The following is a 115,343-nucleotide window of genomic DNA, read 5'->3' as shown; positions in this document are numbered from 1 at the left end:
AGTCTTCTTCCGGTTCTTGAGGAACACGGGTTCGACCCGGAAGGCCAGGTCATCTACCGGCAAAGGGACGAGGCCATGGCGGCCGGAGACGGTTCGGGCTATTTCCGTTACCCCGGGAATCCCGACGCCCTGCCCTTCCCCACGGTCGGATTCTATTACCGGACCGGGTCCAACGTGGCGGCGCCGACCGCGTATCCGCTTCCGGCCGGCTGGACCGAAATCGGCGAAGCGTCGACCGACGACAGCGTCAGCCTGGGATTCGGTCTTGGCACCGAGCGTGTCGGCTACGCCCAGTCGGGCGAGATACCGAGCTGGCGCGAACGCCTGTTCCTGCTCTATCAGCAGATAGACCGCCGCAATCCGGACAATCCACCCTCCGGCAGGGAACTTTTCTCCAGGGGCTGATACGCAACTGTTTTAGGGTCAGACCCGCTCCAGCGCGATGGCGATACCCTGCCCGACCCCGATGCACATGGTGGCAAGCGCCAGGCGCGCATTGCGCTCGCGCAGTTCCAGGGCTGCCGTACCGGTGATCCGCGCCCCGGACATGCCGAGCGGATGGCCAAGCGCGATCGCCCCGCCGTTGGGATTGACGAAAGGCGCATCCTCGGCAACGCCGAGATCGCGCAAAACGGCTATGCCCTGGCTGGCGAAGGCCTCGTTGAGTTCGATGACGTCGAAATTCTCGACCGCGATATCAAGCCGCGCGGTGAGTTTCTTGGTGGCCGGTGCGGGGCCGATGCCCATGATGCGCGGCGGAACGCCGGCTGTCGCACCGCCCAGGATGCGGGCGATCGGCTGCAGGCCGTGCCTCTCGACAGCGGCCTCGGACGCAACGATGAGCGCCGCGGCACCGTCATTGACGCCGGACGCATTGCCGGCGGTGACGGTTCCGCCCTGACGGAACGGCGTTGGCAGGGAGCCGAGCTTCTCAAGCGACGTTTCGCGCGGATGTTCGTCACGGTCGACGACCAACGGATCGCCCTTGCGTTGCGGGATTGTAACCGGGGTAATCTCCTTGGCGAGCCTGCCATTGGCCTGCGCTGCGGCGGCCTTTTGCTGGGAGCGCAGCGCAAAGGCATCCTGGTCAGCGCGCGATACCTCGAAATCCTCAGCCACGTTCTCCCCGGTTTCGGGCATGGAATCGACACCATACTGGGCCTTGAGGACCGGATTGACGAAGCGCCAGCCGATCGTCGTGTCGTAAATCTCGGCGCGCCGGGAAAACGCCGCGTCCGCCTTCGGCATGACGAATGGTGCCCGCGACATGGATTCGACGCCGCCAGAGACGATCAATTCGGCTTCCCCGGATTTGATCGCGCGGGCGGCAGCGATGGTTGCGTCCATGCCGGAGCCGCAGAGACGGTTGACCGTGTTCGCCGGCACGGAGACGGGATAACCGGCGAGCAGCACGCTCATGCGCCCGACATTGCGGTTGTCCTCGCCGGCCTGGTTGGCGCATCCATAGTAAACTTCGTCGACCGCTTCCAGGTCGAGCTGCGGATTGCGCTCGGCGAGGGCTTTGAGGGGCACCGCTCCGAGGTCGTCGGCCCTCACGGCGGCGAGGCTCCCGCCAAAGCGCCCGATGGGCGTACGGATGTAATCGCAGATGAATGCTTCGGGCATTATGCCGCCTTTCCTGGATCGGGCTGCCCCTGATGGGCCGCTTTCGTGCGTGCTTTCAGATCGCGGAGCGTTTTGAGCTCAAGATCCGTCGGCGGGGGCGTTTCTTCTATACGGTCGGCGAATTTGACTGTCCATCCGCAGGTCGCCTGGACGTCCTCTCTGGTGACGCCCGGGTGGATCGATACGACCGTGAACTCCTTGGTCTCGGGATCCGGACGCCAGATTGCCAGGTCGGTGATCAGCAAGGTCGGACCCTGGGTCTCGATGCCCAGCCGCTGGCGGTGGTCGCCGCCTTCGCCGTGCCCGAAGGACGTAAAGAAATCGATCTTCTCGACCATGCCGCGCAACGATTGCTTCATGGTGATGAATATCTCGCGCGACGAGCCGGCGATTTCCGGCGCGCCGCCTCCGCCCGGCAGCCGGGTCTTCGGATTCGCGTAGTCGCCGATCACCGTGGTGTTGATGTTGCCGAACCGGTCGAGCTGCGCGGCGCCCAGAAAACCGATGGTGATGCGTCCGCCCTGCAGCCAGTAGCGGAACATCTCCGGCACTGCGACGGTGGTGACGGCCGTGTCGCACAGCTCGCCGTCGCCGATGGACAGCGGCAACACGTCCGGCGCCGTTCCAATGGTGCCGCTCTCGTAGATCAGCGTGATATCCGGCGCATGGGTGAGCCGCGCCACATTGCAGGCGGCCGAGGGTGCCCCGATACCGACGAAACAGACATCGTCGTTCTTCAGCGCGCGCGAGGCGGCTATGGTCATCATTTCGTCGGGCGTGTGGACCATGTCGCTCATGCCGCACTCCTCAATTTCCCGACCCTGCCGCCAAAATCCTCCGGCGTGGCATCGAGCACGTTCTCCTTCATCCAGGAAAGGAAGGCCTCGCGGTCGGAGGCGATCTTGTCCCAGGCGATGTAGTAGGCGTTGTCGCGGACGTAGTAACCGTGCGCATAGGACGGGTGGGCACCGCCCGGAACCAGGCAAATCGTGCCGACGGTCCAGTCGGGCAGAAGGCAGGCATTCGGATGCGCGTTGAGATCGTCGACGATTTCCTCGACCGTGACAACAGACCGCGTGGCCGCCAGCACCGCCTCTTTCTGCACACCGAGAATACCCTCGATCAGCACATTGCCCTTCCGGTCGGCCTTTTGCGCGTGGATGAAGGCGACGTCCGGCCGCACCGCCGGCACGGCTGCCAGCACCTCGCCGGTAAACGGACAGGCCACCGAGCGCACATTGCTGTTGACCTTTGCGAGTTCGGCGCCGCGATAGCCGCGAAACACCGCACAAGGCAGGCCGGCGGCGCCGGCTTCATAGGCATTGGCCATGGCGGCGTGGCTGTGCTCTTCGAGTTCCAGCGCCTGCGGCCAGCCGTTTTCGACTGCATCGCGCATGCGCCGCAACAGGCCGACCCCCGGGTTGCCGGCATAGGAGAAGATCATCCTTTTGACCATGCCCATGCCGATGAGCTGGTCGTAGATGAGATCCGGCGTCATGCGAATGATGGTGAGGTCTTTCTTTCCCTGCCGGATCGCCTCGTGCGCTGCGGCATGGGGGATCAGGTGGGTGAATCCCTCGAAAGCGACGACGTCGCCGTCGTTGAGGTTCTCGAGCACGGCATCGGCCAGCGGCTGGAATTTCGCCATATTTCTTGTCCGCGTCAGATATCGAAGAAGATTGTTTCGTTGTCGCCCTGCAGATGGATGTCGAAGCGGTAGCCCTCGTCGCTCGGCTCGGCCAGCAGCGTTTGCACACGCACCCTGTGCTCGATGCGCGCCAGCACCGGATCCTCCGCATTGGCCTCCGCCTCGTCGGCAAAATACATGCGCGTGTTGAGGCCGAGATTGATGCCGCGGGCGACGATCCAGACATTCACATGCGGCGCTTGCAGGCGGCCGTCGACGAACGGCACGCGTCCGGGCTTGATGGTGTCGAACCGGAAAATGCCGGTTTTCAGGTCGGTCGGCTGGCGTCCCCAGCCGGCGAAGTTCGGATCGGCGGTGCCGCGGGTTTCCGACGGGCTGTTGAAGAGCCCGTTGCCGTCGGCCTGCCAGATCTCGATCAACGCATCCTTGAGCGGCGTGCCTGTCCCGTCGATCACGCGGCCGGTGATGGCGATCCGCTGCCCTTCCGTCTCGTCATTGACCATGGTCTTGCCGAGATCGGCATCAAAGACACCCTCGATGCCGAGGAAATTCGGCACGCAGCCGATGTGGACGTAGGGACCCGCCGTCTGCGACGGGCTTTCCTTGAGGCGGTTCAGCGGCTGGGCCATTCAATTGCCCTCCATGCGGTTCTCGAACATCGTCGAGCGCCGGCCGCGCAGCACGATGTCGAACTTGTAGGCGCGCGCATCCATGGGAATGGTGTTCGCCATGTCGAGCGGCGCGACGAGCTGCTCGATGGCCGCCTCGTCGGAAATCGTGCGGACGATCGGACACAGCGGGATCAGCGGATCGCCCTCGAAATACATCTGCGTGATCAGGCGTTGCGCGAACCCGTAGCCGAATATGGAGAAATGGATGTGCGAGGGCCGCCAGTCGTTGATGCCATTCGGCCAGGGATAGGGTCCCGGCTTGACGGTCCTGAAGGCATAGCCGCCCTCGTCATCGGTGATGGTCCGTCCGCAGCCGCCGAAATTCGGGTCGAGCGGCGCCATGTAGCCCTCGTTCTTGTGGCGGTAGCGCCCGGCGGCATTGGCCTGCCAGAATTCGACCAGCACGCCCGGCACGCCCCTGCCCCGCTCGTCGAGCACACGGCCGTGCACGATGATGCGCTCGCCGATGGCGCTTTCTCCGGGCTTGGCGAAATTGTGGATCAGGTCGTTGTCCAGTTCACCGAGGATGTCGTGTCCGAATGCCGGGCCAGTAATCTCCCCGATGGTGTTTTCGAGCGACAGCAACGCCCTTTGCGGGGAGCGTGCCACACTCGTCTTGTAGTCCGGCGTGTATGCCTTTGGATGCCAGGCCCGGTCCCGCACGAAAAAGGCGCCGGTTTCGTATGTCGCGTTACGCATCGCCGGCCTCCCCGCCCGCTTCCATTTCCTCAAAGGTCCGTTTGACGATCTTGATCGCATGGTTGGCCGCCGGAACCCCGGCATAGATCGCGACGTGCAGCAGCGCCTCGCAGATGTCTTCCCTTGTCGCCCCCGTATTGGCGGTTGCGCGCACGTGCATCGCCACCTCCTCGTCGTGGCCAAGCGCTGCAAGCAGCGCGATCGTTACGATGGAGCGCAGGCGCGGCGTCCACTGCGGCCGCGACCAGACGTGGCCCCACGCGGCCTCGACGATCAGATCCTGAAACGGACCGTCGAACGGCGTCTTTCGTTCCTCGGCGCCATTGACATAGGCATCGCCGAGCACGCTGCGGCGGGTCTGCATGCCCTGCGCATGTCGGTCCGACACTGTTTTGGCTTCTGACATGGGCTGCTCCGTCGCCGTAATTGCGCTTCTGGGCATGTTTACATATTTCATTAGAGATGAATAATGATAATTGGAGCAATTTAAATAGCGAAACAGATATGAGTTCACTGCGCAGGATAAAATTGCGGCACCTGGAGACCTTTGTCGAGGTCGCCCGCCAGAAAAGCGTCAGCCGGGCCGCCGAGAACCTGCACCTCACCCAGCCGGCGGTGACCCGGACGATCCGCGAACTCGAGGACATCTGCGGCAAGCCGCTCGTCGAGCGCGAGGGGCGCGGCATCCGCATCTCCCATCACGGCGAGGTGTTCCTGCGCCATGCCGGCAGTTCGCTGGCCGCCGCGCGCAACGGCATCAACGCGCTTGCCGAACTCGACGTCGCGGACGGGCCCAAGATCAGGCTCGGCGCCCTGCCGACCGTCTCGACGACAATCGTCCCCCGCGCCGTCGCCAAATACCTGAAATCCGGCATGCGCAACCGCCTGAAGATCATCACCGGCGAGAACCGCGCCCTGCTCGATCAGTTGCGCAACGGCGAACTCGACCTGGTCATGGGGCGGCTGCCGGCTCCGGACGTGATGCAGGGTCTGATTTTCGAGCCGTTGTACCGCGACAAGGTCATCTTCGCGGTCCACGCCAGCCATCCCCTGGCGTCCCGCAGACAGTTCGCGGTCGAAGCGCTCGACAGTTATCCGGTGCTGGTGCCGACCTTGCAATCGATCATCCGGCCCTTCGTCGACCGCCTGTTCATCGAGCAGGGCATCACCGAACCCCTGCAGGTCATTGAAACCGTTTCGGATTCCTTCGGCCGGACATTCGTCAGCCAGCACCAGGCGATCTGGATCATCTCGCACGGCGTCGTCTCGGCGCAGATCGAAAGCGGCGAATATGTCACGCTGCCGATCGACACGGAGTCGACGATGGGATCGGTGGGGCTGTGCACCCGGGCCGACAGCAAGCTGAGCCCCGCCTGCACCTATTTCGCCGACATTATCCGCCGCCAGGTGGCCGAGGCAAGCTAGATCGGGGACTTATAGATACGCAGCCAAAGCCGGATACATGCTATTGACCTCTGGTGATCGCGATGTGGAGCGGCAAACCGTTTGCATCGACCCCGGCGTGGATTTTGGTCGGCAGATATCCACACGAACGTTCAAACCTTTTCGGAGTTAGTTGCCATCAAACGCCAAATTCGCAGCTGTTGGCATCTTTTAAGCGTAAACTGAATGGCTTGGATGGTATTGAGTTGGTTTGCTAGTGTGCATCTCCATCCACAGCGCTGCGGATCGTCATCTTTGCATGGATGGTTCTGATCACATCGCTGTAGGAAAGTTCAGATATTGGCTTTGGCCGGGCTCGAACAATGAACTCATTTACCGGCTTTGACTTCTTTACCAGAAAGGAATCTGCCTGGCGTTTGCCCATCGACGAATTTCCCGCTGGCTCGATGCTTTCAATTTCCCAGTTACTGCCAGAAAATGACAACTTGATAATCTCCAGAGGAGACGCCCTGCGATCAGAAATTCCTCCGAACAGTACGACCAGAGACGCATCTTTTCGCGCGACGTAGGACGAGTTTCTCCAGACCTTACGCAGATCTTCCGCAAAATACTCTGGGCTGCGGTGTGTGATTTGCCCTGATCGCCCGTAATCCACTTTGGGCGGCCCACCCAAAAACCAGTTCCTCAGCCACTGATCGGGTATGTAGGTGCGCATTCCATAATATGGTGGCGACGTGATGATCCAATCGAACTCGTCTGTAGATGCGGCAGACAACACGGTGTCGAAGTCTCTGCTATCACCATGACAAACACGACCGTTTTTGTTGGGTGTAATTGAGAAGAACCTCCTTGCTCGTCGTGCAATGACCTCGATCACGTCGACTCGGTCAGGCTTCATCCTGCGCGTTTTCCAGTACTTCACAGAGTATGCTGGCTTTGGCGCATAGGTGCGCGGCGCTTGATTTGAGAAATAGCCTGGCACAGTTTTTTGTTTGGGCCCGTGCAGTGCTCCAAGAATTGTAGCTCGTAGTGCAATCCGCTCCGGGGATCGAGCGTCTCGATTCAATTCGTCTCTGAGCCTGCACAGTTCCTTAAGAGTGGCCGTGTCGAAGCACCAATCCCAGAATTCACCTTTGGGTGTATCTACCGCCTTACCACCACCCACGATGTTTTTGGCGGTTCTGATTACGTTTTCCGGATCAACTTCAACAACTTTGGCCGCAGAAATTGCAGCTGCGATTGGACTCGCATCAATCCCAAGTGCACTCAGTCCAAGGCTTCTAGCGGCAAAAACAGTTGTTCCGCGACCACAAAAAGGGTCTAGTACCTTGCTTGAATCGGATGCGCCTTCCTTGAGGACTCCAAGCGGAAACTCAACCGGAAACATCGTAAAATACGGACAGATGGAGTTTAGATTGCTCTTGGTGGGTGAATCTGTCGTTTCCAATTCAGGGCTTCCGACGAATCCAAGTGGCACCAGTACCCGATTTGTAGGTATCCCATCTGTCCACTCCAAGTAGCTCATCCATTGCGCGTCTAACTAGGTTGAATGCCATTTGATCGCGATCATCGATGTGATCAGGTAGTGCCTGAAGCAAAACGCTTTTTACGTGTCCCCATGCAATTCCAGATTCGGACTCGATTTTCTGCATCGCATCTGAATCCTGCCTTAGAAATTCGATCGCTCTTCTTTCAATTGACTGTTTAGCATCAAAAACCTGTTCCGCCACACCGGTCCCGTCTGTTCCGCCCAATAAATCACCAATTGCTTCGGGCTGATTGCTAGCTTGACCGGCATGACTTCCCATGCTCCCAGTCAAGTTGGAGGCAAAAGTTTTTCCGGCCGGAGCTTGGTAGTTTGGATCGAGCATACTGAATTGAGCCTCAAATGACGCTGACCTAAGACTCACCGGATAGGGCTTGCCCCCGACTGAGCTCCAAAAAACCCCTTGGCCCGGAATTGGTTCGTTCAACAGTGAGCTGAGAAGATCGTCGCTGAAATGGGCGTTGGCTTTCTTAAGTGCGCCAAGATCTGAGCCAGACAACAAATGGAAAATGAACCAGTTATCCCCTTGGCTTAAGATTTCAACCGGAATGCTACCGGGCTGCTGTGTAATCAACAACGCGCCGAGGTCGTATTTTCTGCCCTCTTTGACCCAAGCAATATAGGGCTCAGACGCAGGGGCCTTCTCGTTTAGAACTGATTGTGCTTCCTCAACAACTGCGATCGTTGGAATTGTCTTGGGCTCTGCTGACGTAAATTCCTCCTGATTTCGATCAAAAATTCTTCTAAGGATAAGGCCCGAAAGAATTAGAGATTGCCCGCCTCTCATCTGGGAGACATCGACCACGCAGAGTTTCCCGGACGACAGACTCTGAATCAACTTGTCCATGAGTTGACTGCTCCGATCATGGAGCATTCGGACGATTGAGGTCATGTTGCCACGGGCCGCCAGCGCCTCCGCTTCCTGCGACCTCTCTAGACCTAGGATGCGACAGACCTCATCGAGCGATGCCATATTGCCGTGCTCATCGACAAGATCCACGAATTCTGACCACTGATCAGGGCGCAGTCCTTTGAGCTTTCGAACGTTTTGCTGATCCTGACGTTCGGGGCTAAGTGCAATCGCTATGACATCACTTGGCCTCAGACGTCGTACGTCCAGTTTGATGCCACCCGCAACAAATGACTGATAATAATTGCTAGGGTTTCTTCGCTCAGTGAATACGACTAACTTATCTTCCAGATGAGGCACATCACACAACCCTGGGCGACCCTTATCATCTGGCCAAAAGTATTCGCCATCTGGGTCAAAAATGATTGTTCCGACTGGAACTTCCCGATTGAGCTTTTTGTGGACCTTTGGCGTCTCTTTGTACAGCTCCGCAAAAAGAAGCTTGTTCAAATTTGATTTTCCGAACCCCGCCCTCGCAAAGACGAAGCTCCTTCTCGAAACGAGGGAGGAGACTGGAAATCTTACGTTTACTTCAGGATCAAGGACCTGCATCCATTCCTCGACCGACGTTTCATTTTCTTGGCCATAGTAGACATATTCGCCAAATGCCAAATGGCCTATCCCGGCTCCTTCTAGGTTATGTCCAGCGACTTCTCTGAGGACCTCTTCAGACGGGAACGCAACTTGGCTCCCCACATGCGGCAATCTTCGATGTGATGGTACAAACGTCAGACCTGATCCATTTCTCCGGAGAACCCCAAGAACACGGATATTGATCCGGTATTTCAGATATTGCTCTCGCAGATCTTCCGGAATTTGGCGCTCTTCTTTAACCGCACGTATGTTGAACTCTTCTCCGGAGCCGAATGAAAGCTTGCCCTCGGAAGAGAACGAAGCAATTCGGCCCATTACCGCTTCGTCTGGGGTTTCAAGTTGCACCAAGATAAACTGACCGTGCATCGGTATATTCTGAAAATCACTTCTATAGGGGAGTACGAGATCAGCATGGAACTCCAGCCCACCCTGTTGAAATCCTCGAAATATGCCAACGACTTTGTCTCGCGGGAATAGCTCTAACGAATTCACTTCAGTCACCCGTACCGGCGCTGTGCGGGATCAGCGTCCTGTAGTTGAAATACGTCGAGATCAGGAGCCTGAACTCCCAAACTCCCCCTCACCCCCTCGTAGATGAAGTCCTGTAAAATGTCGAAATCGAAGTCCACAAGAGCCGCATTTTCATGCGCCTTCTGCAGGCAAAGTGGATAATGTGGAACCGGAAATCCATGAATCGCGTCTGCAAGCATTGAACCGATAATTGCTTGCGCATCGCGGGCTTGCGGCAGGAATATGTCCACTGGCCAGATTGGATCCCTTCGGTGCTGGCCGAACTTCACCAAGAACATCTTACCGCCGACAAATTTGTTTGCTTCACCACCCTTGTCTGCCTCCTCGTCACCACGAGCAAATTCAGACCAAACGTAGGCGCGCTCCTCAATCTCTCTCGGAACCTCAACGAAAGCCGGATAGTCGGTTTGCATCACGCTTTCCAAAGCCATTGCCAGCCTGTACCGCGTTAGAACCTTGCTATGTTTTGCCACACCCGCCAAAAAAATACGTCGCCGACTCTTGGTCCATTGCGCTTCAATTCTCTCCTGCAGACCAATTCTCAACTTTGCGAATAAATCCTTTGAAAACACTTTACTTCTTAGCAGGCCATCGCAAATTATCAGCGTGTCAGTGCCGAACTCCTTTTTCAGCAGGGAGAACAAGATCGCCCACTCTACCAACTCCCTGTAGACCTGAACCCAGCTTGGCGAAACCGGGCGATCATCTTCATTCGACCGGATCATATGGGAAAGCGCTGGCAATGTTTTAACGCCAAGGTAAACCATCATTTCCCCAAGTGAGGTCTTCGGTGTTCCATCGGCTGCGATATGACGCTCGGCCAGCAGCGAGACCGGGGTAGTCGGCGAGACTGCCTCAAGGCAATACTCGTTGTTGCTGCTATCAACCACACGGATGAGTTGAATCAAGAATGGGTCAAATTGTAGTTGGTTGTTGCCACCGTCGGTACCGACCAAAGAAATGGAGGTTGTGCTGCGAGCTTGTATCCGTCGTACAGCGGATCGGAGAGATCTTACCTCGGCCCGAAGTGCCTCCAAGACACCCTTGTCGGAGGTTATGCAAGTTACAATCTCCTGCTTGAGTTCCTGCTGGCTTTTGGGGTCCAACATGTCGTTCTTTCTGCTCGATTCATCAACGTGCGACTCTCTACTTATGGTACCAGAAGACACGTGCGTCACAACCCAACAAATGAGGCTGGTACGGAGTAGCGTGTCAGAGGGTATCTCGGTCCCGCTGGTTCGATAATGGGAGACCGCCAGATCTACCATCAGCATTAAGGGGTCAATTGTCTAAAGGTCCGCATTGCGGACGTCCGCAGTCATCACGCCGATAGCAGACGTCAGTTATCCATCACTTGTGGGTGCACGGCCTGGAGCGGTTTCAATACAAAAAACGCCCCCGGATGTCTCCAACCGGGGGCGCTGGTGCAGCCTGCGCTTGGGAGCGACACGGCAATGCTATTCGTCGCAGTTCCACCAGTAGCGCGAGAAGTCGGTGTCCCAGCTCTGCATCGGAACCCAGGCGTAGCCGTGCAGGCATTTGTTCGCCGCGGCGCGGCGCTTCTGGGTCAACAGGAAAACATCCGACTGCATGTCGTAGAGCTTTTGCTGGATGGCCTTGTAAAGCTCGTTCTGCTTGGCCGGGTCGGTGGTGCTGCGCGATTCGTCGATCAAGGCATCGATCTCGTCGCTCAGCACCCATTCCATCGACGCCCAGGTGCCCTTGGCGTTGGAATGGTACTGCACGTAGAAAACCGAATCCGGTGACGGATAGGTCGGCCCGTAGAACACCTGCGTGGCGTTCGGCGAGGTCTCGATCGTCGTGGCCAGCTCGGTGATGCGGTTCCACGGCTCGGGCTGCAGGTCCACCTCGAAGCCGATGGATTCCAGTGCCGACTTGAACAGCAGGCCGATTTCCTCCTCGAACGCCGTCTTCGCCACATAGCCGTGAGAGATCTTGATCGGCTGCTGGCCGGCATATTTGGATTTGGCGACCTCCGCCTTGGCCTTTTCCATGTTGTATTCCGGCGCCGGCAGGCTATCGAGATAGGCATCGGCAAAGACCGGCGCCAGCGGCCCGTTCAACTGACCGCCCGGGAAGATCACGTCGCGGATCGTCTCGTAGTCCATCGCATAGGCGATCGCCCGGCGGATGTGAACGTCGTCCGTCGGCGGCAGCTGGTTGTTGAGCTTGAGATAAAAGCCCGTCGCCGTGTCCGCGGAGATGATCTTGTAGTTTGGCAGCTTGGAAATCGCCTCATAGGTCTCGACGCCCTGATATTGCGACGACATGCCGAGTTCGCCCTTCTGCGCGAGCGCCTTGATCGTCGCCTCGTCGCGAGTCACCACGAAACGCAGCTCGTCGATCGGCTTCTGCTTCGGCCAGCCGCCGTGATAGTCGACATAACGGCTCATCATCATCTGGGCGCCGCGCGTCCAGCCTTCGAGACCATAGGGGCCGGCACCGGCGGAATTGTCGGCCAGATATGTCTCGCCCCACTCGCCGTCATTCTGCCCGGCAACCAGGTCGGAATTGACCACGAGGATCAGCGGCGTGTTGGACAGGAACGGCGAATAGACGCGATTGAGCCCAATCTCCACCGTCTGGCCGTCGATCGCCTTGACATTGTCCGGGGCGATTAGATCCTCGAAGAGATAGGCCGGCCCCTCGTTGATCGAAAGCAGCCGCTGCATCGAATAGACCACATCCTTGGCCTCGACCGGGCTGCCGTCCTGGAACGTCGCGCCAGGCTTGAGCTTGAACGTATATGTCTTGTTGTCGTCCGAAACCGACCAGCTCTCGGCGAGCTGCGGAACGATCTGGCCGGCGCTGTTCACCGTCGTCAGACCGTCATAGAGATTCACCGCCGCCATATACTCCGTGTAGTCGTTGATCTTCGCCGGATCGATGGTGCCGAAGATCTGCACGGTATTGACGAGCAGCGTGACCTTGTCCTCCGCGATTGACGGCGTCCCAATCGCCGTCGAGGCGGCCAAGACGGCCGCGAATGCCATTCCCTTCCTTAAGTTTCTCATTTTTACCTTCTCCATTTCACTGTTGGATTTGCTGAATTCACAAAGGCAGGTCTTCAAGAGGCGTGTAGGCCTGCGGGTAGCCGAAGTAACCGGGCCCGACGAGATCGATCCCGGCCTGCGAGCGCCATTGCGCATCGCACGGAAGCCCGATCATGGTGACAGCCAGGCCGAAGCGCAGTTGCTCGGTCGTCACCGGAAGGCCGCCGTCCGCATCGAGCGCGCAGATGAGGTCGGGCGTGACGGCGAGCGGCTGATCGTTCTCGTTCAGCGCGATCAGGAATTCGTTCTGGAAATCGACGCGGAACGTCTGTCCGTGGTCCTGGTCCATGCCTTTGAGAACCGCCCTGCCCCGTGCGAATCCGCCCTCGGTGCGGCGCTCGATATCCACGACCCGGCCCGTGAACAATCGCTTGCCGTTGAGTTTTTCGATCAGCGCATCGGCGGGATTGCGGTTCTTCGCCCGCTCACCGGTAATCAGTTTGCCAATCTCGAAAATCAGAGAAAGCGTGTTGCGCAGGATGCCCTTTTTGACCTCGGCGCCGCTCATCGGATAAAGCGCCACCAGCGCCGAGCCGCCCATCTCGATCGTCTGCGACCTGGCAAGGCGCTCCGTCCACGGGTTAGAAATCGCGTTGATGACGGAACTGTTGCCCTTTTCGTCGGCGATCACCATCGGTGTCGCGGCGACGCCCTGCATGGTGAAGCTCACCATCTGCAGTTCCGGGAAGGCACGCCCCATCCCGTCGCCGTCGATCAGCGGCAGTCCCGTTGCCGCTGCGACGGCAAAGGGAATTGTCGAATTGAGGCCGCCCGCCTCGATGCAGATCAGCGCGTCCGCCTTGCGGCCGAGGAAGGCTTCAAGCTGCTCCAGCGCGCTGCCGGCTTCGCCGCCATTCGGCAGCTTTTCCAGCATCACCGTCGGCGCGCCCATCATGCACACGGGCACGCACAGCCAGTCGTCCTTGACATCCTCCGGCGATATCACCGTGACAGGTCCGTGCCGGGCGATCGCCGACTGCGCCATCAGCTTGCCGATATAGGGATCGCCACCGCCGCCGGTGCCAAGGAAAGCACCGCCCGTGGCAATCGCCTCCATCTCGTTTTCGGTAATCGTGTAGGCGCTCATTTTCCTGCTTCCTCCAATGCCCGCTGCTGGTGTGCATCCACATCCTCGAGCGGCAGGTAGTTGAGATGCCCGAGACCGAAGCCCGCTGGACCGACCACGGCCAGTGCCTCCGGAGTCCGCAGAAGCGGATGGCAAGGCAGCGCCAGCACACTGACCCGCTGTCCGTAACGCAGCATTTCCGTGGTGATCGCCTCGCCCGTGTCGATGTCGAGGATGACGATGAGGTCCGGAACGACGACCTCCGATTTGCCGTTTCGCTGAAAGACCAGGTTCTCGTTCTGGATGATGATGTTCGCGACATCTCCCTCGTGGGCGTCGAAGCCGTCGATCAACGCCTCGCCGGCAACAAAGCCGCCGCGCAGCTCGCGTTTGACGTCGCTGATCTTGCCGGTGAAGACCAGCCGGCCCTGTTCGAATTCGCAGATCGCCGCGACCGGATCCTCGTTGCGCGCCTGCGCGTTGCGCACCGCCCGTCCGAGCGCGATGGCGCGGCTATAGGAATCGGGAATGCCGAAACGCTTGACGAAGACGCCGGGCATCGGCGCGCTGGCGAGTGTCGAGGCGCCGCCCTGGGAAATCACGCAGGCGCGCGCCAGCCGCTCGTGCCAGAGCTCCGACGCCGCGTGATCGAAAATCACCACATTGCCGTGCAGGTCGCACATGACGCTCGGCGTGCTGCGGTGGCCGTAGATCGAATAGGTCGTCATCTGCATTTCGGGAAACGCCCGTCCCATCCCGTCGCAATCGACAACGGGAAGATCGGCCAGCGCCGCGACGATCAGCGGCTCCATGGCGTTTTGTCCGCCGATCTCCTCGCAGGCGATGGCGTCGACCTTGATGCCCAGCCGCTGCTCGAGCGCGCGCACACAGCGCAGCCCCTCGCGACCCTCCTTGATGCGCTCATGCGAGATCAGCGGCGCGCCGATGCCGCCGAGCGAGACCACCTTGGCGTCGTCCGGCAGCGCCTGCAGCGGCATCACCCGCATCTTGCGCCCCTCGCGCAGCACCTGCAGCGCGCGCAGCTTGCCGATGTAAGGATTGCCGCCGCCGCCGGTGCCGAGGATCGCGGCGCCGATCTCGAGCGCCTCAATCTCCTCCTCGCCGATCAAAATGAGGTCAGCCTGCCGCGACAGCATGGGCGCCCTCCATCTCGCCAACCACCTTGACGTGGATCCGCGTCGCGTTGCCCGGCAGATAGGCCAGCGGCACGTCCTCGCGCTCGATCGTCTCGATGGTCGATGGCGATGCGCCGGAAGCGATCGCCTTTTCCGTCGCCTCTTCCTCCGCCTGTTTCAGGCAGGCCTCTCGGGTCAGCCCGTTTTCCAGCGAGAAGATGCGGTCCACCTCGCCGCTGATCTGCGCGATCGCCGCGCCGACGGCATTCGCCACGGCAAAGTTCTCAGGACGGATCACATCCAGATCGGCGAGCTTGTCAGGCATCAGGATCGAGCCGCCGCCCACGGCGATCACAGGGATGGGTTCCGGAGAAATGCGGCTGCGTTCGACCGCGCGCTGCAACAGCGTGGTGATGGCTGTCCGCGCCTGGTCCACCGTGCCGGCGTCCAGATTCGCGACCCGGGACGCGTCGCCGATATCCGCCTCGCCGCGCGCCACGGCGATATCCGTCGCCGTGAGCGTGTCGCCGCCGAAGACGAGCGCCTCGCTGGTGATGCGGAAGCCGACCGATTGCGGTCCGACGGTCACCTCGCCGGAATCGCACGTGCGGACCAGAGAGCCGCCGCCAAGGCCGACGGAGAAGACGTCAGGCATACGGAAATTGGTGCGCACGCCGCCGATATCGACCACCGTCGCTGCCTGCCTCGGAAAGCCGTGCTGCAGGGCGCCAACATCGGTTGTCGTGCCGCCGATGTCGACGACGATGCCGTTGCGCTCGCCGGTAAGAAACGCAGCGCCGCGCATCGAGTTGGTGGGCCCCGAAGCGAAGGTCAGCACGGGAAAGCGCTTGACCATGTCCGCGCTCATCAGCGTGCCGTCGTTCTGGGTGATGAAGAACGCGCATTCGAGGCCCGCCGATTTCAGGGCTTCGGCAAAAGCGTCCACCGTGCGCTCGCTGAGCGCCAGCAGGCTGGCGTTCATGATCGCGGCGCTTTCGCGTTCCAGCAGGCCGATGCGGCCGATATCGCTGGAAAGCACGACCGAAATGTCCGGGCAGCTTCGCAGGATATGTTCGCGCGCCGTTCTTTCCATTTCCTGATTGATCGGGCTGAAGACCGAGCTCACCGAGGCCACCTTGATCTTGCGCGCGTTGATGTCGTCGCAGATACGGTCGAGTTCCTCTTCGTCGAGCGGCGCGATTTCCCGCCCGTCGAACTCGTAGCCGCCGCGCACCATATAGCCGCTGTCTCCGGCGGCGGTGCGCAGGTCCGGCGGCCAGTCGACCATCGGCGGCAGGCAAGCCGTTGCCGGCAGGCCGAGCCGGATGGCCGCAACCGGATTGATGTGCTTGCGCTCGATGACCGCGTTGGTGAAATGGGTCGTGCCGATCATCACCTTGTCGATCTGCGTCCGGTTGACACCCGACTTGCCGATCGCGCCTTCCAGTGCCTCCACGACGCCGCTGGTCACATCCTGTGTCGTGGATGCCTTGAAGCCGGCCAGCACGTCACGGTCATGCATGATGACCGCGTCCGTGTTGGTTCCGCCTACGTCAATGCCCAGTCGATACACCGCATTCTCCTTGGTTTTCGAGTTCGCTCAGACGGCGGTATCGGCGAGATACCGGCGTCGCTCCTCAATGCTTGTTTTCGGTTTCAGACGGTCTTCCTCGTCGCTCATCACCGGAACGGCGGCGATCAGCGCGCGCGTATAGGGATGTTGCGGGTCGGCGAAGACCTGGCGCGGCTCGCCGGCCTCGACGACCTCGCCGCGCAGCATGATGGCGATGTGGCTGCAGAAATTGCGCATCAGCGAAAGGTCGTGGGAGATGAACAGGAAGGTCAGGCCCAGTTCGTCGCGCAGTTTCTGCAAAAGATCGATCACGTTCTTCTGGACGGACACATCGAGCGCCGATGTCGGCTCGTCGAGCACGATGATCTTCGGATCGGCGGCGAGCGCGCGGGCGATCGCCACGCGCTGCTTCTGGCCGCCGGAGAGTTCGTGCGGATATTTCGAGATGTAGTGCGGCTGCAGCTCGACATGCGCCAGCAATTCATGGATCCGCTTTTCGACCGCGCCGGCCTTGAGGCCGGCGAATCGCAGCGGCACCGACAGGGTCTGTCCGACCGTCCGCTTCGGATTGAGCGAGGTTCCCGGGTTCTGGTAGACGATCTGGATCAGCTTGCGGAAATCCGGCCCCCCGCCCTTTTCTCCGACCGCATCGCCATCGACGGCGATGGCGCCGCGCGTCGGGCGGATCAGCCCCATGATCATACGGGCGACGGTGGTCTTGCCCGATCCCGATTCCCCCGCGAGACCGAAAATCTCGCCCTTGGAAACCGACAGTGAAACGTCCTTGACCGCCAGATGCGAGTGGCCGCGTCCGAACAGCAGCTTCTCGTCGAACGATTTCGAGACATCCGACAAGCTGATGATCGGCTCGGCCTCGACCGCCTCCTGGTCTTCGACACCGGGTCCGTAAAGCGGCGGAATGGCGGCGATCAGCGCCTTCGTATAGGCCTGCTGCGGGGTCCGGAATATCGTTTTCAGCGGGCCGTGCTCGACGATCTCGCCGTGGCGCATCACATAGATGTCGTCGGCCATCTTGCGGACCACGCCGAGATTGTGGGTGATCATCAGCAGCGACAGGCCGTTGTCGGAGACCAGCCGGTTGATCAGCTTCATGATCTCGTCCTGGGTGGTCACGTCCAGCGCCGTGCCCGGCTCGTCGGCGATCAGAAGGCGCGGTTGGTGCAGCAGCGCCAGCGCGATCAGCACCCGCTGGCGCATGCCGCCCGACAGTTGCGAAGGATAGGCATCGAAGACCCGCTCCGCGTCGGAAAGCTGGACCTGCCGGAGCACCTGCTCGATACGCCGCCGCCGGTCGGCGCTGTTCGACCGCTCGCCCAGCCGGCGGTCGGAAAAGCGCAGCACGTCGTCAAGATGGCGGCCGATGCGGAACACCGGGTTAAACGAGCTCAGCGGGTCCTGCATGATGATCGAAAAGGCCGTGCCCTTCATCGCCTCGCGCTTGCCCTGCGAGAGCGTCAGCACATCCTCGCCGTCGAAACGGATCGTGCCGCTTTCCACCACCGCATTGTCGGGCAGCGTGCCGAGAATGGTCTTGCTGGTGACCGATTTGCCGGAGCCGGTCTCGCCGATCAGTGCGACGCGTCCGCCCTCCGGGATCTTCAGGCCGACATCCTTCAGCACATTGCTGCGGAGGCCGTAATTACGGAAGGAGACGTTGAGGTTCTGGATATCCAACAGGCTGGTCACCGCTCACACCTCCACGTCGAACATGTCGCGCAGCCCGTCGCCGAGCAGGTTGAAGCCGAGTGTCGCGTAGAAGATCGCGAAACCGGGCCCGAGCACCTCCCACCACATCTCCGGCAGGAACTGGCGCCCGTCGGCGACCATCGAGCCGAGGTCCGGTGTCGGCGGCTTGACGCCGAGACCGAGGAAGGAAAGCGTCGCGCCGAAGAGGATCACGAAGGCCGCGTCCAGCGTCGTTTTCACCGAGATCACCGAGACGCAGTTGGGCAGGATCTCCCGCGTCAGCACGTGCCAGTGGCTTGCGCCGGCGAGCCGCGCGGCCTCAACGAAGTCCTCGGTGGCGATCGATTTCGACACCCGATAGATCAGCCGCGCATGCCAGGTCCACCACAGAAGTGTGATCGCCAGCATCGCGTTGACGAGGTTCGGTTCAAGCACGTTGCCGATCGCGAGCGCCATGACGAGCGGCGGAATGGCCAGCATGACATTGGTGAAACCGGTGATGATCCGCTCCGTCATGCCGCTGAAATAGCCGGCCAGCATGCCGAGCGCCGTTCCGACCGGCACGGCAACGCCAAGGACGCCGATAACCAGAAGCAGCGAGATGCGGAAACCGAATATGACGCGCGTCAGGATGTCCCGGCCGACCTTGTCGGTCCCCATCCAGTGCGCCGCGTCAGGGCCCATGTGCCGATTGCGGAAATCGACCGTCGCCCCGACATCCTCCGGATAGGGCGCGATCAGCGGCGCGAAGACGGCGACAAGGATGACCGACAGGACCATCAGGCCGCCGATGACGGCCGACGGATTGCGCGAGAAGCGGTACCACGCCATGTAGCGGGCGGACAGGATTGTCTGGTGGTCGTTGGAGACGGCCGACATCAGTTCGCCTCCTTGAAGCGCAGCCGCGGATCGATCACCATCAGGACGATGTCGATGACGAGATTGGCGACGACGAAGAAGAAGCCCGAGACGAGCACCACGGCCATCACAGCGTTGAGGTCCTTCTGCAGGATCGATTCCAGCCCGTAGGACGCGAAGCCGCCCCAGGAGAAGACCAGTTCGACGACGAAGGCGTTGCCGATCAGCGAGGCGAATTCCAGGCCCATGATGGTGAGCGGCGCGATGGAGGACAGTTTGAGAAGATAGCGGAAGACAATGACCCGGTCCGGCACACCGAAGGATTTGAGCGTCAGCACGTGGTCGCGCCGCTGATGCTCGATCATCGCCGAACGGGTGATCCGCGTGATCTGTCCGATGCCGGCCATGGCCAGCGCCATGGACGGGAAAATCAGGTGCTGCAGCGCGCTTCTGAAAACCTGCCAGTCGCCATGGACGACCGAGTCGACCAGCAGCAGGCCGGTCGGGCCGTCGGGCAGGTCCAGCGAGTAGTTGACGCGCCCCAGGACCGGCCAGTCTGAGAGGAAATTCGCGGCGATGAGCTGCAGCAGAATTGCGAACAGGAAGCTCGGCATGGTCACGCCGACGATGGAGAAGAACCGCCCGGCATTGTCGATCCAGCTGTTGCGGTAGCGCGCCGTCATGACGCCCAGCGGAATGGACACCGCGATGATCAGGAGCACGGTGACGATGACCAGTTCCAGCGTCGCCGGAAGCAGCGCCGCGATCTCGTCACTGACCTGCCGGCCTGAAATCAGCGATTTGCCGAAATCGCCCTGGACGCCGCGCCACACATAGTCGGCATATTGCTGCCATAGCGGTGCGTCGAGGCCCATTTCCAGGCGCATCTCCTCGACCTGTTGCTGCGTCGCGCTGGGGCCGAGCGCAATGCGTGCCGGATCCCCCGGCACGATCCGCGCCAGGATGAAGATCATCGCCGAAAGCACGAACATGACACCGGCAAAGCCGACAAGGCGCTTCAGCATCAATTGGGCTGGATTGGTCTGCATGGCGGGCCCGGTTGTTGTTGTGCCGCCAAGAGTGAAGCGCGATGCTCAGCGCTACAATCGACAAGAAGTATAGGTTTTTTAAAAATTGGTATAGGTTTTGATCACATCAGCCGGAATGAGGCGCGCCTAGGCGACCCAGTTGAGCGCCCGCGCGGCGGCGATGGCCTCGGATCGCTTCGCGCAACCCATCTTCCGGTAGATATTGCCGAGGTGGAACTTCACGGTGACCTCCGAAAGCCGGAGCTGGCGCGCAACGAACTTGTTGGACGCCCCCTCGGCCACAAGCGTCAGCACCCGCAGTTCCTGGCGGGTCAGCCCCGGCACGGTGCCCCTGCCCGAGCCGGAGTGAAAGCCCTCGAGACGCCGCAGGATTTCCAGCGCGCCGGGCGCCACCTTCACGAACTGGCTGATGCGCCTGTCCTCCATCAGCTTCTCGAGAATTTCCTTTTCACCGATCAGATGGGTCAGAACCCCCATGCGGGCGGCGCTCTCCAGCACCTTGGTGAGCTGCGCCCTCGCCCGTGTCGTGTCGCGCTGCAGCCGCGCGAGATAGGCTTCCCACAGCCAAAGCGTGCTGCGTTGCCGGTCATTGAGATGCGGGTTGGACTGGAACCGCTCCACCTGGCGCAGACGCATCGCATTGCGCGGCGCGTGGCGGATCAGGTGCCGCAACCAGGCAAAGGCTATTGCGATCTCACGGGTGTTGTCGATAAGCCCGAGCGCTTCCTCTGCGCTCTCGACCCAGGTCATGTCGATACGCGACTGCACGCTGGTCAACAGTTCGGCCGCCTCCTGCCAGCGATTGTGGTTCTGCAGGATATCGACCTGGCGGATCGTTATGACGAAGTTGAACCGCCGCGAACGCCACTCCTGGATGCGCCACTTGTCGAGGAAGGACCGCGCGGCGGCCACACCCATTTCACCACTGATCGCCAGGCTGCCGTAATAGAGCGCAAGCTCCGTAATGGTCGGCCACAATTCCCCGTAGGCGAATTTGTCGAACTCCTCGTTGAGGTAGTTCACCAGATGTTTGGCATCGCCTTTCTCGAACGCGAGAACGGATTTCAGCAGACCCAGCAGGCGATGATCGGTCGGTGTATCGAAGGTGACTTTCGCCAGCGCCGCATCGGCCGCCTCGACCGCCGCCTCGACCTCCGGCAGCACGCCGCGATTGAGCGAGAACACCGCCCGGTGCAGTTCGATATAGAACGCGAGCAGCGGCACTTTTGCCTTGTGGTAATGATAGCGGGCGCGATTGGCCATCTCCTCCGCGGCGTCCATTTGCTGGCGCTGGATGCACACCTCGAGCATCGTGTTGTAGATGCCGCCGCGGTTCAGGTGATCGTCCAGATCCAGCTCGCCCAGCAGTTCGAACATGTGGTCGCGCACGGTGTTGCCGACGGCATAGTCCTCGTAGATCGACATCACCAGCCGGAACATGCGGAAGTCGCGCGAATAAAGGTCCGGGTCCCCGACAACCCGTTCGAGATCGAGCGCCTCAGGCCCGAAATGCTCGCGCACGATATGGCGGGCCCGGTTGACGCTGCCGGATTTCAGGGCGTGCATGGCGAGCGCGACCGCGAGCGTCGCGTTGTTGCGCTGCATATCGGCCGGAAAATTGGAGATGACCCGCTGGCAGGCATCAAGCCCGTGCAGGTGCATGAAGAACTGGTTGCCCTGCTCGCGAAACCACTCGAGCGCCTGCGCATGGTCGCCGCTGGCCTGTGCCATTTCGATCGCTGCCACCGCCTCGCCGCGTGCGTATAGCGCCTGCGCCTGCTTGCCTTCGATCTCGCCCGACAGGGCCGATCCGACCGCGTCGCGCAGCGCCCGGGTGCGGAAGGTCAGACGGCCGCTTTCGCCGCAAAGCGCCAGGCATGCCGGCAGCTTTTCGCAGAGTTCAGCGGCAATGGCGTCCGATTCGACCGGGATCCCGTCCGGTGAATCGGCAAGCACGGCAAGAACGGCTCTTTCCTTGTCGCTCAGCTGCAGGATCAGATCCCGGGCGATGTCCCTGACGGCGGATTCCATGGCGTTTTGTGGCTTCCGGATCGGATTTCGAGAGCCGTATCTGAATGCACAAGCCGCGAATGCGCAAGCGCCGGCAAATGCGACCAGGCACGCAAAGTCGGAGTTTCCCACTTGCCCGATATTAAACGCAAAATTCAAATATATTCAACAACATCTTGAATAAAAACGACTAATTGTAAAAGAAAAACTTCTAGAGTGGTCGCAGTCACGCCCTGCGGCCAGCCGCCTTTGTTAACGTGCGACAACGATACCGCTGCAACCGGTTGCAAGAGGAGGCGCGATTTTCTAGGTTTGGCCGAATTCGACGCGGATTGAACAACGGAGCACCCAGATCCATTGACGGTAACCCTCAAGGAAGTCGCGGCGCGCGCCGGTGTTTCCCGCTCAGCGGTATCCCGCACCTTTACCGAAGGTGCCAGCGTTTCCGACAAGACGCGCAGGAAGGTCGAGCGGGCAGCCGAGGAACTCGGATACCGCCCGAGCCTGATCGCCCGCAGCCTGGCGACGAACCGCACGCGGCTGATCGGTCTTGTCGCCAACAACTTCCGCAATCCGGTTTTCCTTGAGGTGTTCGATCTTTTCACGCGCGTATTGCAGGAGCGTGGCTTTCGCCCGCTTCTGGTCAATCTGAGCACCGAAACAGATCCGCAAAAGTCGCTCGAGATGCTCAAGCAGTACCGGGTCGACGGCATCATCATCGCCACATCCACCCTTCCCCCGACATTTCCCAACGCGTTTCGAAAGGCCGGCGTTCCGGTGGTTCACGCATTTGGCCGCTTCGGCTCGGAAGCCGGCCTGCACATTGTCGGCATCGACAACGTCCGTTGCGGCGAAATGGCGGCCCAGACGCTCGTCGACCGGGGCTACCGCAACATCGCGCTTCTCGGCGGACCGCGGTCCGCCACATCCACGCAGGACCGCCTGGCGGGCTTCCTGCGCCGGCTGAAAAAACTTGGGCTTGAACCGACGGACATCCGCTTTGCCGAAAACTACTCCTACTCGGCCGGCAGGGAAGCGATGAACGCCCTGCTCACCGAAAAGAGCGTTGAAGCACTGTTTTGCGGCGACGACCTGATTTGCATGGGCGCCATGGACGCGGCGCGCGGCGCCGGCCTTGAGATACCGCGGGACATCGGTTTCCTGGGATTCAACGACATGAACATGGCGGGCTGGTCAACCTACGATCTGACCACTATCCGGCAACCGGTCCGCGACATCATCCTGCAATCGGTCGCGCTGGTCATCGAAATGGTCGACGATCCGAACAAGGAATCCGACACGCAGCCGTTTCCCTGCTCGATCGTTGAGCGCAGCACGCTCCGGCCGCTGCCCTGAGCGGTTTCGCCTAGTTGTTGCCACGCAGCGACGGCGGACGGGCATCCGTCCACTTTCCGTCTCCATTCGCTGATTCCACCGCCGCGCCGATCGCCGCCATCGAGCGCAGGCCGTCGAGCGCGGTCGGATAATGCGTAGCCGCCGGGTCCGGCGCGCGCGTTTCCTTCTCCGCCGCTATGACTTCGGCAAGGTCCGAATAGATATTGGCAAAGGCGAGCGGCATGCCCTCGGCATGGCCGATCGTCACCCGTGACGCCCTTTGCGCCTCCGGCGACAGGTCCGGCGCGCCCCGTTCGATGATCTGCGTGCGGCCGTCGACCGGCGTCCAGTAAAGCTGGTTCGGGTGCTCCTGTTCCCAGCTCAAACCGCCCTTCTCGCCGAAAACCTGCAGGGTCAGGCCGTGCATGCGGCCAATGGCGACGGAACTCGTCCACAGCCGCAACAGCGCGCCTTCGGACATCCGGAAACTGACCATGGCGTCGTCCTCGAGCGTTCGCGACGCGATGCAGGACGCGAAATCGGCGGACAATGCCTCGGCCTCCTGGCCGGAAACGAAGCTTGCCATGTGCAGCGCGTGAATGCCGCAATCGGCGAACTGCGCCGATGGCCCGATCTGATCGGGGTCGTAGCGCCAGCGTATGCGCGGATTGTCCGCATCGGCGGCATTTGCGTGAAAGCCGTGCGCGAATTCGGCCTTGATGAGCCGCACGCGGCCCAGCTCGCCGCCCGCGACCATGGCGCGCATGTGCCGCACCATGGGATAGCCGGAATAGCCGTAATTGACGGCGCAGATACGACCCGCCTTCCTGGCCGTGGCAACGATGTCCTCGGCTTCTGAAACCGTCATCGTCATCGGCTTTTCACAAAGCACGTTGAAGCCGTTCTCGAGAAACGCCTTGGTGATCTCGTAATGCGTCGCATTGGGCGTTGCCACCGTAACGAGGTCGACGCGGTCGGGACGACCCGTCTCGCCGGCCAGCATCTCGCGCCAGTCGCGGTAGGCACGATCCTCAGCAACGCCGAGTTGCCCGGCAAAGGCTATGCCCTTCTGCGGATCGACGTCAAACGCGCCGGCGGCAAGCCTGAAATGCCCGTCGAGACCGGCTCCGATCCGGTGCGCGGGCCCGATCTGGCTGCCTTCTCCGCCGCCGATAATTCCCCAATTCAGCCTGGCCATGTTGGGTCCTCAATGAAATCCGATGGAACTAAGATAGGTGCGATTGGACTTTGCGTCACCGAGCGGCGAAGTCGCCCCTTCCGGATCGCAATCCTGTTCGACCGTGCACCATCCAGAAAAGCCGGAGTCGATCAGCCTTTGCCGCACCGCCGGGAAATCCGTCTCGCCATCGCCGAGATTGCAGAAGATCCCCTGCCCGCAGGCCTCGTAGAAATCCGTCCGCTCCTGTATTGCCCGCTTTTTGACCAAGGGGTCGATATCCTTGAAATGCATATAGGAAATGCGGTCGATATGGGTTTTCATGAAGGAGATCGGATCGAAGCCGGCGTAGTGCGTGTGGCCGGTGTCGAGGCACAGCTTGAGTTCCGCCGGATCGGTTTCCGCAAGCAGCCGCTCGGTTTCGGTCTTGAAGTCGATGAATCCGCCGGCATGCGGGTGGATCGCCACGGTCAGCCCGTATTCCTGCGTTCCGATTTGCGCGATCCGGCAGATCTTGTCCCGGTAATCGAGCCATTCCTCCTTGCCCATCTGCTCGGCCTCGTGGGGCCGACCCGCGGTCGGCGCCCGCCGCGGAGAAATGGAATCGATGAGCACTAGGTGATCGGCGCCGTGCGCCGCCAGCGCCTTGCAGGTGCGCACCGACCCGTCGAGCACCTCGTCCCATTTGGACGGATCGTGGAAGGGCCGGAAGACGACCCCGCCGATGAGCTCGAGTTCCAGCTCCGCCAGCGCATCGCCAAGTTCAGCGGGATCTTCCGGCATGTAGCCGACTGGCCCGAGCTCGATACCGTGATATCCGGCATCCCGGCACTCGGCGAGCACGCTCCGCCAATGCGGATTGCGCGGATCATCCGCGAATTCGACGCCCCAGCTGCAGGGTGCATTTCCTATTTTTATCGTCATCAGCAGTCTCTCAACCGAATTATCCCTGGGCCTCGTTTACGGAGACCCAGCGCCGCTGCTCGTGCGACAGCCAGATGGCCTCGATGATCTCTGAGACCATCAGCCCGTCCCGGAATGTCGGCCATACCGGCTCGCCGGTCTCGATGGCCTTGAGGAAGTCATGCGCCTCGATGATGATCTGGTCCTGGTATCCGGTGCCGTGTCCGGGACCCTGGCAGAAGGGCAGGTAGTCCGGATGCTCCGGCCCGGTCAGGATCTTGGTGAAGCCTTCGCGTCCGGGTTTGGCATCGCCCTTGTAGAGCCACATGGCGTTCTGGTCTTCCTGGTCGAAGCGCAAGGCGCCCCTGGTGCCGAAAACCTCGTAGATGTAGCCCATCTTGCGCCCCGTGGCGACGCGGCTGACGAACAGCGTTCCCATGGCACCGCTCTCGAACCGGCACAGCAACTGGCACTGGTCGTCATTCGTCACCGCCACCGGCCCGTCCGGTCCCGGGCGGGTCTTGTGCACCGTTTCAACATCTGAAACGAGCGACTCGATCGGCCCGGCCAGCGCCAGCACCGCGTTGACGATGTGCGGAGCCAGGTCGCCGAGATTGCCGTTCGACCGTCCATGTGATCGCCACGTCGCCGGGGCGTCGGGGTCGGCGAAAAAATCCTCGGTGTGCTCAGCGCGGATATAGGTGATGTCGCCGATCTCGCCGGAATCGATGATCTCCCTCGCGAGCTGGGTGGCCGGCGTTCGCACGTAGTTGAACGCGGCCATGTTGACGACGCCTGCGGCCTCGGCCGCCTCCGTGATCTCGCGGGCCTCCTCGACCGACGCGCCCATTGGTTTTTCACACATCACGGCCTTGCCGGCCTTGATGGCCGCAAGCGCAATGTCGCGATGGGTGTCCTGCGTGGACGCGATGACCACGGCATCGATTTTCGGGTCGGCGACCAGTTCGCGCCAGTCATGGGTCGATCGTGCGAATCCGAACAGCCGCGCCTTCTCGGCCGCGCCTTCCGGTGTCGTGGTACAGATCATCTCGCAGCGTGGCCGCACGTCTGTCTCGAACACCGCGCCGACGGCGTTCATCGCGACCGAATGGGCTTTGCCCATGTATCCACCGCCGATAATTCCAATGCCAATCTCTGTCATTGGCGCGCTCCTCAATGAATTTTTGCAACCGGTTGCAAAAACCATAAACTCGATTTAGGCTCTGGCGTCAAGCGAACATCACCCATCGCGGGAACCAAACTGAAATTCTGCCGGTGAAGGAGCGAATACGGGCAGTCAACCGACCATGCGATCCGTCGTGTGCAAAAGGACCGATCCGGCGTTGCTGTCCCGGCAGAAGCAGGGTTTGCGAACAACAAAAGATCCGAACAGAATGTTGAATTTTCGAAACAACAACAGTTTTTTGGTACTCGGGAGGGCCGGCATGGATCTCTATGCCGACCCGCCCGGTGCGCGAACCGAGAACGCCACGGCCTTTTTTGCCGCGCTCGGCGGCTCGTCAGCGAATATCGCCGTCGCCATGGCCCGCCATGGCTGCGCCGCGACGCTGGTCACCGCGGTCTCCGACGATGCGGTCGGCCGCTTTGTCCGCAATCAGCTTAAAAGCTATGGCGTCAATTCGGACAGGGTGCGCACCGTCGGCGGACAGAGCCGCACCTCGCTTGCGGTCGTCGAGACCCGCAGGGAAGACTGCCAGTCGGTCATTTACCGCAATGGCGCGGCGGATTTCGAGATCGGTCGCGAGGATGTGGATACCGTCGACTATTCGCAATTCGGCGGCCTGGTCGCCACGGGAACCTGTTTCGCGGCAGAGCCGTCGCGCACGGCGACCCTCAGCGCCTTCGAGGCTGCCGGAACCGCCGGCGTCCCCGTTATTCTCGATCTCGATTACCGGCCCTATACCTGGCCGAGCCCGGCGGATGCCGGCGCCATCTGCCTGAAGGCGGCAAAACTGGCGAACGTGGTGGTTGGAAATGACGAGGAGTTCGCGACCCTGGCAGGCGACATCGAAGCCGGCCGTCGGCTGGCGCAGGATCTCGCCCGGGATGCCGGCAGGCTCGTCATCTACAAGATGGGCGAGAACGGTTCACTCACATTCCAGGGATCGCAGGTCATCGAGACCGGCATCTATCGCGTCGAGGCGTTGAAACCGACCGGCTCGGGCGATGCTTTCCTCGGCAATTTCATCGGCGCGCTCGCCCAGGGACACACGCTCGAAGAAAGCCTCGAGCGCGGCTCTGCCGCCGCCGCCATGGTCGTCTCCAGCGTCGGCTGCGCCCCCGCCATGCCCGACACGGCCCAACTGGACGACTTTATCAGAAACCATCCCGGCCCGACTCGAACAACGGAGGCGGACAATGCACATCCCGCCCTTTGACAATGCCAACCGAGCCATCATCGACACGGACGACCGCCGTGTGCCGCTCAATTATTTCAACATCGTCAAGCTCGAGAGCGGCCAGGCATTCGACTATCGCGTACCGGGCTACGAAACCTGTGTGGTTCCAGCAACGGGCACGGTCGATGTGGTGGTCGAGGGCGTAGAATTTGCCGGCATCGGAAACAGGACGGTTGACGTCTGGGACGGCGAGCCCGAAGGCGTTTACGTACCGTCCGGTGCCCGGGCAACCATCGTGGCCATGAGCGAGACGGCCGAGGTGTTTATCGCCGGCGCGCGTTTCAGCAAGACGCTGGAGCCTTTTGCCGTGCGCCAGGACGAAATCGATCTTGTTCAGTACGGCTCGGACGACACCAAGACCCACCGCAAGATCAAGCACATCCTCGGCACCAAATACCACGACAAGGTCGGGCGCCTGCTCGTTTCGGAGCTGTTCACCGTCGGCCAGGGCGGCTGGTCCGGGTTCCCGCCGCATAAGCACGACACCGACCGCCAGCCGGACGAGACCCGCCACGACGAAACCTACAACTTCCGCTTCCGGCCGGCACACGGCTTCGGCATGCAACTGGTTCAACGCGAGGACGGCCGCGTCGGCGATGCCTATCACATCGTAGACGGCTCGACGATCATCCTCGACAAGGGCTATCACCCTTGCGTCGTCGCGCCGGGCTACGAAATGTACTATTTCACCATCCTCGGCGGCCTGTTCCAGCGCTCCCTCGTGCAGTATTTCCAGCCCGATCACGCCTGGCAGATCGAGACGATACCGGGCATCAAAGACATGATCGCGAAATTCAAATGACATTGGCGAATCTGCGCGACGTTCTCGCGCCGGCGGCCGAGAATGGCTATGCCGTCGCGGGCTTCGTCGTGCTCGGCTGGGAGGACGCCCTCGCCTACACGCAGGCGGCGGAAGAAACCGGAAAACCGATCATCCTGCAGGCCGGACCCGGCAGCCGCCGGCACACGCCGGCCCCGGTGCTTGGCGCCATGTTCCGCCATCTTGCGGAGCAGGCATCCGTTCCGGTTGTCTGCCATATCGATCATGCGCGCAGCATCGAAGAGTGCCGCGAAGGCATCGATTGCGGCTTCACCTCGGTCATGTTCGACGGCTCGGACCGGCCGATCGAGGAGAATATTGCACTGACCTCGCAGATCAGCGAAGAAGCGCACCGCGCCGGTGTGTCAGTGGAGGGCGAAGTCGGTTTTGTCGGCTATGCGGAAGGTAAGGCGTCTGCCATGACCAGCGTCGAGGAAGCCGCCCTGTTTGACCGCGAGAGCGGTGCGGACGCCATGGCTATCTCGGTCGGCAATGTCCACCTGCAGACCGAAGCGGAGGCGCGCATAGACATGGACAGACTTCGCGAAATCGAAGCGGCAACCGCCATGCCGCTGGTGCTGCACGGCGGCAGCGGCATAGCGTCGGAAAAACGCCGCGAGCTGGCGACCACAAGCCGCGTGTGCAAATTCAACATCGGCACGGAGCTGCGCCAGGCCTTCGGCAGGGCCCTGCGCCAATCGCTAAAGGACAACGCACAGTCCTTCGACCGCATCGAGCTGCTGAAGCCGGTCATCCCGGCCATCCGCCAGGAAACCGTAAAGGTTATCTCCGGCTTGTCCCAATAGCCGGCTTCATTCGAAAACCGAGACCAGATCCTTCGCGCCGTATCCGTCTTTGATTTCCCGCAGCCGGGCATAAATCAGAAACGTCAAGGTCCCGAACACGCCGTAAATGATGCCGTAAAAGACAGCGAGCACGATCATATCGAAGACCAGGCCTCCCGGAACAAAAAAGACCAGAAATGTTCCGATCATGCTGATCACGGCTGTGATGACGGCTACAATGACGGTCAGCAACACGATGGGCCACCGATATTCTTTGGTCAGGGAAATGCTGCGACCAAGAGCGTCGAAACCCGCTCGCTCGATGACAACCGCCGGTATGGTGACGGAAAATACGGCATAGACCCACAACCCGGGGACGATAAAAAAAGCAAAACCAATGAACGCCAACAGGGTGATGATGATTGTCAACACGACTACATGGACAGCACTTGCAAGGGCGCGCTGGACATAACGCGCTAGCTGGATCGGCCGGTCAAACTTGGAATCATATGCGAATTGCACAAACAGGCCCACGGCCACACCATATACCGCAACCCAAATCAAGTTGACCAAAATAGCAGTGAAGCCGTACACGGTCTGAACAATGGTCGGATCCCCATTTAAGTTTCCGGTCGCTGTAACAAACGCCGCACCCAACAACCACCGGGTCAATATCAGCGATGCCAAAGAAGGAACGCCGCCCAGAATCAATACAGCCGGGATATTCCCTCCAAGAATACCGAATGTCTCGCTGACAATATTGCCGATGCCAAGCGGTTCACGCGGCCGTTCTACCGGTGTGTCTGACATGGCGTGCAATTCCCCTCAGATTTGCGCGTCGTTGCCCGGCTTTCCGACCCAACCAACGTCAGTTGAAGACCGTATACAACCCAGGTGGCAGCTTAATCCCAATTCTCCTTGGTTTTTGTCCCTCGCGGCGATTGTCAACAACTTTACCGCGAATGGCTGTCTATCCCCTCTCCGACAGCACCCTCGATCCACTCCCTGAACCGGATCAGCGGCGGGTGGCTGCGGCGCGCTTTCGGCCAGATCAGCGCGTAGCTGCCGATGCTCTTGTTCGCCTTGTCCCAGGCGGCGACCAGCTTACCGCTGCGCAACTCGTCCTCGATCAGGAATTCCGGCAGCAGCGCCAGGCCCAGTCCATGGGCGGCGGCCTGGGCCATCGTCGCGAACTGGTCGAACGTCGTGCCCGGCTGCACCTCGGTTTCAAGGCCGTTCATCTCGAACCATCGCTGCCACGCCAAGGGCCGCGTCGCAAGATGCAGCAGCGGCCCGTTGGCGACATCCTCGACGGTTTCGATGTTGAGCTGCGGCAGGAGCGTCGGCGAACAGGCGAGCACAACGGTTTCCTCGGCGAGGAACAGGTGCTCGGTACCCGGCCATTCATCGGCGCCGAAATGGATCGCGGCGTCGAGCATCTCGCTGCCGAAATCGAAGGGCCGCAGCTTGGTCGTCAGGTTGACGGTAATGCCGGGATGCCGCCGGAAGAAATCCGGCAATCGCGGCGCCAGCCATCTCGTCCCGAATGTCGGCAGGATGCCGAGATTGAGCACGCCGCCGTCCGGATTGACCTGCAGCGCGGTCGACGCCATGCGGATGATCGACAGTGCCTTCGAGATTTCCTCGAGATAGGCGGCACCGGCCGGCGAGAGCGCGATACGCTGACGCTCTCGGATGAACAACTCCGTGCCGAGTTGCTCCTCCAGCGCCCGGATCTGCCGGCTGACAGCGCCCTGCGTCATGTTCAGGTCGGCAGCGGCGAGCGTGAAGCTGCCGCGCCGGGCGGCGGCTTCGAAGGTTTCCAGAAGGCTTGTCTGCGGAAGTCTGCGGGCCAATTTGCGCCTGAGTGAATTGAGCGGTTACCGACCCGACCACTGTGTCACTATTGGCCGTAAAATGCACCCGTGCGCGTCTTCAAAAAAGAGCTGAGCGGAATGTCTTCCTGTTTCAGGAAACCGTTCGACGGCAGCAGCCCGTCGCGGACCATTTCGATCACCGCGACCACCGACCCGGCGGTCGTCCAGGCAATGGCGGTCCGTCCCGCGCCGGCGATCTGGATCGGCCGGTAGGCGCGCACGAACTCCTTGCGCGACAGGCGCTCGTCGATGGTGCCCTCGGCCGCGACATGCACATAGACGACGTCGTGGTCGACCGGCGGCTTGGCGTGGACGAGGATTTCACCGGCAAGCTCGCGCCGTTCGCGCATCAAAAGCTCGTGGAAGAAGAAGTTCATCAGCTCCATGTGCCCGGGATAGCGCATGGTCTTGTAATCGATATTGTCGACGACGCCGTGATAGGTGTCGCACATGGTGCCGAGGCCGCCGGACGTTGTGAAGGCCTCCAGCTTGACGCCGTCGATATAGAGCGTCTCGTGCCACTCCATTGGGGACACCCACTTGCGCTCGCCGCCCTCGATCACCTCGCAGTCGTTCAGATATTCGTTGACCACGCCCTCCGGCGACCAGTTGAAGTTGTAGCCCATCAGTCCCGTTGGGTTTTGCGGCAGCGCGCCGACCCGCATGCGCACCGAGCGGCATTTGTCGAACTCGCCGATCAGCGACGCCCCGACGATGCCGACAAAGCCGGGCGCGAGACCGCATTGCGGCGCCATCAGGCCCCTCGCCGTTTCCGAAAGCTCCAGGATGTGCTGGGTCGTTGGCACGTCCTCGGTCAGATCGAAATAGTGGATGCCGGCGGCGTGGGCGGCATTCGCCACCCCGAGGTTGAGATGATAGGGCAGACACGAAAGGACCGCGTCGAAATCGGCGAACGCGTTCTGCATGGTTCCGCTGTCTGAGACATCGACGGTCTCCACCGCGAAGGGGTGCGCCCCGCGCGGTGCGTGACGGTCGAAACCGGTGACGGAAAACCCGGAATCGTGAAGAAGCAGGGCGGCAAGGTCGCCGACCTTGCCGAGCCCGAGAACGGCGATCTTGTTCATGGTTGCCCTCGATGGCGCCGATAGTGGCGCGGTTCAGATGTCGAATTTGATCCCCTGCGCCAGCGGCAGCTCGCGCGAGTAGTTGACGGTGTTGGTCTGCCGCCGCATGTAGCCCTTCCAGGCATCGGAGCCAGATTCCCGGCCGCCGCCGGTCTCCTTCTCACCGCCGAATGCCCCGCCGATCTCGGCGCCGGAGGGGCCGATATTGACATTGGCGATGCCGCAATCGGAACCGACATCGGACAGGAACTCCTCCGCCTCGCGCACATCGGTGGTGAAGATGCAGGAGCTCAGCCCCTGCGGCACGGCATTCTGGATGCCGATCGCCTCCTCCAGCTCCGAATACTTCATGACATAGAGGATCGGCGCGAAGGTCTCGTGCTTGACGATATCGCTTTGGCCCGGCATTTCGACGATCGCCGGCGCGACATAGGCCGCATCGGGATAGCTGTCCGTCAGCGCGGCGGCGCCGCCGTGCACGGTTCCGCCGGCGGCCTGTGCCTGATCGAGTGCGGTCTGCATGCCCGCCCGCGCATCGGCATCAATCAGCGGACCGACCAGCACGCCCTCTTCCAGCGGATTTCCGATCGGAAGACCCGAATAGGCTTCCTTCAGGCGCGGCACGAGCGCGTCGTATACGCCCTCATGCACAATCAGCCGCCGCAGGCTGGTACAGCGCTGACCGGCGGTGCCGACGGCCGAAAAGACGATCGCCCGGACGGCCATCTCGAGATCGGCGCTGCCGGTGACGATCATCGCATTGTTGCCGCCGAGCTCGAGGATGCAGCGGCCGAAGCGCTCGGCCACCTTCGCGCCGACCGCGCGGCCCATGCGCGTCGAGCCGGTTGCCGAAACGATGGCCACATCCGGCGACGAGACCAGGGTGTCGCCGACTTCGCGCCCGCCGACGAGAACCTGGAGCAGGTCGTCCGGCGCGTCGCCGAACCGGGCCACGGCCCGGTCGAAGATCTTCTTGCAGGACAGTGCCGTAAGCGGCGTCTTTTCCGACGGTTTCCAGATCACCGGATTGCCGCACACAAGGGCGATGGCGGTGTTCCAGCTCCACACGGCGACGGGGAAGTTGAACGCCGAAATCACACCGCAAACGCCCATCGGGTGCCAGGTCTCGCGCATCGCGTGGCCGGGGCGCTCCGATGCGATCGTCAGACCGTAGAGCTGGCGCGACAGACCGACGGCGAAGTCGCAGATGTCGATCATCTCCTGCACTTCGCCGAGGCCTTCCTGGTAGATCTTGCCGCACTCGAGCGTCACGAGGCGGCCGAGATTTTCCTTCTCCGCCCGCAGTTCCGCGCCGAGGAGGCGCACCAGCTCGCCGCGGCGCGGCGCCGGCACCTTGCGCCAGGCGTCGAAAGCCTCCCTGCCGCGGGCGATCACCGCATGAACCTGCGATTCCGAATGGGTCTGCAGCGATGCGATGCGGCTGCCGTCAACCGGCGTATGCACGTCCATCGCGCCGCCTTCCAGTTCGCCCTGAGCAAAGCCGGATGCGGCCAGGATTTCTTGAAATGTCATGTTCGGTTCTCCTCGACGAAAGCCTGCGACACGGCATGCCTGTCATTAGACAGGAAAAGCGTGTCAACAAAAAGCAATATCCTTTTTACATTTCGGTGATTTCTTGTCATTTTGTAAGATATCGGATGCAAAATGGAAAGGCACATGGACAGCGTCGACCACACCCTGTTGCGAATCCTCACACGGGACGGAAGGCGGTCCGTCTCCGACCTGGCGGCCGACCTCGGCGTCTCCCGCGCCACCGTGCAGAACCGCATCGCCCGCATGGTCGATCGCGGCACGATCGCCCGGTTCACCGTTGAACTCGGACCCAACGAAGAGGAGGCGGTCATCAGCGCATTCTGCCTGTTGAAACTCGTCGCCAATGATACGCGACCCACCGTTGCCGCGCTACGGAAGATCGACGGCACCGGCGATATCCACTCGCTCAGCGGAAGTTTCGACATGATTGTCGAGATCAGCACCCATTCCCTCAAGAAGCTCGACGAGATCCTCGACGATATCAGGCGCGTGCCCGACGTCGCCGAGACCGTCAGCAGCCTGCGGCTCGCCAAGGTCAGCCGGTAACCGCTCCCCGCTGCTCCTCGAGACCCATTGAAATCAGGTACGGGTCCTGCCTTTGCCGCTCCACAAAATCGTTCTTTGACCGAAGCCCCTCCCATGTACAGGCAATCAGCGCCTGTGCCACCGCGCCGCCCAGCGTGTTGCCGGGCCCGAGCACGATCAGACAGTCCGGCGCGAATTCCCGCACCGATGTCTGGACGGCCCGTGTGAAGTCGTAAGGTTGCACTACCTGACGGTCGAGCGTATAGCGCCAAAGCGCGGAAAGATTGCTGGCGTGCGGATACCAGACGTTACCGCGCCCGTCGATCAGCGGCACTTGCGGTTGGCTTAGCAGGTCGACCGGAAGGAGCGCCCTTCCCTTCTCGGCCACCGGCTGCTGCAGCGGCGTGTGGAAGGCCGCGTGGTTCGCCAGCCGCATCGGAAAACGGTCACCGACGCGCGGCAATGCGGCTTCCAGCGCCGAAAGGCCCGCCTCGTTGCCGGCAAGCACCAGCATGCCGCCCAGGTCGATCGAGAGATCAACGCTGCACTCGGCCCGGCTGCCGATCTCTTCGACAAGGGATAGGATCTCAGACCGCTTTGCCGGTATCTCGTGCCACTCGTCGTCAACAATCGGGTAGACAGTCTGGCCGCCGATCAGGCTCTCCTGCATCAACGTGCCCATCGTGTTGACCACATGCATGCCGTTTTCGGCGCTGAGCGCGCCGGCACAGGCGAGCGCGATATACCAGCCCATGGAATTTCCCGTCACGGCGACGATATCGACGGCATCGCGGTCTATTGCCATGAAGTCAGCGTAGGCGCAGCCATAGATCAGCGGCGAGGCGTTGTCGCCGCGCGAATAGGTGGCGACCGAGTAGCGCTCGGCGCCGTCGAGCACGCTGATCGCCGCCTGGCCGCGTTCCGCGCGGTAGGCGTCAAGCATGGCAATGAAATCGGCCTTGTCGCCATGGTGGCGTCCGAGATAGCCGAGCTCGGGCTTGTTGTAGGTCCCGCGCCCGGGGCATACGACGACGGCGGTCTTCTTCATGCTGCCTTCCCCGTCAGGGAAAGCGCCGCCGCGACAATGCCGTCGCGGCTCGGCAGCGTCGACGTCGCGGCCCGTCCGAGCGGGATGAAACTGTCATCGGCTGTAATGCGTGCGATGTTCTTGTCAGGTCCAGCCTTCTCCGCAAGCAGGGTCATCAGCGCCTCCGATTGCGAACCGGTGACCCGGCATTCGTCGACGACGAGCACGTTCGTGCATGGGCTTACGGCTTCGAGGATCGCCGCTTCGCTGAGCGGCGCCAGCCAGCGGAGATCGACGATCCTCATACTAAGACCGTGATCCTGCGACAGGACTTTCTCCGCCTGGCGGGACAGGTAGTAGCCGTTGCCATAGGTCACAATGGCAAGGTCCGTCCCGTCGCCATGCAGGCCGATCTCGCCGAGACGGATGGGGTTGCCGCTGCCCGGCGGCTCGTAGGGAAAGGTCCACAACCCGTCCTTCTCGCCGTGCAGGTCCCGGGTCATGTAAAGCGCGATCGGCTCGACGAAGGCGACGACCCGTTGCTCCTCGCGCGCCAGGCGCACGCACTCGCGCAGCATGTGAACCCCGTCCGCGCCGTTCGAAGGACACGCGATAATCACGCCCGGTATGTCCCTCAGCACCGCCAGGCTGTTGTCGTTGTGGAAATGGCCGCCGAAGCCCTTCTGGTACCCGAGCCCGGCGATGCGGATCACCATCGGGTTGGTGAACTGGCCGTTGGAGAAAAAGCTCAGCGTCGCGGCTTCGCCGCGGACCTGGTCTTCCGCATTGTGCAGATAGGCCAGGAACTGGATTTCGGGCATCGGCACGAAGCCGTTATGGGCAAGACCGATGGCAAGGCCGAGGATCGACTGCTCATCGAGCAGCGTGTTGATGACCCGGTGCGCGCCGAAGCGCTGGTGCAGCTTCGCGGTGACATTGTAGACGCCGCCCTTGGGACCGATATCCTCCCCCGCGAGGACAAGCTCGTCATGTTCCATCATCAGGTCCGTGAGCGCCCAGTTGAGCAGCCGTGCCATGTGCTGCGGGCTGTCCAGCGTCTTCGCATCGGAGCCGAAGATCGCGCGCCGCCGGTCCGCGGACGGGCCATTGCCCTTGCGGCATTCGCGCTTCGGCGGAACGAGGCTCGCCATGACCTGCCGGGGCGTCTCCAGCTTCGGGCGCCGGATGACCTTCTCGCCGATACGGGCGCACCGTTCCTCGGCCTCGTTGTAGATCGAAAGAACATCGTCGCGGCCGAGCACCCCGCCATCGTCCAGGATCCGCGCTGAATGGAGCAGCGGATCGTTGGCCTCGTCGGCCTCGACCTCGTCCTTCGTCATGTAGGCGGTCTGCATGTCGGAACCGGCGTGGCCGTAGAGCCGCACCGTCGTCATATGCAGGAAGGCTGGTTTCTTGCGCCTGCGCACATAATCGGCGGCCCGCTGCGCCGCATCGTAGGTCTCGACCATGTCGAGCCCGGAGCAGCGGAAATATTTCAGGGCCGGGCGCTGCGCCATCGTCGCCGCGATCCAGCCGCCGGGCGTCTTTGTGGAAATGCCGATGCCGTTGTCCTCGCAGACCAAAAGCAGCGGCAGCGGAATGCCCTGATAGGCCGTCCAGCAGGCGGTGTTGAACGCGCCCTGCGCTGTCGAGTGGTTCGCCGAGGCATCGCCGAAACTGCAGTGGATGATAGCGTCGTCCGGGAGCTTGCGGTGTTCCGGCTTCAGCCGTTTCGCAAGGCCGACCGAATAGGCCGCGCCGACCGCCTTGGGCAGATGGCTGGCGATCGTCGAAGTCTGCGGCGGGATCGAAAGGGCCCTGGAGCCGAGCACCTTGTGACGGCCGCCCGATATCGGATCGTCGCTGGAAGCAACGAAACTCAGCAGCATGTCCCAGGCCGGTGTCTGCCCTGGAACCTGTGTCGAGCGCTGGATCTGGAAGGCGGCATCGCGGTAGTGCAGGAACGCCATGTCGCCGGGGCGCAGCGCGGCGGCTACCGCGGCATTGCCTTCGTGACCGGACGAGCCGATGGTGTAGAACCCCTCGCCCCGCGCCTGCAGCTTGCGCGAAATGCGGTCGAGCTGCCGCGACAGCACCTGGCTGCGGAACATCTCGACGAGCTGTTCCGGCCTCAGTCCCGCATCGTCCGGCGACACGTCGGCGACGGCTGACGGGAAATCGCCCCCCGAAACCCGTTTCAGGAAGTTCTCGTGGACGATCTCCGCGCGATCCATGGCGTCGCCTCAAATACTCAGAAAAATGCCTGCAGTCCGGTCTGGGCGCGCCCGAGGATCAGCGCATGGACATCATGCGCCCCCTCATAGGTATTGACGGTTTCCAGGTTGCACATGTGGCGCATGACCTGGAATTCCTCCGAAATGCCGTTGCCGCCGTGCATGTCCCGGGCCGCGCGTGCGATATCAAGCGCCTTGCCGCAATTGTTGCGCTTGACGATGGAGATCATCTCGGGCGCCGCGTTCGCCTCGTCCATCAGCCGGCCGACGCGCAACGCACCCTGCAGGCCAAGCGCGATCTCGGTCTGCATGTCGGCGAGCTTTTTCTGGTAGAGCTGGGTCTGCGCCAGCGGCCGGCCGAACTGCTTGCGGTCGAGACCGTACTGGCGCGCCGCGTGCCAGCAGAACTCGGCGGCGCCCATCGAACCCCAGGCAATACCGTAGCGGGCGCGGTTGAGACAGCCGAACGGCCCTTTCAGGCCTTCCACATTGGGCAGCAGCGCATCTTCGCCGACATCGACACCGTCGAGCACGATTTCGCCTGTTATAGAAGCGCGAAGCGAGAGTTTTCCGCCGATCTTCGGCGCGGAAAGGCCGGGCGCGCCCTTCTCCAGCACGAAGCCGCGGATCTTCCCGTCATGCGCCTCGGATTTCGCCCAGACGACAAAGACATCGGCGATCGGCGCGTTGGAGATCCACATCTTGCTGCCGGTGAGGCGGTAGCCGCCCTGTACCTTTTCGGCGCGGGTTTTCATGCCGCCCGGATCGCTGCCGGCGTCCGGCTCCGTCAGGCCGAAACAGCCGATCAGTTCGCCACTGGCGAGCCCCGGCAGATATTTCTGCCGCTGCTCTTCGGAACCGTAGGCGTAGATCGGATACATGACCAGCGAGGACTGCACCGACATCATCGAGCGGTAGCCCGAATCGACGCGCTCCACCTCGCGGGCAACGAGCCCGTAGGTGACGTAGCCGGCGCCTATGCCGCCATAGGCCTCCGGGATCGTTGTCCCCAAGAGGCCCATCTCGCCCATCTCGCGGAAGATCGAGGGGTCGGTGATCTCGTCGCGATAGGCCTCGATCACCCGAGGCTGCAGCTTCTCCTGCGCGTAAGCGCGCGCCGCATCGCGGATCATGCGCTCGTCTTCCTCGAGCTGGTCGTCCAACCGGAACGGGTCCTCCCAGTCGAAAGTGGACAAGGACGGCATTTCTTTCGGCTTGAGGCTGACGTTCATCGGGCTTCTCTCCCTGTGCGGACTGTGGACCGATAGTAACCGATCCGCAATTCTGTTTCAGTGCGATCTCGAGATTTCAAAAAATCATGATAGCTTAAAACTTTCCGGAAAATGCGCCAAATAAACCAGCAGGTAAATCGAGATTTCGCAATATAGTCATTCCGTTTTGGAATTAACTTGCCAAATCAGATCGCCGATTTGCGCATTTCCGCGATATAGACTTCGCGCAGTTTGCGCGCGACGGGTCCGGGTTCGCCCGTGCCGATGGTGTTGTCGTCGATCGCGACGACCGGACAGACGAAACCCGATGCCGAGGTCGAGAAGGCCTCGACTGCACCGGTCGCCTCCTCGACGGTGAACGGCCGCTCGACGACCTTCATCTGCAGGTGGCGTGCGCACTCCAGCACCGCCCGTCGCGTGATGCCGTGCAAAATGAGGTTGGAAAGATCGCGCGTGACGATGGTTCCGTCGTCAAGCACGATATAGGCGTTGTTGGACGAACCTTCCGTGACAAGGCCGTCTCGCACCAGCCATGCGTCGTCGCCGCCCCTGGATTTCGCCTCCATTTTGGCGAGCGACGGATAGAGAAGCTGCACGGTCTTGATGTCGCACCGGGTCCAGCGGTGGTCCTCGACGGTGAAGATCTTCTGGCCGCGATTGGCAAGTTCGCTGTCGATCAGCGCCTTGACCTGGGTGAACAGCACAAGGGTCGCAGGCGTGTCCTGCGGCGGGAAGGCGAAATCGCGATCCGCCGCACCGCGGGTCACCTGAAGATAGACCAGCCCTTCATCGATATCGTTTTTCGCCACCAGTTGCCGGTGGATCGACAGCAGTTCCTCGTCCGAGGTCTCTAGGCTCATCTGCAGTTCGCCCAGCGAGCGCCGCAGGCGGCCGCAATGCCCCTGGAAATCGACCAGCTTGCCTTCGAGCACGGAGGTGACCTCGTAGACACCGTCGGCAAAAAGGAAGCCGCGATCGAAGACCGACACCGTCGCCTCGTTTTCGGGCACAAAACTGCCGTTCACATAAACTGTCCGCATGATCAGCCCCAGAGTTCGGATGTGGATGGATGAACGCCCCTGGCATCATACAAGAGCGGGTTTTGCCTGTCCTCGGCAAGCAGCAGCGGCCCGTCCAGATCGACGATATCGGCGCCCTGCGCGACGAGCACGGCCGGTGCCATGGCCAATGACGACGCCACCATGCAGCCGACCATGATGCCGAGGCCGGCCGCCTCCGCATCGCGTTTCAGCGCCAGCGCCTCGGTGAGGCCGCCGGTCTTGTCCAGCTTGATATTGACCATGTCGTATTTGCCGGCGATTCCGGCCAGCGATGCCCGGTCATGGCAGCTTTCGTCGGCGCAGACCGGCAGCGGCCGATCCATGGTCGCCAGCGCTTCGTCCGCGCCGGCCGGCAAGGGCTGCTCGACCATCGTCACCCCGAGGCGCAGCATCTCCGGCGCCAGCGCCGCGTAGGTTTCCGCGCTCCAGCCCTCATTGGCATCGACAATGATCGCCGCGTCAGGCGCGCCGGATCGCACGGCCTCCAGACGCTCGAGATCACCCTCCCCGCCGAGCTTGATCTTCAAAAGCGGCCGGTGCGCATTCTCCCGCGCTTTTTCCCGCATGGTATCGGGCGCCTCCAGGGACAATGTGAAGGCCGTCGCGACGGGACCGGGAACCTTCAGGCCGGCAAGCTCGAAGGCGCGCCTTCTCGATTGTTTCGCCTCGAGGTCCCAGAAGGCACAGTCCAGCGCATTGCGCGCCGCGCCCGCCGGAAGGCACGCCTGTAACGCCCGCCGGTCCAGCCCGAAAGCTATCTCTTCAGCCAGGGACGAAATCGTTTCCATGACGCTCGCGACCGTCTCGCCATAGCGTGCGTAGGGAACGCATTCGCCCCGGCCCCTATGGCCATCCTGCCGCAGCGTCACAGTGACAGTCCGCGCCTCGGTCTTGGATCCGCGCGAAATGGTGAAGACCTCCGCCAGCGGAAACACCGTCTCGGAAACCGAGGTTTCGATACCCATGGCCATCTATTCGAGCGCATCGACAAGGCGCGCCGCGCCGTGACGGAACGGATCGACCGTCGGAACGCCCATGCGCTCCTCCACCCCTTGCGCGTATTCAGCGGCTTCCGCCTCGCCCATCGCAGAGGTGTTGAGCGCAATACCGGTAACCCGGCAGTCCGGGTTGACGATACGGGCAAGCAGCAGAGCGGTATCGCGCAGCAGTTCCAGGCTCTGTGCCTTGTAGCCCGGCAGACCGCGCATATGCGGCCGGTTCGGCTCGTCGCACAGGATCAGGGCGTCCGGCTGGCCGCCATGGATCAGCGCCATCGAGACGCCGGAATAGGACGGGTGGAAAATGCTGCCCTGCCCCTCGATCAGGTCCCAGTGGTCGGCATCGTTGTCGGGCGTGAGATACTCCACCGCACCGGCCATGAAATCGGCGACAACCGCATCGAGCGGAACGCCTGATCCCGTCACCAGGATGCCCGTCTGGCCGGTCGCGCGGAACGTCGCCTTCATGCCGCGATCGCGCATTTCCCGCTCCATGCACAGCGCCGTATACATCTTGCCGCAGGAACAGTCGCTGCCGACGGCCAGTAGGCGCTTGCCGCTGCGCTTGACGCCGTTGGCGATCGGATAGGCGACACTCGGTATGCGCACATTGTGCAGGGTGCGTCCTTCGCGCTGCGCGACCGCCACAAGGTCCGGTTCGTCATTGAGATGGTTGTGCAGTCCCGATGCCAGGTCGAGCCCTGCCGCAAGCGCCGCCTTCAGCACGTCCATCCAGCTTGCCGAGATGACGCCGCCGCGATTGGCAACACCGATGACGAGGGTCTTCGCGCCCCTGGCCACCGCCTCCTCGATGGTCATGTCGGCAAGGCCCATATCCGCCTTGCAGCCCTCGAGGCGGAGTTGACCGACGGCAAGTTCCGGCCGCCAGTCCTTGATACCCTGGGCGACCTTTGCCGCCAGCGCGTCCGGCGCATCGCCGAGAAACAGGAGATAAGGGGTTTGGATCACGTAACGCTCCGCCGTTTAACGCATCGACAACGCAATTTTATGGAGCGTTCTCAATGGAAATGCCAGCGCCAATTGGAAATAAAACGCCGGTCAGTCGGATCGGCGATGCGAACGGTCCTTCATGAGCGTCCGGCACGGTCAGACGTCGATCACGTCCGACCAGCCGTGATCCGGCGAATATCCGAGAAGACGCTCGGCCTTCGAGATGTCGAGAAAGGAGGCGCGCGGAAAGGCAAAATCCTGCCGCACGGGCACATCGAACGCGAGCTCGAGCAGTTCGCTGTTGTCGCGCTGCATGAGCGTGTCGCGCGCAGCGACATTGAACACCTCAGCCCCGTCCAGTTCCGCATTGAGCGCCAGCCAGGTCGCCTTGGCGACATCGCGGCAGTCGACATAGCTCCAGAGATTGAATTTGCGGCTGAGCGGATCGTCCCAGTAGCCGGGGATCAGATAGTAGCTCGCATGGTGGCCGCGCACCGGATAAAGCACGTTGGAAAGCCGCAGGCCGATGAAGCTGATGCCGTAGAGCCGGTTCATTTCCGAGGCGATGAATTCCGAGGCCGCCTTGGAGATCGCATAGGCGTTCTGCGGGCTGATCGGGTCGCTCTCGCGGCACGGCGCGCTGAGCGGAACATTGTTCTCGAACGGAAAGCCGTAGACCGTCTCGCTGGACGCCCAGACCACCCGCTTGATGCCCGCGTCGGCAGCAGCATTGAACACGTTGAAACAGGACAGCGTGTTGTTCTCGAAACGGTCGGCCCCGTCGGCGAAGTTGAAGTCCGGCTGCGGATTGCCGGCAAAATGGGCGATCATGTCGGCCCCTTCGACGGCCTGCCTTACGGCGGCATAGTCAAGAAGGTCCGTCTCAATGTGCGGACAAATCCAGCGCTGTGGCTTTTCCCGGTCGATGTTGATGACATCGACGCCGCGCTCGACCAGGTTTTCGACCACGGCACCGCCCGCACCGCCGCTTCCGCCCGTAACACAAACTTTCATCTTCCAACCCCCATGCGCGGGCAACTAGGCGGCAAGCCGTCTGTCGCCGGCAAATTTGTGCAGCCGCGCCTGGTTCGGCGTCAGGAACACCCGGTCGCCGGCCCTGACCGGCACCTCGCCGCTCACCCTTACCGTCACCGATCCGACGCCCTCGACATCCACATAGGCGACCGTGTCGGAACCGAGATGTTCCGCGTAGCGCACCCGGCCTTCCCAGCTGCCGGCGTCATTCGACAGCACGAAATGCTCGGGCCGCACGCCGATGAGTTCGGCGCCCGCGTCGCTTGCAACGGTGCCTTCGAGCAGGTTCATCCTGGGCGATCCGATAAACCCGGCGACAAACGGATTGGCCGGCCGGTCGTAAAGCGTCATCGGCGATCCTGATTGCTGGACAATGCCGCCGTCCATGATGACGATCTGGTCGGCCATTGTCATGGCCTCGACCTGGTCGTGGGTCACGTAGATCATGGTCGCGTCGAGCTTGGCGTGCAGTTCCGCCAGTTCCACGCGCATCTGCGTGCGCAGCGCCGCATCGAGGTTCGAGAGCGGCTCATCGAACAGGAAAACCTTCGGTTTGCGGACAATGGCCCGGCCGATGGCGACACGCTGGCGCTGCCCGCCAGACAGTTGCCGTGGCTTGCGGTCGAGCAGCGCCTGAAGCTGCAGTATCTCGGCCGCCTCCTCGACGCGCCGGCGGATTTCCGATCTCGGTTTCCTCGCCAGCCGCAGGCCGAAACCGATATTCTGCGCAACGGTCATATGCGGGTAGAGCGCGTAGGACTGGAACACCATGGCGATGCTCCGGTCGGACGGCTCACGGTCGGTGACGTCCACACCGTCGATCAGGATCTGCCCGGCCGTGGTCTCCTCGAGACCGGCGATCAGCCGCAGCAAGGTCGACTTGCCGCATCCCGACGGGCCGACAAGGACAGTGAACGAGCCGTCCGCGATCGTCAGGTCGAGTTTGGGGATGACCTTGACGGCGCCGAAACACTTTTTGACGCCTTCGAGCCTGACCTCAGCCATTGCATGCCTCCCTTTCAGGATATTGCGCGATCATGGCGCATGCCCTGATTCTTTTGCCGCGTAGTGAAAGTAGGAAAAGTCGGCCGGTAGCGCCCGGCCCGTCAGGTCCTGCGCCGCCATGCCGATGAATGCCCCGGTGAAATTCGCGTGTTCGCCGCGGCCGCCTTCGTCGGAAAGCACGGATGCGTCGAGCTCCGGACCGATCGACGTCCAGGCGCCCTCTTCAACCGCGTAGCGGAACCGCAGCGAAGCCCCGTCGACGTCGACACCGAGCCATACCGGCCCCTCGTCGGGAAGCGCAACCGGCCGATCCAGCGGAAAAGTCAGATGCGCCTCCGGCCAGTTCCCCGGGCAGCTCTGGATATCGAGCACCCGATTGCCGGCCTCATCGGCCGAAACGTAGAGATAGTGAAACTGCGCCCGGTTGTAGTAAGCCGTCAGACCGGCCATCTGTTGGCCGGTCTCCGGCCGGAATTCCAGGCACGTCTCGGCGGAATAGGCCGACGACGTCTGGCGGCGCGCGACCAGCGTCTGCTCGAACCAGGAGCCGATGGATTCCCGGCCGAACAGCCGCAGGAAACCGGGATGTTCCTTCAGCGAAAAGAGCCGGTCGGCAAAGGGTGACCGAAGCCACTGGAAATCCATCGGCAGGGCGTCGTCCTGGAAGCGGTAGGTCCTGTTCTCCGGCTGCTCGGGCGTATCCGCCGGCATGGGCGGCGCGATCGCCTCATCCGGCGTCGCGGCATTGCCTTCGGCGTAGAACCAGCCGTCGTCACGCAATTCAAGCCGGGTGATGCCGGTTTCCCGGCCGCGCGGCGACTTGCGGGTTCCCGGCAGCGGCCGCGAACACAGGAACGTGTGGTAGTAGGATCCGTCGGGCGTTGCCACAAGCTGCCCGTGGCCGATCCGTTGCAGGCCGGATTCGGCGGCATCCTTGGCCGTCAGCAGATGGACGTTCGGATGGATCTCATAGGGCCCGTCAATGGTTCGCGAGCGCGCGTGGGTGACGGCGTGCTGGTAGCCGGTGCCGCCCTCGGCGGTGATAAGGTAGTACCAGCCGTTCTGCCGATAAAGATGCGGCCCTTCGGTCAGGCCGTGGGTGCTGCCGCGAAAGATGTTCCTGACCGGCCCGGCAAGCCGCCGCTCGGCAACGTCGTATTCCTGCAGCAGGATACCGCCGAAGAAACCGGGCTTCCCGCCGGATACAGGGTCGCGGTTGCCCTGGTGGTCCCAAACCATGTTGACCAGCCATTTGCGGCCGTCGTCGTCGTGGAACAGCGACGGATCGAATCCGGACGAATTGAGATAGACGGGATCGGACCAGGGACCTTCGATCGCCGGCGCCGTCACCAGGTAGTTGTGCGTGTCCTTGTAGTTGCCGTCATAGCGCTTCACATCGGTGTAGACGAGCCAGAAAAGACCGTCTGCGTGCGAAAGGCACGGCGCCCAGATGCCGCAGGAATCCGGGTTTCCCCGCATATCGAGCTGGCTCGCCCGGTCAAGCGGCCGGCACACCAGCGTCCAGTTGGTCAGATCCCGCGAATGGTGGATCTGCACCCCCGGATACCACTCGAACGTGGATGTCGCGATGTAATAGTCATCGCCGACCCGCCAGATCGACGGGTCGGGATTGAAGCCGGGGAGGATCGGGTTTCGTATCATGGATGTCTATCCCTTGACCGAGCCGCCGGTCAGTCCGGCGACGATGTATTTCTGTGCGGCGATGAAGAACACGACAGCCGGGGTCAGCGTCATGGTCATGAAGGCAAGAGTCCGGTTCCACGACGAGATGTACTCGCCGCGATAGTCCATGGCGCCCAGCGTCCAGGTGTAGCCGGCCCGGTCGTTGAGCATGATCAGCGGCAGCAGGTAGTTGTTCCAGCTCTGCACGAAGACGAAGACCGCGATGGTCGCCAGGATCGGCGTCGACAGCGGCAGCGTGAAATAGAAGTAGAACCGGATATAGCCGCAGCCGTCGACGCGGGCCGCCTCGAACAATTCCGGCGGCATCTGCTTGAAAAAGGTGCGAAAGAACATGATCGAGAAGGCCAGGCCGAACGCGACCTGCGGCAGGATCACGCCCCAGGGCGTGTCGAGAATGCCGAGGTCGCGCACCGTCAGGAACAGCGGCATGATCGCCGCCGCGAATGGGAACATCAGGCCGAGCAGCAGGTAGCTGAACAGGAAGCGCGAGCCGAAGAATTTGGCCTGTGCGAAGGCGTAGGCCGCCATCGAACCGAGGATCAGCGTCAGCGCCACGGTCAGAAGCGAAATGACGAGCGAGTTCCACAGATAGCGCCAGAACCGGGTATCGGCGAAAATCTCCGCATAATATTCCGTGCGCCAGACATCCGGGAGCCCGAAGGGCTCGGCGCGCAGTTCGCCGTCGGTCTTGAAGCCGCCGAGGATGGTCGCCGCCAACGGAATGACGATCAGGCTGGACACGAGTAGCAGCACGCAGATGCGCGAGGCGCTGCGCCAGGTGAACCCGCTCATTGGGCTGCCTCCCTCTGCACCGTGTTGCGGTAGACGAAGGCGAAGATGACGCCGACCGCGAAAAGGAACACGCCGACAGCGCTGCCGTAGCCGACATTCAGCCGGATGAAGCCGAAATTGTAGAGATAGCTGACCAGCGTGTGGCTGCTGTTGGACGGGCCACCCGCGGTCATCGGCATGACCAGGTCGAAGACCTGGAGCGCGCCCAGCACCGAATAGAAGATCGAGATCGTGATCGCCGGCCACAGCATCGGCAGCTTGACGAAGAAGATGATCTGCAACGGCCGGGCACCGTCGATGCGCGCCGCTTCGATGAAGTCCTTGGGAATGCTCTGCAGGCCGGCGATGTAGATCATCATGTGGAAACCGAAATACTTCCACACGATCACCGCCAGGATCGTGTTGAACGCCCATTCCTTTTCGGCCAGCGGGAAGAATGCCTGCTGCAGATGGAATGTGTCGGTGATCATCCGCGACAGACCGAAATTGCCGTCGAAGACGAAACTCCAGATCAGGCCGGTCGCGACCTCCGCCAGGATGTAGGGCACGAAGAAGATCAGCCGGAACACGGTGTTCGCATAGCTCTTCCGGTAGATCATCAGGGCAAGCATCAGCGCCAGCGGCAGCTGGATCAGCAGCGAGACCGCGATGACCTTCATCGTGTTGAAGAGCGCTGTCTGAAACGCGCTGTGACCAGCCATGCGTTCGAAATTCGTGCCGCCGATCCAGGTGCCGAAGGTCTTGCCGGTGGCCTCGTTGAAGGCCCAGGGCGCCGGCCCGTAGCCGCTCCATTTATAGGGCGAGAAGAACGCCGCCTCGGCCATCGGCAGCATGACGAACACGGTAAAGAGCAGGATTGCCGGCGGCAGGAAGATCAGCAGCATCGTGGTCTGGCCGCTGAGGTCGAACCGCATGCGGCGCCGCTTCGCTGATCTGATCGAGCTCTCCGTTGAAACCAGTGTCATTGCCAATGTCCCGATCGCTGGGCCGAACGCCCGGCCGGTGATGGCCGGACGCTCGCCCCCCTTGGTCCGCCTACTGGAACTGCCGCGTCTCTTCGAGCAGCTTCGCGGCCTCCTCCGGCGTGATGTCGCCGGTCGCCATTTGCGCCGAAACGTCGTTGATGGCGCCGCCCAGCGTGCTGCCGAAGAACTGGTCGAGGAACAGCTGGTGATAGGTCGACGCACCGCCGATGGCGGCAAACTGCTTGAGGATCGAATCCTCCACCAGGCCGCCGGCCGACGGCGCGGTCGGGATGTAGACGCCTTCTGCCGCGGCGCGTTTTTGTGCTTCCGGTCCCATGAAGACCTTCAGGAAGTCGATGGCCGCGTCCGGCGCATTGCGCGTGACGACAAACCCGGACGCGCCGCCCAGCGTGTCGGTCGCCTTGCCTTTGCCGCCGTCAACGGTCGGGAACGGAACGACGCCGAGCTGTTCGTTGGAAAGGCCGCCATTGGAGGCCGCGGCGCGCTGCGCGCCGAGATCCCAATCGCCCATCAGGGTAAAGACGGCACCGCCGTCGCCCCAAAGCCCGGTGGCGGCATCGTATTTGACGCCCATGAAGCCCTCCTGGAAAGGCTCCAGTTCGATCAGGCGCATGTATTCCTTGCCGGCACGCACCCAGTCGTCATTGTCGAAACCGCCGTTCTCGCCGGCAGCCGAGGCGCGCAGGCCCTCCTCGCCCATGATGCGCATTGCAAGCAGCGAATAGTAGAAATGCAGCGGCCACTTGTCCTGTCCGCCGACGATGATCGGCGTGACGCCGGCCTCTTTGGCCGTTCTGACCTGATCGAGGAAATCATCCCAGGTCTTGATGCTGGTCGGATCGACACCGGCCTTCCTGGCCATGTCCTTGTTGTACCAGATGGCGACGTTCTGCGAGGCCTCGGGCGCACCGTAGAACTTGCCGTTGTAGGAAAGTGCGGCCATGCCGCCCGCCGACAGGTCCTTTTTCCATTCCGCGGCAACCTCGTCAGGAATGGGCCTCAAGAACCCCTGGTCGGCCTGCTCGTAAAATACGCCGCCGCTCCATGAGAAGAACAGATCGGGCGCCGCGTCCGACTGCAGCAGCGTCGGCAGCTTCTGCTTGAAGGCCTCGTCCTCCATGAACTCGACCTCGACCGTCACGCCCGGATTGGCCTTGTTGTATTCCTCCACCACGTCCAGATAGAGCTGCTTCCACGGCTCCATGTCCCGGTTGATGGACAGAACCTTGACCGTTTCGGCGGCGATCGCCGAACCGGCCATGAGGCCGCTGGCGATCAGGCAGGTTGTTAGCAGTTTCTTCATGAGATCCTCCTGTTTCCCATTTGTGTTGTGCCAAAGCCGGCACGAAAAACCCGGTCTGAGGGGCGCAGGGAAGACCGTTGCCGAACCGGTCTCTACGACCGTCGTGCCGTCTTCTCACCATCGGTTTCTGCGCTTGAGCGTCGCTAGGTCATGGCAGATTGTCCGCCAGGTAGATATCGATCCTTATTTTCTCCTGCGCCTCGATGATCGGCCGGCCGCTGCAAAAAGCCGTCAGCACGCGAACGGCGCTGCGTGCGATGTGGCCGGTGTCCTGGTTGATCACCGCATCGACGGTGCCGTCCGCAAGCCCTGCCCGGACATGCTCGGACAGTTCGTGCATGATCACCACGAGCTTGTCGGATATGCCGAGATCACCAAGGACCTCCAGAATGCCGATATTGCCGGCAGCCGCGGAGTAGAGACCGACCAGGTCGTCATGTTTTTCAAGAAGGCGCCGCGTGATCACTGCGTTGCGTTCGTGAAGGCTGTCGCCTTCCTCGATCGGCAGGATCCGCAATGACGGAAACCTGGCATGCAGGATCTGCTCGAAGCCGAAATACCGGTCGACATGGTCGCGCATGCGCAGCGAACCGGCGATGACGCCGATCGTGCCCTTCCGCTTTCCGACGAAACGGCCCATCAGCGTACCGGCCACGCGGCCGGCGGCGACATTGTCAATGCCGACGAAATGATGCCGCTTGGACGTCGGAATGTCGGAGACAACGGTGACAATTTTCACGCCGCGCTCGACGACGCGGTCCATCGCCTGGCGCACGCCCGGTGCGTCGACGGCAAACAGGGCGACGCCGTCATACCTGTCCGCCGTCACGTCATCCAGTTCCTGGATGATTTCCTTGTTGTCGCGAAGATCGACCCGGTGAATGTCATTGATGATGTGCACGTCGTCACTGACGCGCGCGGCGGCGCGCACGGATGCGCTGATCGCCTTGGCAAAGCTCGTGTTGACCTTTGGGAGCAGGAACAGGAATCGCAATGTCCGCTTGGGCGCTTCCATGAGATCGCCCGGCAACTGGCCGAAGCCGAGCTCGTGAATCGCCGCCTTGACCCGTTCGCGGGCCTTGTCGCTGACGCCCGACCGGTTGTGCAGGACACGGTCGACGGTCGCGGTGCTTACGCCCGCCAGCGCGGCCAGGTCTTGGACGGTTGCTTTTCGCATGGTTCCTCCCGATGCGAATCTACGGGATCGGGAATGGGCGAACAACGGTACAAAAATGAAAAAACATCATGATTTTGATTGCTATCAATCAAAATCATGATGCAAATTAGCAAGCACCGGATTGGGAAAATGCGCTCAGACGTACCGGTTGACGACGTTTTCCAGGTATTCCTGCCGACCGGACTTCGGTGCCGGGTTGATGTTCTCCGCTACGACCCGCTCGGCAATGGCTTCAAGCCCCGTTTCTCCGGCCAGCATCCGTTGCGCGGCAGGCGAATTCCAGCCCGCATAGCGCTCGTCCACGAAGCCGGAAAGCACCCCGTCCTCGATCATCGCGGCCGCGGCCTTCAGCCCGCGGGCACAGCAATCCATGCCGCCGACATGGGCCATCAGCAGATCTTCCGGATTGAGCGACTGGCGCCGCAGCTTGGCGTCGAAATTCGTGCCGCCTGTGGTAAATCCACCACCTTTCAACACGTGGAAATAGGCGAGTGCCATCTCCGGCACGTTGTTCGGAAACTGATCGGTATCCCAGCCCGACTGGTAGTCGTTGCGGTTCATATCGATGGATCCGAAGATGCCGAGCGCGTTGGCGGTCGCCAGTTCGTGCTCGAAGGAGTGGCCGGCGAGGATCGCATGCCCCTGCTCGATATTGACGCGGACCTCGTCCTCAAGGCCGTAGCGTTTCAGGAACCCATAGACCGTCGCGACGTCGAAGTCGTACTGGTGTTTGGTCGGCTCCTGCGGCTTCGGCTCGATCAGGATCGTGCCGGTGAAGCCGATCTTGTGCTTGTACTCGACGACAAGGTTGAGGAAACGCCCGAGCTGGTCCAGTTCCTGGCTCATATCGGTGTTCAGTAGCGTCTCGTAACCCTCGCGCCCGCCCCACAGCACGTAGTTCTCGCCGCCCAGCCGGTGCGTCGCGTCGATGCAGGTTTTCACCGTCGCCGCCGCGAAGGCAAAGACATCCGGATCGGGATTGGTGGCACCGCCGGCCATGTAGCGGCGGTTGGAGAAAAGGTTCGCCGTGCCCCACAACAGCTTGATGCCTGTCTGCGCCTGTTTTTCCGCGAAATAGTCGACCATCGCGTCGAGATTGCGCGTGTTCTCGGAAAAATCGGCGCCTTCCGGGCGCACATCCGCATCGTGAAAGCAATAGTACGGAGCGCCGAGGATGCTGAACATGTCGAACGCGACATCGGCCTTCAGGAAGGCATTCTCCATCGTCTCGCCGAACCACGGGCGCTCGAAGGTCTGGCCGCCAAACGGATCGCCGCCCGGCCAGCAGAAATTGTGCCAGTAGCACACCGCGAAGCGCAGATGGTCTTCCATGCGCTTGCCCATGACCGTTTCGTCGGGGTTGTAGTGGCGGAATGCCAGGGGATTCGTGCTTTCGGGCCCCTCATAGGAAATCCGCTCGATATTGCCAAAAAAGTCGGTCTTCATGACATGGTGCTCCGTATCGCCGGATAGGTCTTCCGGTATTGCTGATAGGCTTCCTCGTAGGCCGGCCTCAGTGCCTGGTCCGGCTCGATTGTCTGATCGATGTCCGGCGGCGTGCACGCGGCGAGCGATGCCCGTCCGCCAGCCAGCATGCCGAGCCGGGCGGCACCGTATGCGGCGCCGACATCACCGGCGACCGGCACATCGACCGGCAGGTCGAGAGCAGTCGCGATGGTGCGCAGCCAGTAGAGCGACCGCGAGCCGCCGCCGCTTGCCGTCAACCGCCGGACGTCCGTCCCCGCTGCGGACAGCGCCTCGACGCTGTCGCGAAACGCGAAGGCAACGCCCTGCAGGATGGATGCCGTGATCTCCGTCCGGCCTGCGCCGTGCGAAATCCCGGTCAGGACGCCGCGGATCTCCGCATCGTTGTGCGGGGTGCGCTCGCCAGAAAGGAACGGCAGGAACATCCCCTGCGGCGCGCGCAGTTCGTCGCCGAGCTCGTCGGTCAGCGCGGCGGCCGATTTCCCGACGAGAACCGCGAACCAGTTGAGGCTGTCCGTCGCCGACAGGATCACGCCCATCTGGTGCCAGCTATCGGGCGCGGCGTGGCAGAATGTATGCACTGCGCTTTCCGCATTGGGGCGGTAGGAGCCGTTCGCGGCGAACACCACGCCCGATGTTCCGAGCGAAACGAAGGCATCCCCCTCGCTGACCGTGCCCATGCCGATCGCCGTGGCGGCATTGTCGCCGGCACCGCCGGCAACGACGGTGCCCGGCTGGATGCCCCATTCCGCGGCAACTTCGGCCCGCAGGCCGCCGCTCGGTTCCGTGCCCTCCACCAGCCGGGGCATCTGGCCGATATCCATCTGCGATGCGGCGAGCAGTTCCGGCGACCAGCGCCGCTGGCCGACATCGAGCCAGCTTGTCCCGGATGCGTCGGACATTTCCGACACTCGCTCGCCGGTCAGCCAAAGTCGCAGATAGTCCTTCGGCAAGAGCACCGATGCGACCTTCGCGGACACGTCCGGTTCGTTGTTCCGCACCCACATCAGTTTGGGCGCTGTGAAGCCGGGAAAGACGATGTTTCCGGAGATCGACCGGAACTGCGGATCGGCATCGAGCTGCGCGGCTTCCGCATGCGCCCGCGTATCGTTCCACAAGATGCAGGGCCGCATGACACGGTCGGCGGAATCGAGCAGCGTCGCACCGTGCATCTGCCCCGAAAGGCCGATGCCCTTCACCTCTGCAACGATGGCGGGATGCTTGCTTCTCAGCTTGCCGACGGCCACGCTCGTCGCCGAAATCCAGTCCGCCGGATCCTGTTCCGACCAGCCGCTCGCCGGTCGCGCCACTTTCAGATCGGCGGTCGCGGATGCGACAATCTTCTGGCCGGCGTCGATGATGAGCGCCTTGACGCCGGACGTGCCGAGATCGATTCCGAGATACATCACTCCTCCAATGGCCGGAACGGACTGTCCGTCGCCGGGCGACGGCCGCATTTCCTGTCTTGTTGTCCCGGGCCGGCCCGGGACCGGTCAGCTCGAAAGCGCGCCGGGTCCGGGTGTGGCGCCGGGCGGGCACTTGCCGAGAATGATCATTCCCAGCACCTCGTCCTTGTCGACGTCCTGGGTCCTGGCGGTTCCGACCACCTGGCCGTTCTTCATCACCGCCACGCGGTCGGCGAGATCGAACACGTCATGGATGTCGTGGCTGATGAGGAAGATACCGATACCTTCCGATTTCAGCTGCAGGATCAGTTCCGACACCTGCGCGGTTTCCTCGGGCCCGAGCGCCGCCGTCGGCTCGTCCATGATCAGGATGCGCGCGTTGAACAGGATCGCCCTGGCGATGGCGACCGACTGCCGCTGACCGCCGGACAGTGCCTTGACCGGATCCTTGAAGCGCTGGAACCGCGGATTGAGCCGCCCCATCACTTCCCGTGCCTTGGCTTCCATCGCCACGTCGTCGAGCGTTCCCCAGGGGGTGAGCAGCTCGCGCCCGAGATAGAGGTTGGCTGCCGTGTCGACATTGTCGGCGAGCGCCAGCGTCTGGTAGATCGTCTCGATGCCATAGCCCTTGGCATCGCGCGGATTGTTGATCGTCGCCAGCTCGCCGTCGATGTGGATCTCGCCGTTGTCGCGCTGATAGGCGCCCGACAGGATCTTGATAAGCGTCGATTTTCCGGCGCCGTTATGGCCGAGCAGGCCCACCACCTCGCCGGGATTGAGATCCACCGAGGCATCGTCGACGGCGTGGATGCCGCCGAAGGAGATCGACATGTTGCGCATCTCGACCAGGGGCTGCGTTGCTGTTTCCAGGCTCATGTTTTCCTCCCCTGACCTAGTGCTGCGCGCGGCGGTACAGCGAGTCGAGCCACACCGCGATCACGAGTACGACGCCGACGACAATGTTCTGCAGTGGCGTATCGAGCCCCATCAGCACCATGCCCGACTGCAGCGACTGCATGACCAGGGCACCGATCATGGCGCCGGCAATGGTGCCGACGCCGCCGGCGAGCGACGTGCCGCCGATGACCGCGGCGGCGATGGTCAGCAATTCGTCCAGCGTTCCCTGCGCATTGGTCGCCGCATTGAGCCGGGCCGTCGAAATGGCCGCCGCGATGGCGCACAGAACGCCCATGATGATGAAGATCTTCATGGTGACCCAGCGGGTGTTGATACCGGCGAGGTCGGTCGCTTCCGGGTTGCCGCCGAGGGCGAAGACGTAGCGGCCGAAGCGCGTGCGCGTCGCCAGGAACGTCATGACGATGCCGACGCAGATGGCCACCAGGACCGGTATCGCCACACCATGGCCGATGAAGATCGTGGTCGCCTCGCCTTCCAGCAGTCCGGCCTGGATGTGCCGGCGCACGATGCCGATCGGCCAGTAGTAGATATTGGCGATGTAGACCGCGCCGAGTACCAGGAAGCAGCCGAGTGCACCCAGAAAGGTCTCGGCCCAGACCGGCCGCAACGGAAACTGGAAGCGCTTGCGCTGGCGGCGCCCACTGACGATCATCGCCACGATCGCCGCGCAGGCGATCAGCCCGACGATCCAGCTGGCGATTTCGCCGATGGAGCCGGCCGGCCCACCGCCCATCAGGCGGAAGTTGGAATCCATGGGCGCGACCGTTCGGCCGGAGGTCACCCACCAGGCCGCGCCGCGCCAGACCAGCAGTCCGCCGAGCGTCACGATGAAGGCCGGCACGCCCATATAGGCGATGACGTAGCCGTGCAGCGCCCCGATTGCCGCGCCGACGGCGATACCGACGGCGAGCGCGATGATCCAGGTGAAAGGATTGTCGAAACCGATATAGGTGGGCAGGATCTCCGCCTGCGTCACCGCCATGATCATGCCGACGAACCCGAGGACGGATCCGACCGAAAGGTCGATGTTGCGCGTGACGATGATCAGCACCATGCCGGTCGCCATGACGGCGACGGAAGCCGTCTGAACCGACAGGTTCCAAAGGTTCCGCGGTGTCAGGAACAGGCCGCCGGAGAAAATATCGAACAGGATCCAGATAAGCAGCAATGCACCGATCATGCCGAGCATGCGCGTGTCAAGTTCCGTCGCCTTGATGAAGCGGCCGACAACCGACAGTTCCGATTGGCGCGCGGTATCTGTTGTCTGGGTCGTTTGAGAGTCCGTGTGGTCCGTCATGACGGCTCCCCCCACTGGAAATTTTGTTTAGAAAAAGCGCCGCGACCAGCACGGATCGCGGCGCCTTCCTATTCGCCGAGGTTGTGCGGTTTAGTTACAGGCTGCGACCGTACCCGATGCAACGCCCTGGCAAACCACGTCCTTGCCGATCCATCCGGCATCGATCACCACATCGAGATTATCCTTGGTGATCGGCACGGGTGCAAGGAAGATAGCGTTCATCTCGACGCCCGCGGGGCCACCGGACCACTTCACGGCGCCCGGAACGTCAGCCATCGCGGTGCCGTCGGCCAGCACCGACGCGACGACGGCGGCGTTCTTGCCGAGTTCGCGCGCATCCTTCCACACCGACACGGTCTGGGTGCCGAGAGCAACGCGGTTGAGTGCCGCATGGTCGCCGTCCTGTCCGGAAACCGGAACGCTGCCGTCAAGGCCCTGCGCCGAGAGCGCGGCAACGACACCGCCGGCCGTACCGTCATTGGAGGCGACGACCGCATCGATGTTATTGTTGTTGGCCGTCAGGATCTGCTCCATGTTCTTCTGAGCGTTTTCAGGCTTCCAGCCGTCCGTGTAGGCTTCGCCGACATTCTTGACCTTGCCGGCGTCCAGGGCTTCCTTCAGCACTTCCATCTGCCCGGAGAACAGGAAATCCGCATTCGGGTCCGCGGACGAGCCCTTGATGAAGGCATAGTTGCCTTCCGGCATTGCAGCAAACACCGCGCGGGCCTGCATGCGGCCAACTTCCTTGTTGTCAAAGGTGATGTAGAACGCTTCCGGGTTCTCGATGAGACGGTCGTAGCCGACAACCGGAATCCCTTCGGCGGACGCCTACTCGACCGCCGGCCCGATGGCACCGGCGTCCTGTGCGAGAATGATCAGCGCATCGGCGCCCTGCGAGATCAGCGATTCCACGTCGGTGAGCTGCTTGGCTGCGGACGACTGCGCATCGGCGGAGATGTATTTGTTGCCGGCGGCCTCGATCGCCGCCTTCATGGCAGCCTCGTCGGTCTTCCACCGTTCTTCCTGGAAGTTCGACCAGGAAACGCCGATCGTCTTGCCATCGGCAAATGCGGCGCCGGCGGATGTAGCGGCAAACACCGCACCGATTAGTGCGGCCTTAAGGATTCTCATTTTCAGTACCTCCCGGTGAGTGGATCATCGCCCCGACGGATCGAGGCACCGAGCCACGCTTCATACGAGCCATTTAATTCGAGGCTCGAAAAAAATAGTGACTTAATCGCAAAGCTGTGTCAACTTGAAAATTACAGTGCGTTAAGTTGTTGTATTGCAGCAATAATTTTTGCATTGCAGCAAAATCAACGCCACCGGGAGGAAAACGACACCGTGGTCGAATTGGGACGATCGGACGACGTACGCAAGCGCAATCGCAGCCGTATCCTGGCTGTCTTGCGCCGTAGCGGACCCATGTCCAGGAAGGGCATTTGTGCAAAGACCGGGCTCAGCGCATCGACGGTTTCGGCAATCACTTCGGAGCTGATCGATGAGGCGGTCATCGTCGTGCCCGGCAAGGAAGGCTCCGCCAGCCTCGGCCGCGGCCGCCCGCAGGTTCGGCTGGCGCTCAATCCCAAGGCGGCGCTGGTCGCATCGGCGGTCGTGCAACTCGACCGGGTGTCGGCGACCATTTCCGACTACACGGGACAGCGCATCGCCGATGTCGACCAGCCGTTCCGCGCACGGCGCGCGTCGCCCGAAGATTTCCAGGACACGCTGGTCGACACCATTCGCCGCGCTCTGGCGCAACTGCCGCCGGACGCCGGCAAACTCAAGCGCATTCGGCTTGGCGTGCAGGGCGTGACAGACGTTGCGGGAACTGCAATGCTCTGGTCGCCGATCACGCAGCACCGAAACCTCGGCTTCAAGGCATGCCTGGAGCCGGAGTTCAACGCACATGTGAAGCTCTCCAACGACTGCTCGATGATCGCCCGGGCATTGCACTGGCGCGATCCGGTCCGGTTCAACCGCAATTACGCCGCCGTCCTTCTGTCGCACGGCATCGGCATGGGCCTGATGCTGAACGGCGAACTCGTCAGCGGCATCCGCTCGTCGGGAACGGAATTCGGTCACCTGTCCCACATCCCGGACGGCGCGCTGTGCCGCTGCGGCCGCCGCGGGTGCATCGAGGCCTATGCGGGCGACTACGCGATCTACCGCCGCGCCAATGCGGCCGACGAGACGGAACGGCCGAGAAACGACATCGGCACGACCGAGATGAACGCGGTCCACGAAGCCGCCATCGCCGGTGACCGCGATGCGCTGAAGGCCTACGAGGAGGCCGGGCACGCACTCGGCACGGGCCTTGCCGACATGTACGCACTCGTCGATTCCTTTCCGGTCGCCTTTGTCGGCAACGGAACCGAGGCGTTCGAATTCATCGAGGCGCCCTTGCGCGAGGCGATCGGCGCGACCAAGCTCGACGTCGTCGCGGAGAAGGTCGAGATCCACTGCTTTCCGGACGAAAAGCCGCTCATCGTCGAGGGTTGCACCGTCACCGCGCTGCTCGAACTCGATGAACTGTTCGCCCGGGCGACCGAACGGGCCATCGAGGTGGAAGACAATGCCCTCTAGAACGCTGATATTAGCTGCCGCCGCCTTCGTCGCACTCTTCGCCGGTGCCGCCCCTTCCGGCGACGCCGCGTCCCCGTGGACAGAAGCGACCATCGGCGCCCCCACCCGACAGGCCGATTTTTCCGGCCGCCTTTCAGCCGCACAACTGCAGGCGCTGATGGAGCGCGGCGAGGCTCTGTTTACCGCCAAGTTCACAACCGTCGACGGTGTCGGCCGCCCGATGGCGACGCAGGCGATTATACCGACGAAGAGCAAACGGCCGATACAGCAGTCTTTTCAGCGGCTTCCGGGAATGGATTCAAACGCCTGTTCATCCTGCCACAACGATCCGGTCACCGGCGGTGCCGGCGATTTCGTTGCCAATGTCTTCGTATCCGAGGGCTTCACAAACGCCGATTTCGACACCACCGATCCGCAATTCTCCAACGAGCGCAATACCAATCACCTGATGGGCGCCGGCCTCATCGAGCTGCTGGCGCGCGAGATGACCGCCGAATTGCAGGCGCAGCGCAGCATGGCGCTCAATCAGGCCCGGTCCTCCGGCGAACCGCACACCGTCCGCTTGACCTCCAAGGGCGTGGATTTCGGAGCGGTTACCGCGGAACCGGACGGCATTGTCGATCTTTCCGGGATCGACGGTGTCGACAGCGACCTGGTGATCCGTCCGTTCAGCCAGAAGGGCGTCATCGGCTCCCTGCGGCAGTTCACCGTCAACGCGCTCAACCATCACCACGGCATTCAGGCCGTCGAGCGCTTCGGTCCGCGCTGGACCGGCGAGGACGATTTCGACGAGGACGGCGTTGAGGCCGAGATGGGTGCCGGCGACGTTTCGGCGCTGGTCGCCTGGCAGGCGGGCCGTCCCCCGCCCTCCCGCATCGCACCCGAGAATGACCAATGGCGCAGGCTTTCCGAACGCGGCGGCGACGTGTTCGACGACATCGGCTGCGGCGGCTGTCACCGCCCTGCCCTGCCGCTCGAGAGCCTCGTCTTTGCCGATCCGGGTCCGGTAGACGGCGCCGGAACCCTGAGGCACGGCGAAACGGAAAATGGCGCCGTATACGACCTTGCGCTCCTCGAGTGGGCGAAATCGCTGCCGCGCGATGAAAGCGGCGCTGTCCTGGTCCCGCTGTTCGGCGACCTGAAGCGTCACAAGATCGCCGACCAGCAGGTCTCGGCACTCGGCAACGAACTTCTCGGCCAGCGCTTCGTCGATCGCGACGTCTTCATGACCAGCGAGTTGTGGGGCATCGCCTCGACCGCCCCCTACGGGCACCGCGGCGACTTCACGACGCTCGATGAGGTCATCCGGGCGCACGGCGGCGCCGGCCGTGACAGCCGCGATCGCTATGTCGCTTTGGACGACACGGACCGGGCGGCGCTGATCGCGTTTCTCAAGACATTGGTGATTGCGCCATGAACAACCGATTGATTTTTGCTGCATTGTTCGCCCTGTTCCCGGCAGCCGCGGCGGCCGACGCCCCGAAGATGGACATTCCCGTTCTCGTCGAACAGGCGACTTCGGCCGGAATCGAGCATGTCTACGGCGGACCGTGGGAGTATTTCGTCGGCGGCGGGGCGGCATCGTTCGACTGCAATGGCGACCGCTATCCGGATTTGATGCTGGCCGGCGGCACCGGCCCGGCGCGGCTGTTCGTCAACCGCAGCGTCGGCAGCGACAATTTGCGTTTCGCGGAAATGCCCCTGGAAGTCGACGAGGGCGATCTTGAAAACGTCACCGGCCTTTATCCGATCGACATCGACAATGACGGCTATCGCGACCTGGTGTTGCTCCGGGTTGGGCGCAACATCCTGTTGAAGGGCGGCGCCGATTGCAGCTTCTCGAACGCCAACCGCGACTTCGCCTTTGACGGCGGGCGCGCCTGGACAACCGCATTTGCCGCCACGTTTGAGCCAAACGCCGAATTCCCGACGCTTGCCTTCGGCAACTATGTCGACCGCTCCGCGCCGGGTTCGCCCTGGGGAACCTGTCACGACAACGCCCTGTTCCGGCCCCTGCCCGGCAACCGACTGTCCTATGCCGAGCGCAGTGCGCTCTCGCCCGGCTTCTGCGCCCTTTCGATGATCTTCACCGACTGGAACCGCTCCGGCACGCCGTCGCTCCGCGTCACCAACGACCGCCACTACTATCGTGACGGCGAGGAGCAGTTGTGGCGCATCGATCCGGGCAAGCTGCCGCGCCTCTACCGCCGCGCCGACGGTTGGAAGCGGGTCAACATCTGGGGCATGGGCATCGCCGAAGGCGACATCGATGCGGACGGATTTCCCGAATACGCACTGACGTCGATGGGCGACACCAAGCTGCAGACCCTGGACGAGGAAGCCGAGGAAGGACGGCCGGTTTACCGCGACATCGCCTTCGAGCGCGGCGCCACGGCCCACCGGCCATATACCGGCAGCGATCTGAGACCGTCGACCGGCTGGCATTCGGAATTCGCCGATTTCAACAATGACGGGCTTCTCGATCTCTTCATCGCCAAGGGAAATGTCGAGGAGATGCCGGATTTCGCCGCCTTCGATCCGGACAATCTGCTGCTCGGGCAGCACGACGGGAATTTCTTCGAGGCCGGGCACCTGTCCGGCATAGATCTCGACCGGCGCGGTCGCGGCGCGGTCATCGCCGATTTCGACCTTGACGGCCGGCTCGACCTTCTGGTGGTCAACAGGGAGGCGCCGGTCAGCCTGTTCCACAATCACGGCGGCAGGACGGATTGGGGAACGCGGCCGATGGGCAACTGGCTGCAGATCGAGCTGCGCCAGCAGGGACCAAACAGAAACGCTGTCGGCGCGACGATCCTGGTCAAGTCCGGTAACGAGACGAGGCTGCGCAAGATCCAGACCGGCGGCGGACATGCCTCCGGACATGCCGGATTTATCCATGTCGGAACCGGCGTCGCGGAACGGGCGCAGATCCGTATCCAGTGGCCCGACGGGGAATGGAGCCCGGCCTACCGTGTGTTCGCCAACAATTTTGTTGTGATCGAGCGCGGAAGCAGCGACGCCCGCTATTGGTACCCATAAAAAAATGGGGTGACCCGGCGCGATGGGCCACCCCATTTTCGAGCTCTCAGACAGCGGCATGCGCTGCCGGATCGCCGAATACAATATGTGCACTCTTCCGACGAACACACGATATGTAAACGCCTGTTAACGACATCGCATATCCCAAAAACGACCAATCGACAAGTTTTTGGCCGCAAACCCGAAATTCTTTCATATACGGCACAATCCGTGCGACTTTTTTTGAACGGCGGGACAACCGGTCCGAGGAACAGCCGCGCCCGTTAACGCAACCCGGCGCCTTTGCTTGTAAAAGCCATTTGCCGGTGCGACATTGCCGCCTTGTGTTGCTAACGGAACCGGGCGATCGCGCGTATGGGGGTTGAGAGAGCCAATCCGTCGAACCTTGCCAAACGCTGCGCCAAACTGCGCGCCGGCGACAGGCTGGTGCTCGAACCGGGCCTTTACGGAAAACCTCTGGTTCTGACCGGCATTCGCGGAACAGCACACGATCCGATCATCATAGAGGCGGAAGAAGGCGCGGTCTTTACCGGCGGCCTGTCGCTCAAGAAGTACGGACGGCGCGCCAATCTTATCGCCATGCGCCGGCAGGCCGCGGGCTATTATCCGAGCGTTGGCCAGACCGCCGACGAAGCTGCATTCGCGCTCATTCGTTGCCAGCACATCATTCTGCGCGACCTGAAGTTCCTGCGCTGCTGGCCGACCGCGGTTTACCTCGACGAATGCCAGCACATAACGCTCGACCGGCTGACTTTCCGCGAGGGCGCGATCGCCATTGGCGCCAACGGGCTGACGACGCGCGACGTCACCGTGTGCAATTGCGACTGGAAGCAGGATGTCAGCGCCGGCAACGAAATGTGGAACACGGTGCCTTGGCGGCTGGTGCACGGCTCGAAGAAGAATACGGGCGGCATAGCCGTCGACCCCGATGGCGATTACCGGGCCTGGGACGGCGACTTCTTCCGCGCCTGGGATGTGGCCGGCAATATCATCATCCGCAACAACCGGATAAGCGACGCCTTCAACGGCATTCACTTTTTCAACCGTGTCGACCACCTGGCGCCCGGGATCGATGCCGCCGGGCTGGACTTCAACAACGGCAGGCGGGCCTCGGCCAATGTGCTGATCGAAGGCAACACCTTTACCCGCATCCGCGACAACGCGATCGAGCCCGAGGACTACGCCTGGAACTGGGTGATCAGGCACAACACCTTCGCCGACTGCTACCGACCGTTTTCGTTCGAGCTGCAGCGCGCCGGCTGGTTTTATGTCTATGGAAACTACGGATGGCTGAACAACCCGCCGAGCATGCAGCCGGAACCGGGCGAGCGCACCAGGTGCTCGCATTTCAAACTGGGCGGCGGCCAGAGAAACGAGGGCGGCATCCACGTCTTCTTCAATTCCTGGTATTACCGGACCGGCAAGGGCATATTCCCTAAAGGCGCGCTCGGCCGGTTGCGGCATTTCAACAACGCGATCGGATTCGGCGATCCCGACAACGCCCGGATGTTCGGCAAGACCGGCGCCCTGACCGGCATTTCGGCCACCGTGCCCGCGCCTGATTTCAACGATGATCCCGACACGCATTTCACCCGCAAGTGGGGCAAAGGCGACTTCGACATCGTATTCGACGGCGATCTCGTCGAGGACCGGGAATTTCCCACGGTGCTGCGAAGCAAGGGGTTTGCGCTCGGCGACCGTTCAAAAGGCGGCTCGCCCGAATTCGCGCATCCAGAAGCCCTGCGGCCGGATCTGAGCATTTCGGCGGGCTCTGCTGCGTATGGCGGCTCTATTGCCATGACGATCGACCTGCCCGACGGCGGCCGGTTTGAAGTGGCCGAGGGGCTGAATATCGGCGCACACCAGGACAAGGCGGCTTTCGAAACGCTCGATGGAAAGTTCGGCTTTCTGCCCGACGCCACAAGCGCGCCGGTCACCGAAGAGGCCGGGGCGGAGTCGGAACCGGACGAGCCCGTGCAAAAACCGTCGCTGCTGCTGTTCTAGTCGGCTCCGAAGACCTGGCTTCCGCCGATCCACACACGCTCGACCGCCAACGCATCGGAGAGATGGACGAAATCCGCCCGTGTATCCTCGCCTATACGGCCATGGCTGGCATCGATCCCCATTGCACGCGCAGGGTAAAGCGAGGCCATGCGCAGGGCTTCGCTGAGATCGAGCCCGACCTGCCCGACCAGCACCCGCACGGACGCGATCATGTCGATATCCGCGCCGGCAAGCGTTCCATCCTTGAGTGTCAGCCGCCCGTTCGACCGATAAACGGTACGCCCGTTGAGGGTGAATTCGGTCAGGTCGCTGCCGATGGTCGACATGGCGTCGGTAACGAGAAATATCTTGCCGGGCCCTTGCTTGCCGCGAACGGCAATGCCCATCGAGGCCGGATCGACATGGATTCCGTCAGCGATCAGGCCCGCATAGACACTCGGCTCCGACAGTGCAGCGCCGACCATGCCCGGCTCGCGATGGCCGAGCGGGCTCATGGCGTTGAACAGGTGCGTAAACAGCGTCGCACCGGCTGAGACCATCTCCGACGCGGTGCCGCGGCCGGCATCGCTGTGGCCGAGGCTGACCTTGATACCGGCGGCCGACAACAACGCGACCTGCGCGGCCGTGACCGCTTCCGGTGCCACGGTGACGAGGAGGTTGCCGATCTGCTTCCCGGCGGAAAGCAGACGCTCCATGTCCTCCTCGCCTGCGGGGCGGACGAGACCGGCATCGTGGGCCCCTCGCCGCGCCTGCGAAAGATGCGGGCCTTCGAGGTGCAGTCCGAGGCAGCCCGGAACGGCGCGTTGAAGCGCCGCCGCAGCGGCATCAATGGCCTGCTGCGTGCGTTCCGGAGTATCCGTGATCAGCGTCGGCAGCAGTGCCGTCGTCCCGAAACGGCTGTGCGCCCGGCACATCGTCTCGATGGCCTCGACGCTCGGGTCGTCGTTCATCAGGACGCCGCCGCCGCCATTGACCTGCAGGTCGACAAAGCCCGGGACGATCATTCCTGTCTCCAGGCGGGTGACGGGCAGGCTGTCCGGCAGCCGCGATGCCGGGACGATCCCGGTCACCGTGTCCGCGCCATAGAGGACGGCCGCGTGCGCGTGCCAGGTCGAACCGTCGAAGATCGCGGGTGCGTAGATCGCGGACTGTTGCGTCATGTGGTCTCCGTCACCTTATTCAGTTTTTCCGGCCGGTCCGGATCAAGGCCCATTGAACGTGCCAGCGCTTCAACGAAACCGTAAAACGGAACGATAAGCACCAGGGCGTCGGTGAGCGGATGGCCGGTATCGACAAAGGGCAACGATTGCGCCCTGATGGCACGCGCCGAGGTAACGTGGACGGCAGCGCCGTCCTGCGCCATCTTTTCGGCGGTCGAAACCGTTGCGTCCTCCGCCTTGTCGCGCGCGGCCAGCGCGAGCACCGGGAAGCCGTTGCCGACCAGTGACACCGGCCCGTGCAGCACTTCCGCGGCGCTGTAGGCCTCGGCATGAAGATTGCAGCTCTCCTTGAACTTCAGCGCCGCCTCATGGGCAACGGCAAGTGTCGGACCACGGCCCAGTATGAACAGCGACCGCCCGTTCCGGATATCCGGGCGAAGGGACGACCAGTCGAGCGATACGGCCTTTTCGAGCTGACCGGGCAGCCTTTCCAGCGCCTTCATGAGGTCCTCGTCCCTGGTCCAGGCGGCCAGCAGCAGAAGGCCGGACAGCACCGAGTTGACATAGGTCTTCGTCGCGGCGACGCCTTTTTCGATCCCGGCGCATATGTCCACGGCCAGGTCGCTTTGCGTGGCCAGGGGCGCCTTTTCGGCGTTGGTCAATGAGACCGTCAGCGCACCGCCCTCGGAGGCCGTCTTTTGCAGCGCGACGATGTCCGGGCTCTGCCCGGATTGCGAAATCGAGATGCACAATGCGTTTTCCAGCGACAATCGTGCGCCGTAAATCGAGGCCACGGACGGGCCGACGGAGGCGACCGCTAGGCCGGCCTTCAGTTCGATGGCATATTTCAGAAACGCCGCGGCATGGTCGGACGAACCGCGCGCGACCGTAGTGACAAAGGCCGGATTGCGCGACCGCAGGGTGCTGCCGATGGCAGGCAACATCGGTGAGAGCCAGTCGACGAGCCGCTGAGCGGCAGCCGGTATCTCGTCGATCTCCTCGCGCATATATGTCACGACCTCAACTCCCTTACAGTACATTTGCAGTGCTGTTGCCTAGCTCTTTCCGATGGTCAGTTCGGCAACGAAATCGTAGGCATCGCCGCGATAGAGCGAGCGCGTGAATTCCACCACACGGCCCGATTCCAGATAGGATATCCGTTCGATCCGCAGCCCGGCATCGCCGGCATCGAGATCGAGCAGTTCCGCGTCCTCGGCCCGCAGATTGGTCGCCGAAATGCGCTGCAGCGCCCGCACCGGCCGGAAACCGTAGACATCGAGCGCCGCGTAAAGCGACGTCTCGACCTCGTCGGGATCGGGCAGCATCTGCGTCGAAATCGAAGCGCGCTCGATCGCCAGGGGCCTGTCGTCCGCAATCCGCAGGCGGTCAATGCGCACCACCTCATCGCCGGGCGCCAGGCCAAGGGTGACCATCTCCTCCGGCGACGGCACGAATACCCCCCGTTGCAGCCACTCGGAACGGGCATCCCAGCCGCGGCGCGACATGTCCTCGGTAAAAGACGTCAGGCGCGACAACGGCTGCTCGACGCGCGCTGCGGGCCTTGACACGAATGTGCCGGAACCGTGCCGCTGCACGAGGACGCCGTCCTTGACAAGATCCTGCACGGCCTTGCGGACCGTCACCCGCGAAACATCCGCCAGATCGGCGATGTCGCGTTCCGACGGCAGGGCATCGCCGTCACTGAGCAGGCCATCGCTGATCGCGCGTTCGACCTGGTTGCGCAGCCTCAGATAGAGCGGCCCGCTTCCGGTGCTCAGTCCGTTCTCGGCGGCAAATATTCGATGGAACCGGTCAGGCATGTGCCTCGTCCCTCAAGGAAAATCGCTCAAGTGCGAGCGACAAGGCGCCGTCAAGCGCATCGCCCCTGGCCGGAACCACCAGCGCACGGTGCTCTGGTATCAGCCATGGTTCGTAAAGCGCGCCGAGGCCGCCGAGCAGGCACAGTCTCGGATCGGTCGAAGCCAGCACTACATTGATCGCGTCTTCGACCTGCGCCGCCGCGTCCCTGACAAGCCGTTGCGCGAGGGGATCGCCCTTGTCGGCATATTCGAACACAACCGGGGCAAAGCGCGCGAAGGCGCCGGGCAGCGATTCGTGGGCGAAAGCCACCAGTCTCCTTGGATCATTGTCGAAATCGGCCAGGAGTTTTCCGGTCAGGGCTGTCTGCGGCCTGATGCCGTCATGGGCAAGCAGCGCTTCCTGCATGAGCGAACGGCCAAGCACCGCGCCGCTTCCCTGGTCGCCGACGACGAAGCCCCAGCCGCCGATCGTGTGCACGGTTGCGCCGCGCTTTGCCGCGAAGACCGAGCCCGTCCCCAGGATTGCGACCGCCCCGTCTTCCGCGCCCAGTGCGCCGTGCACGGCGATCAGGGCATCGGGTTCGACAGCACATCGTCCGAACGGCAGCCGTTCCAGAACCATGGCGACGGTCTTTTCGACATTGGCACCGGCAAGGCCGAGCAGCACGTGGCAGGTCGGCAGCACTGCGGCATCAAGTCCGGCGTCGCCGCAAGCCGCTTGGGCCGCTTCGATAATATGACGAATGCCGCTCTCCGGATCGGTCAGGATATTTGCCGCACCGCTCCTGCCCTTTCCGAGGACAGTCCCGTCGCCGCCGGCCAGCGCCGCCCGGCAATTGGTCCCACCACCATCAATTCCGATAAAATACGCGGCCATCAATTCCTCCCGCACACTATAATACCAATAAAATACCATTAACCAAGGGGCAGCGGCAAAATATTTTGTTAACAATATATGTTGTTGATTTTTATTAAAAAACATCGATACGGTTTGTGTTATGGTTGATTTTTCTCGGCCGACAACTGGACAATTGGTATTTTTTTGGCATTATTGATCACGGGAGGACCTGATGCGAAAAACCGTAACCGAATCGCCGCATGCGCGCTCGATCGGACTGGATCTGGAGCAACCGGAAGCCGTATTGGCGCTGCTGCTGGACGGCCAGGCCGAGGCGACGGCCAGCGTCCGTTCGGCCGTGGGTGCGATCGCTTCGGCGTCAACCATCGTCGCACGCACCATCAGCAACGGCGGCACCCTCGCCTACGCGGCTGCGGGCAGTTCCGGACTGATGGCGCTGTCCGACGCCCTGGAACTTCCCGGCACGTTCGGCATCGACCGCGGTCAGATCAGCATCCTCTTCGCCGGCGGCCCGCCCTGGCTGGACAACTTCCGCGGAGGGCCCGAGGACGACGCCGATCTTGGCGCGCGCGACGTGGACGCCGCTGGACTGGGCGACGGTGACTGCGTGATTGCCGTTTCGGCGAGCGGGTCGACGCCCTACGCGGTGGGTGCGCTGACGCGGGCGGGCGAGCGCGGCGCCACGACCATAGGCATCGCCAATAACGCGGACACCCCGCTTCTCGCCAAGGCAGGCACACCGATATTGCTGGCGACGCCGCCGGAACTGATCGCCGGATCGACCCGCATGGGTGCCGGCACGGCGCAGAAAATCGCCCTCAACCTCATTTCAACATTGACGGCCATAAAGCTCGGCCATGTCGTCGACGGGCATATGGTCAATCTCAGCGTCGAGAACGCCAAGCTGCGCACGCGCGCGCTCAACATGATTTCCGACCTGTCCGGCTGCGGCGATGAGGCCGCATCCCGTTGTCTCGACAGGGCGGACGGGTCGGTCAAGATCGCCATTCTGCTCGCCTGCGGCGCTGGCGATGCGGACGCAGCAAAACGGCTGCTCGACACCCATAACGGCAATGTACGGTCCGCAATGACCGCACTGGATCAGGGCCAAGGTCCTGAAAGGCAACGCGCCTGAGCGGCGCAACATCAGGGAGAGAACTATGAAGAGCACAACACTCAAGGGGCTGCTTCTCGCTTCGACGCTTCTGTGCAGTGTCGGCCTCGCCTATGGGCAGGATGCGGAGTTGATTATCGAAAGCTGGCGCAATGACGACCTGGAAATCTGGCAGTCAAAACTGATTCCGGCATTCGAGGCCAAGCATCCCGGTATCAAGGTCAAGTTCACGCCAACGGCACCAACCGAATACAATGCGGCGTTGAATTTCAAGCTGGAAGCAGGCTCAGCGGGCGATCTCATCACCTGCCGTCCATTCGATGCCTCGCTGGCACTCTACGAGGCAGGCCATCTGGCGCCGGTCACCGATCTCGAAGGCATGAAGAATTTCTCCGACGTTGCCAAGTCCGGCTGGTCGACCGATGACGGCTCGGCGCAGTTCTGCGTTCCGATGGCGTCGGTGATCCACGGCTTCATCTACAACAAGGACGCCTTCGACGAACTCGGGCTTTCCGTGCCGCAGACCGAGGGCGAACTCTTCGCCGCGCTCGACAAGATCAAGGAAGACGGCAACTACGTGCCCATGGCCATGGGCACCAATGACCAGTGGGAAGCCGCGACCATGGGCTACCAGAATATCGGCCCCAATTACTGGAAGGGCGAGGAAGGCCGTCTTGCGCTGATCAAGGGCGACCAGAAGCTGACTGACGATGTCTGGGTGCAGCCTTACGAGACCCTCGCCAAGTGGAAGGACTATCTCGGCGACGGCTTCGAAGCCCAGACCTACCCCGACAGCCAGAACATGTTCACGCTCGGCCGCGCCGCGATTTATCCGGCGGGTTCCTGGGAGATCTCCGGTTTCAACAATCTGGCCGATTTCCAGATGGGTGCCTTTCCGCCGCCCGTGCGCAATGCCGGCGACGATTGCTTTATCTCCGACCACACCGATATCGCAATCGGCATGAACGCGAAGACAGCCAACCCGGAAGCCGCCAAGGCATTCCTGAACTGGGTCGGCTCGGAGGAATTCGCAACACTTTATGCGAACGCACTTCCCGGCTTCTTCTCGCTGTCCGATCACGATGTGAAAATGGACGATGCGCTGGCCCAGGAATTCGTCTCCTGGCGCGGAAAGTGCAACTCGACCATCCGCTCGACCTACCAGATCCTGTCGCGCGGCACGCCGAACCTTGAGAACGAGACCTGGAACGCCTCGGCTAATGTCATCCGTGGCACGGAGTCGCCGCAGGATGCAGCCAAGCGTCTGCAGGACGGCCTCTCGAGCTGGAACGACAACCACAAGTAAATCGACCGTCCGGGCCGGCAAATCGCCGGCCCGGGCTCTTCATGGCACCCGGGGACATCCATGAGCGCTTCCGAAGAAAAGAAAAGGCCGGTGCGATGGCACATCGCGGTTTTTCTGGCGCCTGCGGTACTCGTCTACACGGCGATCATGATCCTGCCGCTCTTCGGAACGCTGCAACTGTCGCTCTTCCGCGAGGTCGAGCAGCAGCAGGTCTTTGTCGGCTTCGATAATTTCCGCATCCTGTTCGGCGATCCGCGGTGGTCTGAATCCTTCTGGAACGCGCTGTTCAACAACACCTGGTTCTTCATCATCCACATGCTGGTGCAGAACCCGCTCGGCGTCCTGTTCGCGGCGCTCCTGTCGAGCCCGAAGCTGCGCTTTTCGGTCTTCTACCGCACCGCCATCTTCGTTCCGACGATCCTGTCCTTCGTTATCGTCGGTTTTGTCTGGAAGCTGATCCTGAGCCCGCTGTGGGGCATCACGCCAGACATGCTCGACGCGATCGGCCTCAAGAGCCTTTTCGCACCCTGGCTCGGCAAGCCTGAATATGCGCTGACGACATTGAGCCTGATTTCCGTGTGGCAGTTCATCGGCATACCGATGATGCTGATCTATGCGGCGCTCCTTTCCATTCCGGACGAGGTCCTCGAGGCCGCCGAATGCGACGGCGTGACCGGCATGAGCCAGTTCTGGAAGATCAAGCTGCCCCTGGTGCTGCCGTCGATCGGCATCATTTCGATCCTGACCTTCGTCGGCAATTTCAACGCCTTCGATCTGATCTACACGGCCCAGGGCGCGCTCGCCGGCCCCAACTACGCAACGGACATACTCGGCACTTTCCTCTACCGGACCTTCTTCGGTTTCCAGCTGCAGATCGGCGACCCGAACATGGGTTCGACCATCGCCTCCGTCATGTTCCTCATCATCCTTGCCGGCGTGTCGCTGTATCTGTTCGGCATCCAGACGCGGCTGCGCCGCTACCAGTTCTGAGGCAGCCATGGCGAAGGCAACCCATTCCCTCACCCGGTCGTTCGCAGCGCACGCCATCCTGGCGGCCTACACCGTCATCGCCCTGTTTCCGGTGGTCGTGATCATCATTAACTCGTTCAAGTCGCGCAAGGCGATCTTCCGCTCGCCGCTTTCTCTGCCGGACCGGGACAGCTTCAGCCTGATCGGCTATGAGACCGTCCTCGCCCAGGGCGATTTCTTCCTCTATTTCCAGAACAGCCTCATCGTGACGGTGGTCTCGCTGTTCTTCGTGCTGCTGTTCGGCGCCATGGCTGCCTTCGCGCTTTCCGAATACCGTTTCCGCGGCAATACCCTGATGGGACTGTACCTGGCGCTCGGCATCATGATCCCGATCCGCCTCGGCACCGTGGCAATCCTGAAACTGATGGTGGCAAGCGGCCTGGTCAACACGCTGACCGCGCTGATCCTGGTCTACACCGCGCAGGGCCTGCCGCTGGCCATCTTTATCCTGTCGGAGTTCATGCGCCAGCTCTCGGCCGACCTCAAGGATGCCGGGCGCATCGACGGGCTTTCGGAATACCGCATCTTCCTGCGCCTGGTGCTGCCGCTGGTGCGGCCCGCGATGGCGACTGTCGCGGTCTTCACGATGATCCCGATCTGGAACGATCTCTGGTTCCCGCTGATCCTGGCGCCGGCCGAGGAAACCAAGACGATCACCCTGGGCGCCCAGGTCTTCATCGGCCAGTTCGTCACCAACTGGAACGCCGTTCTCTCCGCGCTGTCCCTGGCAATCCTGCCGGTCCTTGTCCTCTATGTCATCTTCTCGCGCCAGCTCATCCGCGGCATCACAGCAGGAGCAGTCAAATGACCGAGAACCCCTTGCGAGTCATGGTCGCCGGTCTCGGCAATATGGGGCGCAGCCATGCCCTCGCCTATCACGGCAATCCCGGCTTCGATATCGCCGGTCTCGTCAACCGCTCGATCGTGGAACTGCCGGAAGCGCTCGCGGGCTATCGCATTCACCCTTCCTTCGAGGAGGCCCTCGGCGAACTGCGCCCGGATGCGGTTTCGATTAACACCTATTCGGACAGCCATGCGCCCTTCGCGGTCCAGGCGCTGGAGGCCGGCTGCCACGTGTTTGTCGAGAAGCCGCTGGCGACGACGGTCCAGGATGCCCGCAAGGTGGTGGATTGCGCGATCGCCAATGGCCGCAAACTGGTCATCGGCTATATCCTGCGCCACCACCCGTCCTGGGTGCGGCTCATCGCGGAGTCGCGCAATCTCGGCGGTCCCTACGTCTTCCGGATGAACCTTAACCAGCAATCCAGCGGCGCCACCTGGCAGACGCACAGGCAGCTGATGCAGTCCACCTCGCCGATCGTCGACTGCGGCGTCCACTACGTCGATGTGATGTGCCAGATCGTCGACGCGAAACCCGTCGAGGTGCGCGGCATGGGCTTGCGGCTCTCCGAGGAGATCGACGACTGGATGTACAATTACGGCCACCTGCAGGTTCTGTTCGAGGACGGTTCCGTCGGCTGGTACGAGGCCGGATGGGGGCCGATGATGTCGGAAACCGCCTTTTTCGTGAAAGACGTAATCTCTCCAAACGGCTGCGTGTCGATCGTCATGGACGAGAACGCCAAATCCGACGATATCGACACCCACACGCAGACGCAGCGCATCCGCATCCACCGCGCCGATACCGGAACCGACGGCGAGTTCACATTTCCCGATGAACTCGTTTCGATGCAGGGCGAGCCGGACCACCAGGAACTGTGCAACCGGGAACAGGCCTACTTCCTCAAGGCGATCCGCGAGGATATCGACCTGTCCCGCCACATGGAGGATGCCGTCCAGTCCCTCAGCGTCTGCCTTGCGGCAGATGAAAGCGTACGCACCGGAAAACCAGTGCGTCTGGCACCGTAGGCAAAAGGCAGGGACGGAACTTGGGCTCGCTCGTATTAGAAAACATCCGCAAATCCTTCGGCCAGGTCGAGGTGCTCAAGGGCATCGATCTCGAGGTCAGCGATGGCGAATTCGTTATCTTCGTCGGCCCGTCGGGCTGCGGCAAATCCACCTTGCTGCGGGTTATCGCCGGCCTCGAGGACGCAACGGCCGGGGCTATCAGCATCGATGGCGATGCCGTCGGCCACCTGCCGCCGTCGAAGCGCGGCATTGCAATGGTCTTCCAGACCTATGCGCTTTATCCGCACCTGAGCGTCCGCAACAACATGGCGCTCGGCATGAAACAGGCCGGCCAGCCGGCCGACCAGATAGCAGAGCGCGTCGCCGCCGCGTCGAAAATGCTGTCCCTCGAAGAGTACCTCGAACGCTATCCGGCGGAGCTTTCCGGCGGGCAGCGCCAGCGGGTTGCGATCGGACGCGCGGTCGTGCGCAATCCGCAGCTCTTCCTGTTTGACGAGCCGCTGTCCAACCTTGATGCGGCGCTGCGTGTCAACACGCGCCTGGAAATTGCCCGCCTGCACCGCGAGCTGGGCGCGACGATGATCTACGTCACGCACGACCAGGTCGAGGCGATGACGCTGGCCGACAAGATCGTCGTCCTCAACAACGGTGTCGTCGAGCAGATCGGTTCGCCCATGGAGCTCTACAACAGCCCGGCCAACATGTTCGTGGCCGGCTTCATCGGATCGCCGCAGATGAACTTCATCGCCGCAGAGCGGATCGGCAGGAGCGACGCGAAGACGGTCGGCATACGGCCGGAGCACATATCCGTGGATCGCGAGTCGGGAACCTGGGCCGGAAATGTGCTTCACGCCGAGCATCTCGGCGCCGACACGATCCTATACATGGAGACCGAGGCGGCCGGCCTTCTGACTGTGCGCCTGTTCGGCGAGCACAAGTTCAACGCGGGCGACCGGCTTTACGCGACCCCGGACGAAGCCCGCATATTCGGTTTCGACGATGCGGGCCGATCAATATCCGGATAAAAGCCGAACACGATTGACATTGAATATTTCATGTTTTACATGAATTTTCCATTCAAAAACATGGAAAACAGAAATGTCACCGTCATCAGACCGCAACACAACGGGCAACCCGCCCGCGAGGCGCATTTATGCCTTGGCCCGGATACTCGCCGTCGCAACGACCATAGCCATGGTCCTGCTGCCGCTATTGACTGCCCTGGTTTGGGCAGCCGCACTGGTCGGCACGCTGCCGCAATGGCTGGCAATGGAGCATTTCAGCGGTACCGCCGTCCCCGTCGATCTGGCGACGACCAGCCCGTGGGCGAAACTCCTGGCGCTGTCCGTCGAGATGGTCGGTGCGCTCATCCTTGTCTACGGCCTTTCGGGTCTTCGGCGCACATTCGTCGAGAGCGCCGAAGGACGCTGGTTCTCTGCGTCTTCGATCGACGGCTTTCGCCGGTTCGCCTGGGTCAGTCTTGCCATGGTCTTCGTCGACATCGTCCAGCAGTCGGCGCTCAGCGTCATCATGTCGGTCGGCACGCCCGGCGTGCAGAACCAGCTGAGCATCAGTTTCGGATCGCTCGATCTCGCCAAACTCTTCACCGCCCTGCTTTTCGTTTTCGTCGCCCAGGTCTTCGTCGCCGGCAAGGCGATCGACGACGAGAACGCGGCGTTCATCTGAGCGCGCCATGAAAATCATCGTCAACCTGGACGTCATGCTCGCCCGCCGGAAAATGAAGCTGAAGGACCTCGCCGCGGCCATTTCCATCAGCGAGCAGAACGTCTCGCTGATCAAGACCGGAAAGGTCAAGGGCATACGCTTCGAGACACTCGCGAAGATCTGCGCAGTTCTCGACTGCCAGCCCGGCGATATTCTCGAATTCTCAAGCTCGACGGAGTGAAGGCTCGGATTCAAACGCCCCCGGGGGCCTGATCCAGCGGGTAGCGGCGGGGCGCAAGCGCGCCCTGGAACCAGGAGACGAAGCTCTCCATGGTGAATACCGGACGGCCGATTTCCTTCGCAATATCAGCGGCATAGGGCATCATGTTCGTGCATTCTAGCAGGACCGCACCGACCTCCGGATGGTCGAGCATGAGCTCCCGGCCGGCATTGACGAGATCGCGCCGGGCAGCCTCGACATCGAGCTCCGCCTCATTGCCGAGGATCACCCGGCTGAACTCCTCGCCACCGTCGGTTCCGACGATCGGCGTGTCGGTATCGACGCCGGCGCTGCGCAGATGCGCTTCGCTCAGCGTACCGGCGGAAATCGTGATGATGCCAACCCGCCTGCCCGGCGGCAGCATGGCCTCGATAAGCGGCGCCTGCATGAGCGAGGAGGCGGCAACCGGCACGCCCACGGACCCCGCCAGTTCCTCCTGGAACAGCGACAGGAACCCGCAATTGGTCGTGATGCCGTCGCAGCCGTCGGCCACCAGCACCTGTGCGGCCTCGATGAACGGCTCGAGAAGCCCTTCCGCATTGTGCAGCACCACGCGGTCCGGCGATGCGCCGCGCACGACCTTGTAGCGCACTGGAAACGGCCAGGTTGCGGCATGGCCCATATCACCGGGAATGCGCGGAAACCTTGCCTCGAGCATCAATATTCCGATCGAGGCGCCGTAAACGGATTTGCCACCGGACACAATCATGTCGATCTCACGGCTTGGACGGGCGCTTTCGGAATGAAACACCCAAATTGCCGCCGGGCGCAAGGGGCTTGCTCGGCCCCTCAGTCAGTCCACATCGACGAAACGGTTCTCGGCAACGGATTTCAGGGCCGCTTCCGCCAGAATCAGGGATTTCAGACCGTCTTCGCCCGTCGGCGAGATTTCCGCGCCGTCGCGCAAGGCGGCGATGAAGGCCGTGATCTCGGCGGCATAGGCGTCGATATAGCGGGTCATGAAGAAATCGTGCAAAGGCGGACGCTGGTGTCCCTGCTCCGTCGCGATCTCGATCATCACCGGCCGCTGGTTCTCGGCCGCGACCATGCCCTTCGAGCCGTGCACCTCTATGCGCTGGTCATAACCATAGGTCGCGCGGCGCGAGTTGGTGATCACGCATTGCCGCCCGCTCGCGGTTTCGAGGATGACGCTGGCGGTATCGTAGTCACCGAGATCACCGATCGCCTTGTCCACCAGCACGGAAGCCACGGCACACACGCGCGATACTTCCTCGCCGAGCAGGAACCGCGCCATGTCGAAATCATGGATCGTCATGTCGCGGAAGATTCCGCCGGACTTGGCGATGTATTCCGCCGGCGGAGGGCCTGGGTCGCGCGATGTCAACTCGACAAGTTCCACATCGCCGATCTGGCCCGCGTCGATTGCCGCCCGCACCGCCTGGAACGAGGGATCGAAACGGCGATTGAAGCCGACCATCAGCTTGGCGCCGGTCTGTTCGACGGTGGCAAGGCATTCGCGCACCCGTGTCACGCTCAGGTCAATGGGCTTTTCGCAGAAGATCGCCTTTCCCGCGCGGGCGAAGCGCTCGATGAGATCCGCATGCGTGTCGGTCGGCGTGCAGATGACGACAGCGTCTATGTCGGCGGCGGCCTCGATGTCCTCGAGCGAGCGGACCTCGCACTCGAAATCGGCCGCAAGGCTTTGCGCGGCTTCCGGAATGGCGTCCATGACCGCGACCAGCCGGGCGTCGCTGTTTCCGGTCACGGCCCGGGCATGCACCTTGCCGATGCGGCCTGCCCCGAGCAACGCAAAACGAACACTCATCTCTTTGAATCCTGTTGTCGAAGGTTGGTGTGTCGAATACGGATTACAGTCCGCCGGCGCACCGTTCAATAGGAATAACGCCGGCCGGGCAAAGCCGGCCGGCGATGATGCTAGACCGTGCCGCCGAGGGAGCCCTCGAGCTGCGCTAGTTCCTTGCCGCCGGCCATCATGTCCTGCAGCTCCTCGGCCTCGATTTCGCCGCGCTTGGCCGTCCCGAGCGTCTGACCGCGGTTAAGCACCGTGAACCGGTCGCCGACGGCGAGCGCATGGCGGACATTGTGGGAGATGAACACGACGCCGATCCCTTTCTTGCGGACCTTGTCGATCGTCGCCAGCACGTTGGACGTCTGCCGCACGCCGAGCGCGGAGGTCGGCTCGTCGAGGATCAGGATCTTGGCGCCGAAATAGACTGACCGGGCGATCGCCACGGTCTGCCGCTCACCGCCGGACAATGTGCCGACGGCCTGGTCCGGCTCGCGCAGGTGAATGCCCATGCGATCCATCTCTTCCATCGTCACCCGGTTGGCCTTGTCGAAATCGATGAATTTCAACGGTCCCAGGCGTCGTAGCGGCTCGCGCCCCATCCAGAAGTTGCGCGTCACCGACATCAGCGGGATCATGGCGAGATCCTGGTAGACGGTGGCGATCCCGGCCTCGATGGCGTCGCGTGCCGTATGGAAAACGACCTGCTGTCCGTCCATGAAGATCTCGCCCTTCGTCGGCTGGTGCACGCCGGCCATCGTCTTGATGAAGGTCGACTTGCCTGCGCCGTTGTCGCCGAGAAGGCAGTGGCATTCTCCGGGATACACACTGACCGACACACCGTTCAGCGCGATCACCGAACCGAAATGCTTCTCGATGTTCTTGAGCTCAATGAGTGGCGTGGTCATATCAGCGCTCCCCCGTGATGCTGCGGCGGATATAGGTGTTCAAAATCACCGCGAGCAGCAGGATGACGCCGAGGAACACGCGGAACAGCGAACTCTCGACACCTGCGAAGAACAACCCCTGCTGCACGACGCCGAAGATCAGCGCGCCGAGCGCGGCGCCGATCACCGAGCCGTAGCCGCCGGTCAGCAGCGCCCCGCCGATGACCACGGAAATGATCGCCTCGAACTCCTTCAGGACACCGCGGTCGGCCGCCGCCGAGCCGAACTCCATCACCTGACAGGTCGCGAATACTGTGGCGCAGAAGGCGGTGAACATGAACATCAGGATCTTCACGCGGTTGACCGGAACACCCGAATAACGGGCCGCCTGGGCGTCGCCGCCGGAGGCGAAGATCCAGTTGCCGAAACGCGTGCGCGTCAGGAGGATGTGGCCGAATATGATGAGTCCGATCGCCCAGACGACCAGCATCGGCACGCCGTCGACCACGGGTTCGCCCGCCCGGTTGCCGGCGACGAACTTGTCGATGAGGCCGTTGTCGGCCAGCCATTGAAAGAACCCGGTCAGGATCTTGCCGCCGAAGATCGCGGCGAGCCAGTCGCCCTCGGCCGCATCGCGCACGCCGCCGATGATCGTCTTGTTGGTGGTAACGCGCGCCAGGAAGATGGTCAGCCCGCGCAGGATATAAAGGAACGCCAGCGTCACGATGAACGATGGCAGGCCGGTCCGAATGACCAGGAACCCGTTGAGCCAGCCGATCCCCATCGCGATGGCGAAGGCGACGATGATCGATAGCCACATCGGCTGCTCGTAGGTCACCGACATCATGGCGATGATGATTCCCGAGAAACCGATCATCGAACCCACGGACAAATCGAATTCTCCGGCGATCATCAACAGACAGGCACCGACGGCGATAATTGCGAACTGCGCCGAAACCACGGTCCAGTTCTGGATGCCCTCCGGTGAGAACATTCCTGAATCGCGGGCGATCAGAAAGAAAAAGACAAAGACCAGGATGACGCCGCAGATCGATCCCAGTTCCGGACGTACGAGCGCCTTGCGCAATGGCGAAATCTGACGAACGCGCTCGTCCTTCGCCTCTTCTGGCGGTGATGCCGCCTTGGTGTCGGCTTCCGACATATCAGCCTCCATCCACACCCGGACATTCCAGGTGGGTCCACTCCTCAGAAATGCAATGTTGCGACGGTGACGCCGTGGCAGCCACACAAACCCTCGGGCAACTCAGCGGTACGTTCCGCATGCCCGGCAGACGGTCGGCGGCCGCGGTGTAGTCCGCGGCCGCACCGTTCTTTCTAGCGGTACTCGCCCGCGAACTCTTCAACCTTCGACAGGGCGTCCTTGGTCACGAAGCCCGGGCCGGAGTTGATGTTGTTGCCCGGCAGCACGCCAAAGCGCTGGTAGTTGGCCAGCACGACCACGGGAAGATAGGCCTGCAGGAACGGCTGCTGGTCGATACCCCACTGGATCGTTCCGTCCTTGATGCCCTTCACGATTTCAGTGCCGAGATCGAACGTGCCGAAATAGATCTTTCCGGCCATGCCGTTTTCTTTCAGCGCCTCGATCGTCGGATCGGCCGAAGTCGGTCCGAGGGTCAGGACAGCCTGCGTGTCCGGATTGGCGGACAGGAAGGCCTTCACACGGTTCTTGATCTCGGCCGGGTCCTGTCCGGAATCGAGCATGGAATCGCCGAGTTCGACGCCGAGTCCGTCAGCAAAACCGCGGCAGCGCTCGCCGACAACCGGGTTGGAAACCACGTGGTTCACGCAAAGGAAGGAGCCGATGCCGTCGCGCTTCGCACGCATGCCGGCAGCCAGACCCGCATCGTATTCGGGCTGACCGATATACATCAGCGCGCCGACATCGGCAGCCTGCTCCGGCGTGCCGGAATTGATGATGATCACCGGAATTCCCTTGGCGACCGCATTCTGGATCGGTCCGCTAAGCACGTCCGGGTCGGCCAGCGTCGTGATGATGCCGTCCGGATTGGAAGCCGCAGCCTGCTCGATGATGCGCGCCATGTCGGCAATGTCACCGGTCGGCGGGTTGCGGTATTCGACCTCGGCGTTCACATGATCGCCGGCCAGCGCGAGGCCGTTCTTGATCGTGTTCCACCAGGAATCCGAATCCGGTGCATGGCTGATAAGAATAATGCGCTCGCCTTCGGCCTGCGCCGATGTGGCGATCCCGAACATTGTGCCCACGGCAAAGACACTCGCGACAAGACCGCGTAATAGTTTTCTCATTTCAAAATCCTCCACCAGGGTGTCCGGCAGCACCCTCATTTTCCGGAAAACCCCTTTTGCAAAAGAGGCGAAAACCGCTGCGATTCGAATTCGGCCGCGTACCGTACAAAACGGAACATATTCACCAAATTTCAATCTAGCGGAATATTTATTCCATTTTTTGCCGTTGAGGTCAAGGGCCAAATGCGACCGAACCTATCGCGGAACATCGGCCCAGCGGCCCTCCTCGAACGAACGGGCCATGGCGTGAATTGTGCGCTCGATCGCCAGCCCTTCTTCGAAATCGATCACATGCGCCGGATCGCCGGACATGGCCGAAAGCAGTTGGCGGCATTCGATGACCTTCTGATCGTTGAAGCCGAGCCCGTGGCCCGGAGCCGGGAGGAACCGGTCGTAGGGCGGATGGTCCGGCGACGCGAGTATGGTGCTGAATCCCTGATTGGCCGAGTGACCCTGGTTGCGGTAGAGCTGGAACTCGTTCATCCGCTCCTGATCGAACAATATCGCGCCCTCGGAGCCGAATATCTGCATGGCGACACGCCCCTTGCGCCCCCAGGCCGACCGGCTGACGCACAGCGTCCCCGCGGCACCGCTTTCCAGCCGGAGCAGCACGCTGGCCACGTCAAAGGTTTCGACGGGGCGATGCCCGCCGTCCGAAAGCGGCCGCCTGTCATAGGGCTTGGCCATGTCGGCCATCACGGACGAGACCGGTCCCAAAAGGGTGTGGATAAGCGACAGGGGATGCACGGCAAAATCGTCCAGGGCGCCGTATCCCGAGGCCGCTTCGCTCTTCCAGAAGAAGTGCGCCTTTGGATCGGCCATGAAATCCTCGTCCATTTCGAAGCGGACATGGTGCACCGCGCCGATCTCTCCGGCCTCCAGCAGTGCCCCGATATGGCGCATCACCGGATTCTGGATATAGTTGTAGCCGAGAACCGCCGCACGCCCGCTTTTCACGGCGGCATCGCGCATACGCACGGCGTCCGCGACAGCCGGCGCCATCGGTTTCTCGCACCAGACGTGTTTGCCGCCCTCCAGAGCGGCGATGGCCATCTCCGCGTGAAAGGCGTTCGGCGTGGTGATCGACACCACGTCCACCTGCGGGTCTTCGACCACGGCCCGCCACGCGGCGGTGCTTTTTTCGAAGCCGAGCTCGCGCGCCTTGGCCGCGGCCAGGTCTTCACTTACCTCGGCAAGGTGGACCAGGCGGATGTCCGGACAATCTCCAAACACCGGATTTACGGCGTTCCAGGCAAGGGCGTGACACTTGCCCATATAGCCTGTACCAATCAGGCCAACGCCTACAGATTCCATGGGATTCTCCAGAAAATCGAGTGGGGCTAATGACCGATTCTGAACGAAATGATCATTTCCAATGTGGAATATTTATTTCATTTGTGCCAAATTAGGTCAAGAACGTTTCAAAGGGGAAGCACATTGGCCGCTGACGAAGACACCCTCGCGCCGCGTGATTTTGAGTCGCTGCGCGGCCTGATCATGGACCGCCGGAGCGCCCTGCCGAGGCGCCTGGCGCAGGTCGCCAAATACGCGCTCGATCATCCCGACGAAGTCGCATTCGGCACCGCGGCGAGCATTGCCGGCGCGGCCGATGTCCAGCCCTCGACCCTTGTGCGTTTCGCCCACCAGCTGGGCTATGAGGGCTTTTCCGATCTGCAGAAGGTCTTCCAGGAGCGGCTGCGCGGACGCAATTCGAGCTACGAAGAGCGCATGAAGGCGCTGAAGAACACCAAGGAGGACGAACAGGGCGAGGCGGCGCTGGTGCGGGGTTTCCTCACGGCAGCGCAACGCTCACTGCAGGATTTCTCCGATCTGGTCGACCCCGCTCTCCTGTCGCGGGCGGTCGGCATCCTGGCGGGCGCCGATACCATATACCTGATTGCCCGCCGGCGCTCCTACCCGCTCGTCGCCCACATGGCCTATGCCTTCGGCAAGCTGAGGGTCAAGAACAACCTGATCGCGTCGCCCAACGGCATCGATCCCGAAATCGCGTCGATGGCCAACCGGCAGGACGCGGCGCTGGCAATCAGCTTCTCGCCCTATGCGGCCGACAGCGTTGCCCAGGCACGGGCGATGGCGGATGCGGGTGTCCCGGTCGTTGCCATCACCGATTCCGCCTTCTCGCCGCTCGCCGATTGCGCAACCGAGTGGCTGGAAGTTGCCGAATCCGACTATGCCGGCTTCCGCTCCCTGTCGGCCAGCATGGCGCTGTGCATGGCGCTGCCCGTGGCCATTGCCGAGGCGCGCCGGCAGAAACAGGGCAAAAACTAAAACAGAATTTTTATTCTGAATTGACATAATTTTGGAATTAATGTTTCATTGGCGCAAATCCTGCCAGGTGCACTTGCGGGATCCCATTCCTTGCGGAGACGAAAGATGGCGTCAGCGGCATTAGATGGCGGCGGTTCGCGGCCACTGGACGTGATCACGATCGGCCGTTCATCGGTCGATCTGTACGGCCAGCAGATCGGCTCGCGGCTCGAAGACGTGACGAGTTTCGCCAAGTCCGTCGGCGGCTGCCCGTCCAACATCGCCATCGGCTCGGCGCGCCTCGGCCTGAGGTCCGCCGTCATTACCAGGGTCGGCGACGAGCAGATGGGCCGCTTCATTCGCGAACACATGCAGCGTGAGGGCGTCGACGAACGCGGTATCGTCACCGATGCCGAGCGGCTGACCGCCCTGGTGCTGCTTTCGGTACAGGACGATTCCACCTTTCCGCTGATTTTCTACCGGGAAAACTGCGCCGACATGGCGCTGTGCGAGGACGACATCGACCCCGGCTTCATTGCCTCTTCGCGGTCCGTGCTGGTGTCCGGCACGCATTTTTCAAAGGATAACACCTTTGCGGCACAGAAGAAGGCGATGCGGATTGCCCGCGAAAACGGCGGCAAGGTGATCCTCGACATCGACTACCGGCCCAACCTGTGGGGGCTGGCCGGCCACGCGGCGGGGGAAGAACGCTACATCGCCTCCAGCGCGGTTTCGGACAAGCTGAAATCGGTGCTGCCCGAATGCGATCTCATCGTCGGCACCGAGGAGGAGGTGCTGATCGCGTCCGGAGAAAGCGCCCTGCCCGACGCCCTTCGCACAATCCGCGGCTGCAGCGATGCCACCATCGTCCTCAAGCGCGGCCCCATGGGCTGCATTGTCTATGACGGCGCCATACCGGAAGATCTTGAAGACGGTGTCGTCGGCAAGGGTTTCCCGATCGAGGTCTACAATGTGCTCGGCGCTGGCGATGCCTTCATGTCGGGTTTTCTGCGCGGCTGGCTGCGCGGCGAGGACCACGCGACCAGCGCCACCTGGGCGAATGCCTGCGGTGCATTCGCGGTCTCGCGGCTACTGTGCTCACCGGAAATCCCGACCTGGCAGGAACTCAACACATTCCTCGAGGAAGGATCGCCGCACCGTGCGCTGCGCAAGGACGAAAGCATCAATCACATTCACTGGGCAACGACGCGGGATGCCGAAATACCGCTGCTGATGGCCCTTGCCATCGACCACCGCTCGCAACTGACGGAGATCGCCGACGCGCTCGATGTACCGCATGAACGCATAGGGCAGTTCAAGCGCCTGGCCGTCGCCGCCGCGGCCCGGGTCGCCGCCGGGCGCGAAGGCTACGGCATGCTTATCGACGAGCGCTTCGGTCGCGACGCCTTCTTCGACGCCGCGAAGCAAAATTTCTCCTGGATAGGCAGGCCGGTCGAACTGCCGGGCTCGCGGCCGCTGCGTTTCGAGTTCAGCCAGGACATCGGCTCGCAGCTGCAGGAGTGGCCCAAGGACCATTGCATCAAGGCGCTTTGCTTCTACCATCCCGACGACGACCCGGTTCTCAAGCGCGAGCAGCAGGAAAAGCTGCTGTCGCTGTACCAGGCCGCCCGCAAGGTCGGCCGCGAATTGCTGATCGAGATCGTCGCCGGCAAGCACGGAAGCCTCGACGACGACACCATTGCGAGGGCGCTGGAGGAGATTTATGCGCTTGGCATAAAGCCCGACTGGTGGAAGCTGGAGCCGCAGGGCTCCGAGACCGCCTGGGCGAGGACCGAGACCGTTGTCGCGCGTCACGACCCGTGGTGCCGCGGCATCGTGGTACTCGGACTGGAGGCGCCCATCGGGGAGCTCAAGGAAACCTTCCGCGCCTGCGCCGGGATCGGCGCCGTCCGCGGCTTCGCGGTCGGGCGGACCATATTCGCGGATGCGGCCCGGAGCTGGCTTGCGGGCCAGATGACCGACGATGAGGCGATAAACGACATGGCGAGCCGGTTCGAGGCGCTGTGTTCGCTGTGGCTTGAATGCAGAAACACCAACCCAGACTTGCTCTAACGCGGCAATCGGAGAAATACGATGAGTGCGACCGTCAGACTGACCATGGCCCAGGCCGTTGCAAAATTCCTGGCCAATCAAATGACCGAAATCGAGGGCGAGACCCTTCCCCTCTTCGCAGGCGTGTGGGCCATCTTCGGCCACGGCAATGTCGCCGGTCTCGGCGAGGCGCTGTACCAGCACCGGGAGGACCTGCCGACCTTCCGCGCCCACAATGAACAGGCCATGGTGCATTCCGCCATCGCCTATGCCAAGGCCACCGCGCGCCGCCGCATGATGGCATGTACGACGTCCATCGGCCCAGGCGCCCTCAATCTGGTGACCGGCGCGGGCGTTGCCCATGTCAACCGCCTGCCGGTTCTGCTGCTGCCGGGCGACATTTTCGCCAACCGCAGGCCGGAACCGGTGCTGCAGCAGGTCGAGGACTTCGGTGACGGCACCATTTCGGCCAATGACTCCCTGAAGCCGGTCTCGCGTTATTTCGACCGCATCAGCCGCCCCGAGCAGCTCATTCCCGCTTTGCGGCGGACCATGCAGGTGCTGACCGACCCGGCCGAATGCGGGCCGGTGACGCTCAGCATGTGCCAGGACGTACAGGCCGAGGCCTATGACTATCCGGAGAGCTTTTTCGAGCGGAAACTGTGGCTGCCGAGGCGCACGCGGCCCGACCAGCGGGAGCTGGATGTCGCCGCAGAGGCGCTGAAGAACGCCCGCAAGCCGGCGATCATCGCCGGTGGCGGTGTCTACTATTCCGAGGCAACGTCGGACCTGCGCGATTTCGCCGACCGGCACGGCATTCCGGTCGCCATGACCCAGGCCGGAAAATCGGTGATACCGGACGATCATCCGATGGCGCTCGGCTCGATCGGCGTCACCGGAACCTCGGCAGCGAACGCCATCGTCGAGGATGCCGATGTGGTGCTGGCGGTCGGCACGCGGCTGCAGGATTTCACCACCGGGTCGTGGTCGCTCTTCAAGAACCCCGGCGTGCGCATCGTCGGCCTCAACGCGCAATCCTTCGACGCCGGCAAGCACGGCGCCCTGCCGCTTGTTTGCGACGCGCGGGTCGGGCTTAACGCGTTGTCGGAAAAGCTGGGCGACCAGCACGCGGATGGCAGCTACGGCGAGGCAATCGGCGCCGCCAAATCGGCCTGGCTGAAGGACGTTGACGCGGTGACGGCATCGTCCAACGTCGCCCTGCCCTCCGATTCCCAGGTCATCGGGGCCGTGCAGCGGGCGGCTGCACCGAACACCACAATCGTCGGCGCGGCGGGCAGCCTGCCGGGCGAGTTGCACAAGCTGTGGCAGGCGGAAAAGCCCGGCTCCTTCCACCTCGAATACGGCTTTTCCTGCATGGGTTACGAAATCGCCGGCGGTATCGGCGTCAAAATGGCCCGGCCGGACGACGATGTTGTCGTCATGCTGGGCGACGGGTCCTACCTGATGATGAATTCGGAAATCGCCACATCGGTGATGCTTGGCGAGAAAATCACCATCGTCGTGCTCGACAATCGCGGTTTCGCCTGCATCAACCGGCTGCAGATGGGCACCGGCGGCGCCAACTTCAACAACCTGCTGAAGGACGCCAGGCACGAGGTTCTGCCGGACATCGATTTCCGCGCCCACGCCGAGAGCCTCGGCGCCGAGGCCCACAAGGTCTCTTCACTCGCCGACCTCGAGAACGCGGTGGCCGCGGCGCGCGACAGCGACCGCACGACCGTGATCGTGATCGACACCGATCCGCTGCCTTCGACCGAGGCCGGCGGCACCTGGTGGGACGTCGCCGTTCCGGAAGTCAGTGTCCGACAGCAGGTGCGCGACGCCCGGTCGGCCTACGAGGAAGGCCGCAAGGGGCAGCGCTAACGGCAACCGGTCAGGAATATGGAAGCAGCGGCGATGATAAGATACGGCACCAACCCGATTGCCTGGACCAATGACGACGACCGCACGATCGGCGCCCACATCAGTCTCGAGCAGTGCCTGAGCGATGCCGGCAGGATCGGTTTTGACGGCATCGAGAAAGGGCATCGCATGCCCGACGAGGCTGAAGCTTTGCGAGAGGTCCTCAGGCCTCACGGCCTGCGGTTCATCTCCGGCTGGCACTCGCTGAACATGCTGGTCAACGACATCGAGACGGAACGGGCGATCCTGCGCGAGCAGATCGCGCTGCTCAAGGCACATGAAAGCCGCGTGTGCATCGTTTGCGAGACGTCCAATGCCATCCACGGTCGCGACGATGTGCCGTTGTCCCGCCGCCCGGTCATGGATGAGGCGCAATGGGCGCGCTTTACGACCATGCTGGAGGACCTGGCCCGGACCTGCGCCGACGAGGGCATAGACCTTGTCTACCATCACCACATGGGCACCGTGATCCAGAATCTCGAGGAGATCGACCGTCTCATGGGGGAAACGGGACCCGCGACAAAGCTGCTCTTCGATACAGGCCACGCCTTTTTTGCCGGGTTCGATCCGCTGGAGCTGGCCCACAGGCACTTTGGCCGCGTTCGCCACTTCCACGCCAAGAACGTCCGCGGCGCCGTGTTGCGCGAAGTGGTGAAGGAGGATACCAGCTTTCTGGAGGCGGTTCGGCGCGGCATCTTTACAGTGCCCGGCGATCCGGAGGGCGCGATTTCCTTTGAGCCAATCCTCAGGATGGCGGTCGAACAGGGCTATAGCGGCTGGCTGGTGATCGAGGCCGAACAGGACTCGGCCGTGCGCGATCCGTACCATTATCAGAAAATGGGCCTCGAGGCATTGAAAGAAACGGCGCGTTCTGTTGGTCTGGACGCATAGGACAAGGAAACCGCCATGTCGAAACTGCTGGTGAAGCCCGAGGACGGTTACGGCCGGATCACCCATGTCACGCCTGAAAATGCGGGCTGGCAGTATGTCGGTTTCGACCTCCACCGCCTGCGGCCGGGAGACAAGGTGAGCGCGGAAACGGGTCACCGCGAAGTATGCCTGGTCTTCGTCAGCGGCAAGGGTTCGGTCGCCGCCGGCGGCACGGAGTTCGGCACGCTCGGCGAGCGCATGTCGCCCTTCGACGGCGTTCCGGCGGCCGTTTATGTCCCCGGCGGATCAGACTGGAGCGTCAGCGCCGAAACCGAACTCGAACTCGCCGTCTGTTCGGCGCCCGATCCGGCGGGCAATCTGCCGCCGCGGCTTATCGCGCCCTCCGATCTCAGCAAGGAGACCCGCGGCAGCGGGACCAACACGCGCTACGTGACCAATATCCTGCCGGAGGACCAGCCGGCGCAGTCGCTGCTCGTCGTCGAGGTCATCACGCCGGGTGGCCACACGTCGTCCTACCCGCCGCACAAGCACGACGAGGACAATCTTCCGCACGAATCGCTGCTCGAGGAGACCTACTATCACCGCCTGAACCCGCCGCAGGGCTTCGCCTTCCAGCGCGTCTACACCGACGACCGTACGCTCGACGAATCGATGGCTGTCGAGGACGGCGACGTCACGCTGGTGCCGAAAGGTTACCATCCCTGCGCCGCGTGCCACGGCTACGATCTCTACTATCTCAATGTCATGGCGGGTCCGCGGCGCACCTGGAAGTTCCACAACGCCACCGAGCACGAGTGGCTGTTGAACGCCGGCTAGGAAAGGCCCCGGCTAGGCGTCCGGCAGAACCGCCGTCGCCTCGATCTCGACCTTGGCACGGTCTTCCATCAGGGCCGTGACCTCGACGACCGCCATCGCCGGAAAGTGCCGGCCGATCACGTTGCGGTAGGCGGCGCCGAGTTCCCGCTGGTTCGCCAGATATTCGGCCTTGTCGGTCACATACCAGGTCAGCCGCACGAGGTGCTCGGGCCCGGCGCCCGCCTCGCTCAGCACAGCAACGATGTTGCGGAACGTCTGCTCGCACTGGCCGACGAAGTCGTCGGTCTCGAACACCTGGTCGCCGTTCCAGCCCACCAGCCCGCCGGTGACCACGAGCTGGCCGCTCGCCTGGATTCCGTTGGCATAGCCCTTTGCCGGTTTCCAGCCTTCAGGTTGCAGGAATTTCATGACATCTCTTTCTTCATAGACTTGCCCTCAACTCGCTCCAGTCACACGCCCAGGAACCGGTCCTGAATGTCCTCGCCGAGATCGGCCGGCGTTCCATCCCAGACACTCATCCCGCGTTCGAGAATGGTGCAGCGGTCAGCCAGCTGCATCAGTTCCTTCAGGGTCTTGTCGACGATGAGGATCGACTGCCCCTCGCCCTTGAGTTCGCGCACCGCGGCCCAGATTTCCTGGCGGATCACCGGCGCCAGCCCCTCCGTGGCCTCGTCGAGAATGAGCAGCTTGGGATTGGTCATCAGCGCCCGCCCGATCGCCAGCATCTGCTGCTCGCCGCCGGACAGGGTGCTTGCCGACTGGCTATGGCGCTCACGCAGCCGCGGAAACAGCCGACCGACCCGCTCCAGCGACCAGTCGCCCGGCCGCGCCGCGACGACGAGGTTCTCATGCACGGAAAGATTGGGAAAACACCGCCGCCCCTCCGGGACCAGGCCGATGCCGAGCCGTGCCACCCGGTGCGGCCGCATGACCCCAAGGTCGTGGCTCAGGAACCGGACGGTGCCGTGACGGTACGGCATGATGCGGCAAAGCGACCGGATGGTCGTCGTCTTGCCCATGCCGTTGCGGCCCATCAGCGCCACGACCTCGCCCTCCTCCATCGCCAGGTTGACGCCGAACAAAGCCTGGGAACGGCCGTAGAAAGATTGCAGGCCCTCGATCTGCAGGAGCATCAGTCCTCCCCCCCCAGATAGGCTTCGCGCACATCCTTGTTGGCGCGGATGTCATCAACGCTGCCGCTGGCGATCACGCTGCCGTAGACCAATACGGAAATGCGGTCGGCGAGCGAGAAAACGGCCTCCATGTCGTGCTCGACGAGCAGGATCGGCACCTCGTTCCGCAATTCGTCCAAAAAGCCGGTGAGGTTCTTCGAGCCCTCCGGTCCCATGCCCGCCATGGGCTCGTCGAGCAGCAGCAGTTTCGGCCTCAACGCCAGCGCCATCGCCATTTCGAGCTGGCGGCGCTCGCCGTGGGACAATTCCGCCGCGACCACATTGGCCCGTTCGGCAAGATCGACAAGCGCCAGCTTGTCCATCGCGGCATCGACCAGCGACCGGTCGCGCATGACGGGTCTGAAGAACCGGAAGCTGGAGCCCTGCGTGCTCTGCACGCTCAGCATGACATTGCGCAGCGCCGAGAATTCCGGGGCGACGGACGACACCTGGAACGTCCGCCCCAGCCCACGCCGCACCCGCTGCGCCACGGTCAGGCCGCTGATATCGGCGCCATTGAAGCGAACCTCGCCGCCATCGGGTGTCAGCGAGCCGGCCACCTGGTGGATCAGCGTCGACTTGCCGGCGCCGTTCGGTCCGATCAGCGCGTGGATCTCGCCGGGCCGCACATCGAGCGACACGTCGTCGGTCGCCTTCAGGGCGCCGAAGCTCTTTCGGAGCCCCTTCAGTTCGAGGACGGGAGCTGCGTCAGGCATGGACCCGCCTCCCCGCCATGATCCCGAGAATGCCGCCGCGCACGAAAAGCACGACGCAAAGCAGTATGATCCCGAGGAAGAGTTGCCAGTGCTCGGTAATGCCGCCGAGATAGAACTCCATTACGATGAACAGCGCCGCGCCGGCGAGCGGACCGAACAGGCGGCCGACGCCGCCCAGGATGACGAAGATCATGATTTCGCCGGAGACATGCCAGGACAGCATCGACGGGCTGACGAAACGGTTGAGGTCGGCAAACAGCGCGCCGGCAAGTCCGGTCATCGCGGCCGAGATCACGAAGGCAACGAGCCGGATATTGAACGGTGCAATGCCGGTCGCGGCGAGCCGGTCCGGATTCTGCCGCGCCACCTGCAGCGCGGCGCCGAAGCGCGAATCGCGCAGCCGCGCCGAAATGAACAGGCAGGCCATCAGCACCGCGTAGCAGATCAGGAAGAACTGGATCGGATCGAGCGTGTTGAGCCCCGGGAACCCGTTGCGCACGTAGATCGACAGGCCGTCCTCGCCGCCATAGGCCGGCCAGGATATGGCGAAATAGTAGATCATCTGCGCGAAGGCGAGCGTGATCATGATGAAGTAGACGCCGGAGGTGCGAAGCGTGATCGCGCCGATCACCAGCGCGACGAGCGCGCATATGGCGATGGCCACCAGCCAGATCACCAGCATGTCGCTGCTGCCGGAAACCGTCAGCGGCCATGCGAGCAGCGGTTCCTGGTTGAAGGCATGGGTCGCCAGGATCCCGGCAGCGTAGCCGCCGATGCCGAAAAACGCCGCATGGCCGAACGACACCATACCGCCGAGACCGAGGGCAAGGTTGAGGCCGACGCCGGCGAGCGCCAGAATGGCCACCCTGGTCGCGAGCGTGATGTAGAACGGCTCGCCCTGCATCAGCGCGATGAAGGGAACGGCGAGCAGCCCGAGGCCAAGGACCCAGTTGATGACGGTTTCGCGGCTCATTGCGCCCCCGCGGCGAACAGACCCTGCGGCTTCAGCGCCAATATGACCGCCATCAGGATGTAGATGGCCATGGACGCGAGCGCCGAGCCGACCGAGGTGGCCTGCGACGGCCCCATGAAGAGCCCGAACAATTCCGGCAGCAGGATGCGCCCGAGCGTGTCGACGACGCCGACCAGGATCGCGCCGATCAGGGCTCCCTTGATGGACCCGATGCCGCCGATGACGATGACGACGAATGCCAGGATCAGCACCGGCTCGCCCATGCCCACCTGCACCGACTGAATGGCGCCGACGAGGGCACCGGCGAAACCCGCCAGCGCCGCGCCGAGCGCAAAGACGACCGTATAGAGCGTGCGGATATCGACGCCCAGCGCACCGATCATCTCGCGATCCGATTCGCCCGCCCGGATGCGCATGCCGAGCCGCGTGCGCGAGATCAGGAGGTAAAGGCCGATTGCGATAAGCACCCCGACGATGATGATCGAGAGGCGATAGAGCGGATATTGCGCGCCGCCCGGCAGCGCCACCGCGCCCTGCAGCGCCTGCGGGATGTCGAGATAGAGCGGGAAGGAGCCGAACACCCAGCGCGTGCCTTCCGAAAAGATCAGTATCAGCGCGAAGGTGGCCAGCACCTGGTCGAGGTGGTCGCGGTCGTATAGACGGCGGATCACGACAATCTCGACAACCGCACCGGCAGCCGCCGCGCCCGCCAGGCTTGCAGCCAGTCCGAGCCAGAACGAACCCGTCGCAAGCGCGACGCTCGCGCACAGGAATGCGCCGATCATGTACAGCGATCCGTGTGCCAGGTTGATCAGCCCCATGACGCCGAAGACGAGCGTCAGCCCGGCGGCCATGAGAAACAGCATCACCCCGAACTGGATGCCGTTGAGCAGTTGCTCGATTAAAAGGGCGAGTGTCATCGTGCGCTCGGCCTGTCGCTAGCGAATTACGGGAGATGTGCGCGGGAGCCGGGGCTCCCGCGCACGGGTTAAGTTAAAGCTTGCAGTCCTCGACATAGGCGCTGGAGCGGTCCTCCAGCCCGATACCGATGATCTTGTTCGTCAGGACATCCCCCTCCTTGACCACTTCGCGGACATAGATGTCCTGGATCGGATGCTGGTTGCTGTCGAACTTGAAGTCGCCGCGCACACTGTCGAACTCGGCATCCTTGAGCGCCGCCCGGAAGGCGTCGGCGTCCTTCACGTCAGCCTTTTTCATGGCCGACAGGATGAGGTTCGCCGTGTCGAAACCCTGGCTGGCGTAAAGCGACGGCAGGCGGTCGTATTCGGCCTTGAACGCCTCGACGAAGGCCTTGTTCGCCGGGTTGTCGATGTCCTTCGACCACTGCGAGGAGTTCTTGACGCCGAGCGCAGCGTCGCCGACAGCGCCGAGGATCCCCTGATCGAATGAGAAGGCCGGGCCCATCACAGGAATATCGACCCCGGATTGCGCGTACTGCTTCATGAAGGCGATGCCCATGCCGCCCGGCAGGAAGAAGAACACGCTGTCGGCGCCGGATGCCCTGATCTGGGCGATCTCGGCGGCGTAGTCCGTCTGGCCGAGCTTGGTGTAGAGCTCATCGGCGACATCGCCCTCGTAGAAGCGCTTGAACCCGGTCAGCGCGTCCTTGCCGGCCGGGTAGTTCGGCGCCAGGATGAAGGTTTTCTTGAAGCCGGCGCTGTTGGCGTGTCCGCCCATCGCCTCGTGCAGGTTGTCGTTCTGCCAGGCGACGTTGAAGTAGTTCTCGTGACAGCCCTTGCCGGCCAGCATCGATGGCCCGGCATTGGGCGAAAGGTAGAAGACGCCCTGCCCGACGGCGCTGGGCACGACGGCCATTGCAAGGTTCGACCAGATGATGCCGGTTAGCACGTCGACCTTTTCCTTCTGGATCATCTTGTCGGCGATCTGGACGGCAAGATCCGGCTTGCGGGCATCGTCCTCGACGATGACCTCCAAGTCCTTGTTACCGGCCATCTTGGCGGCCAGCAGGAAGCCGTCGCGCACGTCGACGCCGAGACCGGATCCGCCGCCGGAGAGCGTCGTGATCATGCCGACCTTGACCGGTTCGGCAAGCGCGGTGGCGCTCACCGTCAGGCCAAGGCCCACCAGGCTTGCAGCAATAAGCTTTTTCATTGTGTATCCTCCCATGGTGATTTTAGTTCTTCAGTCTAAAACGCTGGACCTTGCCCGTCTGTGTCTTGGGCAGGGCGTCGATGAACTTGACGGATCTTGGATATTTATACGGCGCGATCGTCGCCTTGACGTGATCCTGCAGGCGCTTGATCGTCACATCGTCCGCCGAAACGCCGTCACTCAGCACGACATGCGCCTCCACGATCTGGCCGCGCTCCTCGTCCGGGGCGCCGACGACACCGCATTCGGCGACATCCGCATGCGCCAAAAGCGCCGCCTCGACCTCCGGTCCGGCGATGTTGTAGCCGGATGATATGATCATGTCGTCCGCCCGGGCGACGAAGTGGAAGACGCCGTCCTCGTCCTGCATGAACGCATCGCCGGTGACGTTCCAGCCGTCGCGCACATAGTCGTCCTGGCGTTCATCGTTCAGATAGCGGCAGCCGGTCGGACCCCGCACCGCCAGCTTGCCCGTTTCACCGCGCGGCAACTCGGCCATGTCATCGCCGACGACCCGCGCCTCGTAGCCGGTCACCGGCGTTCCGGTCGCACCCGGCTGCGAGTGGCCGAGCCGGTTGGAGATGAATATGTGCAAAAGCTCGGTCGCGCCGATCCCGTCGAGGATCGGTTTGCCCGTCCTTTCCCGCCACATCTCGTAGACCGGCGGCGGCAGTGTCTCGCCCGCCGAAACCGCAACCCGCAGTGAAGAGAGATCGGCCCCCTCCTCCATGGCGGCGAGCATCGCCCGGTATGCGGTCGGCGCGGTGAAGCAGATGGTCGCCTTGTAGGTGTGGATGATGTCGATCATGTTCGGCGGCGTGGCGCTTTCCAGCAGCGTCGCGGCGGCACCGAAACGCAATGGAAAGATCGCCAGCCCGCCCAGACCGAAGGTAAAGGCAAGCGGCGGCGAGCCGACGAACACGTCGTCGGGCGTAACGCCAAGCACTTCTTTTGCATAGCCGTCGGCGATCACCAGGAGGTCGCGGTGGAAGTGCATCGTCGCCTTCGGTTCGCCGGTCGTGCCGGAGGTAAAGCCGAGCAGTGCGACATCGTCCCGGCCCGTGTCGACCGCTTCGAAGAGCACCGGTTTGTTCAAGGCGATGCGGTCGAGTTCGGCATCGTGGTTGGCGGTTCCGTCAAACCCGACGACCTTTTGAAGAAACTTGCTGTCCTTGGCGCAATGGGTCAGTTCGTCCATCAACCGCGTGTCGCACAGCGCCAGCGAGATTTCCGCCTTGTCGACGATCTTCGCAAGCTCGGCCGCCCGCAGCATGGGCATGGTATTGACGACAGCGGCCCCGGCCTTGGTGGCCGCAAGCCAGCATGCGACCATCGCCGGATTGTTCGCCGAACGGATGAGGATGCGGTTACCCGGCTTGACGCCATAATCCTCGACGAGTGCGTGGGCGATGCGGTTCGTCCAGTCGGCGAGTTCCTTGTAGGTCCGGCGCCGTCCGTTGCCGATGAGGGCCGTATGATCGGCAAAGCCCTTGTCGACCATGGCGTCCGTCAATTCCACCCCGGCATTCAGGCGTTCGGGATAGTCGAAACCGCTCATGTCGAGGACGGGCCAGCGCTCCATGGGCGGAAGGTTGTCGCGGGTGAATGTATCGGTATGGGCCGTCGGGCCGAGCGGTGCCTGCGTCATGACAATGCTCCGGTTTGGGCGGTGGCAAGCGCCTGGCGGGCGATGACTATTTTCTGGACGTCGGAAGCGCCCTCATAGATACGCAGCGCCCGGATATTGCGGTAAAGGCTCTCGACGATATGGCCGGAGCGCACGCCGTCGCCGCCGTGGATCTGCACCGCCTTGTCGATCACCTCCTGCGCCTTGTCGGTGGCATAGAGCTTTGCCATCGCCGCTTCGCGCGTCACCCGTGCGGCGCCCATGTCCTTCGTCCAAGCAGCCCGGTAGATCAGCAGCGCCGCCGCGTCGACATCGAGCGCCATATCGGCGATGTGGCCCTGCACCATCTGCAGATCGAAAAGCGGCGCGCCGAACAGCTCGCGGCCTGCGGCGCGGTTGACCGTCTCGTCGAGCGCCCGGCGCGCGAAACCCAGCGCTGCCGCCCCGACGGTCGAGCGGAACACGTCGAGCACCGACATGGCGATTCGGAAACCGCTGCCCGATTCGCCGATCAGGGCGCTCTCCGGAATTCGACAATTTTCAAAAGAAAGCCGCGCAAGCGGGTGCGGGGCAATAACATTTATCCGTTCGGCAACCTGAAGCCCCGGCGTGTCGGCCGGCACAACGAAGGCACTGATTCCTTTGGCGCCCGGGGCCTCGCCCGTCCGCGCGAAGACCGTGTAGAGATCGGCGATCCCGCCATTGGAGATCCAGGTCTTTTCGCCGTTGAGAACGTAGTCGCCACTGTCATGCGTGGCAGTCATCTCCATATTGGCAACGTCCGAGCCCGAACGCGGCTCGGAGAGCGCGAACGCGGACAGCGCCTCGCCCCCGCGGGTCTTTCTCAGCCATTCCTGCTGCTGCGGCGTTCCGAAAAAGGACAGCGCGCCGGTGCCCAATCCCTGCATGGCAAAGGCGAAATCGGCAAGCCCGTCATGGCGGGCGAGAATTTCCCGCGAAAGGCACAGCGTCCGCACATCGATGGCAGAATCCGGATCGTCGGGATCTACCGCGCTTGCCTCGAGCCAGCCGGCTTCGCCGAGCCTTGCCACGATGCGCCGGCAGCTCTCATCGATGTCGCCATGATCGATATCCGCGAGGTTCTCACCGACCCAGGCATCGAACCGCGCGTAGTAGTCGCGATGCCTGTCGTGGAAAAACGGCCAGTTGAGGAAGCTTCTGTCGGCCATGCTCAATTTCCCTCGAACACGGGCTTTTCCTTGGCGACAAAGGCATCGTAGGCGCGCTTGAAATCGCGCGTCTGCATACAGATGGCCTGCGCCTGCGCTTCCGCCTCGATCGCCTCTTCGATCGACATCGCCCATTCCTGCTTGAGCATTGTCTTGGTCATCATGTGTCCGAAATTCGGCCCGTTTGCCAGCTTCGTTGCAAAGGCGACCGCCTCGCTTTCAAGGGCATCGGCGTCCAACAGCCGGTTGAAGAAGCCCCAGCGCTCGCCCTCCTCCGCCGACATGGTGCGGCCGGTGAAAAGCAGTTCGGATGCCCGGCCCTGGCCGATGATGCGCGGCAGGATCGCGCAGGCGCCCATGTCGCAGGCCGCAAGGCCGACGCGGGTGAACAGGAACGCGGTCTTCGCCTCGGGTGTCCCGAAACGGATATCTGAGGCCATGGCGACAATCGCCCCGGCGCCGACGCACACGCCGTCGACGGCCGCGATGATCGGCTTTCCGCAGCCGACCATCGCCTTGACGAGATCGCCGGTCATGCGGGTGAATTCGAGCAGCCCCTTCATGTCGCGGTCGAGCAGCGGGCCGATGATGTCGTGCACATCGCCGCCGGAACAGAAATTGCCGCCATTCGAGCCGAAGACGACCGCGTCGACATCGTCCGCGTAGACCATGTCGCGGAACGTGTCGCGCAGTTCCGCGTAGCTGTCGAAGGTCAGCGGGTTCTTGCGATCCGGCCGGTCGAGCGTGATCACCGCGACCTTGCCGTCCATGCGCCAGTTGAAATGCCGCGGCTCAAGACCCGCCATCTGTCTGCTCATCGCGTCCGCACTCCCTTGATCTGCACATTGTCGAGAAGATCGACAAGGACGTCGGCGTCCTCGTCGCTCAGCATGTTGAGCATGGATGCGATCCAGCTCTCGTGGACCTTGGCCATGTGCGCGAACTCCTCGCGGCCCTTGTCGGTCAACTGCACGATCATGGCCCGCCGGTCGCCGCTGACCGGTACCCGAACCACCAGCCCGTCGGAAACCAGGCGCTCGACAATGCCGGTGACATTGCCGTTCGAGACCATGAGCGCGGCGGAAAGCGCGCTCATCTTCATGCCGTCCCGTTCGCGGTAAAGCGCCGCCAGCACGTCGAACCGCGGCAGCGTCGTCGCGAACTCGACCCGCAGCCGCTCGCGGATCTCGGCCTCCATCTGGCGCGAGATCTTCAACAGCCGCAGCCAGATCCGCAGGCGCTGCTTGTCGCGCTCTTCAATGCCCAGGGTTTCAACAGCGGTGCTCATACCTCGCCTCCCGATACGGACAGGGCCTGACCGGTGATCGCCCCGGAATTCGGGCCGCACAGCCACAGGACCGATTGCGCCACCTCGTCCGGCTGGATGAACCGCCCCATGGGATTGGTCCTAAGCAGCGCCTTGGTCGCCTCTTCCCGGTTCATGCCGGTCTTGTCCATGACATTGTCCAGCGCCCGGGTCAGCATCGGCGTTTCCGTGTAGCCCGGGCAGATCGCGTTGACGGTGATCCCGCTGGCGGCAAGCTCCATCGCCACCGACCGGGTCAGGCCGATGACACCGTGCTTGGCGGCGCAATAGTGAGCAACATAGGGATACCCGCGCAGGCCGGCGACAGAGGCGATGGTGATCATGCGGCCCCAGTCCTTGTTCTCCATGGCGGCGACGCCGGCATGGAGCGTGAGGTAGGCCCCGGTCAGGTTCACATCGATCGTCTTGCGCCAGCTTTCCAGGTCGAGCTTGGCGAAAGGAGAGGCCTGCGCCGCGCCGGCATTGGCTATGACAATGTCGACGCCGCCATGGTCGTCGGCGACAGACTTGAACAGCGCTGAAACACTGTCGGGGTCGGTGACGTCGCAAGTCCTGGCCGATATGCCGCCGAGGGATTTCGCCACTTCGTCGAGCGCATCCTTGCGCCGTCCGGACACGGTCACAGTCGCGCCGGCCTCAGCGAGCTTGCGCGCGATCGCCGCGCCGACCCCGGAGCCGCCGCCGGTCACAACCGCATGTTTACCGCTCAGTTTCCCCAATGATTCATACCCTCATCGTTTGCGCCTCGGCGCGCTCGGCGAGCCGCACGAGCTGGTCGCGCCCCGCCAGGTAGGGCAGCGGCCACTCGGTCTGCGTGTCGCCGAGGCCTGCCGCAGTGTGCAGCGTCCAGTAGGGATTGGCCAGATGCGGGCGCGCAAGACACACAAGATCGGCGCGGCCTGCCATCAGGATGGAATTAACATGGTCCGGCTCGTAGATGTTGCCGACCGCCATGGTCGCCATGTCCGCTTCATTGCGGATCCGGTCGGAGAACGGCGTCTGGAACATGCGCCCGTAGACCGGTTCGGCCCGTATCGACGTCTGCCCCGCCGAGACGTCACAGATATCGACACCGGCATCCTTGAGCATTGCGGCAATCGCCACCGCGTCGTCAGGTGTGACACCCTCGTCGCCGACCCAGTCATTGGCGGAAATGCGCACCGAGATCGGTTTCCCGTCCGGCCAGCAGGCGCGCACCGCGCGGTAGACTTCGAGCGGGAACCGCATCCGGTTTTCCAGCGATCCGCCGTATTCGTCGTCGCGATTGTTGGTGAGCGGCGTGATGAACGAGGACAACAGATATCCATGGGCGGCGTGGATTTCGAGCATGTCGAAGCCGGCGCGCTCTGCCATCTGCGCGGCGTCGACGAACTGTTCGATGACGCGGTCCATGTCGGCCCGATCCATGGGCTTCGGCGCCTGGTTGTTCGGCGACCAGGCGATGGCCGACGGTGCCAGCAACGGCCAGTTGCCGTTCTTCAGCGGAGAGTCCATTTCCTCCCAGCCGAGCTGGGTGGAGCCCTTCGCGCCGGAATGGCCGAGCTGCATGCAGATCTTGGCCGGTGTCTCGCTGTGCACGAAATCGACGATCCTGCGCCAGGCTTCCTCGTGTTCCGGCGCGTAGGTTCCGGGACAGCCAGGCGTGATCCGCCCTTTCGGGCTGACGCAGGTCATTTCCGTATAGACCAAAGATGCACCGCCCTTGGCCCGCTCGCCGTAGTGGACGAGGTGCCAGTCGGTCGGACAGCCGTCGACGGCCTTGTATTGCGCCATCGGCGAGACGACCACGCGATTGGCGAGCTGCATGTCGCGCAGCCTGTAAGGCGCGAACATCGGCGCGCGGTGGCCGTTGACGCCGGCCCGCGCCTGGAACCAGCCTTCGGCGCGCTGCATCCAGTCCGGGTCGCGCATCCGCAGGTTCTCGTGGCTGATACGCTGCGAGCGCGTCAGCAGCGAATAGTTGAACTGAACGGGATCCAGATGCAGGTAGCGCTCGACATTCTCGAACCATTCCGTGGAATTGCGGGCCGCCGACTGCAGCCTGAGAACCTCGACACGGCGCTCCTCCTCGTAACGGTCGAAGGCCGCCTTCATGGACGGTTCGCTGTGCAGGTAGTTGGCGAGCGCGATGGCGCTCTCCATGGCCAGTTTCGAGCCCGAACCGATGGAAAAATGCGCCGTCGCTGCGGCATCGCCGAGCAGAACGACATTGTCGTGCGACCAGCGTTCGCAAAGCACGCGCGGGAAGTTGAGCCAGGCCGAACCGCGGATGTGCCGGGCATTCGACATTAACGAATGGCCGCCGAGATATTTGGCGAAGATCTTCTCGCACACGGCCATCGACTCTTCCTGGCTCATGTCGCCAAAGCCGAACTTGTTCCAGGTCTCCTCGCGGCACTCGACGATAAACGTCGCCGTGTCGTCGTCGAACTGATAGGCGTGTGCCCAGATCCAGCCGTGTTCCGTCTCCTCGAAGATGAAGGTGAAGGCGTCGTCGAACTTCTGATGCGTTCCGAGCCAGACGAATTTGCACTGGCGCACATCGATTTCAGGGCGGAAGAATTCAGAAAACTCGTTGCGGGTCTTGGAGTTCAGCCCGTCCGAGGCGACCACCAGGTCGTAGTCACTCGAATAGGCGGCGGCACTGTCGATCTCGGTTTCGAAACGCAGATCCACGCCGAGCGAACGCGCCCTTTCCTGCAGGAGCAGCAGGAGCTGCTTGCGGCCGATGCCGCAAAAACCATGTCCCGTCGAGGTCTCCGTGGTCCCGCGATAGTGGACCGCGATATCGTCCCAGTAGGCGAAATGCTCGCGAATGGCCTCGGCACTGACCGGATCGTTTTCCTGCAGGTTGTCCAGCGTCTCGTCGGAAAGCACCACGCCCCAGCCGAACGTGTCGTCCGGCCTGTTGCGCTCGATCACCACGACTTCGTGCTCGGGATCGCGCAATTTCATACTGATGGCGAAATAGAGCCCGGCCGGCCCTCCTCCAAGGCATGCAATACGCATCGGCTCATCCCTGTCTGCTGGCCGCCGGGAGGCTTTATTGAAAGCCGGTGGCCCGTTTCATGAGGGGAAGGTTGCCATCCTTTGAGAGATATTTCAAGCTTAAAATTTTTAGGTTGAAATGTTTTTAAACTTCAACATTGTGCCGCCGATCTATGCCATTTTCGACCGCAGTGGTCAGGATTCGACGACTTCCGTCCGCCGGCGCAGACGAAGCGGCGATACATCTGCCACCCTGAAACCGCGCTGTTCCAGACCGTCCGGCAAGGACTTGCCGCTCACCAGGCATGCCGCCAGCTGTGACAGGCCCGGTGCGGACTGGATTCCGTAGCCGCCCTGTCCGGCAAGCCAGAAAAAACCCTCCACCGCCGGGTCGTAACCGCAAACCGGCGCGTGATCTTCGGCGAAGGTCCGCAGGCCTGCCCAGCAGTTTTCCACCCGTTTCACGTCGACACTGAACGCGCGCTGGATGCGATCGATGCAGATTGCGATATCCATCTCCTCCGGCTGCGCGTCGCATGGAGCCGACGGAGTCTCATCCGCCGGAGAAATCAGCAATCGGCCGGCGTCCGGTTTGAGATAGAACTGCTCATCCACGTCCACCGTCGCGGCCCACCTGTCCGGGTTCGCGCCCTCCGGTGCGGCGATGACGAGAGCCGTCCGGCGCTTGGGGACAAGTCCGGCGGGGTTCGCGCCGAGTTTCGCCGCCAGTTCATCGGCCCACGCACCGGCCGCGTTGACGACGACGGGCGCCTCCACGGTGCCACGCCGCGTGGAAAGGATCCACACGCCGTTCCTGCGTTCTGCCGAATACACTTGCGAATCGACGATCACCTCGCCACCGCGCCGCCTCAGGCCGCGCAGGTACCCGTGGTGAAGTGCATTCACGTCGATATCGCTGGCCTGTTCCTCGTAAAGGCCGGCTACGGCGTAACCGGGCCGCAGCAGCGGGGACAACCGACCGATGTCGCCGGCATCGACCATTCGCATATCCGCATTGCCGGACAGGTTGCACCGAAGCGCCTCGAGGCTCTCGAGCTGATCGTCTCTCGCCGCATAAAGCACCCCGCGCGACGTCAGCAGGGGATGCTGTCCGAAGACATCCGGGGGATTCTCGTAAAACGCCCGCGATTGGCTGGTCAGGCACCGGATCGGCGCCGGCCCGTAAGCCTCGGAGAAGATCGCTGCCGAGCGCCCCGTCGTGTGGTAGCCGGGATGGCTTTCCATCTCGATGACGACAACGCGGGCATCGCCTGCCAGCTCGTAGGCGACCGACGCGCCCGCAATGCCGGCGCCGATGACGACAATGTCAAAGTTGGCTGTCATGGTTACGCTTCGCCTACGTGCCTTCAGTCACCAACGTTTTCAAATGCTCTATGTCCGCCGCAACATCGCTCACAATGCTGGGCGACACATGCGCTATGATCTTCTCGCGGTTTTCAAACAGATCCACTCCGCCATCATTAAAGATGACGCCCTCCGGAAAATCGGCCTTCCATTTCTCAACAATCGGATCGACCCGAGCGAAATAAGCCTTCTGCGCATCTTCGGAACGGAATTTTACGCCCCTCACCATCGTAATGTGGAACGGATTGCCGTAGTCGCCGCAAGGGCATGCCAACACCGTACTGAAAATGCCGAACAGCTTTCCAATAACCGAGTCCGGTTCGTACGAGAGCAGAAGCTCCAGCTCGTTCGCCGGCGTCAGGTTAACGCGGAGCGGTTTGACGCGAATCGGGGCAAATTTGACGGCACGCATCACTTTCTCGACCAGATCGAGTGGCAATCCACCCTCCTCGCGCTTGCCTGGACCAATGCGCCAGATCTCAGCGTGGGCAGTGTCCGGACGCACCAGTTTTGTGGTGTCACCGCCTCCGATCAGCCAGCCATCATCGCTGGTTTCACAAAGATGGGTGTAGCTGCGATCTGTCAGCGCGTCGAGATCGATCTCGGGGCTGACCTCCGCCCGGCAATCCAACCCGATGTTTGCAAGCCTGTTCAGCTTGCATCTAGGGTGGAGATGGCCGCTTGGCGTGCAGTGATCATACGACGCCATGAATTCCGGTGTCACTGCGGTGTATGAAGAGTTTGATGTGTCCATGGTTTAGCCTCTGCTTTTTGGCGGACTGATTCTGTGAGGCGGCTATGCGCTCTGTGGCACTGCTTTTCGCTTTATCAGTGCCATGCGCTCGTATTTGAAATGGGCATCGAACGACATAGTCCGTATAACTGAACAAAGGGCGCTGAAAGCATGGCATTCAGCCTCGCGGTCGCAATGGCGATTTTCTTTTTTTACATCAATCCGACAATGGCTCCCGGAAAAAAACCGCCTCTGGCACATAGTGGGAAGCGGCGCGCTGGTTCTGCTAGTTAGCCGGGACATTTAACCTGAAGATGCATGGAAAACCATAGACTGGGATGTCATCGTGGCAATGTTTTATTGTCACCGGCGCCGTGCTTGCATCCGGTGCCCTGCGGTCCCTGCTCGGACCCTTGCAGGCCCGTCTGGATGAAGTACCGGTCGTCACGGTGGCGGCATTCGGCGCAAGTCAGCTGTTTTCCAACGTTCCCGTCGTTGAAATCTACCTCAACTTGCTAAGCAACACCGACACGTTGATGCTGCCGGCTGGCATGAGCACGCTTGCCGGCGGTCATAATGGGTGCGGACAGCTACAGTTTGATCCGCTCGCTTTTCGGATCGTAGAGCGGCTTGAGGCTGGCGATCGCCTCGCATCTTTTTCCGGCGACTTCGATCTCGTAGCGCGAAGCAAGCATGTCCTTGCCGCTTTCTCCGTCGCGCGCCGGCACATAGCCCAGGCCCAGCGCGCCGCCCAGGTGATGCCCGTAATTGCCGGATGTCAGATAGCCGACAATCTCACCGTCGCGCACGATCGGCTCGGCGTGATACAGCAGCGGTTCCGGATCGACGAGCTGGAACTGAACCAGCCGCTTGGTCAGACCGGCCTGCCGGCGCTCGAGCACGGCGTCGCGGCCGATAAACGGCCCGAACCGGCCGTCAGGTTTTTCGGTCCTGACCGCGAAGCCGAGACCGGCCTCGAGGACATGGTCCTCGTCGGTGATATCGTGCCCGAAATGCCGAAAGGCCTTTTCCATGCGGCAGCTGTCCAGCACATGCATGCCCGCAAGGCGCAGCCCCTCGCCCTCGCCTGCTGCCATCACCGTGTCGAAGACATGGCGGGCCATATCGGCCGAGACATAGAGCTCCCAGCCGAGTTCGCCGACATAGGTGATGCGGTGCGCGCGCACCGTTGCCATGCCCAGCTCGATCGTCTGGCAGGAGCCGAACGGGAACGCCTCGTTAGAGAGATCGGCGGGCGTCACCTTCTCCAGGATCCTTCTGGCATTCGGACCCATCACGCCGAGCACCGCTTCGCCGCTGGTCACATCGACGGCGATGCATCGCGCCTCGTCCGGTATGTGACGCGTCAGCCAGGTGAAATCGCGGTTTGCCACGGCAGCGCCAGTCACCACGATGAAGCGGTTCGCCGCCAGCCGCGTTACCGTCAGGTCCGCTTCGATGCCGCCGCGCGCGTTGAGCCATTGCGTGTAGACGATGCGGCCCGGCTCGACATCGACATCGTTGGCGCAGATGCGCTGCAACACATCCATGGCGTCCGGACCCTCGACCAGGAACTTTCCGAAGGCCGAAAGATCGAATGCGCCGGCGCTCTCGCGAACCGCCTTGTGCTCGCCGGCCGCATAGGCGAACCAGTTCTGCCGCTTCCAGCTATATTCGTATTCGGGTTTGACGCCGTTCTTGAGATCATCGGCGGGCACGAACCAGTGGGGCCTCTCCCAGCCCGCCGTCTCGCCGAAGCAGGCGCCCCGCTCGGCCATCTTTTCGTGAAACGGTGTGTGGCGGACATCGCGGGCCGATTCGTATTGCCGGTACGGGTAGTGATCGGCGTAAAGCAGGCCCAGCGTTTCGCTCACCCGGTTCTTCAGGTATGTGCGGTTGCCCTGGAACGGCTCCATGCGGCGTATGTCGACATCCCACAGATCGAAGGGCGGCTCTCCCTCGACAATCCACTCGGCGAGCGCCTTGCCGGCACCGCCGGCCGACTGGATACCGATCGAGTTGAAGCCGGCGGCGACAAAGAAATTCGCAACTTCCGGCGACGGCCCGAGCAGGTAGCGGTCGTCGGGTGTAAAACTCTCCGGCCCGTTGAAGAACGTGTGGATGCCGGCGCTTTCAAGCAGCGGCAGGCGCCCGACAGCCATCTCCAACACCGGCTGGAAGTGGTCGAAATCCTCCGGCAGCTCGTCGAAACAGAAGTCGTCCGGGATGCCGTCCATGCCCCAGGGTTTCGACACCGGCTCGAACGCCCCGAGGAGGATTTTGCCCGCGTCTTCCTTGTAGTAGGCGCATTCGTCGGGCACCCGCAGCACCGGCAGGTTGCCGGGAAGTCCCGACACGGCTTCCGTCAGGATATAAAAATGCTCGCATGCGTGCAGCGGAACATTGACGCCTGCCATGCGGCCAACCTCGTGCCCCCACATGCCGGCACAGTTGACGACGATGTCAGCGGTGATTTCGCCCTTGTCGGTGCGCGCACCGATCGCCCTACCGTCCTTGACATGGATCGCCTCGACCTTCGTGTTTTCGAAGATCTTCACGCCCTTGTTGCGCGCGCCGCGGGCAAGCGCCATGGCGATATTGGCCGGATCGCCCTGCCCGTCGAGCGGAATATGCAGGCCGCCGACAACACCGTCGGTATTGAGGTAGGGATACATCTCCGCGCAGTCGTTCGCGGTAACGACATTCACCTCCACGCCATGAGTCTTGGCCATCGAGGCGTTGCGCAGGAACTCCTCCATCCGGTCTTCGCTCAGCGCCACCGCGAGCGAACCGTTGCGCTTGAACCCGGTCGCAATGCCCGTTTCCGCCTCGAGCCCGCCGTAGAGCTCCTGGCTGTATTTGGCGAGCCGCGTCATGTTGATCGTCGCCCGCAACTGCGCGATCAGACCGGCCGCGTGCCATGTGGTTCCGCTGGTCAGCTGCTTGCGTTCGGCCAGCACCACATCGCTCCAGCCGAGATGGGCCAGATGATAGGCAACGGAACAGCCAACGACGCCGCCGCCGATGATCAGGACGCGTGTGTGCTGGGGAAATTCGGCCATGGTGGTCTCCCTGCGGCAGAGGCGACCAGCGCCTCTCGTGAAATTTTTGCCAATATTTTCACGAAACGGCGCAAAGGTCCAGCCCGTAATGCGAAATACGCCGGAGAAAAAGCCTACCGCGTCTCGTTACCGGATTGTGCGTCAGACGGCGACGGAAAGTTTCGCGAGCGCGATGGAAGCCAGCCGCGATTGCGGCGAATCGGCCCGGCTGGTGAGGACAATCGGAATGCGACCGCCAAGGACCACGCCGGCGGCGCAGGCGGAGTTGAAATAGACCATCATCTTGAAGAGTGCGTTGCCCACCTCGATGCTCGGCACCAGCAGGATATCAGCATCGCCCGCCACCGGGTGGTCAACGCCCTTCAGATGGGCGGCGGCCATGGATACGGCGTTGTCGAAGGCAAGCGGGCCGAACACATCGGCATCGGCGACATGCTCCAGCGCCCATTCGCTCAACGCCATAGCCTCCATGCTTGAGGGCATCTGCGGTAGCGGCGATTCGGTGGCCGAGAGGATCGCGACCTTGGGTCGGCCGATACCGACCGCCCGCGCCAGGTTGATCGCGTTGAGTATCGCCGCCTTTTTGGTCTGAAGGTCGGGCGCGACATTGACGGCGCCGTCGGTGATGATCAGCGGGCGCTCGTGGCCCGGCAGGGTCAGGTGAAAACAGTGGGTCATGCGCCGGCCCGGCTGGCGGATACCCGCCTCTTCGGTCAACAGGGCCGCCATGAAGGCGTCCGTGTGCACATGGCCCTTGACCACCATGTCGACATCGCCGCGCGACGCGCGTAAGGCAGCGGCCCGCGCGAGCTCATCGTCTCCGCTGGCCGCAATCACCTCGACATCGCGGTCCACGATGTCCGGGGCAGCGCTGCGGATGGCCTCCGGCTCCCCGACAAGGACAGGATCCACCAATCCGGCCTGCATGGACAAGCGGACGCTTTCGAGAACGACTTCGCTGACGGCCCCGGCGATAACGGCCCTCGCAGCCTTGCCGCTCTCCGCCCGGCGCATCAGCCCGTGCGGCAATTCAACGGGCGCCTCACTGATCATAGCGGACCCGTTCTTCGGCGTATTCTGACACAGGACTGGTCCCACGCTGCGTTTTCGAGCGCACCGTTCCGATGCGGCGGTTTATCGGTTTCGAGATCGCTACAGCTCGTTTCATCGTTGTAATTCAATAGTTTGCCGGGAGGGCGCGTGGCCTCCGCCAACCAAACTGGCACCGGGGGATGGATCGGTACATGACCAATCGTGCCAAATCTTAAGACCAGGCCTTGATTAAGCTGGTTGGTTTGGCCTCATAATGGGGCCAGTTCAGTCAGATCGGAAGGTCACCGATCGCAAACGGGAGCGCGGCATGCGCAATTCTCTTTTCCACGTCGAACGTATGGAGATGACGACGCTCCAGACCCAGATCCGCGAAATGCTGGTGTCGGCGATGTTGTCCGGTCAGTTGCCGGTCGGTGCACCGATCCCCTCGACGCGAGCGATGGCAAAGCGGCTGAAGGTCTCGCGCAACACGGTCATGCTGGCCTATCAGGCACTGGCATCGGACGGTTACCTTATCGCCCGGGAGCGTTCGGGATTCTATGTCTCGCCCGACATCCATGACGGGACGATGGCGAGCATGGCGCCGCAGCCGGCCGAGCAACTGGACCGGCCGGAACCCGACTGGGACGGCCGTTTCCGGGTCCAGCCGAGCGGCCAGACGAATATCGAAAAGCCGGACAACTGGCACGACTACCCCTATCCCTTCATCTACGGGCAGGCCGACGCGGCCCTGTTTCCGATCGCCGCGTGGCGCGACTGCATGCGCCAGTCCATGGGACGTAAATGGCTTGATGCCTGGACCAACGACCATTTTGCCGAGGACGACCGGATTCTGATCGAACAGATTCGCCAGCGCATCCTGACGCGCCGCGGGATTCTCGCCAATCCGGATGAGATCCTGGTAACGCTCGGCGCCCAGAATGCGCTCTACCTGCTTTCCAGCCTGCTGGTGAAACGCGACACGACCGTTGCGATCGAGGATCCCGGCTACCGGGACATACGCAACATCTTTCAACTGCGGACCGAACACATCCGCAACGTCCCGGTGGATTCAGAGGGCATTACCCTGGGCAGGGAGCTCATGGGATCGGAACTGGTGTTCGTCACGCCGAGCCACCAGTACCCGACCAACGTGACGATGAGCCTCGACCGGCGCAAGGCGCTGCTTGAATGGGCGGTCGACAACAACAGCCTGATCATCGAGGACGACTACGAGTTCGAGACCAATTACGAGGGCGAACCCACGCCGGCGCTGAAATCGCTCGATCAGGGTCAGCGCGTGCTCTATGTCGGCAGCCTGTCGAAATCGCTGATGCCGGGCCTGCGCATGGGCTTCATGGTGGCACCCGCCGCGCTCATCCGCGAAGCACGCGCCCTGCGGCGGCTGATGCTGCGCCACCCGCCGGGCAACAACCAGGGCGTCGTGGCCCTGTTTCTCGCGCTCGGTCACCACGATACGCTCATCGGCAGGCTGCATCGCAGCTACCGCAACCGCTGGATCGCCATGGGCGAAGCGCTCGACAGGCACTTCCCCGGCTGGGCCGAAACGCCCGGGTTCGGCGGCACCTCCTACTGGGTGAAGGGACCGCAATGGCTGGATTGCAACGCGCTTGCCAGCCGGGCGCTCGAGGAGGGCATCGTCATCGAACCGGGCGACATTTATTTCTCCGATCCCGAAAACCATCGCAATTATTTCCGGCTCGGCTTCTCGTCGATTGCCGAGGAACGCATCGAACCGGGCATCGAGCGTCTGGCCGGAATTGTGCGCACGATAGCGCCCGGCTGACACTGGTTCAAACTACCGGTTGATCTGGCTCTACGGCATGGTGCCAGTTAGCCACTATCAAGTCTGGAACGCGCGCCGCGTTTCGGCGTGATCCATCCGTACGTCAAGAGGAATTGCCGCAATGAAAATGACCACCGAGGAAGCCTTCGTAAAGGTTCTGCAGATGCACGGCATCGAGCACGCATTCGGCATTATCGGATCGGCCATGATGCCGATCTCCGACCTGTTCCCGAAGGCGGGTATCACGTTCTGGGACTGCGCCCACGAGACCAATGCCGGTATCATCTGCGACGGCTACACCCGCGCCACCGGCAAGATCGCCATGGCCGTCGCCCAGAACGGACCGGGCATCACCAATTTCGTAACGCCCATCAAGACCGCCTACTGGAACCACACGCCGATGCTCCTGGTCACGCCGCAGGCGGCCAACAAGACCATCGGCCAGGGCGGTTTCCAGGAAGTCGAACAAATGGCGCTGTTCCGCGACATGGTCTGCTACCAGGAAGAGGTGCGCGATGCGTCGCGCATGGCCGAAGTCCTCAACCGGGTCATCGAGAAAGCAATTCGAGGCTCCGCGCCGGCGCAGATCAACGTGCCGCGCGACTTCTGGACCCAGGTGATCGACATCGAGCTGCCGCAGATCGTCAGACTGGAACGGCCGGCCGGCGGCGCCGACGCGATCGAAAGGGCCGCCGAGCTCCTGTCGAATGCGCGCTTCCCGGTGATCCTGTCCGGCGCGGGCGTTGTCATCGGCGGCGCCATCGACGATTGCCGGGCGCTGGCCGAACGCCTCGACGCCCCGGTAGCCAGCGGCTACCAGCACAATGACAGCTTCCCCGGGAGCCACCCTCTGGCCTGCGGTCCGCTCGGATACAACGGCTCGAAGGCGGCGATGGAACTGATCGCCCAGGCAGACGTCGTGCTGGCGCTGGGCACGCGGCTGAACCCGTTCTCCACCCTGCCCGGCTACGGCATCGACTATTGGCCGAAGGATGCCAGCATCATTCAGGTCGATATCAATCCGGACCGCATCGGACTCACCAAGAAAGTGTCCGTCGGCATTTGCGGAGACGCCAAGGCCGTCGCCCGGCAGATTCTCGAAAAACTGTCCCCGTCGGCCGGCGACGCTGGCCGCGCCGAGCGCAAGGCGCTGGTGCACCAGACCAAGTCATCCTGGCTGCAGACCCTTTCCAGCATGGATCACGAGGATGATGACCCGGGCACCTCCTGGAACCAGGACGCCCGGGCCGACCAGCCGAACCGCATGTCGCCGCGCATGGCCTGGCGTGCCATCCAGGCCGGCCTGCCGAAGGAGGCGATCATCTCCTCCGACATCGGCAACAACTGCGCCATTGGCAATGCATATCCGACCTTCGAAAAGGGCCGCAAATACCTGGCGCCCGGCCTCTTCGGCCCGTGCGGCTACGGTTTCCCGGCCATCCTCGGTGCCAAGATCGGCTGCCCCGACACGCCGGTCGTCGGATTTGCGGGCGACGGCGCCTTCGGCATATCGATGAACGAGATGACGTCCTGCGGCCGCGACGAGTGGCCGGCGATCACCATGGTGGTCTTCCGCAACTACCAGTGGGGCGCCGAAAAGCGCAACACGACGCTCTGGTTCGACAACAATTTCGTCGGCACCGAGCTCGATCCGCATCTGAGCTATGCCAAGGTCGCCGAGGGCTGCGGCCTGAAGGGCGTCACCGTCACCAACCAGGACGATCTGACGACGGCGCTGCACGAAGCCTGTAATGAGCAGAAAAACGGCGTAACCACCTTCATCGAGGTCGTTTTGAACCAGGAACTCGGCGAGCCGTTCCGCCGCGACGCCATGAAGAAACCGGTCGAGGTGGCGGGCATCAATCCGGAAGACATGCGTCCCCAGCAGGGCGCCTGACTCCGGTCGCTCCGCGGCCCGCTATGGGACGGGCCGCGGATTTCAGAATCGGATGGGCACAAAATAGCCGGTGCCGACCAGCGCCGCGAACAGTACGGCAAACGAAAACACCACCCAGGACGTAGATGCTGCGCCGCTCAGGCTGCCCATTTCCATGGCGCCGTGATCGCTCATTTCGTGCCCCTGATGCACTTGGCCGTGCATGCCTTCCATGTGCCCGTGTGTGGCGGGTTCCGGAGACCTGTGCCCGAGGCCGCCCGCAGGCCCGTCAGCGCCCGGCAACGTCATGCAACCATGCTTGAGGTGCCGTGAAACCAGCCAGTAATTGATCGGATAGGCAACAATCCCGCCGACGAGGCTGGCAAGGCTCATGCGGAACCAGAAGGCTGCGTTGACCGGCGATTCCGAACCTTCCCAAAGATGGGCCAGGACGACCATGGTCGGGATCATTCCCGCCATCACGAAGTTCATGGAGACCGTTTCGGCGAAGAAGGTCTTGCGCACGGCCAGCAAGTAATTTCCCTGATACATGCCCATCATCATCAGCGCCTGGAAGATGAAAAGCCCGCAGACGAAGCCGGCGAGATATTCAACCGTGATATCCCATCCGTTTGCCAGCCCCAGCGACGAAACGACGAGCGCCGCGGCAAGGATGCCGGTCGCGTCGCCTGCCAGGCAGTGCATTTCGCTGTTGACCGCCTGCTTCCAGCCCGCAGCCGTGTAGCGGTCGTGACCGCCGGTGAACGGCCTGCGGCAGGCCAGCAGGTAGAAGAACAGGCCGACGGGCCCGGTATAGGCGGTGACCAGGATCCATGCGGCGCGCTGAACCCAGCTCGTCACTCCGTTGTAAAGTGAATCGTAGACGACAAAGGCGATGCTGCACGCGGTCAGAACGAACCAGACCGTCATCGCGCCATCGAGCATCCGAATCGCCTCCACGCCGCATCAATCGCCCGGACCATGCAGCCTGCGGTGGTTTATTGCAAATTTCTACCTGTCGCCCGCCGCCGCCAGACGGATGTCGAAACGCTTGCGGACGGCACTGTCGAGTTCCGCCGAGATATGCCGCGGAAAGACCGACGACAGGATGCGGTTCTTTTCCGCGATCGCCGTCTCGACAATATCGGGCCTGCCCTTTTCCACCCACTCCTTGGGGCTCGTGCGGTCGCCGATCACCGGGTAGATGTATTCGGTCTGCATCAGCGCCAGCGTCTGCTCGTGACCGAGATAATGGCCCGGTCCGTTCGTGCACACATCCTTGATCGAGGCGAGCGAGAGCGTTTCGTCATTCACCTCGACGCCGCGGACGCAACGCAGACACTGGCCCAGCATGTCGTTGTCGATGATCAGGCTCTCCAGTGAAAATCCGAGAAGCGAGGCATGCATTCCGGCCGATTCATAGACCATGTTGAGGCCGGACAGTCCGGCCATCACATTGGTGATGCCCTTCTCATATCCTGCCTGCACGTCCGGCATCTTGGAATCGGCGATGCCGGCCGCGGCGCCGCCGGGAAGATCGTAGAAATGCGCCATCTGCGCACAGGCGGCCGAAAGCAGGGCCTGCTCGCCGGATCCGCCCGACATGGCGCCGGTGCGCAGATCGGACACGAACGGCCAGGTGCCGAAGATCGCCGGATGACCCTTCGAAATCGCGTTGACGTAGACCAGCCCGGCCAGCACCTCGGCGACCGCCTGCACCACTGCCCCGGCAATTGCCGCAGGCGCCGTCGCGCCCGCCTGCCCGGCGGACAACAAAAGTACCGGCATGCCGCCGCGCACACACTGTTCGAGCACATGGCAGGCGTCTTCGGCAAACCGCAGTGGCGGCACGACGAAGCAGTTGGAATTGGAGACGAACGGACGAGCACGGAACGCCTCCTCACCGCCGGCGATCATGTGCAGGAGTTCCAGGCAGGGTCCGACGCTCTCGCCTACGGAAAAGCTTGTGCCGACGTGCTTCGTGGTGCCGAGCAGGCACGCATAAAGGGTGTTTATGTCGAGATCCACCGGATCGGGTATGTCGCGCGCGACCAGCGGCCTTTGGAAAAAATGCACATTGTCCAGCGTCTCGACGATGCGTGCGGCATCGTAGAGATCGCTCAGGACGGATTCGCGGTACTCACGCTTTTCCACGTCGACGATGTGAACCGCCGCACCGGCGGTGCCGAAATGGACTTTCTGACCTGACAGCGTCATGTCGTGCGCCGGATCCTGAGCGCAGATCGTCAGGTCCCGGGCGGCATCGCGGACCGTTTCCATGACCAGCGCACGCGGGAAATGCAATCGTCCGTCCTCGCCGTAGGTCGCGCCGGCCGCCGTGCACACTTCGATGCAGCTTTCGATCGGCTGTCCCATGCCGATATCCTCGAGGATCGTCAGCGCCGCCTCGTGAATGCGTTCCATATCGTTCTGGGTTAGCGGACGGTAATTGCCCGACGGCATGCCGGGTCTGACCGGTCGTGCCGATTTGTCCAGTGGTGCGGCGCGCATTGCCCGCCGAGCTTCCCGTCCTCCAGAACGGCGTCTTTCCCGTTCCACACCCGGCACCTCCACCTCGTCAACAAGCTTCGACATCGGCTTCACTCCTCCAACCGGCCTCGCTCAATTCGGACGCTGTCATCTGGCCCGTCCCACGGACAAGACCGGACATGAGGAACCGTCCCACGACACTATAGGGCCAGTTTCGTGAAATTACACCAACAATTTTCATGAGAATGGCAAAAAAACCAGTGGATTGGCGCTGATCCCGGGATTGGCACCAAGCAGGAGTCATGGCTGGCACTACCTTTGGCCACCCCAATAATTGCCTAATAGTGGCGGGAGCATTGACGCGTTGCCTCGAAAGGACCGCGCTGCTGGATAGCCGGCAGGCAAAGCAGTTGGCGACAGGATTTCGCCCCGATGTCCCGATTGAATCAATAAGTCGGAACAATCCGACACCATGATGTACCTAAGTCCGAACAAGGGGAAAAACATGTCCATCAAAAAGAAACTGATTGCCCTGGTGAGCGGGGCGGTAATGTCCGCTGTCTGCGGCACCGGCGCGGCTCTCGCGCTTGACGAGATCACAGTCGCTTATTTCCTTGAATGGCCGACGGCGAATCAGGTTGCCCAGATGGAGGAGACCTACGACAAGGAATTGGGCGTCAAGGTCAACTGGCGCGCCTTCGGAAACGGCAACGAGATGACCCAGGCCATGGTGTCCGGGGATGTCCAGATCGCCTACAGCCAGGGATTCGTTCCGTTCGTGGTCGGCGTCAGCACCGGCGCGCCGCTCAAGCTGGTCGGGATCGCCGTCACCTACGCTGAAAACGACCTTTGCATCGTGCATAACGATGCCGGCATCACCAAGGACAATGCCAAGGATCTCGAAGGCAAGAAGGTGGCAACGCCCATCGGTAATGTCACCCACTACAAGATGCTCCGCACCATGGAACATCTCGGCGTTGACGTGAACAAGGTCAACCTCGTCCAGATGAACCCGCCGGACGGTGCTGTCGCGCTCGCCCGCGGCGATGTCGCCATGGCCTGCGGCTTCGGCGGCGCGCTCAACCGCATGCGTGAATTCGGCAAGCCGCTGATGACAGGCGCCGAACAGGAAGCCATCGGCATCAACACGTTCGACATCGTCAGCGTCACCGAGGAGTTCTCCAAGGAACATCCCGACCTGGTCGAAAAATTCATGGCGGTGACGGAAGCCGCAAATGAAGCCTACAAGGCCAATCCCGATGCCGCCTATCCGATCATCGCCAAGGCGGCCGGCATGGATGCTGCGGCCACCAAGGACTACATGGCCAACTTCGGCTTCCCGAGTGCGGAAGATCAGAAAGGCGCCAACTGGCTCGGCGGCGGTGTCCAGGAAATGACCAAGGGTGTCGCGGACGTCATGGTCGCCGCCGGCGGCATGGACGAAGCGCTTGACGACTACACACAGTTCGTCGATCCCAACTACCTGAAATAATGCCGCGATTGGACGGGCGGTGTTCGCACCGCCCGCTTCGCCTCATCCACTTCCAATATGGAGAGAGCAATTGACCGGCATCGCAATCGACAAAGTATCCATGGTCTTCACGCTGCCCGGCGGCGGCGAGGTCCATGCCCTTCACGATGTCAGCCTTGACATCAAGGAAGGCGAAATCGTCTCCGTGCTCGGCCCGTCCGGCTGCGGCAAGACCACGCTGCTCAATATCATTGCCGGCTTCCTTGCGCCGACGTCGGGGGAAGTGCGCCTCAACCATCACACGGTTACCGGCCCCGGCTCCGAACGCGGCATGGTGTTCCAGCAGGGCGCGCTTTTCGAATGGCTGACCGTATCGCAGAATGTCGCCTTCGGGCCGAACATGGCGGGCAAGCCGAAATCCGAGACCAAGGAAAAGGTGGATCACCTGCTGCAGACCGTCGGCCTGCAGGACTTCGGCGAAAAGCCGGTTTACCAGCTTTCCGGCGGCATGCAGCAGCGCGTCGCCCTCGCCCGTTGCCTGGCCAACGATCCGGACGTTATCCTCATGGACGAGCCGCTCGGTGCGCTCGACGCGCTGACCCGCGAAAAGATGCAGGGCCTCGTTCTGAAGCTCTGGAAGGAAACCGGCAAGACGATCATCCTGATCACACACTCGGTCGAGGAAGCGTTGTTCCTGGGCGAAAAACTGATCGTCATGGCACCGCGGCCCGGCCGCATCGAGAAAATCTACGAGCTTCCCTTCGCCGACGAAGGCATGACCAAGAGCCCGCGCGACATCAAGGCCGGACCGGACTTTGTCGAAAAGCGCGAGGAGATCCTCTCCATGATCTGGGAAATGGAAGAGGAAATCATGGGCCAGGTCGGCGCTTAGACTAGGGACTGGAGAGAACAATGTCAGAAAAAAGGGAACCCTCCGAGGCCGCCATCTGGCTCGGGCTCGCCGACAACGCGTTCACGCGCCAGAAGACTGTGAAGTTCGGCGACGCCAGTGCCGTCAACTCAGGCCGCTTCTACAGCATCCTGATCGTCTGCGGCCTCATCATGCTGTGGGTGCTGTCGTCGCGCCTCGGCCTGGTCAAGGAATTCTACTGGCCGACCGTCGGCGGAACGTTCGACCGCATCGTGCTTCTGGTGACAGAAGGATTCCGCAACGTCTCGCTTTGGGAGCATGTGGGCATCAGCGTCTACCGCGTCCTGTCGGGCGTTCTCTACGGCGCCGTTGTCGGCATCCCGCTGGGATTTGCCATGGGCCTTTCCTCGACCGCGCGCGGACTGTTCGACCCGATCGTCGAGTTCATGCGGCCGATCCCGCCGCTGGCCCTGATCCCGCTGATCATCCTGTGGTTCGGCATTGACGAAACGGCGAAGATCTTCCTGCTGTTCCTCGCCTCGCTGTTCATCATGACGATCGCCGCGCGCTCCGGTGTCTCGAGCGTCCGCATCTCGAAGGTCCATGCCGCCTATTCGCTCGGCGCCTCCAAGATGCAGATCCTGCGCCATGTGATCCTTCCGAATGCCCTGCCGGAGATCTTCACCGGCCTGCGCACTGCGATGGGCGTGTGCTGGGGAACCGTCGTTGCAGCCGAACTCGTCGCCGCCGACAAGGGCGTCGGTTCGATGATCATGATCGCCAAGAACTTCCTGCAGACCGACACCGTGGTGATCGGCATCATCATCATCGGCATCATCGGCTACATCATCGAGATCTTCATGCGCTATCTCGAGCGCTGGCTGATCCCCTGGAAGGGCAAGGGCTGACAAGCCGGTACCAATCAAAAAGGCCGCGGTTGCAAGACCGCGGCCTTTTTGATTCTGCTTTCGGAAATTATGCCCTGAGCCGTTCGTTGTCCGGATCGTAGATAACCTCCGGAACCACGGTCGCCGGGCGCTTTTCCCCGTAGATGTCGATCAGCAGCTGCGTGCCTTCCGCCGTTTGCGCGGCGTCGACATAGCCGAGCGCGATCGACTTTCCGGTCCGGTGGCCGAAGCCGCCGGATGTGATCAGCCCGACGCGCGCCTCGCCGGCATAGACGGGGCTGCCATAGGGGGCCTCCGTGCCGTCGCCCGGCTCCACTTCCATGGCCACGAAACGTTCGGCAACGCCCTCTTGGCTTTGTTTAAGCAGCGCCTCGCGTCCGATGAACTGCGCCTTGTTCAGCTTGACAAAGCGGTCGACCGCCGAGGTCAGCGGCGTGTATTCGGACGAAAGGTCCTGTTTCCAGCCGCGGTAGCCCTTTTCCAGGCGCATCGACTCCATGGCATACATGCCGAAATGGCCGATCCCGTGTTCCTCGCCCGCCTCCAGCAATTGCTTGTGCACGGCCGGCATGGTCTCCATCGGCATGTGGAGTTCATAGCCCAGTTCGCCGACGAAATTGACCCGCAGCACCAGTCCCCGGGCCATGCCGATCGTGATCGGCGCGGCACAGAGCCACGGCAGCGCGGCGTTCGACAGGTCCTCGTCGGCGATCGCCGACAGGATTTCCCGCGACTTCGGCCCCGCCAGCACCAGCGTGCCGTAGCGGGCCGTGATGTCTTCGAGCG

The 115,343-nt window shown here is 62.5% G+C and carries 99 protein-coding genes and 1 pseudogene (2 of these 100 running past the window's edge); 29 read left to right on the top strand and 71 right to left on the bottom strand.

The window, feature by feature from the left end; translation table 11 throughout:
* Window positions 1–405 carry the final stretch of a twin-arginine translocation signal domain-containing protein gene (locus E4M07_RS02030; protein ID WP_136656613.1) on the top strand. 471 nt of this gene lie to the left of the window's left edge, so the window shows 405 of its 876 coding nt (coding positions 472–876); the start codon falls outside the window, past its left edge; the stop codon is at window positions 403–405.
* Window positions 406–423: 18 nt separating this feature from the next.
* Here the strand turns inward: E4M07_RS02030 and pcaF are convergent, their stop codons facing one another.
* From pcaF to pcaC, 6 genes are read right to left on the bottom strand one after another with little or no spacing between them, the layout of a single operon-like run.
* Complete coding sequence (gene pcaF / locus E4M07_RS02025) at window positions 424–1,626, bottom strand: 3-oxoadipyl-CoA thiolase (protein ID WP_136656612.1); 1,203 nt, start codon at window positions 1,624–1,626, stop codon at window positions 424–426.
* A complete protein-coding gene (locus tag E4M07_RS02020; protein ID WP_136656611.1) occupies window positions 1,626–2,423 on the bottom strand; it encodes a CoA-transferase subunit beta in 798 nt (265 codons plus the stop codon). The genes pcaF and E4M07_RS02020 overlap by 1 nt, the downstream gene beginning before the upstream one ends.
* A complete protein-coding gene (locus tag E4M07_RS02015; protein ID WP_136656610.1) occupies window positions 2,420–3,274 on the bottom strand; it encodes a CoA transferase subunit A in 855 nt (284 codons plus the stop codon). The genes E4M07_RS02020 and E4M07_RS02015 overlap by 4 nt, the downstream gene beginning before the upstream one ends.
* A gap of 14 nt (window positions 3,275–3,288) precedes the next feature.
* A complete protein-coding gene (gene pcaG, locus E4M07_RS02010) occupies window positions 3,289–3,903 on the bottom strand; it encodes a protocatechuate 3,4-dioxygenase subunit alpha (protein ID WP_136656609.1) in 615 nt (204 codons plus the stop codon).
* Window positions 3,904–4,644: a protocatechuate 3,4-dioxygenase subunit beta gene (gene pcaH / locus E4M07_RS02005; protein ID WP_136656608.1), complete on the bottom strand. Its 741-nt coding sequence runs from the start codon at window positions 4,642–4,644 to the stop codon at window positions 3,904–3,906.
* Window positions 4,637–5,050 (bottom strand): 4-carboxymuconolactone decarboxylase, encoded by a 414-nt coding sequence (gene pcaC / locus E4M07_RS02000; RefSeq protein ID WP_136656607.1) that lies wholly within the window; start codon window positions 5,048–5,050, stop codon window positions 4,637–4,639. Before pcaC ends, pcaH begins: the two co-directional genes overlap by 8 nt.
* A 98-nt stretch (window positions 5,051–5,148) precedes the next feature.
* On the opposite strand from pcaC, the gene pcaQ reads away from it, so the two are divergent.
* On the top strand, window positions 5,149–6,069 hold the full coding sequence (gene pcaQ / locus E4M07_RS01995) for a pca operon transcription factor PcaQ (RefSeq protein ID WP_136656606.1): 921 nt from the start codon (window positions 5,149–5,151) through the stop codon (window positions 6,067–6,069).
* Between the two features lie 232 nt (window positions 6,070–6,301).
* Here the strand turns inward: pcaQ and E4M07_RS01990 are convergent, their stop codons facing one another.
* From E4M07_RS01990 to E4M07_RS01940, 11 genes are all read right to left on the bottom strand, one after another.
* A complete protein-coding gene (locus tag E4M07_RS01990) occupies window positions 6,302–7,495 on the bottom strand; it encodes a DNA methyltransferase (RefSeq protein ID WP_206057156.1) in 1,194 nt (397 codons plus the stop codon).
* A 1-nt stretch (window position 7,496) separates the two neighbouring features.
* Window positions 7,497–9,464: a DUF87 domain-containing protein gene (locus E4M07_RS01985; RefSeq protein ID WP_206057155.1), complete on the bottom strand. Its 1,968-nt coding sequence runs from the start codon at window positions 9,462–9,464 to the stop codon at window positions 7,497–7,499.
* Window positions 9,465–9,595: 131 nt separating this feature from the next.
* Window positions 9,596–10,738 (bottom strand): hypothetical protein, encoded by a 1,143-nt coding sequence (locus E4M07_RS01980; protein WP_136656603.1) that lies wholly within the window; start codon window positions 10,736–10,738, stop codon window positions 9,596–9,598.
* A 348-nt stretch (window positions 10,739–11,086) separates the two neighbouring features.
* Window positions 11,087–12,664 (bottom strand): ABC transporter substrate-binding protein, encoded by a 1,578-nt coding sequence (locus E4M07_RS01975; protein WP_136656602.1) that lies wholly within the window; start codon window positions 12,662–12,664, stop codon window positions 11,087–11,089.
* A gap of 37 nt (window positions 12,665–12,701) precedes the next feature.
* On the bottom strand, window positions 12,702–13,790 hold the full coding sequence (locus E4M07_RS01970; RefSeq protein WP_136656601.1) for a DUF917 domain-containing protein: 1,089 nt from the start codon (window positions 13,788–13,790) through the stop codon (window positions 12,702–12,704).
* Window positions 13,787–14,926, bottom strand: coding sequence for a DUF917 domain-containing protein (locus tag E4M07_RS01965; protein WP_136656600.1), 1,140 nt, complete (start codon window positions 14,924–14,926; stop codon window positions 13,787–13,789). Before E4M07_RS01965 ends, E4M07_RS01970 begins: the two co-directional genes overlap by 4 nt.
* A complete protein-coding gene (locus E4M07_RS01960) occupies window positions 14,907–16,478 on the bottom strand; it encodes a hydantoinase/oxoprolinase family protein (protein ID WP_136656599.1) in 1,572 nt (523 codons plus the stop codon). Before E4M07_RS01960 ends, E4M07_RS01965 begins: the two co-directional genes overlap by 20 nt.
* Window positions 16,479–16,505: 27 nt before the next feature.
* Entirely contained in the window at window positions 16,506–18,185 is a 1,680-nt protein-coding gene (locus E4M07_RS01955; RefSeq protein ID WP_136656598.1) for an ABC transporter ATP-binding protein, read from the bottom strand.
* Between the two features lie 3 nt (window positions 18,186–18,188).
* On the bottom strand, window positions 18,189–19,064 hold the full coding sequence (locus tag E4M07_RS01950; protein WP_136656597.1) for an ABC transporter permease: 876 nt from the start codon (window positions 19,062–19,064) through the stop codon (window positions 18,189–18,191).
* Window positions 19,064–20,092, bottom strand: coding sequence for an ABC transporter permease (locus E4M07_RS01945; protein ID WP_136656596.1), 1,029 nt, complete (start codon window positions 20,090–20,092; stop codon window positions 19,064–19,066). Before E4M07_RS01945 ends, E4M07_RS01950 begins: the two co-directional genes overlap by 1 nt.
* A gap of 126 nt (window positions 20,093–20,218) precedes the next feature.
* Window positions 20,219–22,123: a helix-turn-helix transcriptional regulator gene (locus E4M07_RS01940; RefSeq protein ID WP_136656595.1), complete on the bottom strand. Its 1,905-nt coding sequence runs from the start codon at window positions 22,121–22,123 to the stop codon at window positions 20,219–20,221.
* Between the two features lie 336 nt (window positions 22,124–22,459).
* Here E4M07_RS01940 and E4M07_RS01935 point away from each other — a divergent pair, with 336 nt between their 5' ends.
* Window positions 22,460–23,458, top strand: coding sequence for a LacI family DNA-binding transcriptional regulator (locus E4M07_RS01935; protein WP_136656594.1), 999 nt, complete (start codon window positions 22,460–22,462; stop codon window positions 23,456–23,458).
* A 10-nt stretch (window positions 23,459–23,468) separates the two neighbouring features.
* On the opposite strand, the gene E4M07_RS01930 is transcribed toward E4M07_RS01935, so the two are convergent.
* Genes E4M07_RS01930 through E4M07_RS01920 form a run of 3 tightly spaced genes read right to left on the bottom strand, consistent with a single transcriptional unit; the run spans window position 23,469 to window position 26,679 of the window.
* Window positions 23,469–24,635 carry a Gfo/Idh/MocA family oxidoreductase gene (locus tag E4M07_RS01930; protein ID WP_136656593.1) on the bottom strand — a complete coding sequence of 389 codons (1,167 nt, stop codon included), beginning with the start codon at window positions 24,633–24,635 and terminating at the stop codon, window positions 23,469–23,471.
* A gap of 9 nt (window positions 24,636–24,644) precedes the next feature.
* On the bottom strand, window positions 24,645–25,538 hold the full coding sequence (locus E4M07_RS01925; protein WP_136656592.1) for a TIM barrel protein: 894 nt from the start codon (window positions 25,536–25,538) through the stop codon (window positions 24,645–24,647).
* 19 nt (window positions 25,539–25,557) lie between these two features.
* Window positions 25,558–26,679 carry a Gfo/Idh/MocA family oxidoreductase gene (locus tag E4M07_RS01920; RefSeq protein ID WP_136656591.1) on the bottom strand — a complete coding sequence of 374 codons (1,122 nt, stop codon included), beginning with the start codon at window positions 26,677–26,679 and terminating at the stop codon, window positions 25,558–25,560.
* A 232-nt stretch (window positions 26,680–26,911) separates the two neighbouring features.
* Between E4M07_RS01920 and iolC (E4M07_RS01915) the strand changes: the two genes are divergently transcribed.
* The 3 genes from iolC (E4M07_RS01915) to E4M07_RS01905 are packed head-to-tail and all read left to right on the top strand — an operon-like array spanning window position 26,912 to window position 29,563.
* Window positions 26,912–27,916 carry a 5-dehydro-2-deoxygluconokinase gene (gene iolC, locus E4M07_RS01915; protein ID WP_136656590.1) on the top strand — a complete coding sequence of 335 codons (1,005 nt, stop codon included), beginning with the start codon at window positions 26,912–26,914 and terminating at the stop codon, window positions 27,914–27,916.
* Complete coding sequence (locus E4M07_RS01910; RefSeq protein WP_136656589.1) at window positions 27,897–28,739, top strand: 5-deoxy-glucuronate isomerase; 843 nt, start codon at window positions 27,897–27,899, stop codon at window positions 28,737–28,739. The genes iolC (E4M07_RS01915) and E4M07_RS01910 overlap by 20 nt, the downstream gene beginning before the upstream one ends.
* Entirely contained in the window at window positions 28,736–29,563 is an 828-nt protein-coding gene (locus tag E4M07_RS01905) for a class II fructose-bisphosphate aldolase (protein WP_136656588.1), read from the top strand. Before E4M07_RS01910 ends, E4M07_RS01905 begins: the two co-directional genes overlap by 4 nt.
* Before the next feature lie 6 nt (window positions 29,564–29,569).
* Here E4M07_RS01905 and E4M07_RS01900 read toward each other — a convergent pair whose 3' ends face one another.
* The 4 genes from E4M07_RS01900 to E4M07_RS01885 form a co-directional block, all read right to left on the bottom strand.
* A complete protein-coding gene (locus tag E4M07_RS01900) occupies window positions 29,570–30,352 on the bottom strand; it encodes a hypothetical protein (protein WP_136656587.1) in 783 nt (260 codons plus the stop codon).
* A 143-nt stretch (window positions 30,353–30,495) separates the two neighbouring features.
* Entirely contained in the window at window positions 30,496–31,398 is a 903-nt protein-coding gene (locus tag E4M07_RS01895; protein WP_136656586.1) for a LysR family transcriptional regulator, read from the bottom strand.
* Window positions 31,399–31,445: 47 nt separating this feature from the next.
* Window positions 31,446–32,504: a saccharopine dehydrogenase C-terminal domain-containing protein gene (locus tag E4M07_RS01890; RefSeq protein WP_136656585.1), complete on the bottom strand. Its 1,059-nt coding sequence runs from the start codon at window positions 32,502–32,504 to the stop codon at window positions 31,446–31,448.
* A gap of 33 nt (window positions 32,505–32,537) precedes the next feature.
* Entirely contained in the window at window positions 32,538–34,037 is a 1,500-nt protein-coding gene (locus E4M07_RS01885) for an aldehyde dehydrogenase family protein (protein WP_136656584.1), read from the bottom strand.
* Between the two features lie 144 nt (window positions 34,038–34,181).
* On the opposite strand from E4M07_RS01885, the gene E4M07_RS01880 reads away from it, so the two are divergent.
* Entirely contained in the window at window positions 34,182–34,604 is a 423-nt protein-coding gene (locus tag E4M07_RS01880) for an Lrp/AsnC family transcriptional regulator (RefSeq protein WP_136656583.1), read from the top strand.
* On the opposite strand, the gene E4M07_RS01875 is transcribed toward E4M07_RS01880, so the two are convergent.
* The 18 genes and pseudogenes from E4M07_RS01875 to xylF all read right to left on the bottom strand — a co-directional run bounded on the left by E4M07_RS01875 (window position 34,594) and on the right by xylF (window position 56,325).
* The gene (locus E4M07_RS01875) at window positions 34,594–35,631 is read right to left on the bottom strand and encodes an ACP S-malonyltransferase (RefSeq protein WP_136656582.1); all 1,038 of its coding nucleotides are present in this window, start codon (window positions 35,629–35,631) and stop codon (window positions 34,594–34,596) included. The two genes, E4M07_RS01880 and E4M07_RS01875, sit on opposite strands and share 11 nt — an antisense overlap.
* Entirely contained in the window at window positions 35,628–37,844 is a 2,217-nt protein-coding gene (locus E4M07_RS01870) for a thiamine pyrophosphate-dependent enzyme (RefSeq protein WP_136656581.1), read from the bottom strand. Before E4M07_RS01870 ends, E4M07_RS01875 begins: the two co-directional genes overlap by 4 nt.
* 17 nt (window positions 37,845–37,861) lie before the next feature.
* Window positions 37,862–39,076 carry an acyl-CoA dehydrogenase gene (locus tag E4M07_RS01865; RefSeq protein WP_136656580.1) on the bottom strand — a complete coding sequence of 405 codons (1,215 nt, stop codon included), beginning with the start codon at window positions 39,074–39,076 and terminating at the stop codon, window positions 37,862–37,864.
* 185 nt (window positions 39,077–39,261) lie between these two features.
* Window positions 39,262–40,116 (bottom strand): D-amino-acid transaminase, encoded by an 855-nt coding sequence (locus E4M07_RS01860; RefSeq protein ID WP_136656579.1) that lies wholly within the window; start codon window positions 40,114–40,116, stop codon window positions 39,262–39,264.
* Between the two features lie 2 nt (window positions 40,117–40,118).
* Entirely contained in the window at window positions 40,119–41,102 is a 984-nt protein-coding gene (dgcA, locus tag E4M07_RS01855) for an N-acetyl-D-Glu racemase DgcA (RefSeq protein ID WP_206057154.1), read from the bottom strand.
* Between the two features lie 6 nt (window positions 41,103–41,108).
* Entirely contained in the window at window positions 41,109–42,104 is a 996-nt protein-coding gene (gene dgcN / locus E4M07_RS01850; RefSeq protein ID WP_136656578.1) for an N-acetyltransferase DgcN, read from the bottom strand.
* A gap of 138 nt (window positions 42,105–42,242) precedes the next feature.
* A complete protein-coding gene (locus tag E4M07_RS01845) occupies window positions 42,243–43,100 on the bottom strand; it encodes an NAD(P)-dependent oxidoreductase (protein ID WP_136656577.1) in 858 nt (285 codons plus the stop codon).
* 24 nt (window positions 43,101–43,124) lie between these two features.
* Window positions 43,125–44,126, bottom strand: coding sequence for an ABC transporter ATP-binding protein (locus tag E4M07_RS01840; RefSeq protein ID WP_136656576.1), 1,002 nt, complete (start codon window positions 44,124–44,126; stop codon window positions 43,125–43,127).
* A gap of 30 nt (window positions 44,127–44,156) precedes the next feature.
* Window positions 44,157–45,788 carry a glycoside hydrolase family 43 protein gene (locus E4M07_RS01835; RefSeq protein ID WP_136656575.1) on the bottom strand — a complete coding sequence of 544 codons (1,632 nt, stop codon included), beginning with the start codon at window positions 45,786–45,788 and terminating at the stop codon, window positions 44,157–44,159.
* A gap of 6 nt (window positions 45,789–45,794) precedes the next feature.
* On the bottom strand, window positions 45,795–46,622 hold the full coding sequence (locus E4M07_RS01830) for a carbohydrate ABC transporter permease (protein WP_136656574.1): 828 nt from the start codon (window positions 46,620–46,622) through the stop codon (window positions 45,795–45,797).
* Window positions 46,619–47,587 (bottom strand): sugar ABC transporter permease, encoded by a 969-nt coding sequence (locus tag E4M07_RS01825; RefSeq protein ID WP_136656573.1) that lies wholly within the window; start codon window positions 47,585–47,587, stop codon window positions 46,619–46,621. Before E4M07_RS01825 ends, E4M07_RS01830 begins: the two co-directional genes overlap by 4 nt.
* A 70-nt stretch (window positions 47,588–47,657) precedes the next feature.
* Window positions 47,658–48,911, bottom strand: a complete 1,254-nt coding sequence (locus E4M07_RS01820; RefSeq protein ID WP_136656572.1) for an extracellular solute-binding protein — start codon at window positions 48,909–48,911, stop codon at window positions 47,658–47,660.
* 148 nt (window positions 48,912–49,059) lie between these two features.
* Window positions 49,060–50,088, bottom strand: a complete 1,029-nt coding sequence (locus E4M07_RS01815) for a LacI family DNA-binding transcriptional regulator (protein ID WP_136656571.1) — start codon at window positions 50,086–50,088, stop codon at window positions 49,060–49,062.
* Between the two features lie 135 nt (window positions 50,089–50,223).
* Window positions 50,224–51,534 (bottom strand): xylose isomerase, encoded by a 1,311-nt coding sequence (gene xylA / locus E4M07_RS01810; RefSeq protein WP_136656570.1) that lies wholly within the window; start codon window positions 51,532–51,534, stop codon window positions 50,224–50,226.
* Complete coding sequence (gene xylB / locus E4M07_RS01805) at window positions 51,531–52,979, bottom strand: xylulokinase (protein WP_136656569.1); 1,449 nt, start codon at window positions 52,977–52,979, stop codon at window positions 51,531–51,533. Before xylB ends, xylA begins: the two co-directional genes overlap by 4 nt.
* 87 nt (window positions 52,980–53,066) lie before the next feature.
* A complete protein-coding gene (locus E4M07_RS01800) occupies window positions 53,067–53,855 on the bottom strand; it encodes an ATP-binding cassette domain-containing protein (protein ID WP_136656568.1) in 789 nt (262 codons plus the stop codon).
* 16 nt (window positions 53,856–53,871) lie between these two features.
* Entirely contained in the window at window positions 53,872–55,194 is a 1,323-nt protein-coding gene (locus E4M07_RS01795; RefSeq protein WP_136656567.1) for a sugar ABC transporter permease, read from the bottom strand.
* A 90-nt stretch (window positions 55,195–55,284) separates the two neighbouring features.
* Window positions 55,285–56,325: pseudogene (gene xylF / locus E4M07_RS01790) on the bottom strand (D-xylose ABC transporter substrate-binding protein).
* A gap of 213 nt (window positions 56,326–56,538) precedes the next feature.
* On the opposite strand from xylF, the gene E4M07_RS01785 reads away from it, so the two are divergent.
* From E4M07_RS01785 to E4M07_RS01770, 4 genes are all read left to right on the top strand, one after another.
* The gene (locus tag E4M07_RS01785; protein WP_169054052.1) at window positions 56,539–57,780 is read left to right on the top strand and encodes an ROK family transcriptional regulator; all 1,242 of its coding nucleotides are present in this window, start codon (window positions 56,539–56,541) and stop codon (window positions 57,778–57,780) included.
* A complete protein-coding gene (locus tag E4M07_RS01780) occupies window positions 57,770–59,197 on the top strand; it encodes a di-heme oxidoredictase family protein (RefSeq protein ID WP_136656565.1) in 1,428 nt (475 codons plus the stop codon). The genes E4M07_RS01785 and E4M07_RS01780 overlap by 11 nt, the downstream gene beginning before the upstream one ends.
* Window positions 59,194–60,819 (top strand): VCBS repeat-containing protein, encoded by a 1,626-nt coding sequence (locus E4M07_RS01775; protein ID WP_136656564.1) that lies wholly within the window; start codon window positions 59,194–59,196, stop codon window positions 60,817–60,819. Before E4M07_RS01780 ends, E4M07_RS01775 begins: the two co-directional genes overlap by 4 nt.
* Window positions 60,820–61,173: 354 nt before the next feature.
* Entirely contained in the window at window positions 61,174–62,823 is a 1,650-nt protein-coding gene (locus tag E4M07_RS01770; RefSeq protein ID WP_136656563.1) for a right-handed parallel beta-helix repeat-containing protein, read from the top strand.
* Here the strand turns inward: E4M07_RS01770 and nagA are convergent.
* The 4 genes from nagA to E4M07_RS01750 are packed head-to-tail and all read right to left on the bottom strand — an operon-like array spanning window position 62,820 to window position 66,680.
* Complete coding sequence (nagA, locus tag E4M07_RS01765; protein WP_136656562.1) at window positions 62,820–63,983, bottom strand: N-acetylglucosamine-6-phosphate deacetylase; 1,164 nt, start codon at window positions 63,981–63,983, stop codon at window positions 62,820–62,822. The two genes, E4M07_RS01770 and nagA, sit on opposite strands and share 4 nt — an antisense overlap.
* Entirely contained in the window at window positions 63,980–64,990 is a 1,011-nt protein-coding gene (locus E4M07_RS01760) for an SIS domain-containing protein (protein ID WP_136657468.1), read from the bottom strand. The genes nagA and E4M07_RS01760 overlap by 4 nt, the downstream gene beginning before the upstream one ends.
* Before the next feature lie 48 nt (window positions 64,991–65,038).
* Window positions 65,039–65,803 (bottom strand): GntR family transcriptional regulator, encoded by a 765-nt coding sequence (locus tag E4M07_RS01755; protein ID WP_136656561.1) that lies wholly within the window; start codon window positions 65,801–65,803, stop codon window positions 65,039–65,041.
* Window positions 65,796–66,680, bottom strand: a complete 885-nt coding sequence (locus E4M07_RS01750; RefSeq protein WP_136656560.1) for a BadF/BadG/BcrA/BcrD ATPase family protein — start codon at window positions 66,678–66,680, stop codon at window positions 65,796–65,798. The genes E4M07_RS01755 and E4M07_RS01750 overlap by 8 nt, the downstream gene beginning before the upstream one ends.
* 193 nt (window positions 66,681–66,873) lie before the next feature.
* On the opposite strand from E4M07_RS01750, the gene E4M07_RS01745 reads away from it, so the two are divergent.
* The 8 genes from E4M07_RS01745 (at window position 66,874) to E4M07_RS01710 (ending at window position 73,886) form a co-directional block, all read left to right on the top strand.
* Window positions 66,874–67,797, top strand: coding sequence for an N-acetylmuramic acid 6-phosphate etherase (locus E4M07_RS01745; RefSeq protein ID WP_136656559.1), 924 nt, complete (start codon window positions 66,874–66,876; stop codon window positions 67,795–67,797).
* A gap of 25 nt (window positions 67,798–67,822) precedes the next feature.
* The gene (locus E4M07_RS01740) at window positions 67,823–69,082 is read left to right on the top strand and encodes an ABC transporter substrate-binding protein (RefSeq protein ID WP_136656558.1); all 1,260 of its coding nucleotides are present in this window, start codon (window positions 67,823–67,825) and stop codon (window positions 69,080–69,082) included.
* 60 nt (window positions 69,083–69,142) lie between these two features.
* A complete protein-coding gene (locus tag E4M07_RS01735; RefSeq protein ID WP_136656557.1) occupies window positions 69,143–70,072 on the top strand; it encodes a sugar ABC transporter permease in 930 nt (309 codons plus the stop codon).
* 7 nt (window positions 70,073–70,079) lie between these two features.
* Window positions 70,080–70,919 (top strand): carbohydrate ABC transporter permease, encoded by an 840-nt coding sequence (locus E4M07_RS01730; RefSeq protein WP_136656556.1) that lies wholly within the window; start codon window positions 70,080–70,082, stop codon window positions 70,917–70,919.
* The gene (locus tag E4M07_RS01725; RefSeq protein WP_136656555.1) at window positions 70,916–71,980 is read left to right on the top strand and encodes a Gfo/Idh/MocA family oxidoreductase; all 1,065 of its coding nucleotides are present in this window, start codon (window positions 70,916–70,918) and stop codon (window positions 71,978–71,980) included. The genes E4M07_RS01730 and E4M07_RS01725 overlap by 4 nt, the downstream gene beginning before the upstream one ends.
* A gap of 20 nt (window positions 71,981–72,000) precedes the next feature.
* Window positions 72,001–73,005: an ABC transporter ATP-binding protein gene (locus E4M07_RS01720; protein ID WP_136656554.1), complete on the top strand. Its 1,005-nt coding sequence runs from the start codon at window positions 72,001–72,003 to the stop codon at window positions 73,003–73,005.
* A gap of 73 nt (window positions 73,006–73,078) precedes the next feature.
* On the top strand, window positions 73,079–73,666 hold the full coding sequence (locus E4M07_RS01715) for a DUF2975 domain-containing protein (protein ID WP_136656553.1): 588 nt from the start codon (window positions 73,079–73,081) through the stop codon (window positions 73,664–73,666).
* Between the two features lie 7 nt (window positions 73,667–73,673).
* Window positions 73,674–73,886, top strand: a complete 213-nt coding sequence (locus E4M07_RS01710) for a helix-turn-helix transcriptional regulator (RefSeq protein WP_136656552.1) — start codon at window positions 73,674–73,676, stop codon at window positions 73,884–73,886.
* Between the two features lie 10 nt (window positions 73,887–73,896).
* On the opposite strand, the gene E4M07_RS01705 is transcribed toward E4M07_RS01710, so the two are convergent.
* From E4M07_RS01705 to E4M07_RS01680, 6 genes are all read right to left on the bottom strand, one after another.
* A complete protein-coding gene (locus E4M07_RS01705; RefSeq protein WP_206057153.1) occupies window positions 73,897–74,634 on the bottom strand; it encodes an aspartate/glutamate racemase family protein in 738 nt (245 codons plus the stop codon).
* Window positions 74,635–74,718: 84 nt separating this feature from the next.
* Window positions 74,719–75,711 carry an inositol 2-dehydrogenase gene (gene iolG / locus E4M07_RS01700; RefSeq protein WP_136656551.1) on the bottom strand — a complete coding sequence of 331 codons (993 nt, stop codon included), beginning with the start codon at window positions 75,709–75,711 and terminating at the stop codon, window positions 74,719–74,721.
* 110 nt (window positions 75,712–75,821) lie between these two features.
* On the bottom strand, window positions 75,822–76,601 hold the full coding sequence (locus E4M07_RS01695) for an ATP-binding cassette domain-containing protein (protein WP_136656550.1): 780 nt from the start codon (window positions 76,599–76,601) through the stop codon (window positions 75,822–75,824).
* Window position 76,602: 1 nt separating this feature from the next.
* Window positions 76,603–77,742 carry an ABC transporter permease gene (locus E4M07_RS01690; RefSeq protein ID WP_136656549.1) on the bottom strand — a complete coding sequence of 380 codons (1,140 nt, stop codon included), beginning with the start codon at window positions 77,740–77,742 and terminating at the stop codon, window positions 76,603–76,605.
* 173 nt (window positions 77,743–77,915) lie between these two features.
* Window positions 77,916–78,866 carry a sugar ABC transporter substrate-binding protein gene (locus tag E4M07_RS01685; RefSeq protein ID WP_136656548.1) on the bottom strand — a complete coding sequence of 317 codons (951 nt, stop codon included), beginning with the start codon at window positions 78,864–78,866 and terminating at the stop codon, window positions 77,916–77,918.
* Window positions 78,867–79,061: 195 nt separating this feature from the next.
* A complete protein-coding gene (locus E4M07_RS01680) occupies window positions 79,062–80,180 on the bottom strand; it encodes a Gfo/Idh/MocA family oxidoreductase (protein ID WP_136656547.1) in 1,119 nt (372 codons plus the stop codon).
* Window positions 80,181–80,363: 183 nt separating this feature from the next.
* Between E4M07_RS01680 and E4M07_RS01675 the strand changes: the two genes are divergently transcribed.
* The 5 genes from E4M07_RS01675 (at window position 80,364) to iolB (ending at window position 86,816) form a co-directional block, all read left to right on the top strand.
* Window positions 80,364–81,155, top strand: a complete 792-nt coding sequence (locus E4M07_RS01675) for a MurR/RpiR family transcriptional regulator (protein ID WP_246660375.1) — start codon at window positions 80,364–80,366, stop codon at window positions 81,153–81,155.
* Window positions 81,156–81,260: 105 nt separating this feature from the next.
* A complete protein-coding gene (gene iolC / locus E4M07_RS01670) occupies window positions 81,261–83,207 on the top strand; it encodes a 5-dehydro-2-deoxygluconokinase (RefSeq protein WP_136656545.1) in 1,947 nt (648 codons plus the stop codon).
* 21 nt (window positions 83,208–83,228) lie between these two features.
* Complete coding sequence (gene iolD, locus E4M07_RS01665) at window positions 83,229–85,070, top strand: 3D-(3,5/4)-trihydroxycyclohexane-1,2-dione acylhydrolase (decyclizing) (protein ID WP_136656544.1); 1,842 nt, start codon at window positions 83,229–83,231, stop codon at window positions 85,068–85,070.
* A gap of 33 nt (window positions 85,071–85,103) precedes the next feature.
* Entirely contained in the window at window positions 85,104–86,000 is an 897-nt protein-coding gene (gene iolE / locus E4M07_RS01660; RefSeq protein WP_136657466.1) for a myo-inosose-2 dehydratase, read from the top strand.
* Between the two features lie 15 nt (window positions 86,001–86,015).
* Entirely contained in the window at window positions 86,016–86,816 is an 801-nt protein-coding gene (gene iolB / locus E4M07_RS01655; RefSeq protein WP_136656543.1) for a 5-deoxy-glucuronate isomerase, read from the top strand.
* Window positions 86,817–86,828: 12 nt separating this feature from the next.
* Here iolB and E4M07_RS01650 read toward each other — a convergent pair whose 3' ends face one another.
* The 16 genes from E4M07_RS01650 to E4M07_RS01575 all read right to left on the bottom strand — a co-directional run bounded on the left by E4M07_RS01650 (window position 86,829) and on the right by E4M07_RS01575 (window position 105,155).
* The gene (locus E4M07_RS01650) at window positions 86,829–87,224 is read right to left on the bottom strand and encodes a RidA family protein (protein WP_136656542.1); all 396 of its coding nucleotides are present in this window, start codon (window positions 87,222–87,224) and stop codon (window positions 86,829–86,831) included.
* A 41-nt stretch (window positions 87,225–87,265) separates the two neighbouring features.
* A complete protein-coding gene (locus E4M07_RS01645) occupies window positions 87,266–87,952 on the bottom strand; it encodes an ABC transporter ATP-binding protein (RefSeq protein WP_206057181.1) in 687 nt (228 codons plus the stop codon).
* A complete protein-coding gene (locus tag E4M07_RS01640; RefSeq protein ID WP_136656540.1) occupies window positions 87,949–88,704 on the bottom strand; it encodes an ABC transporter ATP-binding protein in 756 nt (251 codons plus the stop codon). The genes E4M07_RS01645 and E4M07_RS01640 overlap by 4 nt, the downstream gene beginning before the upstream one ends.
* Entirely contained in the window at window positions 88,697–89,677 is a 981-nt protein-coding gene (locus tag E4M07_RS01635) for a branched-chain amino acid ABC transporter permease (RefSeq protein ID WP_136656539.1), read from the bottom strand. The genes E4M07_RS01640 and E4M07_RS01635 overlap by 8 nt, the downstream gene beginning before the upstream one ends.
* Window positions 89,674–90,597, bottom strand: coding sequence for a branched-chain amino acid ABC transporter permease (locus E4M07_RS01630; RefSeq protein ID WP_136656538.1), 924 nt, complete (start codon window positions 90,595–90,597; stop codon window positions 89,674–89,676). The genes E4M07_RS01635 and E4M07_RS01630 overlap by 4 nt, the downstream gene beginning before the upstream one ends.
* A 73-nt stretch (window positions 90,598–90,670) precedes the next feature.
* On the bottom strand, window positions 90,671–91,810 hold the full coding sequence (locus E4M07_RS01625; RefSeq protein ID WP_136656537.1) for an ABC transporter substrate-binding protein: 1,140 nt from the start codon (window positions 91,808–91,810) through the stop codon (window positions 90,671–90,673).
* A 22-nt stretch (window positions 91,811–91,832) separates the two neighbouring features.
* Window positions 91,833–93,458 (bottom strand): AMP-binding protein, encoded by a 1,626-nt coding sequence (locus E4M07_RS01620; RefSeq protein ID WP_136656536.1) that lies wholly within the window; start codon window positions 93,456–93,458, stop codon window positions 91,833–91,835.
* Complete coding sequence (locus E4M07_RS01615) at window positions 93,455–94,627, bottom strand: acyl-CoA dehydrogenase family protein (RefSeq protein WP_136656535.1); 1,173 nt, start codon at window positions 94,625–94,627, stop codon at window positions 93,455–93,457. Before E4M07_RS01615 ends, E4M07_RS01620 begins: the two co-directional genes overlap by 4 nt.
* Window positions 94,628–94,629: 2 nt before the next feature.
* Window positions 94,630–95,433 (bottom strand): enoyl-CoA hydratase family protein, encoded by an 804-nt coding sequence (locus E4M07_RS01610; protein WP_136657465.1) that lies wholly within the window; start codon window positions 95,431–95,433, stop codon window positions 94,630–94,632.
* An 8-nt stretch (window positions 95,434–95,441) separates the two neighbouring features.
* Window positions 95,442–95,915, bottom strand: coding sequence for a MarR family transcriptional regulator (locus tag E4M07_RS01605; protein WP_136656534.1), 474 nt, complete (start codon window positions 95,913–95,915; stop codon window positions 95,442–95,444).
* Complete coding sequence (locus E4M07_RS01600) at window positions 95,912–96,673, bottom strand: SDR family NAD(P)-dependent oxidoreductase (protein WP_136656533.1); 762 nt, start codon at window positions 96,671–96,673, stop codon at window positions 95,912–95,914. Before E4M07_RS01600 ends, E4M07_RS01605 begins: the two co-directional genes overlap by 4 nt.
* Window positions 96,674–96,677: 4 nt before the next feature.
* Window positions 96,678–98,963 carry a bifunctional salicylyl-CoA 5-hydroxylase/oxidoreductase gene (locus tag E4M07_RS01595; RefSeq protein WP_136656532.1) on the bottom strand — a complete coding sequence of 762 codons (2,286 nt, stop codon included), beginning with the start codon at window positions 98,961–98,963 and terminating at the stop codon, window positions 96,678–96,680.
* A 174-nt stretch (window positions 98,964–99,137) separates the two neighbouring features.
* The gene (locus E4M07_RS01590) at window positions 99,138–100,286 is read right to left on the bottom strand and encodes an FAD-binding oxidoreductase (protein ID WP_136656531.1); all 1,149 of its coding nucleotides are present in this window, start codon (window positions 100,284–100,286) and stop codon (window positions 99,138–99,140) included.
* 13 nt (window positions 100,287–100,299) lie between these two features.
* Window positions 100,300–101,061: a hypothetical protein gene (locus E4M07_RS01585; protein ID WP_136656530.1), complete on the bottom strand. Its 762-nt coding sequence runs from the start codon at window positions 101,059–101,061 to the stop codon at window positions 100,300–100,302.
* 569 nt (window positions 101,062–101,630) lie between these two features.
* Window positions 101,631–104,102, bottom strand: a complete 2,472-nt coding sequence (locus tag E4M07_RS01580; RefSeq protein ID WP_136656529.1) for an FAD-dependent oxidoreductase — start codon at window positions 104,100–104,102, stop codon at window positions 101,631–101,633.
* Between the two features lie 141 nt (window positions 104,103–104,243).
* Window positions 104,244–105,155: a bifunctional enoyl-CoA hydratase/phosphate acetyltransferase gene (locus E4M07_RS01575; RefSeq protein WP_206057152.1), complete on the bottom strand. Its 912-nt coding sequence runs from the start codon at window positions 105,153–105,155 to the stop codon at window positions 104,244–104,246.
* 307 nt (window positions 105,156–105,462) lie between these two features.
* Here E4M07_RS01575 and E4M07_RS01570 point away from each other — a divergent pair, with 307 nt between their 5' ends.
* Window positions 105,463–106,941: a PLP-dependent aminotransferase family protein gene (locus E4M07_RS01570; protein WP_136656528.1), complete on the top strand. Its 1,479-nt coding sequence runs from the start codon at window positions 105,463–105,465 to the stop codon at window positions 106,939–106,941.
* Window positions 106,942–107,062: 121 nt separating this feature from the next.
* Entirely contained in the window at window positions 107,063–108,838 is a 1,776-nt protein-coding gene (gene xsc / locus E4M07_RS01565; protein ID WP_136656527.1) for a sulfoacetaldehyde acetyltransferase, read from the top strand.
* A 42-nt stretch (window positions 108,839–108,880) separates the two neighbouring features.
* On the opposite strand, the gene E4M07_RS01560 is transcribed toward xsc, so the two are convergent.
* Together E4M07_RS01560 and E4M07_RS01555 are read right to left on the bottom strand one after the other, a co-directional pair.
* On the bottom strand, window positions 108,881–109,762 hold the full coding sequence (locus E4M07_RS01560; RefSeq protein ID WP_136656526.1) for a DUF4396 domain-containing protein: 882 nt from the start codon (window positions 109,760–109,762) through the stop codon (window positions 108,881–108,883).
* Window positions 109,763–109,828: 66 nt separating this feature from the next.
* Entirely contained in the window at window positions 109,829–111,412 is a 1,584-nt protein-coding gene (locus tag E4M07_RS01555; protein WP_136656525.1) for a trimethylamine methyltransferase family protein, read from the bottom strand.
* A 400-nt stretch (window positions 111,413–111,812) separates the two neighbouring features.
* Here E4M07_RS01555 and E4M07_RS01550 point away from each other — a divergent pair, with 400 nt between their 5' ends.
* The 3 genes from E4M07_RS01550 (at window position 111,813) to E4M07_RS01540 (ending at window position 114,557) form a co-directional block, all read left to right on the top strand.
* On the top strand, window positions 111,813–112,799 hold the full coding sequence (locus E4M07_RS01550; protein WP_136656524.1) for an ABC transporter substrate-binding protein: 987 nt from the start codon (window positions 111,813–111,815) through the stop codon (window positions 112,797–112,799).
* A 100-nt stretch (window positions 112,800–112,899) separates the two neighbouring features.
* Window positions 112,900–113,670 carry an ABC transporter ATP-binding protein gene (locus E4M07_RS01545; RefSeq protein WP_136657463.1) on the top strand — a complete coding sequence of 257 codons (771 nt, stop codon included), beginning with the start codon at window positions 112,900–112,902 and terminating at the stop codon, window positions 113,668–113,670.
* Between the two features lie 20 nt (window positions 113,671–113,690).
* The gene (locus E4M07_RS01540) at window positions 113,691–114,557 is read left to right on the top strand and encodes an ABC transporter permease (RefSeq protein WP_136656523.1); all 867 of its coding nucleotides are present in this window, start codon (window positions 113,691–113,693) and stop codon (window positions 114,555–114,557) included.
* 67 nt (window positions 114,558–114,624) lie between these two features.
* Here the strand turns inward: E4M07_RS01540 and E4M07_RS01535 are convergent, their stop codons facing one another.
* A protein-coding gene (locus E4M07_RS01535; RefSeq protein WP_136656522.1) for an FAD-dependent oxidoreductase crosses the window boundary here: on the bottom strand, window positions 114,625–115,343 show its 3' end. It continues 1,717 nt past the right edge of the window; the window shows 719 of its 2,436 coding nt (coding positions 1,718–2,436); its start codon lies beyond the right edge, outside the window; the stop codon is at window positions 114,625–114,627.

The sequence above is a fragment of the Nitratireductor sp. XY-223 genome, from assembly GCF_004959855.1.
In the GTDB taxonomy this organism is placed as follows: Bacteria; Pseudomonadota; Alphaproteobacteria; order Rhizobiales; family Rhizobiaceae; genus Hoeflea_A.
The sequence above is the reverse complement of the archived record's forward strand: the minus strand, read 5'-3'. Positions and strand labels throughout refer to the sequence as shown.

Bases quoted from the DNA above. Each gene is read 5' to 3' on its own strand.
- E4M07_RS01770 (WP_136656563.1), top strand. From the start codon at position 61,174: ATGGGGGTTGAGAGAGCCAATCCGTCGAACCTTGCCAAACGCTGCGCC.
- pcaC (WP_136656607.1), bottom strand. From the start codon at position 5,050: ATGTCAGAAGCCAAAACAGTGTCGGACCGACATGCGCAGGGCATGCAG.
- E4M07_RS01870 (WP_136656581.1), bottom strand. From the start codon at position 37,844: ATGGATCGCGCGGAGATCGTCCACGAGAACTTCCTGAAACGGGTTTCG.
- pcaF (WP_136656612.1), bottom strand. From the start codon at position 1,626: ATGCCCGAAGCATTCATCTGCGATTACATCCGTACGCCCATCGGGCGC.
- E4M07_RS01760 (WP_136657468.1), bottom strand. From the start codon at position 64,990: ATGCGCGAGGAGATCGACGAGATACCGGCTGCCGCTCAGCGGCTCGTC.
- E4M07_RS01740 (WP_136656558.1), top strand. From the start codon at position 67,823: ATGAAGAGCACAACACTCAAGGGGCTGCTTCTCGCTTCGACGCTTCTG.
- iolE (WP_136657466.1), top strand. From the start codon at position 85,104: ATGATAAGATACGGCACCAACCCGATTGCCTGGACCAATGACGACGAC.
- E4M07_RS01710 (WP_136656552.1), top strand. From the start codon at position 73,674: ATGAAAATCATCGTCAACCTGGACGTCATGCTCGCCCGCCGGAAAATG.
- E4M07_RS01775 (WP_136656564.1), top strand. From the start codon at position 59,194: ATGAACAACCGATTGATTTTTGCTGCATTGTTCGCCCTGTTCCCGGCA.
- E4M07_RS01950 (WP_136656597.1), bottom strand. From the start codon at position 19,064: ATGTCGGCCGTCTCCAACGACCACCAGACAATCCTGTCCGCCCGCTAC.
- E4M07_RS01545 (WP_136657463.1), top strand. From the start codon at position 112,900: ATGGTCTTCACGCTGCCCGGCGGCGGCGAGGTCCATGCCCTTCACGAT.
- E4M07_RS01595 (WP_136656532.1), bottom strand. From the start codon at position 98,963: ATGCGTATTGCATGCCTTGGAGGAGGGCCGGCCGGGCTCTATTTCGCC.
- E4M07_RS01945 (WP_136656596.1), bottom strand. From the start codon at position 20,092: ATGCAGACCAATCCAGCCCAATTGATGCTGAAGCGCCTTGTCGGCTTT.
- E4M07_RS01690 (WP_136656549.1), bottom strand. From the start codon at position 77,742: ATGTCGGAAGCCGACACCAAGGCGGCATCACCGCCAGAAGAGGCGAAG.
- iolC (WP_136656590.1), top strand. From the start codon at position 26,912: ATGTTGAATTTTCGAAACAACAACAGTTTTTTGGTACTCGGGAGGGCC.
- E4M07_RS01845 (WP_136656577.1), bottom strand. From the start codon at position 43,100: ATGAAAGTTTGTGTTACGGGCGGAAGCGGCGGTGCGGGCGGTGCCGTG.
- E4M07_RS01630 (WP_136656538.1), bottom strand. From the start codon at position 90,597: ATGACACTCGCCCTTTTAATCGAGCAACTGCTCAACGGCATCCAGTTC.
- E4M07_RS01585 (WP_136656530.1), bottom strand. From the start codon at position 101,061: ATGGACACATCAAACTCTTCATACACCGCAGTGACACCGGAATTCATG.
- E4M07_RS01730 (WP_136656556.1), top strand. From the start codon at position 70,080: ATGGCGAAGGCAACCCATTCCCTCACCCGGTCGTTCGCAGCGCACGCC.
- E4M07_RS01860 (WP_136656579.1), bottom strand. From the start codon at position 40,116: ATGCGGACAGTTTATGTGAACGGCAGTTTTGTGCCCGAAAACGAGGCG.
- E4M07_RS01820 (WP_136656572.1), bottom strand. From the start codon at position 48,911: ATGAAGAAACTGCTAACAACCTGCCTGATCGCCAGCGGCCTCATGGCC.
- E4M07_RS01885 (WP_136656584.1), bottom strand. From the start codon at position 34,037: ATGACATTTCAAGAAATCCTGGCCGCATCCGGCTTTGCTCAGGGCGAA.
- E4M07_RS01930 (WP_136656593.1), bottom strand. From the start codon at position 24,635: ATGGCCAGGCTGAATTGGGGAATTATCGGCGGCGGAGAAGGCAGCCAG.
- E4M07_RS01925 (WP_136656592.1), bottom strand. From the start codon at position 25,538: ATGACGATAAAAATAGGAAATGCACCCTGCAGCTGGGGCGTCGAATTC.
- E4M07_RS01975 (WP_136656602.1), bottom strand. From the start codon at position 12,664: ATGAGAAACTTAAGGAAGGGAATGGCATTCGCGGCCGTCTTGGCCGCC.
- E4M07_RS01685 (WP_136656548.1), bottom strand. From the start codon at position 78,866: ATGAGAAAACTATTACGCGGTCTTGTCGCGAGTGTCTTTGCCGTGGGC.
- E4M07_RS01965 (WP_136656600.1), bottom strand. From the start codon at position 14,926: ATGCTGTCGCGGCAGGCTGACCTCATTTTGATCGGCGAGGAGGAGATT.
- E4M07_RS01650 (WP_136656542.1), bottom strand. From the start codon at position 87,224: ATGAAATTCCTGCAACCTGAAGGCTGGAAACCGGCAAAGGGCTATGCC.
- E4M07_RS01800 (WP_136656568.1), bottom strand. From the start codon at position 53,855: ATGAGCCTGGAAACAGCAACGCAGCCCCTGGTCGAGATGCGCAACATG.
- E4M07_RS01610 (WP_136657465.1), bottom strand. From the start codon at position 95,433: ATGGCGGGTCTTGAGCCGCGGCATTTCAACTGGCGCATGGACGGCAAG.
- E4M07_RS01550 (WP_136656524.1), top strand. From the start codon at position 111,813: ATGTCCATCAAAAAGAAACTGATTGCCCTGGTGAGCGGGGCGGTAATG.
- xylB (WP_136656569.1), bottom strand. From the start codon at position 52,979: ATGTATCTCGGAATCGATCTCGGCACGTCCGGCGTCAAGGCGCTCATC.
- E4M07_RS01840 (WP_136656576.1), bottom strand. From the start codon at position 44,126: ATGGCTGAGGTCAGGCTCGAAGGCGTCAAAAAGTGTTTCGGCGCCGTC.
- E4M07_RS01705 (WP_206057153.1), bottom strand. From the start codon at position 74,634: ATGATTGTGTCCGGTGGCAAATCCGTTTACGGCGCCTCGATCGGAATA.
- E4M07_RS01940 (WP_136656595.1), bottom strand. From the start codon at position 22,123: ATGGAATCCGCCGTCAGGGACATCGCCCGGGATCTGATCCTGCAGCTG.
- xylA (WP_136656570.1), bottom strand. From the start codon at position 51,534: ATGAAGACCGACTTTTTTGGCAATATCGAGCGGATTTCCTATGAGGGG.
- iolD (WP_136656544.1), top strand. From the start codon at position 83,229: ATGAGTGCGACCGTCAGACTGACCATGGCCCAGGCCGTTGCAAAATTC.
- E4M07_RS01555 (WP_136656525.1), bottom strand. From the start codon at position 111,412: ATGTCGAAGCTTGTTGACGAGGTGGAGGTGCCGGGTGTGGAACGGGAA.
- iolG (WP_136656551.1), bottom strand. From the start codon at position 75,711: ATGAGTGTTCGTTTTGCGTTGCTCGGGGCAGGCCGCATCGGCAAGGTG.
- E4M07_RS01880 (WP_136656583.1), top strand. From the start codon at position 34,182: ATGGACAGCGTCGACCACACCCTGTTGCGAATCCTCACACGGGACGGA.
- iolC (WP_136656545.1), top strand. From the start codon at position 81,261: ATGGCGTCAGCGGCATTAGATGGCGGCGGTTCGCGGCCACTGGACGTG.
- E4M07_RS01780 (WP_136656565.1), top strand. From the start codon at position 57,770: ATGCCCTCTAGAACGCTGATATTAGCTGCCGCCGCCTTCGTCGCACTC.
- E4M07_RS01625 (WP_136656537.1), bottom strand. From the start codon at position 91,810: ATGAAAAAGCTTATTGCTGCAAGCCTGGTGGGCCTTGGCCTGACGGTG.
- E4M07_RS01825 (WP_136656573.1), bottom strand. From the start codon at position 47,587: ATGACACTGGTTTCAACGGAGAGCTCGATCAGATCAGCGAAGCGGCGC.
- E4M07_RS01875 (WP_136656582.1), bottom strand. From the start codon at position 35,631: ATGAAGAAGACCGCCGTCGTCGTATGCCCCGGGCGCGGGACCTACAAC.
- E4M07_RS01560 (WP_136656526.1), bottom strand. From the start codon at position 109,762: ATGCTCGATGGCGCGATGACGGTCTGGTTCGTTCTGACCGCGTGCAGC.
- E4M07_RS01920 (WP_136656591.1), bottom strand. From the start codon at position 26,679: ATGACAGAGATTGGCATTGGAATTATCGGCGGTGGATACATGGGCAAA.
- E4M07_RS01715 (WP_136656553.1), top strand. From the start codon at position 73,079: ATGTCACCGTCATCAGACCGCAACACAACGGGCAACCCGCCCGCGAGG.
- E4M07_RS01540 (WP_136656523.1), top strand. From the start codon at position 113,691: ATGTCAGAAAAAAGGGAACCCTCCGAGGCCGCCATCTGGCTCGGGCTC.
- E4M07_RS01580 (WP_136656529.1), bottom strand. From the start codon at position 104,102: ATGGCCGAATTTCCCCAGCACACACGCGTCCTGATCATCGGCGGCGGC.
- E4M07_RS01635 (WP_136656539.1), bottom strand. From the start codon at position 89,677: ATGAGCCGCGAAACCGTCATCAACTGGGTCCTTGGCCTCGGGCTGCTC.
- E4M07_RS01985 (WP_206057155.1), bottom strand. From the start codon at position 9,464: ATGCACGGTCAGTTTATCTTGGTGCAACTTGAAACCCCAGACGAAGCG.
- E4M07_RS01815 (WP_136656571.1), bottom strand. From the start codon at position 50,088: ATGCGAAAAGCAACCGTCCAAGACCTGGCCGCGCTGGCGGGCGTAAGC.
- E4M07_RS01620 (WP_136656536.1), bottom strand. From the start codon at position 93,458: ATGACGCAGGCACCGCTCGGCCCGACGGCCCATACCGATACATTCACC.
- E4M07_RS01830 (WP_136656574.1), bottom strand. From the start codon at position 46,622: ATGAGCGGGTTCACCTGGCGCAGCGCCTCGCGCATCTGCGTGCTGCTA.
- E4M07_RS01910 (WP_136656589.1), top strand. From the start codon at position 27,897: ATGCACATCCCGCCCTTTGACAATGCCAACCGAGCCATCATCGACACG.
- E4M07_RS01890 (WP_136656585.1), bottom strand. From the start codon at position 32,504: ATGAACAAGATCGCCGTTCTCGGGCTCGGCAAGGTCGGCGACCTTGCC.
- E4M07_RS01980 (WP_136656603.1), bottom strand. From the start codon at position 10,738: ATGTTGGACCCCAAAAGCCAGCAGGAACTCAAGCAGGAGATTGTAACT.
- E4M07_RS01570 (WP_136656528.1), top strand. From the start codon at position 105,463: ATGCGCAATTCTCTTTTCCACGTCGAACGTATGGAGATGACGACGCTC.
- nagA (WP_136656562.1), bottom strand. From the start codon at position 63,983: ATGACGCAACAGTCCGCGATCTACGCACCCGCGATCTTCGACGGTTCG.
- iolB (WP_136656543.1), top strand. From the start codon at position 86,016: ATGTCGAAACTGCTGGTGAAGCCCGAGGACGGTTACGGCCGGATCACC.
- pcaQ (WP_136656606.1), top strand. From the start codon at position 5,149: ATGAGTTCACTGCGCAGGATAAAATTGCGGCACCTGGAGACCTTTGTC.
- E4M07_RS01735 (WP_136656557.1), top strand. From the start codon at position 69,143: ATGAGCGCTTCCGAAGAAAAGAAAAGGCCGGTGCGATGGCACATCGCG.
- E4M07_RS01675 (WP_246660375.1), top strand. From the start codon at position 80,364: ATGGACCGCCGGAGCGCCCTGCCGAGGCGCCTGGCGCAGGTCGCCAAA.
- E4M07_RS02020 (WP_136656611.1), bottom strand. From the start codon at position 2,423: ATGAGCGACATGGTCCACACGCCCGACGAAATGATGACCATAGCCGCC.
- E4M07_RS01970 (WP_136656601.1), bottom strand. From the start codon at position 13,790: ATGAGCGCCTACACGATTACCGAAAACGAGATGGAGGCGATTGCCACG.
- E4M07_RS01640 (WP_136656540.1), bottom strand. From the start codon at position 88,704: ATGCCTGACGCAGCTCCCGTCCTCGAACTGAAGGGGCTCCGAAAGAGC.
- xsc (WP_136656527.1), top strand. From the start codon at position 107,063: ATGAAAATGACCACCGAGGAAGCCTTCGTAAAGGTTCTGCAGATGCAC.
- E4M07_RS01750 (WP_136656560.1), bottom strand. From the start codon at position 66,680: ATGGCCGCGTATTTTATCGGAATTGATGGTGGTGGGACCAATTGCCGG.
- E4M07_RS01695 (WP_136656550.1), bottom strand. From the start codon at position 76,601: ATGACCACGCCACTCATTGAGCTCAAGAACATCGAGAAGCATTTCGGT.
- dgcA (WP_206057154.1), bottom strand. From the start codon at position 41,102: ATGGGTATCGAAACCTCGGTTTCCGAGACGGTGTTTCCGCTGGCGGAG.
- E4M07_RS01615 (WP_136656535.1), bottom strand. From the start codon at position 94,627: ATGGCCGACAGAAGCTTCCTCAACTGGCCGTTTTTCCACGACAGGCAT.
- pcaG (WP_136656609.1), bottom strand. From the start codon at position 3,903: ATGGCCCAGCCGCTGAACCGCCTCAAGGAAAGCCCGTCGCAGACGGCG.
- E4M07_RS01755 (WP_136656561.1), bottom strand. From the start codon at position 65,803: ATGCCTGACCGGTTCCATCGAATATTTGCCGCCGAGAACGGACTGAGC.
- E4M07_RS01575 (WP_206057152.1), bottom strand. From the start codon at position 105,155: ATGATCAGTGAGGCGCCCGTTGAATTGCCGCACGGGCTGATGCGCCGG.
- E4M07_RS01745 (WP_136656559.1), top strand. From the start codon at position 66,874: ATGCGAAAAACCGTAACCGAATCGCCGCATGCGCGCTCGATCGGACTG.
- E4M07_RS01680 (WP_136656547.1), bottom strand. From the start codon at position 80,180: ATGGAATCTGTAGGCGTTGGCCTGATTGGTACAGGCTATATGGGCAAG.
- E4M07_RS01865 (WP_136656580.1), bottom strand. From the start codon at position 39,076: ATGAACGTCAGCCTCAAGCCGAAAGAAATGCCGTCCTTGTCCACTTTC.
- E4M07_RS01900 (WP_136656587.1), bottom strand. From the start codon at position 30,352: ATGTCAGACACACCGGTAGAACGGCCGCGTGAACCGCTTGGCATCGGC.
- E4M07_RS01905 (WP_136656588.1), top strand. From the start codon at position 28,736: ATGACATTGGCGAATCTGCGCGACGTTCTCGCGCCGGCGGCCGAGAAT.
- E4M07_RS01835 (WP_136656575.1), bottom strand. From the start codon at position 45,788: ATGATACGAAACCCGATCCTCCCCGGCTTCAATCCCGACCCGTCGATC.
- E4M07_RS01605 (WP_136656534.1), bottom strand. From the start codon at position 95,915: ATGAGCACCGCTGTTGAAACCCTGGGCATTGAAGAGCGCGACAAGCAG.
- E4M07_RS01795 (WP_136656567.1), bottom strand. From the start codon at position 55,194: ATGACGGACCACACGGACTCTCAAACGACCCAGACAACAGATACCGCG.
- pcaH (WP_136656608.1), bottom strand. From the start codon at position 4,644: ATGCGTAACGCGACATACGAAACCGGCGCCTTTTTCGTGCGGGACCGG.
- E4M07_RS01725 (WP_136656555.1), top strand. From the start codon at position 70,916: ATGACCGAGAACCCCTTGCGAGTCATGGTCGCCGGTCTCGGCAATATG.
- E4M07_RS02015 (WP_136656610.1), bottom strand. From the start codon at position 3,274: ATGGCGAAATTCCAGCCGCTGGCCGATGCCGTGCTCGAGAACCTCAAC.
- E4M07_RS01590 (WP_136656531.1), bottom strand. From the start codon at position 100,286: ATGACAGCCAACTTTGACATTGTCGTCATCGGCGCCGGCATTGCGGGC.